At 63.8% G+C, this 114,053-nt stretch carries 104 protein-coding genes and 1 tRNA gene (2 of these 105 cut by a window edge); 47 read left to right on the plus strand and 58 right to left on the minus strand.

All coding sequences use genetic code 11. From position 1 onward, the window contains the following. A protein-coding gene (locus tag IGX34_RS01410) for a hypothetical protein (RefSeq protein WP_192553876.1) crosses the window boundary here: on the plus strand, window positions 1-29 show its end. 880 nt of this gene lie to the left of the window's left edge; 29 of the gene's 909 nt are visible here — the last part of the coding sequence; its start codon lies off the left edge, out of view; it ends in the stop codon at window positions 27-29. Window positions 30-33: 4 nt separating this feature from the next. On the opposite strand, the gene IGX34_RS01415 is transcribed toward IGX34_RS01410, so the two are convergent. Further along, window positions 34-960: a 2OG-Fe(II) oxygenase gene (locus tag IGX34_RS01415; RefSeq protein WP_192553877.1), complete on the minus strand. Its 927-nt coding sequence runs from the start codon at window positions 958-960 to the stop codon at window positions 34-36. Between the two features lie 252 nt (window positions 961-1,212). On the opposite strand from IGX34_RS01415, the gene IGX34_RS01420 reads away from it, so the two are divergent. Then, entirely contained in the window at window positions 1,213-2,757 is a 1,545-nt protein-coding gene (locus tag IGX34_RS01420) for a glucosyltransferase domain-containing protein (RefSeq protein WP_192553878.1), read from the plus strand. A 37-nt stretch (window positions 2,758-2,794) separates the two neighbouring features. Here IGX34_RS01420 and tpx read toward each other — a convergent pair whose 3' ends face one another. From tpx to hppD, 4 genes are all read right to left on the minus strand, one after another. Continuing rightward, window positions 2,795-3,295, minus strand: a complete 501-nt coding sequence (tpx, locus tag IGX34_RS01425; RefSeq protein ID WP_192553879.1) for a thiol peroxidase — start codon at window positions 3,293-3,295, stop codon at window positions 2,795-2,797. Window positions 3,296-3,381: 86 nt separating this feature from the next. Further along, complete coding sequence (locus IGX34_RS01430; protein WP_192553880.1) at window positions 3,382-4,365, minus strand: fumarylacetoacetate hydrolase family protein; 984 nt, start codon at window positions 4,363-4,365, stop codon at window positions 3,382-3,384. Window positions 4,366-4,448: 83 nt separating this feature from the next. Then, window positions 4,449-5,747: a homogentisate 1,2-dioxygenase gene (hmgA, locus tag IGX34_RS01435; RefSeq protein ID WP_192553881.1), complete on the minus strand. Its 1,299-nt coding sequence runs from the start codon at window positions 5,745-5,747 to the stop codon at window positions 4,449-4,451. A 171-nt stretch (window positions 5,748-5,918) separates the two neighbouring features. Continuing rightward, window positions 5,919-7,013: a 4-hydroxyphenylpyruvate dioxygenase gene (gene hppD / locus IGX34_RS01440; protein ID WP_425598766.1), complete on the minus strand. Its 1,095-nt coding sequence runs from the start codon at window positions 7,011-7,013 to the stop codon at window positions 5,919-5,921. Window positions 7,014-7,128: 115 nt separating this feature from the next. Here hppD and IGX34_RS01445 point away from each other — a divergent pair, with 115 nt between their 5' ends. After that, the gene (locus IGX34_RS01445) at window positions 7,129-7,602 is read left to right on the plus strand and encodes a MarR family winged helix-turn-helix transcriptional regulator (RefSeq protein WP_192553882.1); all 474 of its coding nucleotides are present in this window, start codon (window positions 7,129-7,131) and stop codon (window positions 7,600-7,602) included. A 36-nt stretch (window positions 7,603-7,638) separates the two neighbouring features. Here the strand turns inward: IGX34_RS01445 and IGX34_RS01450 are convergent, their stop codons facing one another. Together IGX34_RS01450 and IGX34_RS01455 are read right to left on the minus strand one after the other, a co-directional pair. Next, window positions 7,639-9,147 (minus strand): oligopeptide:H+ symporter, encoded by a 1,509-nt coding sequence (locus tag IGX34_RS01450; protein ID WP_192553883.1) that lies wholly within the window; start codon window positions 9,145-9,147, stop codon window positions 7,639-7,641. A gap of 123 nt (window positions 9,148-9,270) precedes the next feature. Continuing rightward, window positions 9,271-10,119 (minus strand): tryptophan 2,3-dioxygenase, encoded by an 849-nt coding sequence (locus IGX34_RS01455; protein WP_192553884.1) that lies wholly within the window; start codon window positions 10,117-10,119, stop codon window positions 9,271-9,273. 211 nt (window positions 10,120-10,330) lie between these two features. Between IGX34_RS01455 and pdhA the strand changes: the two genes are divergently transcribed. The 3 genes from pdhA (at window position 10,331) to IGX34_RS01470 (ending at window position 13,858) form a co-directional block, all read left to right on the plus strand. Next, window positions 10,331-11,416 (plus strand): pyruvate dehydrogenase (acetyl-transferring) E1 component subunit alpha, encoded by a 1,086-nt coding sequence (gene pdhA / locus IGX34_RS01460; protein WP_192553885.1) that lies wholly within the window; start codon window positions 10,331-10,333, stop codon window positions 11,414-11,416. A 3-nt stretch (window positions 11,417-11,419) separates the two neighbouring features. Further along, entirely contained in the window at window positions 11,420-12,400 is a 981-nt protein-coding gene (locus IGX34_RS01465) for an alpha-ketoacid dehydrogenase subunit beta (protein ID WP_192553886.1), read from the plus strand. Window positions 12,401-12,478: 78 nt separating this feature from the next. Continuing rightward, window positions 12,479-13,858 carry a dihydrolipoamide acetyltransferase family protein gene (locus IGX34_RS01470; protein ID WP_192553887.1) on the plus strand — a complete coding sequence of 460 codons (1,380 nt, stop codon included), beginning with the start codon at window positions 12,479-12,481 and terminating at the stop codon, window positions 13,856-13,858. An 86-nt stretch (window positions 13,859-13,944) separates the two neighbouring features. On the opposite strand, the gene IGX34_RS01475 is transcribed toward IGX34_RS01470, so the two are convergent. Then, window positions 13,945-15,321 carry a sensor histidine kinase gene (locus tag IGX34_RS01475; RefSeq protein ID WP_192553888.1) on the minus strand — a complete coding sequence of 459 codons (1,377 nt, stop codon included), beginning with the start codon at window positions 15,319-15,321 and terminating at the stop codon, window positions 13,945-13,947. After that, entirely contained in the window at window positions 15,318-16,013 is a 696-nt protein-coding gene (locus IGX34_RS01480) for a response regulator (protein ID WP_192553889.1), read from the minus strand. Before IGX34_RS01480 ends, IGX34_RS01475 begins: the two co-directional genes overlap by 4 nt. Before the next feature lie 173 nt (window positions 16,014-16,186). On the opposite strand from IGX34_RS01480, the gene IGX34_RS01485 reads away from it, so the two are divergent. Continuing rightward, window positions 16,187-16,690 (plus strand): periplasmic heavy metal sensor, encoded by a 504-nt coding sequence (locus IGX34_RS01485; RefSeq protein ID WP_192553890.1) that lies wholly within the window; start codon window positions 16,187-16,189, stop codon window positions 16,688-16,690. 104 nt (window positions 16,691-16,794) lie between these two features. On the opposite strand, the gene IGX34_RS01490 is transcribed toward IGX34_RS01485, so the two are convergent. Then, window positions 16,795-17,331: a carboxymuconolactone decarboxylase family protein gene (locus IGX34_RS01490; protein ID WP_192553891.1), complete on the minus strand. Its 537-nt coding sequence runs from the start codon at window positions 17,329-17,331 to the stop codon at window positions 16,795-16,797. 132 nt (window positions 17,332-17,463) lie between these two features. Here IGX34_RS01490 and IGX34_RS01495 point away from each other — a divergent pair, with 132 nt between their 5' ends. The 3 genes from IGX34_RS01495 (at window position 17,464) to IGX34_RS01505 (ending at window position 20,945) form a co-directional block, all read left to right on the plus strand. Further along, window positions 17,464-18,402 carry an AraC family transcriptional regulator gene (locus IGX34_RS01495; protein WP_192553892.1) on the plus strand — a complete coding sequence of 313 codons (939 nt, stop codon included), beginning with the start codon at window positions 17,464-17,466 and terminating at the stop codon, window positions 18,400-18,402. Between the two features lie 82 nt (window positions 18,403-18,484). Next, window positions 18,485-20,068: an inorganic phosphate transporter gene (locus IGX34_RS01500; RefSeq protein WP_192553893.1), complete on the plus strand. Its 1,584-nt coding sequence runs from the start codon at window positions 18,485-18,487 to the stop codon at window positions 20,066-20,068. A gap of 394 nt (window positions 20,069-20,462) precedes the next feature. Next, window positions 20,463-20,945: a BON domain-containing protein gene (locus tag IGX34_RS01505; RefSeq protein WP_192553894.1), complete on the plus strand. Its 483-nt coding sequence runs from the start codon at window positions 20,463-20,465 to the stop codon at window positions 20,943-20,945. A 94-nt stretch (window positions 20,946-21,039) separates the two neighbouring features. On the opposite strand, the gene IGX34_RS01510 is transcribed toward IGX34_RS01505, so the two are convergent. The 7 genes from IGX34_RS01510 to IGX34_RS01540 all read right to left on the minus strand — a co-directional run bounded on the left by IGX34_RS01510 (window position 21,040) and on the right by IGX34_RS01540 (window position 28,616). Then, complete coding sequence (locus tag IGX34_RS01510; protein ID WP_192553895.1) at window positions 21,040-22,410, minus strand: tryptophan--tRNA ligase; 1,371 nt, start codon at window positions 22,408-22,410, stop codon at window positions 21,040-21,042. Between the two features lie 111 nt (window positions 22,411-22,521). Next, a complete protein-coding gene (gene rocF, locus IGX34_RS01515) occupies window positions 22,522-23,445 on the minus strand; it encodes an arginase (RefSeq protein WP_192553896.1) in 924 nt (307 codons plus the stop codon). 142 nt (window positions 23,446-23,587) lie between these two features. Then, a tRNA-Thr gene (locus IGX34_RS01520) sits at window positions 23,588-23,663 on the minus strand. Window positions 23,664-23,877: 214 nt separating this feature from the next. Beyond that, entirely contained in the window at window positions 23,878-25,938 is a 2,061-nt protein-coding gene (locus IGX34_RS01525) for an acyltransferase family protein (RefSeq protein ID WP_192553897.1), read from the minus strand. Window positions 25,939-26,136: 198 nt separating this feature from the next. Further along, a complete protein-coding gene (locus IGX34_RS01530; protein WP_192553898.1) occupies window positions 26,137-26,859 on the minus strand; it encodes an SPOR domain-containing protein in 723 nt (240 codons plus the stop codon). 30 nt (window positions 26,860-26,889) lie between these two features. Beyond that, the gene (locus tag IGX34_RS01535) at window positions 26,890-27,648 is read right to left on the minus strand and encodes a type III pantothenate kinase (protein WP_192553899.1); all 759 of its coding nucleotides are present in this window, start codon (window positions 27,646-27,648) and stop codon (window positions 26,890-26,892) included. Continuing rightward, window positions 27,645-28,616, minus strand: a complete 972-nt coding sequence (locus tag IGX34_RS01540; protein ID WP_192553900.1) for a biotin--[acetyl-CoA-carboxylase] ligase — start codon at window positions 28,614-28,616, stop codon at window positions 27,645-27,647. Before IGX34_RS01540 ends, IGX34_RS01535 begins: the two co-directional genes overlap by 4 nt. A gap of 189 nt (window positions 28,617-28,805) precedes the next feature. On the opposite strand from IGX34_RS01540, the gene IGX34_RS01545 reads away from it, so the two are divergent. Continuing rightward, complete coding sequence (locus tag IGX34_RS01545) at window positions 28,806-29,174, plus strand: hypothetical protein (RefSeq protein ID WP_192553901.1); 369 nt, start codon at window positions 28,806-28,808, stop codon at window positions 29,172-29,174. 9 nt (window positions 29,175-29,183) lie between these two features. On the opposite strand, the gene IGX34_RS01550 is transcribed toward IGX34_RS01545, so the two are convergent. From IGX34_RS01550 to IGX34_RS01585, 8 genes are all read right to left on the minus strand, one after another. Beyond that, complete coding sequence (locus tag IGX34_RS01550; RefSeq protein WP_192553902.1) at window positions 29,184-30,593, minus strand: ATP-binding protein; 1,410 nt, start codon at window positions 30,591-30,593, stop codon at window positions 29,184-29,186. Further along, on the minus strand, window positions 30,565-31,251 hold the full coding sequence (locus IGX34_RS01555; protein ID WP_192553903.1) for a response regulator transcription factor: 687 nt from the start codon (window positions 31,249-31,251) through the stop codon (window positions 30,565-30,567). Before IGX34_RS01555 ends, IGX34_RS01550 begins: the two co-directional genes overlap by 29 nt. Beyond that, a complete protein-coding gene (locus IGX34_RS01560) occupies window positions 31,251-31,535 on the minus strand; it encodes a hypothetical protein (RefSeq protein ID WP_338015393.1) in 285 nt (94 codons plus the stop codon). The genes IGX34_RS01555 and IGX34_RS01560 overlap by 1 nt, the downstream gene beginning before the upstream one ends. Window positions 31,536-31,717: 182 nt before the next feature. Beyond that, window positions 31,718-32,698, minus strand: a complete 981-nt coding sequence (dusA, locus tag IGX34_RS01565; RefSeq protein WP_192553904.1) for a tRNA dihydrouridine(20/20a) synthase DusA — start codon at window positions 32,696-32,698, stop codon at window positions 31,718-31,720. A gap of 80 nt (window positions 32,699-32,778) precedes the next feature. Further along, window positions 32,779-33,513: a hypothetical protein gene (locus IGX34_RS01570; RefSeq protein ID WP_192553905.1), complete on the minus strand. Its 735-nt coding sequence runs from the start codon at window positions 33,511-33,513 to the stop codon at window positions 32,779-32,781. Between the two features lie 89 nt (window positions 33,514-33,602). Continuing rightward, entirely contained in the window at window positions 33,603-34,913 is a 1,311-nt protein-coding gene (locus IGX34_RS01575; protein WP_225737132.1) for a hypothetical protein, read from the minus strand. 193 nt (window positions 34,914-35,106) lie between these two features. Continuing rightward, entirely contained in the window at window positions 35,107-36,258 is a 1,152-nt protein-coding gene (locus IGX34_RS01580; protein ID WP_192553906.1) for a M23 family metallopeptidase, read from the minus strand. 60 nt (window positions 36,259-36,318) lie between these two features. Next, the gene (locus tag IGX34_RS01585; protein ID WP_338015394.1) at window positions 36,319-36,993 is read right to left on the minus strand and encodes a class I SAM-dependent methyltransferase; all 675 of its coding nucleotides are present in this window, start codon (window positions 36,991-36,993) and stop codon (window positions 36,319-36,321) included. Window positions 36,994-37,023: 30 nt separating this feature from the next. Between IGX34_RS01585 and IGX34_RS01590 the strand changes: the two genes are divergently transcribed. Further along, a complete protein-coding gene (locus tag IGX34_RS01590; protein WP_192553907.1) occupies window positions 37,024-37,770 on the plus strand; it encodes a hypothetical protein in 747 nt (248 codons plus the stop codon). Here the strand turns inward: IGX34_RS01590 and IGX34_RS01595 are convergent, their stop codons facing one another. Then, window positions 37,771-40,341, minus strand: a complete 2,571-nt coding sequence (locus IGX34_RS01595; protein WP_225737133.1) for a M1 family metallopeptidase — start codon at window positions 40,339-40,341, stop codon at window positions 37,771-37,773. A 536-nt stretch (window positions 40,342-40,877) separates the two neighbouring features. Here IGX34_RS01595 and IGX34_RS01600 point away from each other — a divergent pair. Continuing rightward, the gene (locus tag IGX34_RS01600) at window positions 40,878-41,093 is read left to right on the plus strand and encodes a hypothetical protein (RefSeq protein WP_192553909.1); all 216 of its coding nucleotides are present in this window, start codon (window positions 40,878-40,880) and stop codon (window positions 41,091-41,093) included. 138 nt (window positions 41,094-41,231) lie between these two features. Here IGX34_RS01600 and IGX34_RS01605 read toward each other — a convergent pair whose 3' ends face one another. Beyond that, on the minus strand, window positions 41,232-41,903 hold the full coding sequence (locus tag IGX34_RS01605) for a winged helix-turn-helix transcriptional regulator (protein ID WP_425598767.1): 672 nt from the start codon (window positions 41,901-41,903) through the stop codon (window positions 41,232-41,234). Here IGX34_RS01605 and IGX34_RS01610 point away from each other — a divergent pair. Continuing rightward, entirely contained in the window at window positions 41,898-42,761 is an 864-nt protein-coding gene (locus tag IGX34_RS01610; RefSeq protein ID WP_225737134.1) for an alpha/beta fold hydrolase, read from the plus strand. The two genes, IGX34_RS01605 and IGX34_RS01610, sit on opposite strands and share 6 nt — an antisense overlap. A gap of 15 nt (window positions 42,762-42,776) precedes the next feature. Here IGX34_RS01610 and IGX34_RS01615 read toward each other — a convergent pair whose 3' ends face one another. Genes IGX34_RS01615 through IGX34_RS01625 form a run of 3 tightly spaced genes read right to left on the minus strand, consistent with a single transcriptional unit; the run spans window position 42,777 to window position 45,901 of the window. Continuing rightward, entirely contained in the window at window positions 42,777-44,702 is a 1,926-nt protein-coding gene (locus IGX34_RS01615; protein ID WP_225737135.1) for a M61 family metallopeptidase, read from the minus strand. A 35-nt stretch (window positions 44,703-44,737) separates the two neighbouring features. Next, the gene (locus IGX34_RS01620; RefSeq protein WP_192553911.1) at window positions 44,738-45,601 is read right to left on the minus strand and encodes a CPBP family intramembrane glutamic endopeptidase; all 864 of its coding nucleotides are present in this window, start codon (window positions 45,599-45,601) and stop codon (window positions 44,738-44,740) included. A gap of 30 nt (window positions 45,602-45,631) precedes the next feature. After that, window positions 45,632-45,901 (minus strand): hypothetical protein, encoded by a 270-nt coding sequence (locus IGX34_RS01625; protein WP_192553912.1) that lies wholly within the window; start codon window positions 45,899-45,901, stop codon window positions 45,632-45,634. Window positions 45,902-46,216: 315 nt separating this feature from the next. Here IGX34_RS01625 and IGX34_RS01630 point away from each other — a divergent pair, with 315 nt between their 5' ends. Further along, window positions 46,217-46,993 carry a ferredoxin--NADP reductase gene (locus IGX34_RS01630; protein ID WP_192553913.1) on the plus strand — a complete coding sequence of 259 codons (777 nt, stop codon included), beginning with the start codon at window positions 46,217-46,219 and terminating at the stop codon, window positions 46,991-46,993. 375 nt (window positions 46,994-47,368) lie between these two features. Here the strand turns inward: IGX34_RS01630 and IGX34_RS01635 are convergent, their stop codons facing one another. Further along, window positions 47,369-48,004 (minus strand): RIO1 family regulatory kinase/ATPase domain-containing protein, encoded by a 636-nt coding sequence (locus IGX34_RS01635; protein WP_192554488.1) that lies wholly within the window; start codon window positions 48,002-48,004, stop codon window positions 47,369-47,371. 121 nt (window positions 48,005-48,125) lie between these two features. Between IGX34_RS01635 and IGX34_RS01640 the strand changes: the two genes are divergently transcribed. After that, on the plus strand, window positions 48,126-48,611 hold the full coding sequence (locus IGX34_RS01640) for a DUF456 domain-containing protein (RefSeq protein ID WP_192554489.1): 486 nt from the start codon (window positions 48,126-48,128) through the stop codon (window positions 48,609-48,611). Between the two features lie 72 nt (window positions 48,612-48,683). After that, on the plus strand, window positions 48,684-50,459 hold the full coding sequence (locus IGX34_RS01645) for a DUF885 domain-containing protein (protein WP_192553914.1): 1,776 nt from the start codon (window positions 48,684-48,686) through the stop codon (window positions 50,457-50,459). 47 nt (window positions 50,460-50,506) lie between these two features. Here IGX34_RS01645 and trhA read toward each other — a convergent pair whose 3' ends face one another. Next, a complete protein-coding gene (gene trhA, locus IGX34_RS01650) occupies window positions 50,507-51,175 on the minus strand; it encodes a PAQR family membrane homeostasis protein TrhA (RefSeq protein WP_192553915.1) in 669 nt (222 codons plus the stop codon). Window positions 51,176-51,378: 203 nt separating this feature from the next. Further along, entirely contained in the window at window positions 51,379-51,819 is a 441-nt protein-coding gene (locus IGX34_RS01655; protein WP_225737190.1) for a hypothetical protein, read from the minus strand. Between the two features lie 381 nt (window positions 51,820-52,200). Between IGX34_RS01655 and IGX34_RS01660 the strand changes: the two genes are divergently transcribed. Then, window positions 52,201-52,863, plus strand: a complete 663-nt coding sequence (locus tag IGX34_RS01660; RefSeq protein WP_192553916.1) for an energy transducer TonB — start codon at window positions 52,201-52,203, stop codon at window positions 52,861-52,863. A 78-nt stretch (window positions 52,864-52,941) separates the two neighbouring features. On the opposite strand, the gene IGX34_RS01665 is transcribed toward IGX34_RS01660, so the two are convergent. After that, complete coding sequence (locus tag IGX34_RS01665) at window positions 52,942-53,226, minus strand: hypothetical protein (protein ID WP_192553917.1); 285 nt, start codon at window positions 53,224-53,226, stop codon at window positions 52,942-52,944. Window positions 53,227-53,495: 269 nt separating this feature from the next. Here IGX34_RS01665 and IGX34_RS01670 point away from each other — a divergent pair, with 269 nt between their 5' ends. The 3 genes from IGX34_RS01670 (at window position 53,496) to cls (ending at window position 57,030) form a co-directional block, all read left to right on the plus strand. After that, window positions 53,496-54,074, plus strand: coding sequence for a cysteine dioxygenase (locus tag IGX34_RS01670; RefSeq protein ID WP_192553918.1), 579 nt, complete (start codon window positions 53,496-53,498; stop codon window positions 54,072-54,074). Between the two features lie 150 nt (window positions 54,075-54,224). After that, on the plus strand, window positions 54,225-55,592 hold the full coding sequence (locus tag IGX34_RS01675) for an FAD/NAD(P)-binding protein (protein ID WP_192553919.1): 1,368 nt from the start codon (window positions 54,225-54,227) through the stop codon (window positions 55,590-55,592). A gap of 37 nt (window positions 55,593-55,629) precedes the next feature. After that, the gene (gene cls / locus IGX34_RS01680) at window positions 55,630-57,030 is read left to right on the plus strand and encodes a cardiolipin synthase (RefSeq protein ID WP_192553920.1); all 1,401 of its coding nucleotides are present in this window, start codon (window positions 55,630-55,632) and stop codon (window positions 57,028-57,030) included. On the opposite strand, the gene IGX34_RS01685 is transcribed toward cls, so the two are convergent. Beyond that, complete coding sequence (locus tag IGX34_RS01685) at window positions 57,027-57,410, minus strand: hypothetical protein (RefSeq protein ID WP_192553921.1); 384 nt, start codon at window positions 57,408-57,410, stop codon at window positions 57,027-57,029. The two genes, cls and IGX34_RS01685, sit on opposite strands and share 4 nt — an antisense overlap. 92 nt (window positions 57,411-57,502) lie before the next feature. Between IGX34_RS01685 and pncA the strand changes: the two genes are divergently transcribed. Next, the gene (gene pncA, locus IGX34_RS01690) at window positions 57,503-58,138 is read left to right on the plus strand and encodes a bifunctional nicotinamidase/pyrazinamidase (protein ID WP_192553922.1); all 636 of its coding nucleotides are present in this window, start codon (window positions 57,503-57,505) and stop codon (window positions 58,136-58,138) included. 194 nt (window positions 58,139-58,332) lie between these two features. Here the strand turns inward: pncA and IGX34_RS01695 are convergent, their stop codons facing one another. Continuing rightward, window positions 58,333-58,521, minus strand: a complete 189-nt coding sequence (locus tag IGX34_RS01695; protein WP_192553923.1) for a CPXCG motif-containing cysteine-rich protein — start codon at window positions 58,519-58,521, stop codon at window positions 58,333-58,335. A 2-nt stretch (window positions 58,522-58,523) separates the two neighbouring features. After that, entirely contained in the window at window positions 58,524-59,243 is a 720-nt protein-coding gene (locus IGX34_RS01700) for an HAD family hydrolase (protein WP_192553924.1), read from the minus strand. A gap of 120 nt (window positions 59,244-59,363) precedes the next feature. Between IGX34_RS01700 and IGX34_RS01705 the strand changes: the two genes are divergently transcribed. Then, entirely contained in the window at window positions 59,364-60,269 is a 906-nt protein-coding gene (locus IGX34_RS01705; protein WP_192553925.1) for an ion channel, read from the plus strand. A gap of 105 nt (window positions 60,270-60,374) precedes the next feature. Here IGX34_RS01705 and IGX34_RS01710 read toward each other — a convergent pair whose 3' ends face one another. Next, on the minus strand, window positions 60,375-60,749 hold the full coding sequence (locus tag IGX34_RS01710) for a YciI family protein (RefSeq protein WP_192553926.1): 375 nt from the start codon (window positions 60,747-60,749) through the stop codon (window positions 60,375-60,377). 171 nt (window positions 60,750-60,920) lie between these two features. Here IGX34_RS01710 and IGX34_RS22470 point away from each other — a divergent pair, with 171 nt between their 5' ends. The 5 genes from IGX34_RS22470 to IGX34_RS01735 are packed head-to-tail and all read left to right on the plus strand — an operon-like array spanning window position 60,921 to window position 67,193. Further along, window positions 60,921-61,340 carry a lipid-A-disaccharide synthase N-terminal domain-containing protein gene (locus IGX34_RS22470; protein ID WP_225737191.1) on the plus strand — a complete coding sequence of 140 codons (420 nt, stop codon included), beginning with the start codon at window positions 60,921-60,923 and terminating at the stop codon, window positions 61,338-61,340. Continuing rightward, window positions 61,255-61,524 carry a lipid-A-disaccharide synthase N-terminal domain-containing protein gene (locus IGX34_RS01720; RefSeq protein WP_192553928.1) on the plus strand — a complete coding sequence of 90 codons (270 nt, stop codon included), beginning with the start codon at window positions 61,255-61,257 and terminating at the stop codon, window positions 61,522-61,524. Before IGX34_RS22470 ends, IGX34_RS01720 begins: the two co-directional genes overlap by 86 nt. Before the next feature lie 42 nt (window positions 61,525-61,566). Then, complete coding sequence (locus tag IGX34_RS01725) at window positions 61,567-63,093, plus strand: ArnT family glycosyltransferase (protein WP_192553929.1); 1,527 nt, start codon at window positions 61,567-61,569, stop codon at window positions 63,091-63,093. After that, window positions 63,093-64,982 carry an asparagine synthase (glutamine-hydrolyzing) gene (gene asnB, locus IGX34_RS01730; protein ID WP_192553930.1) on the plus strand — a complete coding sequence of 630 codons (1,890 nt, stop codon included), beginning with the start codon at window positions 63,093-63,095 and terminating at the stop codon, window positions 64,980-64,982. The genes IGX34_RS01725 and asnB overlap by 1 nt, the downstream gene beginning before the upstream one ends. A gap of 18 nt (window positions 64,983-65,000) precedes the next feature. Then, window positions 65,001-67,193: an alpha-N-acetylglucosaminidase gene (locus IGX34_RS01735; protein ID WP_225737136.1), complete on the plus strand. Its 2,193-nt coding sequence runs from the start codon at window positions 65,001-65,003 to the stop codon at window positions 67,191-67,193. Window positions 67,194-68,158: 965 nt separating this feature from the next. Here the strand turns inward: IGX34_RS01735 and IGX34_RS01740 are convergent. Together IGX34_RS01740 and IGX34_RS01745 are read right to left on the minus strand one after the other, a co-directional pair. Further along, window positions 68,159-68,914, minus strand: a complete 756-nt coding sequence (locus IGX34_RS01740; RefSeq protein ID WP_192553931.1) for a LytR/AlgR family response regulator transcription factor — start codon at window positions 68,912-68,914, stop codon at window positions 68,159-68,161. Continuing rightward, window positions 68,911-69,978, minus strand: a complete 1,068-nt coding sequence (locus tag IGX34_RS01745) for a sensor histidine kinase (protein WP_192553932.1) — start codon at window positions 69,976-69,978, stop codon at window positions 68,911-68,913. The genes IGX34_RS01740 and IGX34_RS01745 overlap by 4 nt, the downstream gene beginning before the upstream one ends. Window positions 69,979-70,151: 173 nt before the next feature. Between IGX34_RS01745 and IGX34_RS01750 the strand changes: the two genes are divergently transcribed. The 4 genes from IGX34_RS01750 (at window position 70,152) to IGX34_RS01765 (ending at window position 72,898) form a co-directional block, all read left to right on the plus strand. Further along, window positions 70,152-70,670 (plus strand): nuclear transport factor 2 family protein, encoded by a 519-nt coding sequence (locus IGX34_RS01750; RefSeq protein WP_192553933.1) that lies wholly within the window; start codon window positions 70,152-70,154, stop codon window positions 70,668-70,670. Between the two features lie 84 nt (window positions 70,671-70,754). Further along, entirely contained in the window at window positions 70,755-71,348 is a 594-nt protein-coding gene (locus tag IGX34_RS01755; RefSeq protein ID WP_192553934.1) for a hypothetical protein, read from the plus strand. A 236-nt stretch (window positions 71,349-71,584) separates the two neighbouring features. Then, entirely contained in the window at window positions 71,585-72,496 is a 912-nt protein-coding gene (locus tag IGX34_RS01760) for a bestrophin family protein (RefSeq protein WP_192553935.1), read from the plus strand. Window positions 72,497-72,565: 69 nt separating this feature from the next. Then, entirely contained in the window at window positions 72,566-72,898 is a 333-nt protein-coding gene (locus IGX34_RS01765) for an EF-hand domain-containing protein (RefSeq protein ID WP_192553936.1), read from the plus strand. Window positions 72,899-72,912: 14 nt separating this feature from the next. On the opposite strand, the gene IGX34_RS01770 is transcribed toward IGX34_RS01765, so the two are convergent. Beyond that, window positions 72,913-73,572 (minus strand): glutathione S-transferase family protein, encoded by a 660-nt coding sequence (locus tag IGX34_RS01770; protein ID WP_192553937.1) that lies wholly within the window; start codon window positions 73,570-73,572, stop codon window positions 72,913-72,915. A gap of 151 nt (window positions 73,573-73,723) precedes the next feature. On the opposite strand from IGX34_RS01770, the gene IGX34_RS01775 reads away from it, so the two are divergent. The 3 genes from IGX34_RS01775 (at window position 73,724) to IGX34_RS01785 (ending at window position 74,867) form a co-directional block, all read left to right on the plus strand. Then, window positions 73,724-74,197, plus strand: coding sequence for a RidA family protein (locus IGX34_RS01775; protein WP_192553938.1), 474 nt, complete (start codon window positions 73,724-73,726; stop codon window positions 74,195-74,197). A gap of 122 nt (window positions 74,198-74,319) precedes the next feature. Then, entirely contained in the window at window positions 74,320-74,604 is a 285-nt protein-coding gene (locus IGX34_RS01780; RefSeq protein WP_192553939.1) for a hypothetical protein, read from the plus strand. Window positions 74,605-74,663: 59 nt separating this feature from the next. Next, window positions 74,664-74,867: a DUF805 domain-containing protein gene (locus tag IGX34_RS01785; protein WP_225737137.1), complete on the plus strand. Its 204-nt coding sequence runs from the start codon at window positions 74,664-74,666 to the stop codon at window positions 74,865-74,867. Between the two features lie 132 nt (window positions 74,868-74,999). Here IGX34_RS01785 and IGX34_RS01790 read toward each other — a convergent pair whose 3' ends face one another. Both IGX34_RS01790 and IGX34_RS01795 read right to left on the minus strand, forming a co-directional pair. Beyond that, on the minus strand, window positions 75,000-75,551 hold the full coding sequence (locus tag IGX34_RS01790; RefSeq protein ID WP_192553940.1) for a hypothetical protein: 552 nt from the start codon (window positions 75,549-75,551) through the stop codon (window positions 75,000-75,002). A gap of 140 nt (window positions 75,552-75,691) precedes the next feature. Then, window positions 75,692-81,892, minus strand: coding sequence for an autotransporter-associated beta strand repeat-containing protein (locus IGX34_RS01795; protein ID WP_192553941.1), 6,201 nt, complete (start codon window positions 81,890-81,892; stop codon window positions 75,692-75,694). 355 nt (window positions 81,893-82,247) lie between these two features. Between IGX34_RS01795 and IGX34_RS01800 the strand changes: the two genes are divergently transcribed. Together IGX34_RS01800 and IGX34_RS01805 are read left to right on the plus strand one after the other, a co-directional pair. Next, the gene (locus IGX34_RS01800) at window positions 82,248-82,466 is read left to right on the plus strand and encodes a PspC domain-containing protein (protein WP_225737138.1); all 219 of its coding nucleotides are present in this window, start codon (window positions 82,248-82,250) and stop codon (window positions 82,464-82,466) included. Window positions 82,467-82,502: 36 nt separating this feature from the next. Beyond that, the gene (locus IGX34_RS01805) at window positions 82,503-82,955 is read left to right on the plus strand and encodes a cupin domain-containing protein (protein WP_192553943.1); all 453 of its coding nucleotides are present in this window, start codon (window positions 82,503-82,505) and stop codon (window positions 82,953-82,955) included. A gap of 264 nt (window positions 82,956-83,219) precedes the next feature. Here IGX34_RS01805 and IGX34_RS01810 read toward each other — a convergent pair whose 3' ends face one another. Next, window positions 83,220-84,011, minus strand: a complete 792-nt coding sequence (locus tag IGX34_RS01810) for a class I SAM-dependent methyltransferase (RefSeq protein ID WP_192553944.1) — start codon at window positions 84,009-84,011, stop codon at window positions 83,220-83,222. Between the two features lie 457 nt (window positions 84,012-84,468). Here IGX34_RS01810 and IGX34_RS01815 point away from each other — a divergent pair, with 457 nt between their 5' ends. After that, window positions 84,469-88,902 carry an RHS repeat-associated core domain-containing protein gene (locus tag IGX34_RS01815; protein ID WP_192553945.1) on the plus strand — a complete coding sequence of 1,478 codons (4,434 nt, stop codon included), beginning with the start codon at window positions 84,469-84,471 and terminating at the stop codon, window positions 88,900-88,902. 45 nt (window positions 88,903-88,947) lie between these two features. Continuing rightward, window positions 88,948-89,292, plus strand: a complete 345-nt coding sequence (locus IGX34_RS01820; protein WP_192553946.1) for a hypothetical protein — start codon at window positions 88,948-88,950, stop codon at window positions 89,290-89,292. Between the two features lie 139 nt (window positions 89,293-89,431). On the opposite strand, the gene IGX34_RS01825 is transcribed toward IGX34_RS01820, so the two are convergent. Further along, a complete protein-coding gene (locus IGX34_RS01825; protein ID WP_192553947.1) occupies window positions 89,432-90,940 on the minus strand; it encodes a serine hydrolase domain-containing protein in 1,509 nt (502 codons plus the stop codon). A 325-nt stretch (window positions 90,941-91,265) separates the two neighbouring features. On the opposite strand from IGX34_RS01825, the gene IGX34_RS01830 reads away from it, so the two are divergent. Genes IGX34_RS01830 through IGX34_RS01840 form a run of 3 tightly spaced genes read left to right on the plus strand, consistent with a single transcriptional unit; the run spans window position 91,266 to window position 92,369 of the window. Continuing rightward, window positions 91,266-91,661, plus strand: a complete 396-nt coding sequence (locus tag IGX34_RS01830) for a BPSL0067 family protein (RefSeq protein ID WP_192553948.1) — start codon at window positions 91,266-91,268, stop codon at window positions 91,659-91,661. After that, the gene (locus IGX34_RS01835; RefSeq protein WP_192553949.1) at window positions 91,648-91,986 is read left to right on the plus strand and encodes an STY0301 family protein; all 339 of its coding nucleotides are present in this window, start codon (window positions 91,648-91,650) and stop codon (window positions 91,984-91,986) included. Before IGX34_RS01830 ends, IGX34_RS01835 begins: the two co-directional genes overlap by 14 nt. Window positions 91,987-92,039: 53 nt before the next feature. Then, window positions 92,040-92,369, plus strand: a complete 330-nt coding sequence (locus IGX34_RS01840; protein WP_192553950.1) for a hypothetical protein — start codon at window positions 92,040-92,042, stop codon at window positions 92,367-92,369. A 113-nt stretch (window positions 92,370-92,482) separates the two neighbouring features. Here the strand turns inward: IGX34_RS01840 and IGX34_RS01845 are convergent, their stop codons facing one another. From IGX34_RS01845 to IGX34_RS01860, 4 genes are all read right to left on the minus strand, one after another. Then, window positions 92,483-92,761, minus strand: coding sequence for an XAC0095 family protein (locus IGX34_RS01845; RefSeq protein WP_192553951.1), 279 nt, complete (start codon window positions 92,759-92,761; stop codon window positions 92,483-92,485). Window positions 92,762-93,201: 440 nt separating this feature from the next. After that, complete coding sequence (locus IGX34_RS01850; protein WP_192553952.1) at window positions 93,202-93,933, minus strand: TSCPD domain-containing protein; 732 nt, start codon at window positions 93,931-93,933, stop codon at window positions 93,202-93,204. A gap of 187 nt (window positions 93,934-94,120) precedes the next feature. Next, entirely contained in the window at window positions 94,121-94,597 is a 477-nt protein-coding gene (locus IGX34_RS01855) for a hypothetical protein (RefSeq protein ID WP_192553953.1), read from the minus strand. Between the two features lie 96 nt (window positions 94,598-94,693). Next, window positions 94,694-96,841, minus strand: coding sequence for an adenosylcobalamin-dependent ribonucleoside-diphosphate reductase (locus IGX34_RS01860; protein ID WP_192553954.1), 2,148 nt, complete (start codon window positions 96,839-96,841; stop codon window positions 94,694-94,696). Between the two features lie 493 nt (window positions 96,842-97,334). On the opposite strand from IGX34_RS01860, the gene IGX34_RS01865 reads away from it, so the two are divergent. The 5 genes from IGX34_RS01865 to IGX34_RS01885 all read left to right on the plus strand — a co-directional run bounded on the left by IGX34_RS01865 (window position 97,335) and on the right by IGX34_RS01885 (window position 104,597). After that, on the plus strand, window positions 97,335-98,711 hold the full coding sequence (locus tag IGX34_RS01865) for a DegQ family serine endoprotease (protein WP_192553955.1): 1,377 nt from the start codon (window positions 97,335-97,337) through the stop codon (window positions 98,709-98,711). Between the two features lie 204 nt (window positions 98,712-98,915). Next, window positions 98,916-100,310 carry a LysM peptidoglycan-binding domain-containing protein gene (locus IGX34_RS01870; protein ID WP_192553956.1) on the plus strand — a complete coding sequence of 465 codons (1,395 nt, stop codon included), beginning with the start codon at window positions 98,916-98,918 and terminating at the stop codon, window positions 100,308-100,310. 59 nt (window positions 100,311-100,369) lie between these two features. Beyond that, window positions 100,370-101,065, plus strand: coding sequence for an HAD family hydrolase (locus IGX34_RS01875; protein WP_192553957.1), 696 nt, complete (start codon window positions 100,370-100,372; stop codon window positions 101,063-101,065). A gap of 330 nt (window positions 101,066-101,395) precedes the next feature. After that, on the plus strand, window positions 101,396-102,775 hold the full coding sequence (locus IGX34_RS01880; RefSeq protein ID WP_192553958.1) for a leucyl aminopeptidase family protein: 1,380 nt from the start codon (window positions 101,396-101,398) through the stop codon (window positions 102,773-102,775). A gap of 82 nt (window positions 102,776-102,857) precedes the next feature. After that, window positions 102,858-104,597, plus strand: a complete 1,740-nt coding sequence (locus IGX34_RS01885) for a M1 family metallopeptidase (protein WP_192553959.1) — start codon at window positions 102,858-102,860, stop codon at window positions 104,595-104,597. A 3-nt stretch (window positions 104,598-104,600) separates the two neighbouring features. Here the strand turns inward: IGX34_RS01885 and IGX34_RS01890 are convergent, their stop codons facing one another. The 9 genes from IGX34_RS01890 to rodA all read right to left on the minus strand — a co-directional run. Next, window positions 104,601-105,209 (minus strand): DUF4126 domain-containing protein, encoded by a 609-nt coding sequence (locus IGX34_RS01890; protein WP_192553960.1) that lies wholly within the window; start codon window positions 105,207-105,209, stop codon window positions 104,601-104,603. A 116-nt stretch (window positions 105,210-105,325) separates the two neighbouring features. Continuing rightward, on the minus strand, window positions 105,326-107,656 hold the full coding sequence (locus tag IGX34_RS01895; protein ID WP_192553961.1) for a carboxy terminal-processing peptidase: 2,331 nt from the start codon (window positions 107,654-107,656) through the stop codon (window positions 105,326-105,328). Window positions 107,657-107,663: 7 nt separating this feature from the next. After that, a complete protein-coding gene (lipA, locus tag IGX34_RS01900) occupies window positions 107,664-108,674 on the minus strand; it encodes a lipoyl synthase (protein WP_192553962.1) in 1,011 nt (336 codons plus the stop codon). Window positions 108,675-108,682: 8 nt separating this feature from the next. Next, the gene (gene lipB / locus IGX34_RS01905) at window positions 108,683-109,351 is read right to left on the minus strand and encodes a lipoyl(octanoyl) transferase LipB (protein WP_192553963.1); all 669 of its coding nucleotides are present in this window, start codon (window positions 109,349-109,351) and stop codon (window positions 108,683-108,685) included. 116 nt (window positions 109,352-109,467) lie between these two features. Next, window positions 109,468-109,758 carry a YbeD family protein gene (locus IGX34_RS01910; protein ID WP_192553964.1) on the minus strand — a complete coding sequence of 97 codons (291 nt, stop codon included), beginning with the start codon at window positions 109,756-109,758 and terminating at the stop codon, window positions 109,468-109,470. Window positions 109,759-109,884: 126 nt separating this feature from the next. Beyond that, window positions 109,885-111,126, minus strand: coding sequence for a D-alanyl-D-alanine carboxypeptidase family protein (locus IGX34_RS01915; RefSeq protein WP_192553965.1), 1,242 nt, complete (start codon window positions 111,124-111,126; stop codon window positions 109,885-109,887). Between the two features lie 65 nt (window positions 111,127-111,191). Next, entirely contained in the window at window positions 111,192-112,115 is a 924-nt protein-coding gene (locus IGX34_RS01920) for a septal ring lytic transglycosylase RlpA family protein (RefSeq protein WP_192553966.1), read from the minus strand. Continuing rightward, entirely contained in the window at window positions 112,112-113,050 is a 939-nt protein-coding gene (gene mltB / locus IGX34_RS01925) for a lytic murein transglycosylase B (protein ID WP_225737193.1), read from the minus strand. The genes IGX34_RS01920 and mltB overlap by 4 nt, the downstream gene beginning before the upstream one ends. Before the next feature lie 167 nt (window positions 113,051-113,217). Continuing rightward, a protein-coding gene (gene rodA, locus IGX34_RS01930) for a rod shape-determining protein RodA (protein ID WP_192553968.1) crosses the window boundary here: on the minus strand, window positions 113,218-114,053 show its 3' portion. The gene runs 280 nt beyond the window's last position; the window shows 836 of its 1,116 coding nt (coding positions 281-1,116); its start codon lies off the right edge, out of view; its stop codon occupies window positions 113,218-113,220.

The raw sequence follows: 114,053 nt of genomic DNA on the forward strand, positions 1-114,053 counted from the left end.
GCCGCTACCGCACCACCGACCGCCACTGACGCCTCAGCGCCGGAAGCGTACGTAGGCGCGCTTGGCCAGATACAGCAAGTGACCGGTCAGGCCGCGGTCCTGCGCTTTGCGCAAGGCGGTGTTTTCCGCATACAGCTGACGGATATGGCTATCGCGGATATCCAGCAGATGCCTGATCTCCGCCACGTCGCTCCGCGACAGGGTGCGGCCTTCATGGAAGTGATCGGGCAATTGGCGCTTTACGTAATACGTCGTATGCCGCGATGCCGTCTGCTCCGCTGGCCGGTCCTTGGTATAGAAATACAGCGCCACCGAACGGCGAGTAGTGCCTTCATGGCCGGGTGGGACGCGGATGGTGTCGAAGGCATGCCACGACACTTCCGAGGTTTCGAAAATCACGCAGCGATTGAACACCGGGCTCACCGAACGCGACGGCCGGCTATCCACATGCGGGTCGCGGAACAGCTCCAGGTTACCGCCCCAGTCCTCGCCCCAGTTTGGATTGAGGTAGACGATCAGATTGAGCCGGCGATGCCAGCGCTCGCTGGGGTGGTAGTTGAAGTCGACATGTGGATCCAGCGCCACGCCATCACGGTTTTCGTGCGTGCCGCCGCCCAGGTACCAGGGATCGTAGATCAGGCCGTCGATGCCGGTCAGTTCGCCGACCGCCTGCAGGAACTCAGGGCTCTTGATCGCATCGTCCAGCTGCGCGTAGGCCGCGCCCAGGCTGCGCACCTTGTCGACGGTGGACTTGCCGCCCAGTTCGCCGCTCTCGGCTACCGCATTGCCACGCTCGAAGGCCGGGAACGTATCGAGCAGCGCCTGCGCAAAATCCGGCGCAAAAAAATCCTCGATGACGACATGCGGGAATGGCGGCGCCGACACGAACTCCTGACAGTATTCGGCAAGCTTGCCCATCACCGCCGGATTGATGATCGACGTCCCTGTGGAACCCTGCATAGCTACACCCCTGCACCATTCAGCCATATCGACGAAATCGACAGCACCGGCTTCGAGCGGCGCAGCCTACGAATTGCCTAGGATAAGCGCTAGCCCGGCTGCCGCCAACGGCGCGCGCGGTTAGGCCCGCGGCGGCGCCCGCAAAAAAGCGCACTTTTCCATGCATCATTCGGGTAAAGTCGCCGCTCCCAACGGTGGGCGGCCAGACCTGCGCGCCACGCCTCCGAACAGCCATCCACGAAAAAGAGTCGAATGGATTCGTCAGCACGCCTGCATGGCAGGCAAGTCTTCGGCATCTTGTTCCTGGGATATTTCCTGTTCGTGCTTTATCCCATCCTGCGCGCCGACCGTCCCTGCAACGACGATCTCGCACGCGCGCTCAACGGTGCCTATGCCTGGGATATCAATGGGCGGCCATTGACCACGCTGTTGATGAAGCTACTGGTACTGAAGCTGCCGTTTCTGGTCGATATCGCACCGTTGTCGCAGCTGCTGGCGATTGCCCTGCTGGCGCTGAGCGGTGTGTTGATCGCCAGGCGCTATGCCATCGCCTCGCCATGGCTGGCCGCACTGCTGGCGTTGCCGCTGGGCGCCCAGCCGTTCTTCCTGCAAAGCCTGTCGTTCCGCTTCGACGCAGCGCCGATGGCCTTGTCCCTGCTGCTGGCGCTGCTGCCCGTCACGCTGTTCCCGCGCGGCCGGGCCGGCTTCTGGCTCGGCGCAGCCGCCCTGTTCGGCTGCCTGTGCAGCTACCAGCCGTCGTTCAATGTGTTTCTGTTGTTCGTGCTGCTGGACCTGCTGGTATGGCAGACCGAATCCGTACCGCCACGGCAGCTGGCGCTGCAGGCGCTGCGCTACTCCGGACAGGCGGTGCTGGCCTTGCTCGTCTATCAATGGAAGGTCGCGCCTACGGTGCGCGAATGGGTGCAGGAGCACAGCCATACGATCCACGGTCTTGGTCAGCTGTCGACGGTGCAGCACAACGCCAGGATGATGGGTGCCTATCTGCTCGACGCCATGCCGCACAGCTGGATGCATATCTTCCTGCCGATGTTGTTGCTGGCGGCGATCCTGCCGCTAGTCATCGGCCTGCGTTATGCGCTTGTCCCGGGCCGCCCATGGTGGCTCAGGCTCGGCATCATCGCTTTTGCGCTGCTGGTGCCGTGTGTCGCGCTGCTGTGCCTGGCCGGCCCGATGTTGCTGCTGGTCTCGCCGGTGCTGGCACCGCGAGTATTTTCCAGCGTAGGCGCCCTGATCAGCGCAAGCCTGATCAGCCTTTATGCGGCCAGCGGTGCCGGCAGCAAGACCTGGGCGACGTACCTCACGGCGACTTTTGCCGGCATCTGGGCGCTGGGCATGCTGACGTTTGCCGGCGTTTACGGCAGCGCACTCGCCGCCCAGCAGCACTATGAAGACCGCATTGCATCGCAATTGGCAAACGACCTTGCCGACCTCAAGGCCCGGCACGGCGTTAGCCAATTTCTGCTGGACGGCTCTGCCGGCTATTCGCCCTTGACCGCGCACGCCGCCGCGCAATTTCATCTGCTGGATACGCTGGTGCTGCCCTATCTGGAAGCCAGGGACTTCAACTCGCGCAACTTCATCCAGTACTACGGCATGGGCATGGACGAAGTCAGGCAGGACCCTGCCAACGATGCCATGGCCGACCGCCTGCTTGCGGGCGCCTGCACACTGCCTGCGCTCGCCACCCGCAGCCGTTACAGCATGCGGGTGCTCGGCAACACGGCGGTGATCACGCTGCCCGGCGGCAAACCGACCGTTTGCAGCTCCTCGCCGTAGTGCGCGTCCCCGACCAGGTCGGGGACGGCGATGCAGCTTAGGCCAGTGCCTGCAGGGCTGCGTCGTAATTCGGTTCGTGCGCGATTTCGCCCACCAATTCGGTGTGCAGCACCTTGTCGTGCTCATCCAGCACTACCACCGCGCGCGCGGCAAGTCCGTTCATCGGGCCGTTGGCGATGGCCACGCCGTAGTGCTTGAGGAAATCGTGGCCGCGCATGGTCGACAGCATGACGACATGGTCGAGGCCTTCGGCGCCGCAGAAACGCGCCTGCGCAAACGGCAGGTCGGCGGAAATGCACAGCACCAGGGTGTTGTCGAGCGTACCGGCCTTTTCGTTGAACTTGCGCACGGAGGTGGCGCAGGTCGGCGTGTCCACGCTGGGGAAAATGTTTAGCACTTTGCGCTTGCCGCCGAAGCTGGCCAGCGTCTTGTCGGAGAGATCTTTCGCGACGAGGCTGAAACTCGGCGCACCGGCGCCGACCGACGGCAACTGGCCGTCGACCTGGATCGGATTGCCTTTGAGGGTGACCTGGGACATGGGGAACTCCTGGCGACGATGAGTGAGGAATCGCCCGAAGATAGCGCCGATGTCCCGACGCGTCACCTCTTCACATCACGTACGCCTTATTTCAACGGCGCAATGACTTGCTCGATGGCGCCGAAGATCGAGGCGCCATCCCGGTCGGTGATCTCGATGCGCAGGCTGTCGCCGAACTTCAGGAATGGCGTGCTCGGCTTGCCGTCGCGCAGCGCTTCCACCGTACGCTGTTCCGCCAGGCAGGAAGCACCCTTGCCGGTGTCTTCGTTGGCGATGGTGCCGGAGCCGACGATGGTGCCGGCAGTCAGCGGGCGCGTCTTGGCCGCGTGCGCCACCAGCTGCGCGAAGTTGAACTGCATGTCGACGCCGCATTCGGCTTCGCCGAACCACTTGCCGTTGAGCCAGGTGCGCATCGGCAGATGCAGCTTTTCGTCCTGCCAGGCGTCGCCCAGTTCATCCGGCGTCACCAGCACCGGCGACAGCGCCGAGCGCGGCTTGGATTGCAGGAAGCCGAAGCCCTTGGCCAGCTCCCCCGGAATCAGGCCGCGCAGGCTCACGTCGTTGACCAGGCCGACCAGCTGGATATGGCCGGCCGCCTGTGCCGGCGTCACCGCCATCGGCACATCGTCGGTCACCACCACCACCTCGGCTTCCAGATCGATGCCGTACTCTTCGCTCGGCACCACCACCGGATCGCGCGGCCCCAGAAAACCAGCACTCACCGCCTGGTACATCAGCGGATCGACGTAGAAGGATTCCGGCACTTCTGCCCCGCGTGCACGGCGCACGCGCGCCACGTGCGGCAGGTAGGCGCTGCCGTCGACGAATTCATAGGCACGCGGCAGCGGCGAGGCCAGTGCGGTCATGTCCAGCGCGAACGCAGCCGCGGCCTTGCCGTGGTTGAGTTCGTCGTAAAGCGCATTCAGGCGCGGCGCGGTGTTGGACCAGTCGTCCAGCGCGGCCTGCAAGGTTGCGGCGATGCCGGCAGCCTTCACCGCCTGCGTGAGATCGCGGCTTACCACGATCAAGGTACCGTCGCGACCGCCTTCCTTCAGACTGCCCAGTTTCATGCATTCACTCCGTCGGCTGCGCGCATGGGCAGCCGTTGCAACGTTGATTGACGGTGCGCGCCACGCGCAACCGGCCGGCCATTTTACGCGCGCTTCGGATCGAAGTGCTTGGCGATGCCCTGCCAGCACTTGTAGTAATCGTGCTGCAGCTGCGGTGCGTCGATCGCCTGTCGCGTGGGATGGATCACCTTGCGCGTCTCGAACATGAAGGCCATGGTGCCGGTGAGATGATCCGGCTTGCTCACGTCGGCCGCGCTGGCTTTCTCGAAACTGGCCGCATCCGGACCGTGGCCGCTCATGCAGTTGTGCAGGCTGGCACCGCCCGGCGCGAAGCCGCCGGCCTTGGCGTCGTACACGCCTTCGATCAGGCCCATGAATTCGCTGGCGACATTGCGATGGAAATACGGCGGCCGGAAGGTGTGTTCAGCCACCAGCCAGCGCGGCGGGAAGATCACGAAATCCACGTTCGCCGTGCCATGCGTATCGCTGGGCGAGGTCAGCACGGTGAAGATCGAGGGATCGGGATGATCCACGCTGATCGAACCCACGGTGTTGAACAAGGTGAGATCGTATTTGTAGGGCGCGTAGTTGCCGTGCCAGGCCACCACGTCGAGCGGCGAATGATCGATGCGCGCAGTCCACAGGTTGCCCTGGAATTTGGCGATCAATTCGAAATCGCCCTCGACATCTTCGTAGGCGGCGTGCGGGGTAAGGAAATCGCGCGGCAGCGCCATCGAGTTGGCGCCGATCGGGCCAAGGTCCGGCAGGCGCAGCAGGCTGCCGAAATTCTCCGCCACATAGCCGCGCGCGTCGCCGTCGATCAACTCCACCCGAAAACGCACGCCGCGCGGAATCACCGCAATCTCCAGCGGCTTGATCTCCAGCACGCCCAGCTCGGTGCACAGGCGCAGGCGCCCCTGCTGCGGCACGATCAGCAGCTCGCCGTCGGCGTCGTAGAAGAAGCGGCCTTCCATCGAACGATTGGCGACGTAGACATGCATGCCGCAGCCGGCCTGCTCGGCCGCGCCGCCATTGCCGGCCAGGGTGACCAGGCCGTCGACGAAATCGGTGGGCGTGCCCGGCATCGGCCACGGATCCCAGCGCAGCTGGTTCGGCGTCGGCGGGGTTTCGTCGAAGCGATTGTGGAAGCTTGCATGCGCATGCGGCTCGAACGGCCGGTGCATCGCCGCCGGACGGATGCGATACAGCCAGCTGCGGCGATTGCTATGCCGCGGCGCGGTGAACGCGCTGCCGGACAATTGTTCCGCATACAGGCCGTGCGCCACGCGCTGCGGCGAATTCTGGCCGGTGGGCAGAATGCCGCTGATCGCTTCGCTGGCGAATTCGTTGCCGAAGCCGGATTGGTAGCCGTTCGATTGCATGGAAGGTTTCACTCTTGCCTGCCGGTACGCCCTCGCCCAGCCGCGGGCGAGCTGGGGTGAGGGGGCCAATCTTGCGTTGAACAGAAGTCGGAGCGTGGTTCCAACTGCAGCGAGGGGCAAGTCTCAGCCCCTCATTCCGCCCCTCTCCCCAGGGGGAAGAGGGAGAACAGATCACAGCACGCCGCGCTTCATCTGGTCGCGCTCGATCGACTCGAACAGCGCCTGGAAGTTGCCTTCGCCAAAACCTTCGTTGCCCTTGCGCTGGATGATCTCGAAGAAGATCGGGCCGATATTGTTCTGGGTGAAGATCTGCAGCAGCTTGCGTTGCTTGGTTTCCGGATCCGCATCGATCAGGATCTTGTTCTTGGTCAGGCGCGGCACGTCTTCGCCGTGGTTGGGAATGCGCTGGTCGATCACGTCGAAATAGGTCTCGGGCGTATCCAGAAATTCCACGCCCCGCTCGCGCATTGCTTCCACCGTGTCGTAGATGTTGTCGGTGAAGCAGGCGATGTGCTGGATGCCTTCGCCGTGATAGGCGTCGAGGTATTCGTTGATCTGGCTCTTCGGATCGCTCGATTCGTTGAGCGGGATGCGCACGATGCCGTCCGGCGCGGTCATCGCCTTCGACACCAGGCCGGTCTTGGCGCCCTTGATGTCGAAGTAGCGGATCTCGCGGAAGTTGAACAGGCGCTCGTAGTAATCGGACCACTTCTGCATATTGCCGAAGTAGAGATTGTGCGTGAGATGGTCGATGAAGGTGAGGCCGAAGCCGGCCGGGTTCTGCTCGGCGCCCGACACCGGCACATAGTCGCCGTCGTAGACGTTGCCGGCGCTGCCGTAGCGGTCCACCAGATACAGCATGCAGTCGCCGATGCCCTTCACCACCGGCGCATCCACCGCCTTGCTGTCGGCCTTGTCGATCGATGCTTCGCCGCCATTGCCCAGCACCGTCTTCAGCACCTCGTCGGCCGGCTTCTTGAAGCGGATCGCGAAGCCGCAGGCGCAAGGGCCGTGCTTGGCGGCGAAGTCGGCGGCAAACGAGGCCGGATCTTCGTTGACCAGGAAGTTCACGCCGCCCTGGCGGTACACCGTCAGCGGCCGGCTCTTGTGCTTGAGCACGGCGCTGAAACCCATGTTCTTGAACAGCGCGTGCAGTTCGCCACCACGGCCGGCCGGTGCGGCAAACTCGACGAACTCGAAGCCATCGATACCCATCGGGTTTTCGAAGGTGGTGACCTGCATGCCGAGATTGGGCTGGGCGTTCATGGCGCTCTCCTGACTTGAGTCCGATGCGCGACGGCGGCCACGGCAGCGTGCCACCATCGAGATAAGACCCACGTTATAGTTACATTTGAAACTAATAGCAAGGAACAATGCCGCAATGTCAAATCCGCGTAAGCCAGCCCCTGCCGGAGCCGAGCATGCCCCCCTGGAACTGGAACATTTCCTGCCTTACCGGCTGTCGATTCTTTCCAACACGGTGAGCCAGGCGATCGCGGACGATTACCAGCGCAAATACGACCTCGGCATGACCGAATGGCGGGTGATGGCGGTACTGGCGCGCTTCCACGGCCTGTCGGCCCGCGAGGTGGCCGAGCGCACGGCGATGGACAAGGTGGCGGTGAGCCGCGCCCTGGCCCGGCTGGTGGAAGCCGGGCGCGTGCATCGCGATACCCACGACGGCGACAAGCGCCGCTCGGTGCTGAGCCTTACCGAGGCCGGCTGGCTGATCCATGACGACGTGGCGCCGATGGCCCGTGCCCGCGAGCGCGAAGTGCTGCAGAAGCTCGATCCCGACGAGCAGCAGTGGCTGACGCGGATTCTCGACAAGCTGCAGCCGGTGGCACAGAAATAAGCGGGCGGCGCAGCGCGCCGTCCGCGGGTCCGGCGTTTACTTCACGCCGTGCATCAGGCGATTAACCAGCGGCGACAGCAGCAGCAACAGCACGCCCGAACCGGCCAGCACGTAGAAGCAGAAGGTGAAGCCGCTCAGCGCGGAGGCGGCGGTCATGCCGGTGGCGCCGCTGATATGCGAAGCCAGCATGCCCGACAGGTTGCCGCCCAGCGCCGTGGACAGGAACCAGCCGCCCAGCCCTAGCCCGACCAGCCGCGGCGGCGCCAGCTTGGTCACCATCGACAAGCCGATCGGCGACAGACACAGCTCGCCCACCGACTGGAACAGGTAGCACATCGCCAGCGGCCAGAACGGAATCAGGCCGTGGCTGTCCAGCAGATGCGCCAGCGCGTAGATCAGGCTGAGAAAGCCAATGCCGTTGAAGACCAGGCCCAGGCCGAACTTGCGCGGAATCGACGGCTCCTTGTGCCGCTTGGCCAGCCAGCCCCAGGCAAAGGCGGTGACCGGCGCCAGCGCCACCACCCACAGCGGCGTCATCGACTGGAACCAGCCCACCGGAAACTGCCAGCCGCCGAACATCTGCCGGTCGACCAGGTTTTCCGCCAGAAAATTGAAGGTGGTGCCGAACAGGTAATAGAACACCCAGAACAACACGTTGAAGGCGAAGATGATCAGCATGGCGATCACCCGGTCCAACTGCACGCGATCGTGACGCATCGCTTCGGCGACCAGCACCACCACCATGCCCACGAACAGCACGGCCATCACCCACTGCAGGCCGACCGCGCCCAGCCTGGACAGCAGCAGGTAGGTCACCGGCACCGCGATCACCACGCCCACCACCACCGCCAGTACGCGCAGGCGGCTTTCATTGCCGGGCGCCGGGCGCCCCACGCCGCGCAGGCCGCGCCGGCCGAACCAGAACCACAGCAGGCTCAGCAGCATGCCCACGCCCGCGGCGGCGAACACGATGCGGAAATTCTGCTGCATCGGCGTATTCGTGTAGTAGCTGGCCAGCCAGCCGGTGATCAGCGGGGCCAGGAACGCGCCGCAGTTGATGCCCATGTAGAACAGCGTGAAGCCGCGGTCGCGGCGCTCGTCGCCCGGCGCGTACAGCTGCCCCACCATCGAGGAAATATTCGGCTTGAACAGCGCATCGCCGACGATCACCATCGCCAGGCCGAACAACAAGGCTTCGCGGCTTGGAATCATCAGCACGAACAGGCCGGCGGCCATCACCACCGCGCCGATCAGGATCGACCGCTGGTAGCCGATGATCTTGTCCGCCACGTAGCCGCCGAACACGCCGAAGGCAAACGCCAGCGCCACGTAGGCGCCGAAGATGCTGCTGGCCCAGCCCTGCCCGGCGGGATCGCCGTGGTAGAACTGCGCCACCGCGTACAGCGCCAGCGCCCAGCTCAGGCTGTAGTAGGCGAAGCGCTCCCAGAACTCGGTCATGAACAGCATCCACAAGGGGCGTGGATGGCCCAGCACTTGCGGGAAGTCGGGCGTCGCGACGACGCCGGCAGTGGAACTCTGGCTCACGAAGGCCCCCTTGGACAGTAGACCGGACAGATGTAACGAGCCGGATAGGTTGCAGTCAAATGCAGTGCGGCAAAGCTCCGTGCCGTCATTCCGGCGAAGGCCGGAATGACGGCGGGGCGATGATCAGCTGCCAAGCACGGTGCGCACATCCAGCAATTCGGGGAAGAACTCCAGTTCCAGCGCCTTCTTGAGGAAGGCCACGCCGGAGGAACCACCCGTGCCGCGCCGGTGTCCGATGATCCGCTCCACCGTTTTCATATGGCGGAAACGCCAAAGCTGGAAACTCTCCTCCACGTCCACCAGCTGTTCGCACATGTGGTACTCCGGCCAGAACTCCGCCCGCCCTTCGTAGATGCGCTTGAACACCGGCAGCAATTCCTCGTGGCGCTGATACGCCTCGCTCCAGTTGCGCTCCACGCGCGCCGCCGGCACCGCATGCCCCCGGCGCGCCAGGTAGCGCAGGAATTCGTCGTACAGGCCGGGCGCTTCCAGCACCTCGCGCAACTGCGCCTGTGCGGCCGGGTCGCAATCGAACACCTGGAGCATCTGCGCGTTCTTGTTGCCCAGCATGAATTCGATAATGCGGTACTGCAGCGACTGGAAGCCGGACGACGAGCCCAGCGCGTCGCGAAAGCCCAGGTATTCCGATGGCGTCAGCGTCTCCAGCACGCCCCACTGCTCGAACAGCTGCCGCTGCACCTGCTTCACCCGCGCAAGAATTTTCAGGCAGGCATCCAGGTCGTCGGCGCGCAGGCGCGCGATCGCCAGCTTCAGCTCGTGGATGATCAGCTTCATCCACAGCTCGGCCACCTGGTGCTGCACGATGAACAGCATTTCGTCGTGGTGCGGCGGTGCGCTGACCGGCTGCTGGGCGCTCAGCAGCTGGTCCAGCCGCAGGTAGCCGCCGTAGGTCATCCGGCCGTTCAGGTCGAGCTGGATGCCGGCCTCGAGGTCGCGCTGGTTATCCGTCATGGTGCCCGCAAACCCGCAAAAAGACGCATGTTAACCGGTCCGGGGAGCCCCCACGTACGGGCTCGCATGCTGCGGTGTGCCTTGCAGCGCAACATGGCTGCCTGCTATCAAATGCGGTCTTGTCTGGGACTTTTCCTTTGCGCCAGGCCCCACTGGATGGGCCTCGCCTCCCCCGCAGAGATCTTTTCCTTACCCCACCCGGGAGCGAGTCGTGTCCATCGCCGCCAAGTTTGAAATCGAATATCTGCAATACCTCGACGCCGAAGGCAAGCAGGTCCGTGACGACCTGCCTGAGTTCGCCAAAGACCTCAACCACATGGTCGAGCTGTACAAGCTGATGATGTCGACCCGCGTGTTCGACGCGAAGTCGGTAGCACTGCAACGTACCGGCAAGCTCGGCACTTATGCAAGTTGCCTGGGCCACGAAGCCGCGCATGTCGGCATCGGCAGCGCCATGAAGCCCGAAGACGTGTTCGCCCCCAGCTACCGTGAATACGGTGCCCAGTTGTACCGCGGCGTGCAGCCGCGCGAGGTGTACATGTACTGGGGCGGCGACGAGCGCGGCAACGACTACCAGAAAGAGCCCGCACGCCACGACTTCGCCTGGTCGGTGCCGATCGCCACGCAGTGCCTGCATGCCGCCGGCTCCGCGCTGGCCTTCAAGATCCGCAACGAGAAGCGCGTGGCCGTGTGCACCATCGGCGACGGCGGTTCTTCGAAGGGCGACTTCTACGGCGCCATCAATATCGCCGGCGCGCAGAACCTGCCGCTGGTGGCCGTGATCGTCAACAACCAGTGGGCCATCTCGGTGCCGCGCAAGATCCAGTCCGGCGCACCCACGCTGGCGCAGAAGGGCATCGCCGCCGGCCTGTTCTCGATCCAGGTGGACGGCAACGACATCATCGCCGTGCGCAAGGCGATGGAAGACGCGCTGGAGCGTGCCCGCAACGGCCAGGGCGGCAGCGTGCTGGAGCTGGTCACCTATCGCCTGAGCGACCACACCACCGCCGACGACGCCCGCCGCTACCGCGGCGAGCAGGAAGTGAAAGACGCCTGGGCGAAGGAGCCGATGAAGCGCCTGCGCAGCTGGCTGGTCGCCAAGGGCGTGTGGGACGACGAGAAGGAAGAAGCCTGGAAGACCGAGTGCGACGACTGGATGGACAACGAGGTGAATGCCTACCTCGAGACCAAGACCCAGCCCGTCACGGCGATGTTCGACTACACCTTCGCCGAAGTCCCCGCCGATCTCGCCAAGCAGCGCGATCTCGCACTCTCGCTCGACAAGAAGGCGCACTGAGCCATGGCACAAATCACTCTCATCGAAGCCGTCACCCAGGCGCTGGCTTACGAAATGGCCCATGACGAAAGCGTCGTGGTGCTGGGCGAAGACGTCGGCGTGAACGGCGGCGTGTTCCGCGCCACCCAGGGCCTGCAGGAAAAGTTCGGCGAGCTGCGCGTGCTCGACACGCCGCTGGACGAAACCACCATCGCCGGCGTCACCGTCGGCCTGGCCGCCCAGGGCATGAAGCCGGTGGCCGAAGCGCAGTTCGAAGGTTTCATCTACCCGATGATGGAACAGATCGCCTGCCACGCCGCGCGCCTGCGCAACCGCACCCGCGGCCGCATCACCGTGCCGGCCGTGTGGCGCGCACCGTGGGGCGGCGGCATTCGCGCGCCGGAACATCACTCCGAGGCGAACGAGCATCTGTTCACCAATATCCCGGGCCTGCGCGTGGTGATGCCGTCGTCGCCTGCCCGTGCCTACGGGCTGCTGCTGGCCGCGATCCGCGATCCGGATCCGGTGATGTTCTTCGAGCCCAAGCGCATCTATCGCCAGTACAAGGAAGAAGTGCCCGATGACGGCGAGGCGCTGCCGCTGGACGTGTGCTTCGTGCTGCGCGACGGCACCGACGTCACCATCGTGACCTGGGGCGCGCAGGTGAAGGAAGCGCTGGAAGCCGCCGACGCGCTGGCTGAGGAAGGCATCAGCGCCGAAGTGATCGACGTGGCCACGCTCACCCCGCTGGACTTCGACACCATTGCCGAATCGGTGCAGAAGACCGGCCGTTGCGTGATCGTGCACGAGGCACCCAAGACCGCCGGCTTCGGCGCGGAAATCGCCGCACGCATCGCCGAGGAATGCCTGTATGAACTGCTCGCGCCGGTCGAGCGCGTTACCGGCTTCGACACGCACATTCCGCTGTTCCGCCTGGAAATGAAGTACCTGCCCAGCACGGAGCGGGTGGTCGAGGCCGCCAAGCGCACGCTCGCCAACTCCTGACCCATAACGACACGTCATCCCGGCCCATGCCGGGATGACTGCATAAAGAACATCAAGACTGATTACGGGAACCCACTCATGGCCGACATCAAGACGTTCTACCTGCCGGACCTCGGCGAAGGCCTGCCCGACGCCACCATCGTCGAATGGCATGTGAAGGAAGGCGACACCATCAAGCTCGATGCACCGCTGGCGTCGATGGAAACCGCCAAGGCCGTGGTCGACGTGCCCTCGCCCTACACCGGCAAGGTCACCAAGCTGCACGGCGCGCCCGGCGACGTGATCGAAACCGGTGCGGCGCTGGCCGAATTCGAACCCGATCCGAACGCCAAGCAGCGTGCCGAGGCAGAAGCTACCGGCCATCATCACGGCCCCAAGAAAACCGCGGCCGAACCGAAGAAAGTCACCGCTTCCGATGAAGGCGGCGAGATCGAGGCGGGCGACGGCAAGAGCGCCGATCGCGAAGACGAAGGCACCGTGGTCGGCGCGATGATCAGCGGCAGCCACGTGCACGTGGAGCAGGCTTCCAGCGTCGGCGGCGTGAAGGCCGTGCCGGCGGTGCGCGCACTGGCCAAGAAGCTCAAGGTCGACATCAGCCGTGTGGCGCCGACCGGCGCCGACGGCGTGGTCACCCTGCAGGACGTGAAGAACGCCGCCGCCAACGGCAGCGCCGCGCTGGGTTCCGCCCCGGCACGTGCCGCCGTGCCCGCTTCGGCCGGTCGCCATCTCGCGCCCGAACTGCCGCAGCCGGAACCGGCACGCACGCCGACCTCGCTCGCCGGCAAGCCGGTGCGCACCGCGCCGCCGAGCGTGCAGGCCAGCGGCCAGCCGGAACAGCTCAAGGGCGTGCGCCGCAATATGGCGCGCGTGATGGCCGACGCACACGCCAATGTGGTGCCCACCACCCTGGTCGACGATGCCGACCTGCACGCCTGGATCGGCAAGCAGGACATCACCGCACGCCTGATCCGCGCCATCGTCGCGGCCTGCAAGGCGGTGCCGGCCTTGAACGCCTGGTTCGACGGCAAGAACCTCAGCCGCACGCTGCATCCGCATGTGGATATCGGCATCGCGGTGGACACCGAAGACGGCCTGTTCGTGCCCGCGCTGCGCAATGCGGACGTGCTCGACGGCGCCGGCATCCGTGCCGGCATCAAGCGCCTGCGCACGCAGGTGGAAGACCGCACGATTCCGTCCTCGGAACTGTCGGGCTACACCATCAGCCTGTCCAACTTCGGCATGTTCGCCGGCCGCTATGCCACGCCGGTGGTGGTGCCGCCGTGCGTGGCGATCATCGGCGCCGGCAAGCTCAGCCACGACGTGGTGGCGGTGATGGGCGGCATCGAAGTGCATCGCCGCATGCCGATCAGCCTCACCTTCGACCATCGCGCCGCTACCGGCGGCGAAGCCGCGCGCTTCCTCAAGGCGCTGCTGGACGATTTGTCGCTGCCGAACTGATCAGCCTGTCACGCAAACCAAAAGCGCCCCTTCCGGGGCGCTTTTTTTGTTTGCCATCATCCTTGCCATGACGCGGTCCGGCGCTGTCACATCAGAGCATCGCCAGCGGGCAACTGCAGGATTACTTCCAGGCCGCCGTCGGCAGCATTGCGCGCAGTCACCTCGCCGCCATGCACTTGCACCACTCGCTGCACAATCGTCAGCCCAAGCCCGTGCCCGCTCGCATGCACCGCATTGGTACCGCGAAAGAACGGGCGGAACAGCAAATCCAGTTCTTCCGCAGGCACGCCCGGACCATGGTCGCGCACGTGCACGTCGACATGTCCTTGGCGATGCTCGATACGCACCTCTACATCCGCGCCCGATGGACTGAACTTGATCGCGTTGGCGATGACGTTATCCAGCGCGCGCTCCAGCAGAATGCCACTGCCCGACACCGTCGCCGCGCCGCTATCGACCAGTTGCAAGCGCACCTTGCGCGCTTCGGCCTCCACCTTGGCGGCATGCAGCCGCTCGCGCATCAGCTCGGCCAGATCCACCGCTTCGCGCTCCATGCCCGGCAGGCCGCCTTCGAGGCGCGACAGTGCCAGCATTTCGGCGGTCATGCGATCCATCCGCGCAATCTCGCGCTCGGCATGCTCGAAGTGGGTGGCGGCTTCCGCTGCATCCCTGCTGTGCTGGGCCAGATCCAGGATCAGATGCAGGCGTGCCAGCGGCGAGCGCAGTTCGTGCGACAGATCCTGCAATACCCCGCGATCGTGCGCGACCAGGATTTCGATGCGTTCGGCCATGCCGTTGAAATCGCGCGCCAGCTGGCCGAGTTCGTCATGCGCATCGCTCCAGCGCCGCTCCACCCGCGTGGTGAATTCGCCCGCCGCCATCTTGCGCGTGGCGGCGCGCATCGCCTCCACCGGACGCGACACGCTGCGCGCCACCCACCAGCCGATGCCGACGATCAGCAGCAGCGATAGCGCCAGCTGCACGGAAAACGAAATCTTTTCGCGCAGATGGCGCGGAATGCGCGCGCGCGAACTGCTGAGCCCGACCAGTTGCCGCGCATGCCCATCGCTGCCGGTCACCTGCTGCACGGCCACGTAGAAGCCGGGAAACGGATTGAGCACGATGCTGTGGCCGGCAGCCAGCCAGTCGGGCAGCGATTCGCGCATGGCCTGCGGCAAATGGATCTCGCTGAGCGGCTGGCCGTTTTCGTACAACGTGGCCTCGACGCCGGCGGCACGCTGCTGCTGCCGCCAGCTTTCGAGCCCGGTTATGCCGCCGCTGTCATAGGCATCTTCGGCCGCTTGCGCCAATGTCGGCCAGTCCACGCCTTGCTCGGCCGAGAAGGCGATAAACCGACTGGTCAGCCAGCTGCCCAGCACCAGCACCAGCAGATTGGCGATGCAGAAAAAGACCAGCAGGCGCCAGAACAATGGACTGCGGAACGGACTCTTGAAGGTGTTCATGCCTGCGCGCCGCCCTGCGGCAGCAGCACATAGCCCGCGCCGCGAATGGAGTCGATGCGCGGCGACTGCGGCGAAGCTTCCGCCAGCTTGTGCCGCAAACGGCTGACGTGCACGTCGATGCTGCGATCGAAACGCTCCAGCTCGCGACCCAGCGCCACGCGGGTCAGCGAGGTCTTGTCGATCACTTCGCCAGCGCGCTGCACCAGGATCAGCAGCAAGGCGAACTCGGCGCCGGTGAGATTGAGCTCGTGCTCGCCGGCATAAGCGCGGCGCTCGCCTGGCATCAATCGCAGCACGCCGGCGGTAAGCACACCTGCGCCTTCCACCGTATGCCGGCGCAATTGCGCGCGCACGCGCGCCAGCAGTTCGCGCGGCAGACAGGGCTTGGACAGATAGTCGTCCGCGCCCAGCTCCAGTCCCACCACGCGATCCACCGGCTCGCCGCGTCCGGACAACATGATCACCGGCAGGCGGTGCTGCGCGCGCAATTCGCGCAGCGTATCCAGGCCGCTGCGGCCGGGCATCATCACATCCAGGATCAGCAGATCCGGGCGCGTGGCCGGATCGCGCAATTGCGTCAGCACTTCCTCGCCGTCGTGCACCACCTCCACCTGCAGCCCTTCACGGCGCAGGTATTCGGACAGCAGTGCACACAGCTCACGATCGTCATCGCCAATCAGTATTCGGGACATGGACAGCACAGGTCGTAAAAACGGGCCTATTTACTATCGCATTACCCGCCGCGCTTGGCTGCCGCCGCTTACGGCGACCTGACTTTACCCTTCTTTACACGGCCGCAAAGGTCTTAAACGCGCACCTGCTTTCCAATAATCACCAACAACCCCCCAACAAGCAGGAGCTTGATATGCGCAAGACAATGACTCTGTCGATCATCCTGGCCGCGGCTCTTGGCTGCTCCGCGCTGGCACTCGCCGGCCCGGGTGGACAGGGCGGCTTCGGCGGCCACGGCCACCACGGCGGCGGCTTCATGGCCCTGCGCGGCCTGAACCTCACCGACGCCCAGAAGACCCAGGTGAAGCAGATCGTGCAGCAGAGCTTCACCCAGCTGAAGCCGCAGTTCCAGGCCGTGCGCCAGCAGCGTGAAGCGTTTGAACAGATGGCGCCCAACGCATCCGGCTACCAGGCCGCTGCCGCCAGCCTGGCCCAGGCCGAAGCGAACCTGACCAGCGCCCGCATCACCGCCCGCGCTGCCGTGACCGCCCAGATCTACTCCACCGTGCTGAGCAGCACCCAGCAGTCGCAGTACACCGCGCAGAAGGCGGCGTTCCAGGCTCGCAAGGCACAGTGGCAGCAGTTCAAGGCCTCGCACCCGGTGTCGTCGACCTCGACCACCAGCTCTGCCCAGTAATAAAAATAAGTGTCTGGTTAGTCGCTTAGCGGACGTGCTAACCCAAACTCAAGCGATCGCCGCTGCATCGGCGATCGCTTTTTTTGTGGCTGATCCCGGGCCGCTTACGGAGCCTTGGGGAAGTCGACCACCGTGTCGTTGACGCGGTTGAACATATTGGTGAACAGGATCGCGCTCACCGCCAGCATCGCTTCGACAATCTGGCGATCGCTGTAGCCGGCCTGCTTTACGCTTTCCACCGCTTGAGCCGGCAGCGTGCCCGAGGTCTTCACCAGGGTCAGCGCGAATTTCACCAGCGCGTCGATCTTGGCGTCGCCGCTCAAGCCGCCAGCGCGCAGCTCATGCAACTGCTCGACGCTGTAGCCGGCCATCTTGCCGGTAAGGCTGTGCGCGGCCAGACAGTAATCACAGGCCGACGCTTCGCTCACCGACAGGTTGATCGCCTCCAACTCGCGGGCGCTGAGCTCGCCCTGCTTCAGCACCGCGCCAGTCTGCAGCACCTGACCGAGCACGGCCGGGGCGTTGCTGCCGATGGCGAGATAAGCGTTGGGGACCTTGCCGACGGCCTTCTTGATGGAAGCGAACATGTCGGCGGTTTCGCCGCTGGCCTGGTTGATATCGAGGGTGTGCAGACGGTTCATGAGGATGCTCCAGTGGGGTTCGAGGATGGGCCCGGCGGCTCGCGTCGCTGTGCCAGTGGAGATATCGTAGGCGCCACTGCTGCGCTCATCTGCATATAATCGTCTTCATTTTTTGCTTGATCGTCTCACTCCATGGATAGCCTCAGCCATCTAGTCCGCATGCTTTCCCCCTCCGGCAGGGTCGATCTGCACTGCCATCTCGCCGGTACCTGGGCGGCCGACCAGCCCGCCGCCCCGCCCGGCCACGTGCCCTATCATGTGATCCTCGGCGGCCGCATGCGGGTGCGCATCGGCCGCCGCGTGGAGGAATTCGAGGCGGGCGACGTGCTGATCTTTCCGCAGGGCAGCCATCACGTACTGGAAAGCGTCGACCTGCCGGCAGACGCCGCGCCGCCCGACGGCGGTGGGGAGCGCCATTTCAACGGTGTCGTCACCGAGATCCGCAGCGAGGGCGAGGGCGTGCTGCTGGACATGTTGTGCGGCGTGTTCGTGATGCGCGAAACCGGCAGCTCCTTGCTGCGCTCGCTGCCGGAAGTGATCCATATCCGCAGCGGCGAACGCGCGGCACTGCGCGCCCTGATCGGCATGATGCGCAGCGAAAGCGTGGAGCCGAAGCCCGGCGGCAGCGCGGTGATCGACGAACTGTCCACCGCCCTGTTCACCCTGCTGCTGCGTCACCTGATCAGCACCGGGCAGCTCAGCGGCAATGTGCTGGCGCTGCTCGCCGACGCGCGTATGAGCCGCGTGGTGGAGGCCGTGCTGGCGCAACCGGCGCAGTCCTGGACGGTGGGTTCGCTGGCCGCCCACGCGCATGTCTCGCGCGCCACCTTCGCCCGGCGCTTTACCGAACTGGGCGGCATGCCGCCGCTGGAATGGGTCACTACGGTGCGGATGGAACTGGCCGCGCGGCTGCTGCTGCGCGAGGGACTGTCCGCCAATCAGGTGGCCGAGCGCTGCGGCTACGCCTCCGAAGCGGCTTTTGGGCGCGTGTTCAAAAAACATTATCGCAGCGGGCCGGGCGCCTATCGCCGCAAACTGCAGCACGCGCAGGAGCCGTCCGCCCCGGCGTGACGCCAATCGCCTACCTGTTTGTCACGTAGTTGTCTTGCGCGGTGCTTAGCTTCCATTGGGCTGACTATCAAGGGGCAAGCCCATGCAGACGGAAGTCGCAGTTGCATCAGCCGCGTCGCCAAGCCAAGGCTCGGGACGCATTTTCGCCATCGTGTTCGGTGTCATCCTGCTGATCGGCGTGGGATATGCCGCAGTGCACCTGATGAACGATCTGTCGATCGTACGCGTGCATTCGGCCACACCTTTTATCTTGCTCGGCATTGCCTTGCTGATCGCACTGGCCTTCGAGTTCGTCAACGGTTTCCACGACACCGCCAATGCGGTGGCCACGGTGATCTACACGCATTCGCTGCCGGCCAACCTGGCGGTGATCTGGTCGGGCACGTTCAATTTCCTCGGCGTGCTGACCTCGACCGGCGCGGTCGCCTTCACCGTGGTATCGCTGCTGCCGGTGGAGCTGATTCTGCAAGTGGGCAGCGGCGCCGGCTTCGCCATGGTGTTCGCCCTGCTGCTGGCGGCGATCCTGTGGAACCTGGGCACCTGGTACTTCGGCCTGCCTAATTCTTCCTCGCATACCTTGATCGGTTCGATCATCGGCGTCGGCCTGGCCAACCAGCTTACGGCGGTAAAAAACGGCACCAGCGGCGTGGACTGGAATGCGGCCATGGGCGTGTTCAAGGGCCTGGTGTTCTCGCCGATCGCCGGCTTCCTGCTCGCCGCGCTGCTGATGGTGCTGTGCAAGGCGCTGGTGAAGATTCCGGCGCTGTACCGCGCACCGGAAGGCAACAAGCCGCCGCCGTGGCCGATCCGCCTGCTGCTGATCCTCACCTGCACCGGCGTGAGCTTCAGCCACGGCTCCAACGACGGCCAGAAAGGCATGGGCCTGATCATGCTGATCCTGATCGGCACGGTGCCTACCGCTTACGCCTTGAACGGCGCGGTCTCGGGCGGCGAAGTGAAAACTTTCCACCAGGTGTCGGTGGAAGTGCAGCAAGTGCTGACCACGCTCAATCATGGCGCCACCGTCAGCGGCAGCCCGCACGATGCTGTCACTGCAGCTGTGCAGCAGCGCAAGCTGCAAGGCGATACCGTGCCGGCGCTATCGGCCCTGATCGCGGATATCGACCAGCAAGTGGGCAATCGCCCTTCGCTGCGCGAAGTCCCGCAGGAACAGATGGGCAACGTGCGTAACGACATCTACCTGGCCGACGCGGCGATTCCGCTGGTGCTGGCCACGCCCGGCATCGATGCCCAGCAGCGCAGCGCACTCACCACCTGGCGTGGCCTCGGTGTACAGGCCACGCAGTTCATTCCGCTATGGGTGAAGGTGGCGGTAGCGCTCGCGCTCGGCCTCGGCACGATGGTGGGCTGGAAACGCATCGTGGTGACGGTGGGTGAAAAGATCGGCAAGGAACATCTCACCTATGCGCAGGGCGCCGCGGCGGAACTGGTGGCGATGAGCCTGATCCAGGCGGCCGACATGTATCACCTGCCGGTCAGCACCACCCACGTACTGACCTCCGGCGTAGCCGGCACCATGGCAGCGAACGGCTCGGGACTGCAATGGTCCACCGTGCGCAATCTGCTGATGGCCTGGGTGCTCACCCTGCCGGCCTCGATCATCCTGGCCGGCCTGCTCTTCATCGTGCTCAAGCACGTATTCTGAGCTCCGGCGTTGCGGGCTGGCGTGCCACACGCCAGCCTGCGGCCACGCTCAAGGCGGTCGTCCCTGACCGTATTACTTCCTGAGATGAGCGTTGCGCCGCGGCGAAATAGGCAGCGCGGCGGGTGCTTAGTAATTAAGCAGAACACGATGTCACCTCTATGACGGTGTGCGTGCGCATTCGCACACATCGACGCAGATCACATCCCGCAACATCGCGGGAACACCGCGTTGGCACGAGCCACACGATCATGAACAAACGCCACTGGCCCTAACGTTTTGCAACAACTATTTCACATGCAACTTGTTGCCATGCACAGGCGGATCGATCGTGATGCGCCTGCATGCACCGGCACTCCGGCTGGCGCATGCAGTTCACAGGCCCAAGGAGATTGCCATGCCTAACAAGTCCATCTTGCGCAAATCCATCATCGCCGGTGGTGTCACGATAGCGTTCGCTGCGGCACCTTTCTGTCTGATGGCACAGACTGCACCCACGCAGTCGCCCAGCATGCAGCAGCAGCCGACCAACACCGAGCAGGCGCCGAGCACGATGTCGCCGTCGCAGACGCAGACGCCGGCCAGCAACGAGACGGTGCCAGGCAAGGTCGACGACACCTGGATTACCACCAAGGTGAAATCCAAATTGGCAGCCGCCAAGGGCGTAAAAGCCTCGGATATCTCGGTCAGCACCACTGATGGTGTGGTGACGCTGACCGGCACGGCCACGTCGGCCAAGGAAAAAACCCATGCCGAACATCTGGCCAAGCAGGTCAAGGGCGTGAAGAGTGTGGATGGTTCCGGCCTGACGGTCGGCTCGTCATCGGGCGGCGGCAGCAGTGGCAGCAGTGGCAGTTCGACCCAGCCGTCCGGCGGCTGATATAGCCATCCAGCAACAAACATGATGTGTCATTGGTGACGAAGCCGGGCTGGATGGTGCGACGGTGCATCCAGCCCGGCATAGGCAATAGCCGTTATTCGTTTTCCTGCGCAGCCAACAGATCCAGCGCCTGGCACAGGTAATGCATTGCCGCATCGCGCGATGCTTCGTCGGCATAGTCGGGCGAATTGGCGACCGCCTCGCCTTCCACTTCCAGCACCAGCGAGAGCGGGAGTGCCAGCAATGCGGCATCCGCGCCGCCGAGTGTCTTGAGTTTCTTCTGCACTGCGCCGGCAGCCTTGGGGTCCTTGAAGGACTTGGACAGCAACAGCTCCTCGCCTTCGGCCGAGAACAACCGGAAGCGGAAGCTGCCGTCTGCCTCGCGGAAGCTGGCGAAGCGCGGCGACTTCACGGCTTTCGAAGCCTGTTTCGCATGGCCGCCGGCGGTGCTGAGCGCAGACATCGCGCGCAGGCCGATGGCATTGCGCAACTCGGCGATCTTCGGGCCCGCGACGGCGCGTGCCTTGCGTGCGCCGTCGCGCAGAATTTCCTCGATTGCGGCGGGACGCGCAATCAGGTCCTCATAGCGCTCACGCATCGGCGCCACATCCGCCTCGATGCGTTCGTACAGCACCTGCTTGGCCTCGCCCCAGCCGATACCCTCTTCCAGCGCACGCCGGAACGCGGCGCTTTCGGTATCGCTGGCAAACGCCTTGAAGATGGTGAAGAGCGCGGAGCTGTCCGGATCCTTGGGTTCGCCAGGCATGCGCGAATCGGTGACGATGCGCATGATGGTCTCGCGCAGCTGCTTGCTGCCGCCGGCGAACAAGGGAATGGTGTTGTCGTAGCTCTTGGACATCTTGCGGCCGTCCAGGCCCGGCAAGGTCGCCACCTGTTCCTCGATCAGCGCCTCGGGCAACACGAAGAAATCGCGCCCGTAGATATGGTTGAAACGCTGCGCGATATCGCGCGCCATTTCGATGTGCTGGATCTGGTCACGCCCCACCGGCACATGCTGCGCATTGAAGGCCAGGATGTCCGCCGCCATCAGCACCGGATACATGTACAGGCCGGCGGTAATGCCGGCATCCGCGTCTTCGCCGGCCTCGTTGTTCTTGTCCACCGATGCCTTGTAGGCATGCGCGCGATTGAGCAGGCCCTTCGCGGTGACACAGGTGAGCAGCCAGGTGAGTTCGGGAATTTCCGGAATATCCGACTGCAGATAGAACGTGACCTTGTTCGGATCCAGTCCTGCGGCCAGCCAGGTGGCGGCGATTTCCAGGCGCGAACGTTCGATGCGGGCCGGGTCGTCGCTCTTGATCAGCGCGTGGTAGTCGGCCATGAAGAAAAACGCATCGACTTCCGCGCGGCGGCTGGCGGCGATCGCCGGGCGAATCGCGCCGACGTAGTTGCCCAGGTGCGGCGTGCCGGTGGTGGTGATGCCAGTAAGGACACGGGTTTGCATGCGCGAAATCGGCTCCTGCCGCGAGAGGTATAGCGTCCGCGCACATCGGCGCGGACCGGGTTCAAGCAGTGTACGGGTAAAAACCGCCCGGCGTGGTCAGCGCCGCGGCCTTCAATCCGGGCCGCGCATCAAAGTGGACTTGCCGAACAGCGATTCGACCAGTTCCACCGCCAGCCGGGCGGTGCGATTGCGCTTGTCGTACGCCGGATTCAACTCGACGATATCGAGCGAACCCAGCCGGCCGGTGTCGGCAATCATCTCCATACACAGCTGCGCTTCGCGATAAGTAGGACCGCCGCGCACGGTGGTGCCTACACCCGGCGCAATCGAAGGATCGAGGAAGTCCACATCGAAGCTGACATGCAGGTGGGTGTCCGCATCGAGGCCTTCGAGCGCCTCTTCCATGGTGCGCTTGATGCCCACTTCGTCGATGTGGCGCATGTCATAGATATCCACCCGGGCTTCGCGCACCAGGCGCTTCTCGCCCTCGTCGACCGAGCGGATGCCGATCTGGCGGAATACGTCCGGACTGGTCGCCGGTACCTGCTCGCCGATTTCCACCAGCTCGCGCGGCCCGTTGCCGCACAGGCAGGCCACCGGCATGCCGTGGATATTGCCCGAGGGCGTGACCTGCGAAGTGTTGAAATCGGCATGCGCATCCAGCCACAGCACGCGCAGCTTGCGCCCGCTTTCGCGGCAATGCCGCGCCACCGCACTGATCGAACCGATCGCCAGGCAATGATCGCCGCCCAGCATCACCGGCAGGCGACCTGCCTGCAGCTCGTGATGGATGGCCGCGTGCACGGCGGTATTCCAGGCCACTACTTCGGGCAGATGGCGATAACCGTTTTGCGGCGGCTGCCACGGATTCATCGGCCCATGCAGATTGCCGCGGTCGACCACCTCCAGCCCGCGCCTGCGCAACTTCTCCGCGAGCTGCGCCACGCGCAGCGCTTCGGGCCCCATCGAGGCGCCACGATGGCCGGCGCCGATGTCGGTCGGCACGCCGACCAGTGCAATCACCTGCTTGCTCATACCGCTTTTCTCGTGAATTTCCAACGCAAGGCATCGATTTTAGCCGGTTGGCCGCGGCAGGGGGCGTGCACTGCAATAGAGCACCCTGGCCGACCGGCAGACAGCAAAAAGCCCGCCTGGAGGCGGGCTTTGGCGAACAATCTGGTGCCGACAGTCTGACTCGAACAGACGACCTACCGCTTACAAGGCGGTTGCTCTACCAACTGAGCTATGCCGGCGTGGCCGGCTAGTTTATGCAATCCGGGGGCATCTGTCCGCCCTTGCTTCATCAAGCGAAGCGGCGAACGGGAATTTGAGACTATTCGCCGGCCCTGGTCCCAATCCGGACCAGCCAGCGCGCCCGGTCATGGCTCACCGCACTCAAATGGGCGCTGCGCCCTCTTCCTGGCGCCTGCGCCCTCTTCCTGGCGCCTGCGCCGCCTGCAGCCTGTTTTAGCGCTGCCCGGCTTTACCCGGCAAGCCTATTTCCGCTCGAAAAGTGTGCGCAACGAAGACCGAACCGGCGGGCGTCAGATGCATGATATCCAGATAAAAGGGCGTGCCGCTCGAGTCGGATTCCCGCATCAGGCATCCCGACGCATCGCACATGTGCGGAGTAATGGCGACGAAGTCCGCGCCGGTATCGTGCGCCACCTTCGCCAGCACGGCATCCGCCGTCTGAGTGCGCTGATCGAATGTACCGGGCCGGTAGTCCGCCTGGCCCAGCCCATATTTCGCATAGTTCAAGTGCGCTGGCGGAACCCGGTGCAGAGGATCCTCGCGCCACAAATTGAAGGTGATGCGGGATGGCGTATCGCTCCACGTAGGAACCGGCCCCAGCACAATGATCCTCCCCACGCCACGCGCCTTGAGCGCAGCGATGGTGGCCGGGAGTGATGACTTGTCGTATTGCCCCCACATCGCAGAGAGGATGACGACGGCTGGCCGCAGGCTCGCTATCTTCTCAAGTATCCATTTGTTGTTCGCGGTGCATGCGCGATTGCCGGAACTGTCGAAGCCCATCATGGGCGGGCACTGAGAAGAGGTGAACTGCGCAAGCCGAATGGTCCCCGCCTCGTTGGCAATGGACCGCAGACCTGCATACATCGCGGCTGCTCCGGAATCTCCCCATAGCACCCAAAGGGGCTGGTTGCCGGCGTCGACACACTCTGGCGCGAACTGCGAGGCGTCTTGCCCCAGCTCCATGAAACACCGCTTGTGCCGCATCGCGGCGCGCCAACCGTTCAAATCATATTCGGTAGCGCGCTGCACGATTTCCGGGTAGCGCGATGCAACGCCATTTTTGGCCCAGATGGTGGCCGATATGCCAGCAACTGCCAGCATGCAGCAGGCCAGCAGCGCGACTTTTGCGGGGTTTCTCGATCCCGAGCGCATCGGGCGCTCGATGAAGCGATAGGTTGCCCAGGCGAGGACGGCAGCGATCAACAGCATTGAAGCGATCACGGCGGCCGACGGCCCTTCCGGATGCACGGTTCTCGCAGCCACCAGCAAGGGCCAGTGCCACAAATAGAGCGGGTAGCTGATGAGCCCCACCGCCACCATGGGCCTGCTGGCCAGAACATGCCTGGCCAGCCATGTTCTCGGTCCGGCAGCGATCAGGCATGCACTGCCCAGCGTCGGCAAAAGCGCCCAGCTGCCCGGAAAGGGACGATGGTCATCAATGCGCAGCAACCCATAGGCAATGGCCATGAGCCCCACTATGGCGAGGCTCTCGCCGAACCATGCCTCGCGGGTGAGTTCACGCCGCAAGCCGATGCTTGCCATAACTCTGGCAAGCACACTGCGTTCATGCGCTCCCTGCGGCGACGTCCAATGTGCGAGCGCACCGCCTACCATCAGCTCCCATGCCCGGCTTGCAGGCGAGTAGAACGCCGCCGTGGCATCGTGATGGACCGTAGCGAGATTGACGATAAAGCTGGCGATGCCGGTCACGACGATGACCGGCATCAAGGGCAGCCGTACTCGCCATGCAGCCCAGAGCAACAAAGGCCAGATCAAATAGAACTGTTCTTCGATCCCCAGTGACCATAAGTGCAGCAGCAGCTTCGAATTGGACGCTGCATCGAAATATCCGGCCTCGTGCCAAAGGACGAAGTTGGATACAAAGCCTGCACCGCCAAACGCATGCTTTGCGAGTGCCGACAGATTATCGGCGAGCATAAATTGCCAGCCGAAAACCAGGCACGCCAGCAAAACGAGAATCAAAGCGGGAAAGATTCGGCGGATACGCCGGGAATAGAAATCGGCAATGCTGAAAGTGCCATTGGCGATGGTCGTCAAGATGACCTTTGAAATCAGGTAACCGGAAATGACGAAGAAAATGTCGACGCCGGTAAATCCACCACGCAATCCGTTGGGAAAAGCATGGAAGGCAAGTACAGATAGCACCGCGATCGCACGCAAGCCGTCCACATCCGGTCGATAGGCAATGTGGCCAGCCGGGATAGGTTTTTCCGCAAGCGTTCCCGTATGGACTTCCGGCTGTACTTTCATGGAGGGCCTGAGCAGTGCGAGATGCCGCACAAAACACGCAATAATACTGGCCAGGGCTGCGCTGGCAAAGGCGCTCGATGCGGTCTTCCCGGCATCGGCCCTGCTAGCAGCCTGCACGTGTAAGTGGCCTGCGGCGACCCGATGAACCGCGAAACCCTTGTTTTCATCCAGCAGGTTCGCAAACCATCTCGCGGGCGCTCAAAAACAGCCGGTGCTGTGCGAGCCGATGGCCTGATCGTGGATGCGGCTGCGCCAGTCGAAATGCTTGCTGTCCACCGGCATCAGATCGAGCCAGTACTCCGGCACGGTTTCGGTGCGCTCGGTCAACTGCGCATTGAAGCCCGCAGCGGCAATTTCGTCGCGCCGCTTGCGTGCATTGGCCGGATCCTTGAACAGGCCCAGCGATACCGTGTTCTGGTTGTCGCCGGCACCGACCACGAAATAGTCCTTGATATTTTTCTGGCCGAGCTGCAGCGCCAGGCTCAGTGCTGCGGCGTGGCTCGGCGCGGGAGGCAGATGCACCCACCAGCTTCGGACCTCGGTAGCCTGCTCCTGCCGCGCACGCGTGCGCAGCACTTGCGCGCCCAGCACGTTGCGGGCGATGCGCAGATCTTCTTGCGTGGCGAACGGGCCCAGCGCCATGCAGGCGTAGCTCAGCGCATTGGGCGATGCCGGTGGCAGCGCCGTGTTGGCGGGGGCTGGCGCAACGGCCGCCGTTGCCGGGGCGCTGGTCGGCACCGCCGACGAAGCTGCCGGCGCCACGCTGCCGGGCGGTGTCGGCAATTCGGACAGCAGACGCAATTTCGGCACCCCGGGATCGGTGGCGAAATGCATGTGCGTGTCGTTCTGGCCCAGCAGCAGCCATGCGCCGACAGCGATATTGAGGGCAATCAGCAGAACGAACAGCAGGCGCAGCAGCATCGGCCATCCACCATCTTGGGTCGAACGATTTTAAAACGATGCCTGCGCCGGATAGGTGTCCGCCCACACAAGCAGACCACGCAGCACGCTGTCCGCCGCCACTTCGGCCGGCACGTCCAGCAGCGGCAGCAACAGGTCGGCATCGCCGCCATCCAGCAGCAGTCGCGGCGCAGCCTGCAGGGACTGGGCGCCGATATGCCTGGCAAAGCGCTCGACCAGCGCCGCCACCGCCTGCCAGCAGCCGGAAGCCACGGCGTCGGCGGTGTTGTCGGCCAGATCGCGGATCAGCCCTGGGCGTTCCGGCCGCACCCGCGCCGTAGCGCCCAGCAAGGATTGCTGCATCAACAGCGGACCGGGCGCGATCAGGCCACCCAGGTGCTGGCCATCGGCAGCCAGTGCATCGAGCGTAAGCGCGGTACCGATGCCAGCCAGTACGCACGGAGCATGGCCGGCTGCATGCGCAGCGACCATCGCCAGGAAACGATCCACGCCCAGCCGTTGCGGTTCTGCATAGGCATTGCGTACACCGCAGGCCTGCGCCGGCGTGCGCACCCAGGCGATATCACGCGCAAACACACTACCGACAGCTTGTTGCAGCAAGGCTTCGCGCTCGGCATCCACCACCGAGGCGCCCAGCACGCGCTGCGGCGCCTGCAAGCTCGACCAGGCCTGCTGCAAGGCAGCGGCGACATCCGCATCCCAGGCCACCGCCCCGCGCGCAGACCAGCCATCGTTCCCGGCCAGCGCCCATTTCAGCCGTGTATTGCCCAGATCCAGCAGCAGCTTCATGCGCGGCGCACCGTCACGTCGGCGCTGTCGATGCTGAGCAAGCCGGCATCGGTGCGCACCTGCAGCGCACCGCGGACATCAATGCCCGCGCCCACGCCTTCGAAGTCGCCGGTGGCGCCACTGATACGCAGCGGGATATCGCGCAGGGCATCGTATTCGGCGTAATCGGCGGCGAACGCTACAAAGCCTTCGCGTTCGAACTGCTCCAGCCCCTCGGCCAGGCTGGCGATCAGCGCCGCCGCCATTTGATTGCGATCCGGCGGCGTACCGCCGGCCAGGCTGGCCAGATCGCAGATCGGCTGGCCGGCCTGCTCACGCAGGGCGTCGGTAAGACGCAGATTGAGTCCGATGCCGACGATTGCCGCGCACGGCCCCTGGTACTCGCCGCTCAGCTCGACCAGGATCCCGGCCAGCTTGCCGCCCGCGGCCAATACATCGTTCGGCCACTTCAGGCGCGCCCCGGCGATACCCATGGCATGCAGCGCGCGCAACACGATCACCCCCGTCGCCAGCGACAAACCGGACAGCGCGGCAAAGCCGGCATCGAAGCGTTTCAGGCACGACACATACAGATTCAAGCCCGGCGGCGACAGCCAGCTGCGCCCGCGCCGGCCGCGGCCGGCGGTCTGCGTTTCCGCCAGCACCACGCTCAGGTCCGGCGCGCCAAAGCCGCGACGCTGCAGTTCGCTGGAGGTGGAATCGATCTCCCAATACAGGTCCAGCGCACCCAGGCGCTGCGCCAGAACCGGCGGCAGCGCGGCGCGGATGGCGGCCTCGTCCAGCATCTGGATCGGCCACGGCAGGCGATAGCCCGCCGCGCCCTCGGACTCGATCGGCACACCGCGATGGCGCAAGGCCTCGATCTGCTTCCAGATCGCCGCGCGGGTCAAACCGGCCTCGGCGGCCAGGCGGGAGCCCGACAGCGCCGCCCCGCCGGCCAGGGCCGCCAGAATCTGTTGCGGCTGCATGCGGTCAGGCTTCCGATCGACGACCGGCCAGACGCGGCCGCACGCGGGAGTAGGAGAAAGTACGTAAGGACATCAGCCAATTCTAGCGGCTGGAACCACCCCCTCGGCGCCTCCGGAGCGGGCACTGGCGCCGGGGCGGGGTTTCTGGGACCATCCGGAGCTGGCTTCACGCCTCGGGGGCTTATCGCCATGCGCGCCACATCGCTGCTACTCGGATGCTTGCTGAGTCTAGGCACCATCGCCAATGCGGCGGCTGCCGGGACCACGGCTGGCAGCGGCATGGGCAGTAGTGCCGCCGCTTCCAGCGAAAACTGCACCAGCCATTCGGCCGATCGCAGCAGCAGTCACGACAGCTCCTCCGCCAGCGGCGATGTTTTCAACCTGCCGCACAGCAGCACCGGTTCGGCCAGCGCGTCTTCGCACGGCCACGCATCGAGCCCCAGCACCAGCAGCGACGACGCCTCCATGCACACGAGCGGCAGCGATGCCATCGGCGGCAGTGCCTCGCACGGCTCGGGTCTCAGCTGGCAATCCCTGCTGCCCGGTTCGATCCAGTAAGCGTAGCTCTCAGGCCGGCGGCAATACCACGCTGAAGCGCGCGCCGCCGAATTCGGCTGAGCGATCCACCTTCAATTCGCCGTTATAGGCACGCACGATGTCCTGCACGATCGACAGGCCGATGCCGTGGCCCTGCACCCGTTCGTCGCCGCGCACGCCTCGCTGCAACACCTTTTCGACCTTGCCTTCGTCGATGCCCGGGCCGTCGTCTTCCACGCTCATCATCAGGCCGGGACGCTGGCGCGCGCTGCCCTGCGGCAGCATTTTCACCACCAGCAGCACATGGTGCCCGGCCCACTTGAAGGCGTTCTCGAGCAGGTTGCCCATCAGCTCCAGCAGATCGCCCTGCTCGCCATAGAACGCGGCGCCGTCGTCGATATCGAATTCGCACAGCACGTTCTTCGCTGCGTAGACCTTTTCCAGGCTTTGCACCAGATCTTCGGCATGCCCGGCGATCGGCACTGCGCTGGCAAACGTCTGCCGTCCGCTGGTGGCGGCGCGGGCCAGCTGGTAGGCCACCAGTTCGTCCATCCGGCGCACCTGGTCGAGCACCGGCTGGCGCACGCTGAGCGGCACCTCGCCCTGCGATTCGAGCTGCGAGCGCATTACCGCCAGCGGTGTCTTGAGGCTGTGCGCCAGGTCGGCCAGCGTATTGCGGTAACGCGTGCGCTGTTCGCGCTCGCTGTCGACAAAAGCGTTGATGCGTTCGGTAAGACCGGTAAGTTCGACCGGATACTGGCTATCCAGGTGATCGGTGTCGCCGCGCTCGACGCGGCTCATGTCGCTGGCCACTTTGCGCAGCGGGGTAAGGCTCCAGTACAGCAGCATCAGCTGCAGCACGATCAGCATCACGCCCAGGGTGGCCAGCCAGCCGACCAGGCTGCGCCGATAGACGGCGATATTGCCTTCCAGCTCATCCTCGGTCTGCGCCACCGTGAAGGTGAGGCGCACCGGATCGTGGTTGGGTACATCCAACGCCACGCCGAAGCTGTAGTAGTAAAGCCGCCCCAGCTCGGTATCCACCGGGCCCACGAACTGCGAGGTGCCCGGATCCAGCTGGTGCAGAAAACCGAAGTCGCGCCCCAGCGCCGAGGACGACTCCCAGTGGAAGTCATCGCCCAGCACCACCGCATACAGGCCCGAACCCGGGCGCGAGAACATCGGATCCGGCGGCGTGTCCGGCATCAACGGCTTGCCGTCGCGGCGCACGTCAGTGCCGGTGATGTAGGAGATCACATTGTCGTGCAGGCGATCCTGCAGCTTGTTGACTTCGCTGGCGGCATAGGTGCGCGACAGCGTCCACCCGATGGCGCCCAGGAAGGCAGCCAGCACGAGGCCGGTGGTAAGCGCCGCGCGCGCCGCCAGTGAGAACGGGCGGCGCGGGGCAGCATCATTCGTCTTCGCTGCGAGGGATGGCAAAGCGATACCCGCGTCCGCGCACCGTTTCGATCGGTTTCATCGTGCCTTCCGGATCCAGCTTCCGGCGCAGGCGGCCGATGAACACCTCGAGCACATTCGAGTCGCGATCGAAATCCTGCTGATAGATGTGCTCGGTGAGGTCGGCCTTGGACACCAGCTCGCCGGCATGCAGCATCAGGTATTCGAGCACCTTGTACTCGTAGCTGGTGAGGTCCACCGGCTTGCCTTCCACCCCCACCGTCTGCGCGGTGGTATCGAGCTTGATCGGGCCGCAGGCCAGCACCGGCTTGGACCAGCCGCTGGCACGACGCACCAGGGCGTTGATGCGCGCCAGCAGTTCTTCAACATGGAACGGCTTGACCAGGTAGTCGTCGGCGCCGTGCTTGAGGCCCTCGACCTTGTCCTGCCAGCTGCCGCGAGCGGTAAGAATCAGGATGGGGTAGCGCTGGCCGGCTTCGCGCAGGGCCTTGACCAGGTCCATGCCCGACATCTTGGGCAGGCCCAGGTCGATGATGGCCAGATCGAACGGCACTTCGCGGCCCAGGTAAATGCCCTCTTCACCATCCTGTGCTGTATCTACGGCAAACCCGTCGCGTTTGAGGCGTGCCGCCAGCGTTTCGCGCAGCGGGGCTTCGTCTTCGACCAGGAGGATGCGCATCAGTGTTTCTCCTTCTTGCTTCCGCCATTGGGGAATTTTTTGGTGGATTGTGCCGCAGCCGGTGCATGCGTGGCATCCGATGGAACCGAAATGACACGCACATGCCCCTCGGGCGTAAGCACCTTGATGCGGTACTCCACCCGGCGTCCGAGTTCACGCGGCTCGGCCGACAGAATCTTGCCGCCAACTTGTTGTTGTACACGCACTACGGCCTGATCCAGGCTAAGCCCGCCCTGTGCCGAGGCCTGGGCAGCAACCGTGCCGGCCGCCAGCAGCAGGGCCACTGCAATCGCCCATGTTAGACCGTGATATACGCCCATAATCCCGTGCATTAAGGCCGGTCTTAAGCCCGGCTGACGCGCCATACTGCGCAACCGGGGCTGAATAGTGACCTGACGGATACCGCGCCTTGGCCATCCATCCAGCGCATGGCCCTTGAGTTGGCCGCAAAGGCCGGCTATGCAACTCAGGCCGCCGCCCGCGCCGGGGCAATCGCCTGCTCAAGCAATGACCAGCCAGCCCCGGCTTGGTGCGCGCCTTCGCTCAGGGTGCGCCGGAATCCGCGCGCACCCGGCTCGCCCTGATACAGCCCAAGCAGGTGGCGCGAAATATGTTTCAGGGCGGTGCCGCGAGCCAGCTCGGCCTCGATATAGGGACGCATGCGCAGCAGCACGCTTTCCCGCGACGGCAGCGGCTCGCCATACAAGGCCGCCTCCACCCGGGCCAGCACATAGGGATCGTGATAGGCAGCGCGCCCCAGCATCACACCATCCACATGCGCCAGATGTTCCTGCACCGCCGGCACCGTGGTGATGCCGCCGTTGATGATCACCAGCAACTGCGGAAACTCCTGCTTGAGGCGGTACACGCGCTGGTAGTTCAGCGGCGGCACCTCGCGGTTCTCCTTCGGCGACAGCCCCTGCAGCCACGCCTTGCGGGCATGCACCACCAGGATCTGCACGCCGGCTTCCAGCATGCGTTCGGTGAAGTGCTGCAGGTCGGCGTATTCGTCCTGCTCATCCACCCCGATCCGGCACTTCACCGTGACCGGCACGGCCACCGCATCGCGCATCGCCTTGACACAATCGGCCACCAGCGCCGGCTCGCGCATCAGGCAGGCGCCGAAGCGCCCCGACTGCACCCGGTCGGACGGACAGCCCACATTGAGATTAACCTCGTCATAGCCTGCTTCGGCGCCATAGCGCGCCGCCTGCGCCAATTCCTGCGGATCGCTGCCGCCCAGTTGCAAGGCCACCGGATGTTCCTGCTGGCTATGTTCCAGCAACCGCAACTGCTTGCCGCGCACTAGGGCGGCACTGGTCACCATCTCGGTATACAGCCGCGCATGCGGCGACAGCAGCCGGTGGAAATAGCGGCAGTGGCGGTCGGTCCAGTCCATCATGGGAGCGACGGAGAGCTGGAAATCGCTGGGATCGATGTTGTGCATGGCTGCATTTTACCTGCACAGCCGTCCACGCCCATGCATCCTGGACGGCCCGGTCAATGGTCGCGTGGGGCCGCCCACATCTAATGCTGTGAGGCGGATTCCCGGCTCGCCGCGCCAGGCGCCAACTTGCTCAACGGAATCAGCGGACCGACGGTGACATGGCCGCCCCAGCCATCGAAATACGTGGTGCCGGCATCCTGGAGTTTCCGCAGCGCGATCATCGGCTGCACCACACCCAGGCCGTCGATGGCGAACGCCGTGTTGATGGACCAGGGATCCATGTGGCTGGCGCTGGCGGTATCCCACACTTGCTGCCTGATTTCCCACCACTGCGCGCGGAAGCGGCGTTCGGCGTAGGCAGCAACCTTGGCATCGCCGTAATCCGGCAGCATCGTGGCTACCAGCGCATCGGCTTGCTGCTGTTGCGCAGGCGTGCTTTGCGCGCGCGCTGAGCTGAGGATGCTGGCGTAATAAGGATCCTTGCGTTCGGCGGCGAGTGTCAGCCAAGCGAGGCCCTGCACCTTATCGGCCGTCAAGCCGCGCCGACCGTTGAAATAATCCACGCCCAAGGCAAATTGCGCGCGCTTTTCACCCCAGGTGGCCGCGTATTTCGCTTCGCTCAGGCCGCTTCGGTTATTTCCCCGCTGCCAGTCGTGCACGGCCACGCAGTAGTGATATTCACCGGGCAGCAACTTTTCCAGGACGGGGGTGCAGGTCCCGGTGGCGGAATCGGCGGCGTTGGCCGCCACACTGCCGATCAGCGCTACGCCAAGCACGAGGCTGCGCAGCGAAAAATGCATCATTGCTCGAACCATGTCCGTGTGCTCCGCAATGCGATCGCAGGCAACGTAGCACCTAAAGCGCTATCAGGCATGTGCCCAGGACCGTTGCGCCAGCAAAGGCGCTAATCGGATTTGGCCACCACCATATCGCCCGCCCGGCTGCCTTTGGCAAGGTGCCAGCCCGGGGCAAGCTCAAGTTTCCAGCCCGGACCGGAGATATGGCTGCCCTCCTCTCCTGACGGCGCAGCAACGGTCAGCCAACTCCAGTCGCTCGCCAACAGACAGCCCTGCTGCACCTCGATATGACCCCAGTCATCGCTCGCCTGCATGGTCGGATAGACAGTGCCGTTAGCACCTATAGGCACCAGGTTGCGTGGATCGAATTGCACGCGCGGATGCCTGAGCGGCAGCACCAGCACATGTCCGCTGATCAAGGCGCTGCGATATGCCGCAATTAGCCGGTCGCGCTCCTGCTGCCGACGCGTTTCGGCCGCCCACAAGGCTTTACCGTCGTAGCGCGCGGCCAGCGCGGCGCGTTTCGCCGAGCTCGGCGCCTTGTCCAACGACAAGCCCAGCGACTTGGCCAGCAGATCGGCGGGATACGCACCGTGCCGCACCTCGTCGTGCCAGCCGGGGCGATAGTTGTCGAGCAATAATCCATAGGCCGGACCTGTGGCGTAAGCGAAAGAACGCACGAAACTCTGATCGTGCACATGCCGTTGCAGGTCGCGCAGTGCCATGGCCTGCCGTTCGCTGGCCGTGGGCATGCCCACCATCACGCCGGTGTATTCGGCCAGACCTTCATTGCGTTCCAGCGCCGCTTCGGCTGCTCGCGCGGAAGGAAAGCGACGATAGCGATCGGCGCGAAAGGCCAGCGCATCCGCGACATGTGCGCGGCGCGCGGCGTCGTCGTGCGCCTGCAGCGCAGCGGCCAGCGCACGCCATTCCAGCTGCAGGTCGTAGCGTCCTTCAAGCGTATCCAATTGCGGATTGTCGGCATTGGCTGCGGCAAGGCCGAGCTGATCCTGCACGCGATGAAACGATTCGTGCGCCAGCAGCACACGGCGCAGGGCGTCATCGTCCGGCAGCGGCCACAGATACTGGATCCAGCGCGTACCCGACCAGCTCACCGAAGTGTTGGCCACCGGAACATCCTTGGGCAAGCTGCCTGCAAAGACGCCATCGGCGGCATGCAATACGCCGGATGCATCTTTTTCACTGGCGATAACGTCGCGCGTGGCCGGATCGACCAGCATGGCAGGACCGCACAACGATATGCCCCACAATTGCCCGTGATCGGCTTCGCAAAGCTGGCGTGCCTGTGCAAACGCTGGTTTTGCTGCCGCGGGATTCAGCGGAGCATCGCCCGACAAGCTGGTTTGCGTTACCAGCAACAACAACGCAGACAGCCCATAGCAACATCTGTTTCGCATCGTCGCCCCCGCGCTTGACCGAACCAGCAACTATTCACCCAATCCGCATAGCTGGAGTATGCACCCGAGAGGGCAGCAACAGCTTTTTATTGCCGCCGGCAATAGGCGTGCGGTCGCCTCCGGGCAACGCAGACAGATCGTCTTTCGAAAACAGCGTTATGGGTCATATGCCGTCGCACGCAATTCGCATGCGTCAAAAGCGGATAACCACATCGCTCAACGGCAGTTGCGCCTGATCGTGCACCGCGGGCGCGGCCTGCCATGGATCGCCCTGACCGAAAAGCTGTGCCTCGGTCTCTGGCCCCAGTACATCGAAGTGATCGAAGGCATAAGGAATGCCCTCGGAACCCTCGAACGCCGCCGCGTTGGACAGCTGAAAATGCAAATGCGGCGCCGCCGAGTTTCCCGATTGACCCAGGCGCCCCAGTACATCGCCGCGATGCACGCGATCGCCGGGCTTCACCTTCACACTGCCGCGCTGCAAGTGCGCATAGCTGGCATACACGCCGGGCTTCAGCTCAAGCACCACATAGTTGCCGAACAAGCCATCGGCGGTGAGCGACGCCGGCTCCGGCTGCGCGGATAGCGCCGGATGTTCTTCCTGGCCATCGCGGGCACTGCGTACTACACCATCGGCCACCGCCAGCACGTCCGCACCGTACCCTACCCAGCTTGCATGCAAGGGGGCCGCTTCGTCTTTCACGCCCGGCTTGATCGCGTGGCCTTGCGCATCGACTCCCACCAGGTCCAGCGCGTAACGCTGCGGAATGGTCAAGTCACCGTTTACCGCCACCAGGCTGCCCCAATGATGCGAGTGCGCATTGCCTGGCCCCTCATGCGCCAGCCATTGGCCGCCACGCAACGGCGGCCCGAGCAGCGGCACCGGCTCCGCATGCACCTGTACGAGCGCGCCATCCAGCTTCGTGTGCCCATTCTTTTCCGTGGCGAACTCAAGCTGGTGGCGCAACACATGCGGTGTCGCCATGCCCTTGGGCAAGGTGATCCAGATAAAGAAAACGGTGCGCCGGCCGGCAGCAATCGACACGGGCGCATGTTCGGCGGGGGCTGGCCGCACTATCTGCGCCAACTGCCCTGCATCCCAGCTTGCAAGCGGACTGCCCGCGCCATCGGCGATCACCTTCAAGGTCAACGGCCGCAATGGGCCGGTATCGCCATAGAAGTTGGTGATGTGCAATTCATAAGCCAGATGCATCAGGCCGTCGCTACCGACGAAAGCCTCCGGCGCGAACGGCACGCGCGCCTCGACCGGAGCCAAAGCGGCCTGAGCGAAGGCAAAGGAACAGCCGCACACCCAGACAAGCAGTGCAAGCAACACTCTGAACATGGTGAAATCCCCTTTTGATTGCGTGTCGAGTCATCACCTGACTCAGTCCGGCTGCACAACCTAGCCAGGCTTGTAAGCAACCCAGCCTTTGAACGTGAACGCTGCATAGAACAATTCGATCGACTCGAAACCCGCCGCTTGCATCAGCGCGAGCTCCTGCTCAGGACCCAGCAACGGCAGTTTGCTGCTGATCGCTGCAATGGCATTCTCGGCATTCGATGCAGAAATGCCGGATGCCACGGCGAACGCCGCATAGCGCCGCAACCAGTGCAGCTTTTCATCCGCCGACTGCGGAAAGCTGTGATGTGCCAGCACCAGCGGCGCACCAGGTTTCAGCCGACGCCATAGTTGCGCCAGCGTGTGCGCCCGCTCTTCAGCGGTGAGGAAATGCATGGTCAGCAGGCAGGTGGCGCCGTCGAACGGTCCCATCGGCGCGGTATCGATATAGCCTTCGTGCAGCGCGACACGCGATGCGAGCGGGCCAAGCGTGGCTTCGGCCAGCTTCAACATCTCCGCGGATGGATCCACTCCAGCAAACTGCCACCCGGCCTGCGCCTCGGCGAACACTTTCAATTCCAGGCCGCCGCCGGCACCGAGCACCAGCACGTGGCCATCGGATGGAACACGCTCGGCCAGCAGCAGGGCCGTCATCTGTTGCAAGGCATGGAAGCCCGGTACCTGTCTGACAGGTCCTTCGGCGTAGCGTGCAACAGCCTGTGGATCGGAAAACGACACGGCCAAGCTCCGGCAATTCCAAGCCCGAGGATGCTACCGCGGATTCAGCTCCGCGCCAGTGACCTGCCCAAGGGAACCTTATGCGCTGAACGCCAGTCCTACTCCGGACTCATCGAAGGGGACTCGATCGTGCAGATGATGGACATGGACCCGTCTCGCCGCGAAGCATGGCGCGAATCCTTGCCGCGCAGCGTCGCTATCGCGCTTGGCCTGCTATTGCACCTGGGATTGCTGCTGCTCGTATTGCGCCCACCCATACCCTGGCTCTGGCGCCGGTCAGTATCGATGACGGAAGGCCGGCCCTTGCAAATCGAACTGCTGGCGCAGCGCAGATCTGTAGCGAAGCGCGCGGTGCCCGCCATGACGGCGCCGCCGCATCCGGTGCATGTACGCGCGGCGAGCATGCGTTCCGCCGAAGCCATTCCCAGCGCTGTCGCCGCGCCGAGCACCCCTTCGCCCGCGCCCAGCTTGCCCGGCCTCACTCAGCCGCCATCGCCGCCGGCCGGGTCGTACGGCAACACACGTTTCGCACGGGCGCTCGATGCGGCGCAATCCAGCGGACTGCCCCAGTTGCCGGGTACGTATGCCGTATCGAACGCACCAGGCATCGTGGTGACGCCGCCACCGAGCCTGCAGGCCCGTTTGCAAAAAGCGGTCCGTTGGCTCAATTGCAAGAACGCGATTTTCAAGCGCCGCATGACCGACCAGGAATTGATCAAGCGCGGCCTGACGCACCAACAAATGGACAGGGCGTACCAGGATTACTGCGTCCCCTGATCAGCGCGTGAGCGCAGCGGGGTCCTGTGCCGCGCGCAAGGCACCGCACAAATGAATCGTTTCGCCGGCCTGCGCCACGCCACGCGCCACGCCCGGCACCTGCGCGGCAGCACCTCCAAACATGGCCTGCAAACGTGTCGCGTCGGCATCGCTGCAGGCTTCCATTGCCAGCATCGACGGCATATACGCCGCCGCCGGCCCGGGCAGGCCGGCCAGCAGCTTCGGCAAATGCGCATCGAACCACTGCCAGCGCGCGTCGCGATCCATCACATTGCCGTCGGTAGTCATCAACAGGCCGAGCATGGCCACGCCATCCAGCTTCGGATCCAGCGCCAGCGCGCGCAGCTGCGCCGCACTCGGGCTGTCGTTGGCATGCGCCATCGCCTGCACCAGCTGGCGCTGCCAGACGGAATCGCCGCCGCCTTCCTCGGCTGTCGCCAGCGTCTGCAAGGCGGCTTCGCCTCGTTCCTGTACCGCGACGCCCAGCGCCGCGATCGCCATCTCGCGATCCACATGCTGGGCATCGAACGAGCCATTGCGCATCGCGGCCAGTAGCGCATCGCCTTGTTGCAGCAGCACCGCGCGTACCGCCGGCAACTTGAATTCGAAGGCCAGCGGAGGCACCAGCGCAGTCCGCCATAGCGCATCGCCATCCGACTCACCGGCACGCGCCTGGTAGCCGAGCCGCTGCAGATGCGGCAGATACGCCGTCGTCACCCATTGCACCACCGCGGCACGCTGTGCATCGGTATGCGCCAGATGACGATAAATCCACGCCACCTGCGCCAACGGCGCCGTGGCCACTTCGCGCGCCGGCGCATCAGCCAAGGGCCGCAGCGCTGCCAGCACCTCGCCGGCATCGATATCGCCGTGGTGAAAGCTCGCCTCGATCGCATCGGCATAGGCCAGTTGCTCCACATCGCTCAGGCGCGCCGTATGCGCGGCCAGCGTGGCCAAACTGTGCGAATCCAGAGCGTAGCGGTAATAGCCTTGCGCGCCCGCATTAGGCATTACCCAGCTGGCCGCATCGGCGCCGGGCAAGGCCAGTGTGGCCTGCGCGGTATCCAGCAGTGTGCAGGCATCGCGGCTGCCCGCCGCCGTGCTGTAGCGCACGCAGACCGGAATGCCCCAGTGGCGTTCGCCATCGCCGTTAGCGCCCAGCGGCAGATAACGCATCTGCGCCAGCTGCAGCACCGTCTGCCCGTGCTGCGTCAGCACCTTGGCACGCACATACGGCACCCCGTTCTGGTCCAGGAAACTGTAGAAGGCGCGCTTCACTGCCGCGCTGTCGCTGGCTTGCTGTGCAATCGCATCGACCACCGCCGCGGCCGCCACGCTCTGCATCGCATGCTGGTGGACATACGCGCGCAGTCCCTGCTGAAACGCTGCCTCGCCGAGATAATGCTCGAACATGCCCAGCACACCCGCGCCTTTCTCGTAGGTGATGTCGTCGAAGGCATTCATGATGTCGCCGTTGCCCTGTACCGGCTGGCGGATCGCGCGTGCGCTGAGCAGGCTGTCGTTCGCCATCGCCCGCTGCAACAGCTTCACCCGATCCAGGTCGCCGCGGTATTCCGGATGCAGCTGCATGGTGATCTTCTGCTGCATCCAGGTGGTGAATGCCTCGCTGAGCCAGGTGTCGGTCCACCACGCCATGGTGACCGTGTTGCCGGTCCATTGATGGGCGAACTCGTGCGCGGCGAGGTTGAAGGCACCGCGCATGGCGGCCGGCGATGGCTGTGGCACGCCCGAGCCCACGTCATCGAGCACCACCAGGCCGGGATTTTCCATGCCGCCGCCCAGGTTGATCAGGTCCAGCTTGTCCCACGGATAACCGTAGCCGTAATAGTTCTCCAGCGCCTGGATGATCGACGGCGTGAATGCCGCCACGCGCCGCATGCTGTCGGCTTCGCCGGCGTAGCCGATGCTGCGCAGGGGCAGCGGTGTGTTGCGGTAGGCATCCGGCGCGATCGATGCTGCCGAACGCACGTCCCACGGGCCGACGCCAAAGGCCAGCAGATAAGTCGGCAGCGGCTTGCTCGGCGCAAACACCACCGTCTTCCAGCCCGGACCGGCAGCGGCCTGCGCAATCTGTCGTGTATTGGCCAGCGCGATATCGCGCGCGGGGACGGTGAGGCTCAGCGCGAAGCTGGCGCGAAACGCCGGCTCATCGAAACAGGGAAACACCGTACGCGCGCTGATCGGCTCCATCTGCGCCATGGCATAGGCTTGCCCGCCCTGCTGCGTCTTGTACAGGCCCTGCACGCCATCGGCGAGTGCTGCGCTGTAGTGCATGCGCAGATGGATGGTCTGCGCCGGCAGCACGCCATCCAGATCGATCCGCGCCACCCCGACATCGGCCAGCACTTCGCGATAATGCGCTGCATGCGCCGTGCCCGCGGCATCGGTCACACTGGCCCGATCGACCTGCAGGCCCTGACCGTGCAGCCATAGATGATCGGAGGGCTTGCGCAAGGCTACGGTGATATCGACATCGCCGGAAAAACGCGCCTGCTCCGGATCGACGCGCAGCGCCACGCGGTACAGCAAAGGTTGTGCCCACTCAGGCAAGCGTCCCGTCGGTGCCGGCTCGTCCGGTGCAGCCGCGATAGCCCGCGCACTCAACAGACAGCAACACGCCAACACCATGGCACCACGCATGCACATCCCCTTACGCGATCCAGCGCAGGTTGGGTTAGCGCAGCGTAACCCAACGTCCTTTTGCCACCGCCGGCCATAACGCAATCAGCAGCAACCAGCTTGCACGATGGGCGTGCCATGCCTGGGTTGCACTGCGCCAACCCAAACTGCCAGCGGCTTCGGCATCAATGATCGATCACGTCGCGCACTTTCGCAGCGAGCTGCTCGAATGTAAATGGCCTGGTGATCAGGTTCACATCCAGGGCAGGCCATAGCTGCGCATGGGCCTGTCCAACTCGCCACCGAGGGTACGTAGCGATGGCATAGGCGAAGTCCCAGTTCGCATTCAGAGAATGCCGACTTACACCCCGCTGCCTTGGCCTACATATTCCGCCGCCATTGATTACATAGATATTTAGCTGTGTTTGTTATGGTCCCAGCCGTCATCGACAGCCTTGTACCTACCCATGCAGACACGCGACCCATTCGAATTTCCCGCAGGTGAAGGCATCGCGCTTGCCATGGCGGTACTGGAGGATGTGCTGAAGGCTTATCAGAACTTCGAGCGCAAGCATCCGCATATGGAACGCAGCAAACTTATGGCATTTGATGCGCGTGAGTTGAAGTTGCTGCATGCGTCACTTGAGGCGCTCAGCCACTACGCCGATAAGCAGGCAGGGTAAGCGCGTTACGCGAGTGACGTAGCAACCCACGCCCTTCGCTCCGGCATCTTTCACACAGGCCACACGAACGAATCACTGGATCCCGGCTTTCGCGGGACAACGGCTTACACAGCGGCAACGGCCCGCTGAACGAACCAGCTACACGCGCGCTTTTTTGCGCGCCCGCGTCGCTTCGCCAGACGGCACGCGCACCGTCGTATCGGCGTGCCGCAACACGCGCCCATTTTGCCCGCGCAACTGCAACGGCAGCAGCGGATGGCCGCTTTTCTTTTCGACCAGCTCGGCGTGCGCCTCGCCCGGTTCAAAGAAGAACGCATCTCCCCATTGCCGCAGCGCGACCAGCAGCGGAAACAGCGCCTGCCCTTTTTCCGTCAACACGTATTCCTGGTAAGACCCGCCATCGGGCGCCGGCACGATTTCGAAAATGCCATGGGCCACCAGGTGGCGTAGTCGCGTGGCAAGGATGTTCTTGGCCAGGCCGAGGTTCTTCTGGAATTCGCCGAAACGGCGCAGTCCATCGAAGGCATCGCGCACCAGCAGCAGCGACCAGCCGTCGCCGATCGCGTCGAGCGGCCGCGCCACGCCGCACAGGGAATTCTCTTGGGAGGTTCGCTTGACCATGCCGGGTTCGCTGATGATGGCGTGAAAATGGTTGCAACATAAAACCATATTTGCTAAAAAGCAAACGGTTTCAACATGCAACCACACCGTCATTCTTCGAGGCCAGCCATGATCCCCGCCAACGAAACCTTCAATGGAACATTTCCCTTCGAGCCCCGCTTCAACCAAGCCGCCGGCTTCCGCATGCATTACGTCGATGCCGGCCCACAGCACGCACAGGTGGTGCTATGCCTGCACGGCGAACCCACCTGGGGTTATTTGTTCCGAGACCTGACCAGCCGCCTGAGCACGCATTACCGCGTGATCGTCCCCGACCATATGGGCTTCGGCAAAAGCGAGACGCCCGCCGACCGCTCGTACTGGCTGCAGGACCACATCGATAACCTGGAGCGCTTCGTGCTGTCGCTCGATCTGCGCGAAATCACCCTGGTGATGCACGACTTCGGCGGTCCAGCCGGCATGGGCCTGGCGGCCAGGCATCCGGACCGCATCGCCCGCATCGTCTCGGTCAACGGCCCGACACCGTTCGGGCAGGCCAGCCAGCTAGAACGATTGATGGCCAATGCCGCAGAAGCACCTTGGTTCCAATGGATCGTCCAGGCACACGCAGCAGGGCGCCTGGAAACCGTGCTGGGCGAACTCGGCTTCAACATCCTCAGCACGCTGAAGCTCAACGGCTTCGAGCGCAATGAGGTAATCAGCGACAGCTGGCTGCGCGCTTACGGCTCGCACTTTGCAAATCCTTCCGACTGCCTGGGCGTGATCGGCTGGGCCAAGGGCTTTGCGCTGGACGCGCATCGCTTCGAAATGCCGGATGCAGCGGCGCAACGCGCGATATCATCCAAGCCTGCGCTCGCCATCTGGGGCATGGCCGATCGCACCTTGGGCGCTGCGCATTTCCTGCCTTTGTTCAGCGAGCTGTTTCCATCCGCACCGATCCACCGGCTGCCCGGTGTCAGCCACTACAGCTTCGAAGACGCACCGGTGGCGATTGCGTCGCTTATCGAGGCGTTTCTACAGCAAACCACGCAACGCGCCCTGGCTTAGCCAATACCGTTCAAATCAGCGTGCCTGCAGCAGCGGCAACAGCCGATCGACCGTGCCGGCAATACGTTCGAGATGCGGATACTGCAGGCTTCCCTGATAGGGAATGCTTAGCTCGTGCGCGTTGTCATCCTTCGTTACTTGCAACCGCACCGGCTTGCTGGCGGATGCCTGCACCGCCGCCAGCAAGGCCGGGATGGTAAACGCTTGCCCGTTTACCGCCGTGACGCGTGCGCCGGGGGCCAGGCCGGCGCGAAACGCCGGACCATCCCACGCCACGGAAGCGACGCGGCCGCGCTCGTCGATTTGCAGTCCGATCGAATAATCCAGATTGCTCACGCCCGCTTCCGCTTCGTCCTGGCGAAAAGTTTCCGTCGGCACCTCGGTATAGATCAGTTTCCAGCCTGCACGCGCGAGTCCGGCCAGTGCATCGCGCTCGTCGTGGCTGCGCAGATGGCGCTGCAGGAACTGCGCCCAGTCATCCGCTGCAAGCGTATTCAAGTTGCTGCAGATGTCTTCGAATCGATAGGTTTGCGTGAGCAGCCCGCCAGCCGGGGAAGCGAAGAAGCGCCGGGCAAAATCGTCCAGTCCTCGTGCGTCGTGACTGAGCTCACGCAGATGGGCATCCACGTCCAGCCACAGCAGCACGCCTTCGGGGTAGTAATCCTCGCGCCGCTGCCAGTCGCGCCAGGCCACCCGGTGGCCGGCCATATAGATCGCATCGTTGGTGCTGTCCTGCAGGTTTTTCCAGGCGCGTCCACTGTGATGCGCGACCAGCGCCGCATCCAGAGCGAGCTTGTCCAGTGTTTCCTGGGTATTGCGCAGCCCGGCACGCGCGGCGAGCACGCGCCCCCAGAATTCGGTCTGCCCTTCATAGACCCACAACAGGGAGCCGCCCACCGGCTGGTTGTAGGTCGGCGACCACAGATCGGCCGGCTCATGCGCGCGACCGTTCCAGGCATGCACCAGCTCGTGCGCGATCAGGTCGCGGTTATTGAGCTGGCTGGCGGGATCATCGGCATAGCCGGCGGGAAGATTGTTTTCCCCTTCTTGCAGATGCTCCGTCCCGCCGCCGGGCGACAGCACGTCGCTCAAGCTGATGATGGCATCGTAGTGGCGATAAGGTGCGGCACCGAAGGTTTGCAAGGTCTGCGCGAGCAGCGCCTGCATATGCGCGACTTCAGCCGGACTCATGGCCAGGTCGCTGGCATGGTCGGCCAACAGATCCAGGGCCACCGGTTGCGCCGCTTGCGGATCGAGCACGATGCGCCGCGCATGGCTCCCCGCATACACCGGTGCATCGACCAATTGCTCGAGCGAAACCGGCTGGAAGTGCAGCGTCCGATCGTCGCTGCGCGTAAACGCGAGGGATGTGAATGGCGTAAGTGCCGGCGGCAGCACCAGGGTTGCCGCTACCGGCAGATCGCGCACGTACCAGCCGGCCGGATACAGCAGCACGCGCTGCCACGGCACCACCACCATTTCCGGGCGCAGCAAGTTGGCATTGGCGGCAGCAAGAAACTGGAAATCCAGGGTGATCGTATGCGCGCCCTTCGGCACATCGAGATGGAAGGCGTACATGTTCACCGGATCGCGCGTCCAGTCGATACGCGCACCATCCACCTGGACGACCAGCCCGGCAAGATCGGCGATGGAGGCGGTTGGCGCGTGACTGGCCGTTTCCCATTGCGGATACAGCAGCACCGTGTCGCCGGCCTGTTGCACGGGAATCGTTTCGTGCACGGAAAACACTTGGTGATCGGTGTCGACGGCCTGGACGTCCAGGCCGATACGGCCATTGAAAGCGCGATCCTGCGCTGCGGGCAGCGCAGGCGGCAAAGCGGCGGCGACGGGGCCGGCGCCGACTTGCGCGACGGCGGTGCCGCTCAGCCAGGCCAGTGCCAGCGTGCCGGCTTGTAAACCGAGCAACAAATGCTTGCCCATACACCTTTTCGCCATGCTCGATCTTCCAGAAAATTTCAAACCTGCGCCGGCAATTCGCCACGCTTACACCAGAACACCACGCCCAGCACGATCGCCGAGGCGGCCAGCATGAAGCCGAATTCATCGATGGCGTAAGCGGTGATGCTGCCGTGCTTGATGGTGATCGGGGTCAGCCAGACCTGGATAAATACATTGTGGCTGCCGTGCAGAATCGCCGCCGGCCACACGCTGCCCGAGCGCAGACGCAACCAGTTGAAGGCGAAGCTGGAGAAAATCACCATCACTGCGAAGCACGGCATGCCGAACCACCACGGAGTGCCGGCGTTGTAATCGGCGAACAGCAGGATCGGCATATGCCAGCTGGCCCAGATCACGCCGGTCAGCAAGGTGCCCCCGGTAAAACCGCAGGCACGGGTGATTTCCGGCGCGAGAAAGCCGCGCCAGCCGATTTCCTCGCCCAGTCCGCTGGCCACGCCCTCCACCATGTCGAGTGTGCCGATCAGCAGCAGCGAGCCGGCTTCGATCACCCATGTCGGCGCATCGCCCCAACCCAGGCTCTTGCGCATATCGTTGACGAAATCCGGGTTGCCGAAGCCGCCCATGCCGCTGACCCACACGATCAGGTAAGGCACGCCCGCATAGGCCAGCGGCAACAGCCAGGCGATGATCGCCCAGCGCGTGCGCGGCCACGCGAAACCCAGCTGCGCATACGGCTTACCGGTGATGCGGCAAGTGAGCAGCGCCGCCGTCGCCGGCGACCACATCAGGCCAAGCACGTACATGCCATGCGCCGCCGCCAGATGGCCGGCATGGATGATCAGTGCGTAGAAAATCGAGCTCAGCGCCAGCACCAGCAACAGATAGATGCCGATGCGCGATGACGGTTTGTCGATGGCCATGCTGTTTCCCCCTGTTGGATGATTGCCGGCTTACTCGCCTTCGCCACGCTGGGCGCGGTCTTGCATATTCAACTTGTACGCATTGGCGCGATTCAACAGCGCAAGGGTTTCCTGGTGGATCAGCGGCACGGCGGGCGGCAGATCCTCCTGCAGGCGGCAGGCGGCGAAATCGCCCTCGGCGCCGGCGATCAGGCTTTCGATAAGTCCCGGCTCGCGCTGATCCATCCGCTGCAGCAAGGTCAACAGGAGGTAGGAACAGGCATAGGCCTTGGCGTCGGCCTTGGTGAATTCGCGGGACATACGTGACTCCTGTGCAGGCTGGCCGGGCTACGTTACTTGGCGCGGGGGCTTCCCGATAGTCACTTTCGGCCCAGCTAAAAAGCCCGTCCGATCAAGCCCCTGGCACGCGACCGCCAGCTTGCCCGCCGCGGCGCAGGCCCCATATGAGTGAGCTCCATAACACGGGATTGGGCCGAATCGCGTAATCTATGGCACCTACCGCCGGGCCTTCGCCCGGCGCTCGTACGGCAATGGCACCCCAGCCCTCCCCGCGAGCAGCCGCTGCGTAAGGCAGCGCGCATTCCCCTATCCGCACAACCCGAGAAGATAAACACCATGGTGGCTTTGGCGACCGAACAAGTCATTGATGTGCATCACTGGAACGACAGCCTTTTCAGTTTCCGCACCACGCGCGATCCCAGCTTCCGCTTCGACAGCGGCCAGTTCGTGATGATCGGCCTGGAAGTGGACGGCCGCCCGCTGATGCGCGCGTATTCGATCGCCAGCGCGGCGTGGGAAGAACATCTGGAGTTCTTCTCGATCAAGGTGCAGGACGGCCCGCTCACCTCGCGCCTGCAGCACCTGCAGGCCGGCGACCAGCTCACCGTCAGCCGCAAGCCCACCGGCACGCTGGTACTGACCGATCTGAAGCCCGGCAAGCATCTGTACCTGCTCGGCACCGGCACGGGGCTGGCGCCGTTCATGAGCATCATCCGCGACCCGGCCACCTACGAGCAGTACGACAAGATCGTACTGGCGCATGGCGTGCGCCAGGTCAACGACCTCGCCTATTCGGACTATCTGCAGAACGAACTGCCGCAGCACGAATACCTGGGCGAGCTGGTACGCGAAAAACTGATCTACTACCCCACCGTCACGCGCGAGCCGTTCCGCAATCGCGGCCGCATCACCGACAACATCGTCGATGGCGCGATGGCGCAGGCGATCGGCCTGCCGCAGCTCAATCCGGAAACCGACCGGCTGATGCTGTGCGGCAGTCCGGCAATGCTCGATGACCTGTGCGCCCTGCTGGATGCGCGCGGCTTCCAGGCTTCGCCGCGTACGCGCGAGCCGGGCGATTATGTGATCGAGCGTGCGTTCGTAGAAAAATAAGCTGCTTGCCGAAATAACCCTGCTTGGCAACAGAAGGGTGGGATTACACGAGCTCGTCGCAAGCGCACGCAACTTCACCCCACCCCAGCCCTCCCCTACTGCACGTAGGGGAGGGAGCAGATAGTGCAAGCTTGATGATGCAAAGCACTCGCCGATACGCCCCTCCCCTGCTCGGCAGGGGCGGGAGCAGATAGCGCAAGCTTGATGATGCAAAGCACTCGCCAATACGCCCCTCCCCTGCTCGGCAGGGGCGGGAGCAGATAGCGCAAGCTTGATGATGCAAAGCACTCGCCGATACGCCCCCTCCCCTGCTTGGCAGGGGAGGGCTGGGGTGGGGTTGCATGCGCTTGCCGCGAGTCCAGGCAACTACGCCGCTCAATCGCGCACGCGCCCCTTCCCTTCGTTATCCCAATAACCAAACACCCGCCGTGCAATCAACTTGTACAGGCGCTTGCCAGTCGCACGCCACAGGCGCGAGTGCGGCGCCGGCGTTTTCAGCATCGCATGCTGCCGCGCACTGAGCGCATGCTCGCAATAGGTGCGCTTGTGCTTGAGCAGATGACGCAAGTCCTCGCGCGCCAGCAGCCGGAACAAGCGCCCGCGTCGCCCGCGCGTCCACGCGATCTGGAAGTCCACCAATGCCGGCGACCCATCGCTGCGTACCAGCCAGTTCGGTTCCTTGGCCAGGTCGTTGTGCACGATGCCGCGCCGATGCAGCCGCGCCAACAGCCGCAGCGCCTGGCGGTAATAAGCCGGATCGCGCGGCTGCGCCTGTTGCATCGGCTGGCCGGCGATATAGCCGCGCAACAGCTCGCGGCCGTCCCAGCCCAGCAGCGGCGGTACGCCATCGGTGCCGGCGAGCCGCGCCAGCGCCCGCGCCTCGCGTGCCGCGGCACGCCGCGCAAAGGCGCGCGCCCACCAGCGCGCAGCGCGGATGTCGCGGCGGATCATGCGCACGCCATGGCGCTGCACGATCTCGATGCGGCCCAGTTCATCGGCCTTGAGCAGGATGGTTTCGCTATCTGGCACAGTCGTTCATCAGCAAATCGCGCACAGCTTGCCGGCCGCGCGCCGTCGATTGACTATTGTGGCCGATTCGCGGCCATCCCGCCGCAGGATGCATAACGCCATGCTGGAAGTTGCCGTTTACACGCTTTCCATTGTGCTGATCGTGGGCGGTCTGATCGGTGCGGTGCTGCCGAACCTGCCCGGCATTCCGATGATCTTCGGCGGCATCTGGCTGGCCTCGGCGGCGGACAACTATCGCCACCTCGGCACCACCTGGCTGATCGTGCTGGGCGTGCTGGCGGCATTCGGCATCGCGGTGGATTTCATCGCCGCCTCGCTGGGTGCCAAGCGGGTCGGGGCCAGCTCGGCGGCGGTATGGGGGGCGTCGATCGGCACCTTTGTGGGCCTGTTCTTCGGCATCCCCGGGCTGATTCTCGGCCCCTTCGTCGGTGCGCTGGTCGGTGAGCTGTGTTCCAGCCGCAGCGTATTGCGTTCGGCGCATGTGGGCATCGGCACCTGGCTGGGCCTGCTGTTCGGCGCGCTGGTGAAGCTGGTGCTGTCGCTGGTGATGGTCGCGCTGGCGGCCGGCGTGTGGCTGTTCAACGCCTAGGCTTTTGGTCCATGGCGCGCGGCCTGCGCCTGCCTATAAGCTCGGACCACTTGAATCCCGGGGATGCTCTTCATGTTGAAACGTCTCGCCTTGGCCACGGCGCTCGCGCTGGCCGCCGCCGCTTCCGTCCACGCGCAGGCCAGCCAGGCACCGGCCTGGGTCGCCCGCAGCAACGCCGATGCGCAAACGCTGCTGGATGTGCAGGCGCGCTTCAATCCGGAAAACGCCACCGCCCTCGGCCTGCCCGGCTACGACGACAAAGTGGCCGACCTCAAGCCCAATCTGGAAAGCCGCCAGAACGCGGCCCTGACCGAGGCAAAGAGCAAGCTGCAAGGCATGCTGGCCACGGAAAAGGACCCCAACGTGCGCCAGGATCTGCAGATCATGATCCAGGCCGCCGACCTGCAGATCGAGGGCAACAACCTCAATCGCAAATACATGTTGCCGTACCTGGACATCGGCCAGCTGGTGTTCAACGGCGAGTTCTACCTGCTGAAGGACGAGGTGGACGCCAAGCGCCGCGCCTTCGCGCTCAAGCGGCTGCAGTGCTACGTGGGCCAGGCGCCGGGCTGCACGCCGATCATCAAGCTGGCCGAAGCGCAGACCGCCAGCCGCTTATCCGAAAAGAGCCTGCTCGGCCCCTACAAAGGCAATGTGGACCAGCAGCTCGGCAACACCCAGCGCTACGCCGACGGCATCCGCCAGCTGTTCACCAAGTACAAGCTCGACGATGCGCAGGGCAAGGCCGCACTGGATGCGCTGGACAGCCAGCTCAAGGCCTATAACGACTGGGTGCACAGCACCATCGTGCCACGCCAGCGCGATGATTTCCGCCTGCCGGAGCCCTTGTACGCCTACAACCTCAAGCAGGTCGGCATCGATATTCCGCCGCAGGACCTGATCAAGCAGGCGCAGCTGGAATTCGTTGAGGTGCGCTCGGCGATGCAGATGATGACGCCGGTGGTGGCCAAGGCCGAAGGCTTCCAGGCCAGCGACTACCGCGAAGTGATCAAGGCACTGAAAAAGCAGCAGCTGGGCAAGGACGATGTGGTGCCGTGGTACCACGACGTGATCGGCAAGATCGAAGACATCATCCGCCGCGAGCACATCGTGACCCTGCCGCAGCGCGAGATGCAGATGCGCCTGGCCTCCGATGCAGAAACCGCCAACGTGGCCGCGCCGCATATGGATCCGCCGCCGCTGATCAACAATCACGGCGAACGCGGCACCTTCGTGCTGACCATGGGCAATCCCGCGGCCAATGGCGCGGCGTCGGACAGCACCTACGACGACTTCACTTTCAAGGCCGCGGCCTGGACGCTGACCGCGCATGAGGGACGCCCCGGCCACGAGCTGCAGTTCTCGGCCATGGTGGAACGCGGCGTCTCGCTGGCGCGCAGCATCTTCGCTTTCAACAGCGTCAACGTGGAAGGCTGGGCGCTGTATTCGGAAGCGGAAATGCTGCCCTACGAACCGCCGGCCGGCCAGTTCACCACCTTGCAGTTCCGGCTGGTGCGTGCTGCGCGTGCATTCCTCGACCCGATGCTCAACCTGGGCCTGATCAGCAAGGAGCGTGCGCACGATGTACTGCGCTACGACGTGGGCTTGTCCGAAGCGATGACGCGCGAGGAACTGGACCGCTTCACCTTCAACAGCCCCGGCCAGGCCACCGCGTATTTCTACGGCTATATGCGGATCGAGCAACTGCGCATGCAGACGGAGCTGGCGCTGGGCAGCAAGTTCAATCGCCAGGCCTTCAACGACTTCATCATCGGCCAGGGCCTGCTGCCGCCGGATCAGCTGGCCGAAGCGGTGCGTACGCAGTTCATTCCTGCGCAGCAGAAGTAAATGCCGAAAGTTGCGGATGACGGGCTAGCTCGTCATCCGCAGCAAGCTCAGGCAACCGCGCCGGGCATTACGTAGAAGAACACCGCCAGAAACTGCAGCACGCTGCCGGCCAGCACAAAGAAGTGCCACACCGAATGGTGATACGGCAGCTTGCGCCACAGGTAGAACGGCACTCCGAGCGTGTAAGCCGCACCGCCCGCCAGCAGCAGCACCATGCCGCCGGTCTGCAGATGTGCCAGCAGCGGCCGGAACGCCACGATGCCAACCCAGCCCATCGCCACATACAGCAGCACCGCCAACCGGCGGTAGCGCTTGAGCAGCCCAAGTTCCAGCGCTGTGCCCAGCAGGGCCAGGCTCCACACGATGCCGAACAGGCTCCAGCCCCAGGTGCCGCGCAAGGCAATCAGCGTAAACGGCGTATAGGTGCCGGCAATCAGCAGGAAGATCGCGATGTGATCGAGCGTGCGCAGCAGGTGCCGCGCAGATTCCGCGCGAATGGAGTGATAAAGCGTGGATGCCGTGTACAGCAGGATCAGCGAGATGCCATACACCGCGCTGGCCAGCACATCGCTGGCCGAGCCGTGGACTGCCGCATGCATCACCAGCACCGCCAGCCCGACGATGCTCAGCACGATGCCGATGCCATGAATCACGCTGCTGAGCAGCTCATCGCCGAAGCCATAGCGCGGCAGCATTACCTGGCCGGATGCGGACATGAGGACACTCCTGGATGCTGGAGCGCAACCATAGCGGGAGCAGTTGTTGTTTGCCTATGTCCGGATGGTTCTATCTGTGCAAACGTTTGATGCGTTAGAACGCATCCGGCCGCCACCGCAGGTTGGGTTGGCGCAGCGCAACCCAACGATGTCGCTTCGATGATAGATCGCTGGGTTGCGCTGCGCCAACCCGACCTACGGGTCTACGGCTCGAGGATGAACGCTCCGAACGCAATCCCGAGATTCCACCCGCGTCCCTTGCCCGACAGCGCCAGCGACACGCTGCCCTTGGTCACCACCTGGCTGTCGGCACTGGTCTGCGCACCGGCATGCGCTTCCGCGCCGCCGTAGTGGCCGAGTACGTCGTGGATATCGTAGACGCCGGTAAAGTTGCCATGGCCGTCGTCGACCTGGGTTTTACCGAAAGTCAGGCCGCCGCCTTCGGCGCGGATATGCACCGGCATACTCTGCCCGTTATTGCACGTCACCGTGCCGCTGCCTTCGGCGCGCTTGTAGAACGCGGACCAGCCGGACAACTGGAACGACAGCTTGCAGTCGAGATCCTGCGCCGCCCGCGCCGGCATGGCGGTGTTGAAACCGCCCAGCGCCAGCAGCGCGGCAGTCATCCACTTCATGGCATGCATGGCTTTCATCAGCGCACTCCCGTGGTATCGGCGGCCATTCTCGCAAAGGCCGTTCGGATCGATCTGTGAAGTGCCATGCCGTGAAGGCGGCCATCACAAGGATTGCACGCGCCAGCAAGCCGTCCTTGTGCAAGATAACTGCCACGGATATCGCCTCCCCGATATCCGTTATCCTGCAACCCCGCACCCCTTGCGGGGTTTTTTTTGCCTGCCAGGGCAATCCGCCGGACTGGTTTCACGCCAGCCTCACACTGCGTAGACAGCTCTTGCACATGCCGGGCCTGCGGGCATAGGCTGAGGCCGCGCCTGCCACGATCCCTCTGTGTCCCCGCACAGCGTGCCCCAGACGCCCACAACCACATCGTCGTCAGGAGGTCGCTTATGCCGTCCGCAAGCCTGGCTGTCGCTCGTCGTCCGCACCCGGATATGGTGCGCGTTGCCGCATTGAGTGCGGCGATTACCCTCAACCTTGCCGCCTTGCTATTCGCTACGCGCCCGCTGGCGCCGCAACTCGCCCAGGTCATCGACAACGTCCGGGTGGAAACCGTCCGGCTGATCGATCCGCCGCCGAAACAGCAGCCGCTGCCACCGGACATCGTGGTCAAGCCGTTCGTCAAGCACGTGCCGGTACCGGTGCACATTCCGGTCGTGCAAAAGGAATTGCCGCCACCCGCAGTAACCACCCCGCCCACCACCGAACCGTCGACCAACAGCAAGCCGGTCGATACCGCGCCGCCAGTGGTGGCGCCGCCTTCCATCGCACCCGGCGTGACCTCGCTCGCCTATCGCGCCTCGCCGCTGCACTTTCCCGCACAGGCGATCCGCTCGCATATGGAAGGCACCGTGCATTTGCTGGTACTGGTGGACGCAAGCGGCAAGCCGGTCGATGTGAAAGTCGAGCAAAGCAGCGGCTATCCCTTGCTAGATAAAAGTGCGCGCGAGCAAGTGCTGTCGAGCTGGCAATTCCAGCCGGCGGTGATCGATGGCCATGCGGTGAAGGCATGGGCGCGCGTGCCGGTGAGTTTTGCGCTGCAACAGTTATAAAGCGGAGCGCCTGCAAAGCAGAAACCCGGCCAGCCTTGCGGCTGCGCCGGGTTTTTCATGCCTTATGCAAGCTACGCGTCAGCGCGCGGCCGGCGTGGCCGGCGAACGGCGCGTGGCGTGCACGATCAGCCACACCAGGCCGAACAGCAGCAGCGCCGGCATGCACAGCGGCAACAGCGACAAGGCCACCAGCGGCAGCACCAGCAGCATTACCAGGCCGCCGATCAGCAGGCCGATCGCCCCCGCCAGCAAGCTGAACACCCCGTGCACCAGGCCGAACGCCAGCTTGAACACCAGGCCGACCACCGACCCTACGATCCACAGCCCGGCAACCATTACACCTATCAGCATCAGCTCGATCATGTCCGTTCTCCGACGTCAGCTGTCCGTACGATGCGCCCCATCCGACATCGGTTTAAACGCCGGCCGGTGGGCGTGAAAACAGCATAGGCCGATGCCGGGCCGCAGCCATGCTGCGAAAGTCATGCTTGAATCGGTCCGAGCCGCACCAAGCTCGTTGGGGCGCAAGCTTGGATGCCTTATCGGTGATTCTTGCGAACAGCATCGCCTTACGACCATTTAACAGTGGACATGCTCCACTCCCGCTCGTCTCCGGTCCGCTCACGGAACTTATGCGTACATATCGACACAGCCTCAAGGCATTACGCGACGCTGCGTTCGCCCATACGCTGGATAAAAATCCCGATCTTGCTTCGTTGTCGCGCGAGCTTGGCAGCATCGTGCATGGCGATGCGCAGGCGCTCGCCCATGGACTGGCCAATCTTCGCCGCAACAACCGCGGTTTCGAACGCTGGCTGCTCGGCCGCCGCGGACGGCCCGGCGTGAGCGTGCTGGTGATGGCGTGGCCGCCCGGCTACAGCACACCTTCGCACGACCACTCCGGTCTGTGGGGCATCGAGCTGAGCCTGTACGGCGCGCTCGAAGTGGAATCGTGGTCGCGTCCATCCACCGCCGAGCCATGGCAGCTGCGCGGACGCGACTGGCTCGGCCCCGGCGATGCCACCTGGTTCGACGCGGACGTGCCGTACATGCATCGCTGCCGCAATCTTTCGCGGCACGAAACGGCGTTGACCCTGCATGTGTACGGCGGCGATCTCGAGGACTACACCGCCTACGAACAGGCCGGCCCGCAGCCGCTCTGGCTCAGCCAGCCGCAGCGCGCGCGGATTGCCGGTCCGCTGCGCGTCTGATATCTAACGGATGAAGTCGCGGTGTGTCGCCGCGTGCATTCATGACGGATGCGCGCGCGAGACCATCACGCACGGATCGGCACAGCACACCGGGATGAGGCCATCGCGCCGCATCCCGGTATCGATTTAGCAATCTAAGCAAGGGAAGACATGTTTCGACGGGTCGCCATCATCGGCGGCGGCGCCGCAGGGGCCACATTGCTCAGCGAGTTGCTGGAGCGCCCTGCCTCGCAGCCGCTGCATCTGGACTGGTATACCGGTGGCGGTACGCCCAGCCGCGGCGTGGCCTATGGCACGCGTTCGGAACGCCACCTGCTGAATGTGCGCGCCGCATCGATGGGCATGTTCGCCAACCGTCCCGGCGGCTTCCTCGAATACATGCAGAAGCGCGACCCCAACATCAGCGGCAACGATTTCCTGCCACGCTGCTGGTACGGCGATTACCTGGAAACCGAAACCACCGCCGCACTGGCGCGCGCCAAGAGCCACGGCCATGACGTGCGCATCGTGCCGCATGAAGTGGATGCGGCGGTGCCGGAAAACGATGGCGTCACCCTGTTCCAGGGCGAAACCACCACCCGCGTCGATGCGGCGGTGCTGGCGCTCGGCGCGCTGACGCCGCGCCCGCTGCCCGGCGTGGACGACGATGCGCTAGCCAGCGGCCGCTATGTCACCCTGCCCTGGTCGCTGCTGGCCGATGCCAAGCCCGACACGCAGCCGCACAAGGTGCTGGTCATCGGCCTGGGCCTCACCGCCGTGGACGTGATCGTGGAACTGGCCGCGCGCTGGCCCAATGCCCATTTCACCGCCATCTCCCGTCATGGCGTGCTGCCGGAAGTGCACCAGGCGCATGCCTCGCTGCCGTACGAAGACAGCGACGAACTGGTGGAGACGATGCGCGATGCACCGGACATCCGCACCTGGCTGCACTTGCTGCGCGAGGCGATCGAACATACCGACGACTGGCGCCGCGTGGTCGACAGCCTGCGGCCGCACACGCCCGGCTTGTGGGGGCTGCTGCCGCACAACGATCGCGCACGTTTCCTGCGGCATGCACGCTGGGCCTGGGAACGCGCGCGCCATCGCCTGCCGCCGCAGGTTGCGCACGCCATTACCGCACTGGAAAAAGAAGGACGACTGCAGCGCCGGCGTGGCCATATGCACCGCGTTTCGCTGACGCCGAACGGATTGCAGATGCGCTTCGCCCCCAAGGGCCAGACCGTCGAACAGCCGCTCGACGCCGACCTGATCGTGCAAAGCGTGGGTCTGGAAACCGATGTGCGCCGTACGCAGCACACCTTGCTGCAGCAAATGATGACCAACGGCCACATCCACTCCGATCCGTTCGGGCTCGGCATCCATGCCCTGCCCAATGGGCGCGTACTGCACGACGGCAACGCGTGGCCGCGCCTGTTCGCGATGGGCAGCATGCTGCGCGGCACCTTGTGGGAATCCACTGCCATGCCGGAGATCCGCCAGCAGGCGCGACACCTGGCCGACCAGTTGCTGGCCGGCTAGGGCAAAGCGCAGTGCGCGTGCGAGAATCGCGCGCACCATGAGCATCCCGCATCTCATCACCGTGCTGGCCATGCTGCTGCATGTGGCCGGCATCCTCGCCGCCATGCATGCGGTAATGCATACGCGCACGCCGCAAGGCGCTTTTGCATGGGTGCTTGGGCTCACGCTGCTGCCGTACGTCACGCTGATTCCTTATCTGTATCTGGGGCGCAGCCATTTCTACGGCTATGTCACCCTGCATCGCGCGCATCGGCAGCGGCTGTCGCAGGTATCGCTGCCCGGCGAACTGCTGGGCGTGCCCGAGCCCTGCATGCGCTACGCCGCGCTCACCCAGATGCTGGGCAGCAGCTTCCACGCCGGCCAGAAGCTGCGCCTGCTGATCGATGGCGACGCCACCTTCGAGGCCATCCTGGCCGCCATCGCCAAGGCCGAGCACTGCGTGCTGGTGCAGTTCTTCATCTTTCACGACGACGAACTCGGCCGGCGCATGCAGCAGGTGTTGCTGGAACGTGCGGCGGCCGGTGTGCAAGTGTTCGTGTTGTTCGACGGCATCGGCAGCCATGCGCTGCCCCGCCACTATGTGCAGACCTTGCGCGATGGCGGCGTGGCGATTTTCCCGTTCGCCACCCAGCGCCACAACAACCGCCTGCAGCTCAACTTCCGCAACCACCGCAAGATCGTAGTGGTGGATGGATCGCTGGGTTTTCTGGGCGGCCTCAACGTGGGCAACGAATACCTGGGCCTGAAACCGCCGCTGGCGCCGTGGCGCGATACGCATCTGGAAATCGCAGGTCCCGCGGTAATGGACCTGCAGCGCAGCTTCGCCGTGGACTGGCACTGGGTCACCGGCGAATTGCCGCCGCTGCTGCCGCCGCAGGCGGCGCCCGGCGATGCCTATACGCTGATTGCCGCCACCGGGCCGGCCGATCCGCAGGAAAGCTGTTCGCTGTATTTCACCGCCGCGATCAATGCGGCGCGCCAGCGGCTATGGCTGACCACGCCGTATTTCGTGCCGGACCAGGCGGTGATGTCGGCGCTGCGGCTGGCGGTGCTGCGCGGCGTGGATGTGCGCGTGCTGATTCCGGCACGGCCCGACCATCGCACCGTGTTTCTCGCCTCTACCCTGCACGCACACGACGCCATCGGTGCAGGCATCCGCATCTATCGCTACCAGCCCGGCTTTATCCACGAGAAAGTGATCTTGATCGACGACGACAGCGCCAGCGTCGGCAGCATGAACCTGGACAACCGCTCGTTCCGGCTCAATTTCGAGATCGGTGCACTAAGCGTCGACCGCGGCTTCGCGGCGCAGGTGGAACACATGCTGCTGGACGATTTTGCGCGGGCAGTGGAAATCACCCGCGACGAATACCGCAAAGCCAGCTACCTGCGGCGGCTGGCGATGCACGTGGCGCGTCTGTTCGATCCGATTCTCTAGTCCCCGCGCAGCACCCGCTTCCAGTCGCCGCCCGTGACGATCCAGCCGGCGCCGGCACCGATCATCGCGCCGAGCATTTCGCACAGCACGCGCAGGCCGATATTGTCCGGGTCGTGCACTTCGGCCAGCCTGGCCTTCAGGTACTGGAGCGACTGCACCTGGCCGTAGTTGAAATAAAACAGGTCCCACAGGTCGCCGCTGGCGGTCAGCACCAGGGCGACCAGGAAGGCAATGGCCATTTTCTGCAGCGGATTCCAGCCCTGGTTGCGGCCGATGAAATGGGCCGCCACATACAGCAGCAAGGCCGCCACCAGGCTGATCGCGCCGGCTTCCAGGCCGCCCACCATGCCATAGCCCATCCACGATTGGTCGTAATGCATCTGCGCGCTGTCCCCGGCGTACGTTGAACGAATCGCTTGCATTATGCCGTCGATCGGCAGTGGAATCTTGCGGTCCCCTGCGAGTCCAGCCCATGCATAGCCACGCCGCCCTGATCCTCGTCGACATCCAGCCCGACTTTATGCCGGGCGGCGCCCTGGCCTGCCATGAAGGCGACGCCATCGTGCCGGGCATTTCGCATCTGCTGCAACGGCGCCTGTTTGCGCAGGTGGTGGCCACGCAGGACTGGCATCCGCGCGGGCACGTTTCCTTCGCCAGCACGCACCCCGGCACCCGGCCCTTCCAGCAGATTCCGCTGCATGGCCACGTGCAGACGCTGTGGCCGGACCATTGCGTGCAGGGCACGCCGGGCGCCGGGCTGCATCCGGCCGTCGACTGGTCGCCGGTCGACCTGATTCTGCGCAAGGGCAGCGACCCCGAGGTGGATTCGTATAGCGGCTTTCGCGAAAACCATGGTCCGGGCAGTACGCGCCCGAGCACGGGGCTGGCCGGCTGGCTGCGCGAGCGCGGGGTGAACGAGGTGTACGTGGCCGGATTGGCACGCGACGTCTGCGTGCTGTGGACAGCGCAGGATGCGCAGGCGCTGGGCTTCAAAGCGCAGGTGCTGTGGGAGCTGACGCGACCGGTGACGCCGGAGAGCGACGAGGCGACGCGGGCGATGTTGCGTGAGCAGGGGATTGGGGTGGTGGAGGCGGCGGAGCAGTTGTAGCCGTGGCGCCGGGCTTCAAAGCCGTTGTCCCAGCGGGAACTGGGATCCATCAGCATCGAAGCAAAGTCGCTGGATCCCAGCTTTCGCTGGGACGACGGGGGTTGGAGTTCACGGTGAGGTGAAGTTCAAAGGGAAGTGGAGTTCATGGCGAGGTGGTATTCCATGTGTGCGGGTTATCCCTCGCCGCAAGCCACTTACGCTTCGTCTTCGCCCGCAACACTCACATGCGCACGATCATCCGCATCGACCCACACCTCGATGCTGATCGGGCGGCAGCACACCTGGCAGTCCTCGATGTAATGCTGGTCGCCGGCCGAGGCATCGACCAGGATCTCGATGCGCTCGCCGCAGTACGGGCACTGGATAGCACGCGCATCGAGCATGGCTATGCCTCGGTCCGTGCGGACAGTTGCGCGATGGCTGCGGCAATGCCGGCCGGGCCATCCACGGTCAGCATGCGCGGGGCATCGGCCTCGCCCAGGCTGTGTTCCAGCTCGTGCTCCCAGGTGACGTGATAAGGCATGTGCACGCCCCACCCGCCCAGGCGGATCACCGGCTCGATATCCGAACGCAGCGAATTGCCCACCATCGCAAACTGCGCCGGTTCCAGCGCGAATTCGGCCAGCACGCGGCGGTAAGTGGCAGCGTCTTTCTCCGACACGATCTCGATGCGGCCGAACAAACCGGCCAGCCCCGATTGCGCCACCTTTTTCTCCTGGTGGAACAGGTCGCCCTTGGTGATCAGCACCACCGCATGCTGCTCGGCGACTGCCGCCACCGCCTCGCGCACGCCCGGCAGCAGTTCCACCGGGTGCTGCAACACGCCCTTGCCCACCTCCACCAGCTGATGGATGTCGGCGGCGGAAATGCGCCCCTCGGTGATGGCGATGGCGGTTTCCACCATCGACAGCGTCATGCCCTTGGCGCCATAGCCGAACAGCTGCAAGTTGCGCCGCTCGGTGGCCAGCATGCGTGCCTGTACCTGGGCATCGCCCACATCGACATAGCGCCCGATGATCGCTTTGAACTGCGTGCTGGCGTCGCGATAAAAGCCCTCGCTATGCCAGAGCGTATCGTCGCCGTCGAAGCCGATGAGCTTGAGCATGAAACCCGCTGCCGGTGCCGTGGATCGCCAAGCTTACTCCGCCGTGCCGCCCTGCTGCAGCGCCCGCTTGCCGGCCGCGCGCCGGCGCTACAATGCCGCTCGCACAAGGAGCCCACCCGCATGGCCAAGTCCCGCCCCTCGCTGTTCCAACGCAGACCACGCATGGTGCAGATCGGCGGCCGCCCCTTCATCTCCGAAGGGCTGCCTGAGCGCCTGTGGGACGACTTCTACCACCGCGCCCTGACTATCAGCTGGCCGGTGTTCTTCGGCATCGCCACCAGCGTGTTCCTGATCTTCAACGCGATCTTCGCGATGGTTTACCAGGTGGATCCGAACGGCATCGCCAACCAGTATCCGAAGGGTCTGGCCGGCGCGTTCTTCTTCAGCGTGGAAACCCTGGCCACCGTCGGCTACGGCGACATGCATCCGCAGTCGATCTACACCCACGTAGTGGCCACCGCGGAAATCATCATCGGCATGGGCAATATCGCGGTGATCACCGGCCTGATCTTCGCGCGCTTCTCCCGCCCGCGCGCCAAGATCCTGTTCGGCAAGCACCCGGTGATCCGCATGATCGAAGGCAAGCAGACGTTGATGCTGCGTGCCGCCAACATGCGCATGAACCTGATCGCGCAAGCCTCCGCCCAATTGCACCTGCTGCGCCAGCACGAAAGCCCCGAAGGCTTCCGCCTGCGCCGCATCGAAGACCTCTCGCTGGTGCGCGATCACCATCCCATCTTCATGCTGAGCTGGAACGTGATGCATGTGATCGACGAAAGCAGCCCGCTTTACGGCATTGCGCCGGAAACGCTGGACACAGCCGAGGCCACGCTGCTGCTGACCATCGAAGGCATCGACGAAACCACCTCGCAATCGATGCTGGCGCGGCACCAGTGGAGCTTCAAGGAAGTGCGCTGGAACCACCGCTACCTGGATCTGGTACGGCGCGACGAGAACGGCGTGAACGTGATCGACTACACCATCTTCGACGAAGTGCTGCCGCTGGAAGAAAAGCCACACTCGTAGGCTCGGTTACCCCGGACGTGATCCGGGGTTAACCCAACGATGCTTGCGGTTTGGATGAAGATCCGTTGGGTTACGCTGCGCTAACCCAACCTACTCTCGCTCGGCCTATGCCCCGACGCGCGCGCGTTCGGCATCGATGTCGTGCACCGGCCGCACTTCGATGCATCCGGTCCTCGCCCACGGAAAGGTCTGCGCGATGCGCACGGCCTCGTCGATATCGGCCGCCTCGATCAGATTGAAGCCGCCCAGATATTCGCGCGTTTCGGCAAACGGGCCGTCGACGATGGTGGTGCGGTTGTTGCGCACGCGGATGGTCTTGGTTTTCATCGGCGGCTGCAGTTGCATGGAATCGAGCAGGTGGCCTTCGGCGCGCAACTCGTCGGCGTGCTTGAAACAGCCGTTCATCATCGTGTCGAACTCGCCGGGCTGCAGTGCGTTCAGCAAGGTGTCGTCGGAATAGATCATGACCAGGAATTTCATGGCGTTCTCGCGTAATGGGCCAGGTGCTTTCCACAGCACGCAAAGACTAGGCCAGGTGGCAGCCCCGAATCCATAGACCGATGGCATGCCCGGCCGGGGTGTCATGTCATAAAGTTCACCTATGGGTTTGCGATGCTGTCTCCACGTCCTGCAGGTAGTGCTTCCATGGGAATGTTCAGCAACGGCTGGCTGGTATTCGGCCTGCTCGGCCAGGTGATTTTTACGGCGCGTTTCCTGCTGCAGTGGCTGTACAGCGAATACAAGCGCCACAGCGCCATCCCCATGGCGTTCTGGTACGCCAGCGTGCTCGGCGGACTGATCCTTTTTTGCTATGCCTGCCATAAGGAAGATCCGGTATTTATTACCGGGCAGACCGGAGGCTTGCTGATCTACCTGCGCAATCTCCAGCTGCGTTTGCGTGAAAAGAAGGAACAAGCGCGCCTCCGCGTCCTGATGCAAGTTTCGCGCAAGTTTCGGGCAAGCCGGTCGATCGTCGAGGTGGTGCATGTCGGTAGACAGCGTGTGGATCGGCACCGGCCTGTTCGGACAAGCCTTGTTCGGTGCGCGCTTCCTGGTGCAGTGGCTGTATAGCGAAGCGCGCGGCAAGAGCGAGATTCCCAGCGTGTTCTGGTACCTGAGCGTGGCCGGCGGCGTGATCCTGCTCAGCTATGCCATTCATCGGCGCGAACCGGTGTTCATCATCGGCGAATCGATCACGCTGCTGATCTTTCTGCGCAACCTGCAGATGCTGCATAAACGACCCGATCCGGGCTGACGGCGGGCACGGCGCTTCACATCGACTGGTTTTGGATTCGTCATGCAGAACGAGCGCAGCCAGGCCGCATCCGTGCGGCCCAGACCTGCATACCCGGCTTATCGTGCGCTGCTCTGGCTGATCGCCCTGGGCTTGCTGCTCGGCTTCGCCTTTCAGGGCACGCGCGGCCTGTGGGGGCCGGACGAAGGGCGCTATGTCGACGCGGCCCTGCAGATGCTCGATACCGGCGACTACCTCACACCCGGCTACAGTCCGGACGAGGTGAATTTCTCCAAGCCGCCGACCACCTACTGGGTGCTCGCCGCGGCGATCAAGCTGGGCGGCCGCAACAGCTGGGCGGTGCGCGCACCGTATGCGCTGGCCTTCCTGCTGACCATGCTGGCGCTGTACGGCATGGGGCGGCGCCTGCTGCCAGAGAAACCCTGGTTGCCGGCACTGGTCTATGCACTAAGCGCGTTTCCTTTTGTCACGGCAAATATCGTCAGCACCGATGTATTCCTGTGCCTGTGCGAAGCGCTGGCGATGCTCGGCTTCGTATGCGCCGCTTTCGGCGAGCAGGCGCGGCCGGCGCGCCGCCATCTGTGGCTGATGTGGCTGGGCTGGGGACTGGCCTTCCTTACCAAAGGACCGCCAGGCCTGCTGCCGCTGCTGGCAGTGATTGTCTTTATCGCCGGCCGCGACGGCTGGCGCGGGCTGGGGCGGTATTTTCTGCCCAGCGGCCTGCTGCTGTTCCTGGCCGTCGGCCTATCCTGGTATGCCGTGGTGATGCTGCGCTATCCGTGGCTGCCGCATTATTTCCTGCAGCAGGAGGTCTACAACCGCTTGTTTACCGGCGCCCAGCGCCGGCATGCGGGATGGCTGGGCTGGGCGCTGGTGTACCTACCCACCTTACTGCTGGGCTCACTGCCGTGGTGGCTGAGCCTGCTGCGCGGCACGCCCGGCGTGCTGCGCGCGCAAAACTGGCGCAGCTGGCGGCAGCAGCACGCAGTCGCATGGTTGCTTGCGCTGTGGTTCGCGCTGCCGTTCGTCGTGTTCTGCCTGGCGCAATCGCGCCTGCCGCTGTATCTGCTACCGCTGTTTCTGCCGATCGCCCTGATCGTGGCGCTGGAACTGCGCGACCAGATCGATCTTCACACCGCCCAGCATCGCGCCTGGGTATTGATGTGGGTGATCGCCCTGCTGTCGCTGAAAGCCAGCGCCGCCTATCTCATGCACCCGCCGAACGACAACCGCCTTATCGCGCAACAGTTCCGCCAGCAGATTGCATCGGACCGCTACGCCGCGATGATCTTCATCCAGAACACCGCGCAGAGCTACACCATCGAGGAAGAAACGCTGTGGGGCCTGCGCCTGTATCTGGACAAGCCGGTCTACGGCATTGCGATGCTTGCCCCCGATGCCGGCCAATCCCTGTGCCATGCGCTGCATAAATATCCCAGCTCGCTGGTGATCATCGATTCCTACCTCGCGCCGAGGAAGATCGAGCGCGAACTGCAAGCCTGCGGCATTCGCGGGATGACGCGCGTGGACAGCTGGCGCAAACGCGTACTGGAACAGGTGCAGTCCTGATGTGCGGCATCGCCGGCCTGTGGAACCTGCACGCCACGGAACCGATACCGCACGCGGCGCAGAAAACGCGCGGCATGTTGCGCGCAATGGCTCATCGCGGCCCGCAGGGCGATGCCTTCGTGCAGCGCGGGCCACTGTGCATGGCCAGCAACCGCCTGGCCATCCGCGGCGTGGATCAGCACCAGCCGCCGCTGCTCGAACACGAAGCCGGCATCGTGGTGGCCTGCAACGGCGAGATCGACAATCATCGCCTGCTGCGCCGCTCGCTCGCCCACGCCGGCCATTGCATCGCGCAGACCACCGATATCGCGGTGATCGCACCGCTCTATCTGGAAAAGGGCCTGCGCTTTCTTGAGCACCTGCATGGCGTGTTCGCACTGGCGTTATGGGACGAGCGCGCACAGCGGCTGATCCTGGCGCGCGATCGCGCCGGCGAACGCCACCTCTATTACGCACGCACCGAGCAGGGGATTTATTTCGCCTCCGAACTGGCGGCCCTGCTGGGCGCGCAGACCGGCACCCAGCTGGACCGCGACGGCATCGCCCGCTACCTGCGCTCCGGTTACTGCGCGGCACCGGGTAGCCTGGTGAAAAATCACTACAAATTGAGCCCCGGCGAAGTCATCGTGTTCGACCGCCACGGCGAACGCCACCAGCGCTATTGGGATTTTCCCAACACATCGCCGCAGGCGCAGACGCCCGCGCCCGCCGCTTTCGACCCGGTGTTCCGCAATGCCGTGCAACGGCAAAGCGATATCGATGTCGACTATGGCGTCCTGCTCAGCGGCGGCATCGACTCCGCCCTGATGACGGCAGTGGTGCGCGATCTACGACCACAGAAAAAAATCAGCGCCTATTGCATCCGCTTCGCCGAGTCTTCCTTCGACGAAGGCGGCCACGCGGCGGAAATCGCCGCGCGACTCGGCTGCGAATTCGTGCCGGTGACCGTCGCTGCCGGCGACGTTCCCGGCACCCTGCGCGAACTGATTACCGCCACCGGCGAACCGCTGGCGGATCCAGCCTGGATTCCGCTATCACTGGTCACTCGCCGTGCGGCACAGGATGTGCGCCTGCTGCTGGCCGGCGAAGGTGCCGACGAACTGTTCGGCGGTTATCCTACGTATCTCGGCGTACACTGGTCGGCGTATTACACGCAGCTGCCTAGACCCCTGCGTGCACTGGCGCAGAAGCTGATCGAACAACTGCCGACCAGCGACAAGAAAGTCACCCTCTCCTTCCTGCTCAAGCGCTTTGTGCGCGGCCAGGAACTGGATGGCCTCGCCCGCCATTTGCTGTGGACTGCCAACATCCCGCCACCCTGGCTGCAGCGCCTGGGCATCACACCGCCCAGCGATGACACCACCCACCACCCCGCCCGCCTGATCGATGCGCTGCAGCGCTACGACTTTGCCCACTCCCTGCCGGATGCGCTGATGGCCAAGGCCGACCGCGGCGGCATGCTGCACGGGGTGGAGATCCGCGCACCGTTCCTGGATCAAGCGGTGATCGAATTCGCCGCCACGCTGCCGCTGCATGCGCGCATACGCGGCTTCACCACCAAAGCCTTCCTGAAAGACTACGCACGCCAATACCTGCCCGAGGCGGTAGTAACCCGTCGCAAGCGCGGACTCTCCGTGCCCTTGGCCTACTGGCTGCGCGAACCCCTGCACGGCTGGGCGCAAGCGCGCCTGTCCAGCAACGTGCTGGCGCAAGCCGGCATCAACACCGATGCCGCACTGGAACTGCTCGCCGAACATCAGGCGCGATTGGCCGATCACTCACGCGCCATCTGGACCTTGCTGGTATTGAGCGAATGGCTGAGCTGGTTTGCGCAGCTGCCGCGCGAACCGGCGACCAGCGCAGCCAAGGTATACAGTGACGGGGTCTGAGCTCCTTCGGAACACCGCATGCGTCCCTCCATGCTTTGCCGCTGGCTTGTCTGCCTGAGCCTGCTGAGCTGCACCGCCGGCGCCTTCGCCAAGCCGCCCGCAAACTTCGATACCGCCCCTGCCCAAGCCGTCATCACGCGACTGCTGCCACTGCAGGCCCGGCAATTCCAGCTCGGTACGCTATCGGCCCCGCCAGGCCACGAACGCTTCCGCATCGCGGCCGCCGATGGCCATATCCGCGTCGAAGGCAGCACGCCCAGCGCCCTGCTGTTCGGCGTGAACTGGTATTTGAAATACGTGGCGCATGTACAGATCTCGCCCAATGGCGACCGCCTCGGCAACACTCCGTTTCCGCTGCCCACCGTCCCCATCGAGCGCGATACGCCATACGCGTACCGCTATGCCCTGAACGAAAATGTCGATGGCTACACCACGGCCTACTGGGATTGGCCGCGCTGGCAGCGCGAGATCGACGTACTGGCGCTGTCCGGCATCAATTCGATGCTGGTGGAACGCGGCATGGACAGCGTGCTGTACCAGACCTTCCGCGATGCCGGCTACACCGACCAGGCGATTCGCCGGTGGATCACCCAGCCTGCGCACCAGAACTGGCAGCTGATGGGCAATATGTGCTGCTTCAACGGCCCGATCAGCACGGCGCTGATGCAAAAGCGCGCAGCGTCCGCACAGCAGATCATCGCGCGCCTGCGCGAACTCGGCATCACCCCGGTACTGCCCGGCTTCTACGGCATCGTGCCAGCGGATTTCCAGCACAAATTCCCGCACGCCCATGTAGTGCCGCAAGGCGAGTGGGCCGGCTTCACCCGCCCCGGCTGGCTGGATCCGCGCGATCCGCTATTCGCCAAACTCGCGGCCTCGTTCTACCGGCATCAACGCGAACTGTACGGCGACAGCAGCATCTACGACATGGAAGTGTTCCAGGAAGGCGGCAACTCCGGCGATGTGCCGATACCGGAAGCAGCGCGCGACGTACAACACGCCCTGCTCGCCGCCCATTCCGATGCACGCTGGATGATGCTGGCGTGGCAGGGCAACCCGCGCCAGGACCTGCTCGCCGGCATCGATCGCCAACACGTACTGATCATCGACATCGATCACGATCGCATCCCGCGCGACGATCGCCAGAAAGACTTCCAGGGCGCACCGTTCCTGTTCGGCGGCATCTGGGAATTCGGCGGCCGCACTACGCTGGGCGCCAATACGCGCAACATCACCGAACGCCTGCAGCGACTGGGCCGCAATAACCGCAACATGGCAGGCACCGCCGTATTCACCGAAGGCATGGATACCAATCCCTTCGCCTTCGACCTGTTCACCGAGATGGCCTGGCGCAGTGAGCCGGTGGATCTTTCCGCCTGGACCGCCGACTACGTGCAACGCCGCTATGGCGCTGCCGATCCGCATGCAGAGGCTGCCTGGAAGGTGTTGCTGAAGACCGCCTACGACATCCGCATCGATGACGTGGAATTTCATAGCGAACGCGATGCGGCGCAGGAATCGTTGTTCGATGCCCAGCCCAGCCTGACCGTCAACCGTGCTTCCAACTGGTCACCGGAGGCGATGCGCTACAGCGCCGAGGATTTCAAGCACGCATTGCCCGAACTGCTGCAAGTTGCGCCGGCGCTGCGTGGCAGTGAGACCTATCAGTACGACCTGGTCGATGTTGCGCGCCAGACGCTGGCCAACGAAAGCCGGTTATTGCTGCCGCAGATCAAGGCGGCCTACGACGGCAAAAACCGTGCTGATTTCGATGTGCTGAGCAAGCGTTGGCTGCAGTTGATGGATCTGCAAGATGCGTTGCTTGCTACGAACCGCAACTTTCTGGTCGGCCAGTGGTTGTCGCGAGTGGATGGCTGGGCTTCTTCGCCGGAGGAGCGCACGCTGCTGGAGTATGACGCGCGGTCGCTGCTGACTACCTGGGGGGATCGCAAGGCTAGCGAGGGGGCGAGTCTGCACGATTATGGGAATAAGGATTGGGCGGGGCTGACGCGGGATTATTACCGGGTGCGGTGGGGGATGTTTTTTTTGGCGCTGGATGAGTCGTTGCGGACGGGGAAGCCGGTGGTGGCGGTGGATTGGTTTGCAGTGGGGGATGCTTGGAATCGTGGGGAGCAGCGGTATTCCGATCATGGGGTTGGGGATGCTTATGCTGTTGCGAGTTTGGTGGCGCGGGTGTTGCGATTGCCTTGAGTTTTTTGCGTGACATTTCGTTGGTGGGTGAGATTGCCTGCGGCGCTTTCGGCCCCTGCGGGCCCGAGTCACTTTTCTTTGCGTGCCCAAAGAAAAGTAACCCAAAGAAAGGGCACCCCGAGGGAGCGCTTGATGGGCGTCCTGCCCATCAAGTGCGTGAAGGGGCGGTGGGGTTTTTCGACAGCACTTCCTGTGCTGACGAAAAACAAGCCGGCATCCATGCCGGCTTCCCTGCGGGCTGATCCACCGCCCCTCCACCGCTCCCTAGGGGCCCCACCAAGAGCTGCGTGCCTTCCTGGCACGCACTCGGGGCCAGCGCTTTGCGCTGGAAAAGCACGTAGCCCCACCATTCCGCAAAGGGCATCGTTACGGAGAGCCCCATGCTCTACCGGCGCAAGCCGGCAAACAGTGCGCGCCAGGATGGCGCGCTGCTCTACCCGGGGCCCCTAGGGAGCGGTGAAGGGTGGGAGGACAAGGCCACGCAGGGGGCATGGGCACGACGCCCATGCCTTTTCGTCAGGGCAGGATGCCCTGTCGAAAAGCCCCTCCCACCCTTCACGCACTTGATGGGCAGGACGCCCATCAAGCGCTCCCTCGGGGTGCCCTTCTCTTTGGTTACTTTCTCTTGGGCACGCAAGAGAAAGTGACTCGGGCCCGTAGGGGCCGAAAGCGCCGCAGGCAATGGCACAGATCAACGCGACATGCATACCTGAGGCCGAAGGAACAGACATCCGTTGGGTTACGCTGCGCTAACCCAACCTACTTGGCTGCATCGCGATGCGATGAGTGTTGGGGCAAGCGCGAGCAACCCCACCCCAGCCCTCCCCTGCCAAGCAGGGGAGGGAGCAGATCGACGCGACGTCCAAAACCAGGCCAAAGGAACAGGCATCTGTTGGGTTGCCCCCCGGATCAAGTCCGAAGTAGCCCAACCTACGCACAGCACGTTGGCCACGAAGGGGGAGCGGTCAGCGCAGACCCAGCGCAGCGCGTGCCGCATGACGGAAGCGACGACTAAGATCCAGACGCGTGCCATCGTGCAACACCACCTCAGCATGCCCCTGAAACAGCGTATGCACTTCACGGATCCGATCCATGTTCACCACGATGCTGCGATGGATGCGCAGGAAATGATTAGGATCCAGCGCCTCGCACAGATGCCGCAGCGTTTCGCGATGCAGGTAAGCATGGCCGCCAGCATGGATGCGCACATAGTTATCGTCGGCACGGATCCAGTCGATCTCCGCCACCGGAATCACCGTGCTGCGCTCGGCCACCTGCACGCTGATGCGCTTGAGATAAGACTTGCCACTATCGGCCACGCTGACCTGAGTGACATCCTGCAAGCCGCGCCAATGCCGGCGCACGCGGTCCATCGCCTGATCGAAGCGCAACTGGTCGATCGGCTTGAGCACGTAATCAATCGCATTGGCATCGAAGGCGCGTAGGGCGTGATCGGCGAAGGCGGTGGTGAATACCACCAGTGGCAGCGCCTCCGACGCGTGGCCGTTGCCCAGCAATTTGAAGCCACTGCCGCCCGGCATCTGGATATCCAGGAACACCAGGTCAGGTGCCAACGCCGCAATCGCCTGCCGCGCCTCCTGCACGTTGCCGCACTCGCCGACCACGTCGATATCGGTATGCACGGCCAATGCCTGGCGCACGGCCAGGCGCGCCAGCACTTCGTCGTCTACCAGCAGGGCACGCATGCGCGGCGCGCTCATGGACGGCGTTCCACAAAAGGAAAGCGCAGCAGCACCTCGGTACCGCCGCCCTGGCGCGGCCGCAGTTCCATCGTGGCCGCGCCGCCGAACGTGGCCTGCAGGCGCTCGCGCGTATTGCGCAGGCCCACGCCTTCCACCAGTCCGCCTGCAGGCAGGCCCAAGCCATCGTCTTCGACCTGCAGATGCAGTTCCGCGCCAACGCGGCGTGCCGACACGCGTAATTGACCACCGCCGGTTTTCGCCAGCAGGCCATGACGCAGCGCATTCTCCACCAGCGGCTGCAGGATCAGGCTGGGCACCAGTGCGTGGCTCGCTTCGCCAATATCCAGCTGCGTTACCAGCCGATCCTGGAAGCGCACTTCCTGGATATCCAGATACGACTTCAGGCACTGCATTTCACGCGCCAGGCTTACCTGCTGCGCATGGCGCTCCTCCAGCGTCAGCCGCAGAAAATCGCTGAGCAGCACGATCATCCGCTTGGCCTGCGACGGATCGGCCAGGGTCAGGGCGGAAATCGCATTGAGCGTGTTGAACAGGAAATGCGGCTGCAGCTGCATGCGCAGCACCTGCAGCTGCGATTGCGTGAGCTGGGTCTCCAGCTGCGCATTGCGTAGGCGCTCGTCGCGCAGCGAGTGGCGCGAGGCGATGCCGCGCAACACCACCAGCATCAGCCAGTAGGTCAGCAAGGCGAGATGGAATTTGTAGATGCCCTCGTTATGCAGCAGGTCGGTGAAGGTATAGACGCTGCCCTTGGGATTGGGGCCGCACACGTTCCAGAAGATCAGCAGCATCAGTACGCTTTGCACCACTGCCAGCGAGAGGCTGCACGGCAAGTGCAGGCTCCAGTAGCGCCGCCAGCTTTGCGCGCCGAGGCGGCCCAGCCACGCCACCAGCGGCGTCAGCAGCATCCACAAGTAGAAATCCGCAAAGTTCCACACCAGCGGGCGAAACCAGCTCACCGGATGGCCTTCGCTGATCGAGCCGAACACCTGGCTGGTCGCATACGACAGCGCCAGCACCGTCCAGAAGACGAAGGTGATCGCGATGGTTTTCCATTTGGACATGCGCGCTAGTGTGCGAACGGCGAGCGGGCTTGGGAAGTGTCAGGTGGCGCATGACCGCTCACCCTGCCGATCCGACCGCTTGCCCCACCGCCATGGCGCTGGTCACAAAGCCACTGCGCCCCGCGCACGTCGCGCACATGCTGGCGTGGCCTTCCCACTGCAAGGAAACCACCATGACCGTCACCAACTATCGCCGCTCGATGCTGTTGATGGGCGTGCTCGTTGCCGCCCTGCTCGCCGTTGCCGTGCACTATCCGCGCACCATCGATGCCGATGCCGGCGATGCGGCCAATGCCGACGAAACCGCCCATAGCGAAGCCGGCGTGCTGGCCCTGGAACAGCACTGGAGCATTGCCGAAATGGCCGGCGACACCGGCTGGCTGGAGCAGATGCTGGCACCCGGCTTCCGTTCGGTCAGCAATGACGGCAGCGTGCACGACAAGCAGGCGATCGTGGCCGGCGCGGCCAAGCGCAAGGGCACCAGTCTGGCGCAGGCGCAGCGCCAGTTCGCCGACTACCAGCAACAGCACCCCTACGGCAGCGCGGTGCTGATCCAGGGCGACACCGCCGTGGTGTCGTTCTATGACCCGGCGCTGGGGCCGCAAAAGGGCGTTAAATCGGCCGATATCTTTGTCTACGCCGACGGCGGCTGGCATGCCTTCTATTCCCAGCACACGGGGCTGAACAAGTAGCTGAAGTTTTCCGGCCGCCGGCCGATAGCCTCCGTAACCGGCCTTGCCTGGCACACCCAGGCAAGGTCTTCGCCGGAGAACTGCATGATCAGCTCGCGCCCGAATCTCGTCTATCTGAAAGCCGCCTGGGCGGCGCACGCCAGCATCAGTGCCGAGAACTGCAAGCAGAGTTATGACCAGGCCGGCATCCATTTCGAGCGCGTGAATCATTCCTGGATCGTGCGCAAGAACGATACGCAGGTATCCACCATGCCGCTGCGCTATACGCGGCAGGAACTGCGCATGGGCTTTCTGGGCCGCATCGAGATGGAGGCGCGCAAAGCTGCCGCGGAAGTGGAAGGCGGTTTGCTGCGCGACCTGCTGCTGCCGGAGAACTACACGATGATCGTGGAGCTGGAGCAATCCATGCGCCACCTGCGCAAGCGCGGACAGCGTGCGCTGAGCATCCTGATCGGCCCCAACGCGCCGACCGCTGCCCCGGCCTATGTGGAAATTCTGGTCTTCCTCGACGCACCCCGCGCCTGCCTGTTTGCCTATTCCGACGGTGTCGATGCCCTGACCCAGCTGCCCAAGCGCCAGCGCCATCCGCGCGCGAGCAGCTATGCGGAGCTGGCGCAGATGCTGGCCGGCACCATCAACGATGCGTTCAATGAGGTGCTGCTGCCGGAAGCGGCATAAGCTTCCACCGCAGTGCTGCTCTACTCCCTCGCCCCTGCGGGGTGAGAGGCCGAGGCTTGCCTCACCGCCCATAAGAACCCGAGCATCTTCGCCACGCTGTTTGACGATGCTTTGCATATCGCGCGAGGCTGCCCCTCACCCCAGCCCTCTCCCCAGAGGGGAGAGGGAGCACCATCCGGCGCAAATAGCGCACTTCGCTATGATGGCCTCCCGCACGCCCTACGCTGCCCGCCATCATGATCGTCCGCCCCCGCCCCAACTGGTTCCGCATGCTGCTGGTAGTGCGCGGATCGGTGCTGCCGGCGATTCTGCCGCAGTTGCTGATCACGCTCGCCTTCGCGCTGCTCGTTACGTTGCTGCACGGGCGCGTGTTTGTGTGGAAGGTCTCGCTGACTTTCGTGCCGTTCTCGCTGATCGGCCTGACCCTGGCGATCTTTCTGGGCTTTCGCAACAACACCAGCTATGCGCGTTATTGGGAAGCACGCGTGCTGTGGGGCGAAGTGCTCAACGACACCCGCTCGCTGGCGCGGCAGGCGCTGACCCTGGTGGACGGACCGGCACCAAGCCGCATCTTCGTGCATCAGCTGATCGCCTTCGTGCATGCGCTGCGTCATCAGCTGCGCGGTACCGATCCGGCAGCCGATCTCGACACATGGCTGTCTGACGAAGCGCGCCAGCGTTTGCAAGGTGCGCGCTATAAGCCATCCGCGATCCTGCTGATGGCCGGCGAATGGTTGCGCGAGCGGCGACGGCAGGGTGAGCTGGCCGCGCCGCTGGTGCAGGCGATGGAAGTGCATATGGGCCATCTCAGCGATGCGCTGGGCGGCTGCGAGCGCATTGCCGGCACGCCGATTCCGTTTACCTATGCGGTGATCATCCATCGCACGGTGTATCTGTACTGCCTGCTGCTGCCGTTCGGCCTGGTCGATTCGATCGGCAGCATGACGCCGCTGATCGTCACCTTTATCGCCTATACCTTCTTTGCACTGGAAGCGCTGAGCTCGGAAATCGAGGAGCCCTTCGGCACCGAGCCCAACGATCTGCCGCTGGATGCCATGTGCGAAGGCATCCAGGCCACTTTGCTGGAACTGCTCGGCGAACGCGACCTGCCCGCAGCGCCCAAACCGGTCAACTACGTGCTCAGCTAAACGCCGCATTGACGGCAATATCGCGCGCCAGGGGCCATGCTCGGCACTCCTTGCCGAGGAGGACCCATCATGAACCGCTGCGCACGCATGCTCCCGCTGCTGCTCCTCACCACGCTGTTGCCGCTGGCCGGCATGGCCCAGACCGGCCTCAATGAAACCGCTCGCTCGGTGAAGGCGCTGGACAAGAATTTCGATGCGGCCGACAAGAACCACGATGGCCTGCTCACCCGCGACGAAGCGCAGACCGGCCAGGTGCCGTTTATCGCCAACAACTTCGACGCCATCGACACTCATCATCGCGGCGCCGTGTCCAAGCAGGACGTGCATGCCTATATCGCCGCGAAGCTGACCCAGTCACAGACCCCGGCATCGGCGGCATCGGCTGGCGCCATTCATCCGTAACGGCATACACCGGATCAATCGCGATCCGGTGCACCCAGCGGAAACCACGGGCGGAACGGCCGTGCCTCGTCCACCGCGCGCGCAAACGACGGCCGTGCCAGCAGGCGCTGGCGGTAGGCGATCACATGCTTGAAGGAAGGGTCGATGCGGTGCGTCCAGTCCGCATAGAACAGGAACGGCGCCGCGCCACAGTCGGCCAGGCTGAAGCGCTCGCCCGCCGCCCATTCGCGATCGGCCATGGTCTGGTCCAGCCATGCGTACGAGGTTTCCAGCATGGTGCGCGCATCGGCCACGCCGCGTGCATCGCGCTCGCCTTCCGTACGCAGTGCATCGAACACGATTTTCTGCTGCGGCGTCGATACGTAGTTGTCGAAGAAGCGGTCCATAAAGCGCACCTGCAAGGCATCGCGCGGATCCGCCGGCAGCAGGGAAACCGGCCCGGGATAATGCTGGGCGAGGTATTCGATGATGATGCTGGCTTCCTTGATGCACTGTTCGCCGTCGCGCAGGATCGGCATGCGCTTGTGCGGCCATAGCGCGCTGAATTCGGCCATGATGGCGGGATTGTCCGGGCCGAGCGTGCACCATTCGAACGGCGTGCCGTTTTCGTAGAGCGCGGTCAGCACTTTCTGGCAATACGAGGAAAACGGGTGGGCGTAGAGTTTCAGCGTCATGCTGGTGTCCTTGGGCGGTGTCAGTAGTGGGCCTTTGTAGGGACGACGAAGCTCACCGGCACAAATCGACAACCGCTCTCACGCCCGGCTTGCAGGCGTTATAAAGTCGGGCGCTGCAAGCTCCCCCGGTACTGCATAAGGAATATTTCCGATGAAGTCCGCCCTGCCCGCGCTGCTGTGGCTGCTCGCCGCCCCGGCCCTCGCCGCAACACCTCCGCTGCAGCACATCAACCCGCCCACCCTCGCTGCGCCGCACGGCTACACCCACGTGGTGGCGGCCGAAGGCGGCCGCATGCTGTTTATCGCCGGCCAGGTACCGCTGGACAAGGACGGCAAGCTGGTCGGCGCCGGCGACTACGCCGCGCAGGTACGCCAGACCTTCGAGAACCTCAAGGCTGCCCTGGCGGCGGGCGGCGCGGATTTCTCCAACGTGGTGGACATGACCACCTACGTAACCGACATGGCGCAGATCGACACCTACCGGAAGATCCGCAACCAATACATGAGCGGCCCCCTGCCCGCCGCCAGCCTGGTGGAGGTGAAGGGGCTGTTCCGGGGCGACGTCATGCTGGAGATCAGCGCCATCGCGGTGGTGCCGGCCCTCCAGGCACCGGCCAAGCCCTGACGGCCCAGGCTCCCGGCGCCCTGGCCACGGCTGGGGCGCCATTTCAAAATCGGGCCCCTCATACGTCATAGCCGGTATCTGCCGGACGCCTGCGTCCGGCCATCCCCCAGGACGTGTGCCCCGTGGCCTTGACCCGCAAAGACATCGAGCAAGAATTGACCACCCTGGGCGGCCTAGTGCCGCGCCTGCTGCAGGACAGCCGCGGGGCCGAATTCTGGATCGAGTTCCTGGAGCGCGCCAACGCCATCAAGGACAGCGCCCCCGCCGCCCTGCGCGACTGGGTAACCGAGCGCATCTACCAGCTGCTGGCCGAATACGGCATCTCGCCTCCGTGGCAATGGATCAGCGGCAATGCCGCGCAGGCCGGTCGCGTCTATGCCTTTCCCAGCGGCAAGCGGGTTGCCTGAGATCGGCTCCGCCGGACCGCACGCCGCACTAAGCTAGGCCCAGCTCCGATCCGGAGTCCATGCGCGAGGCGCTTATGCATACGCATCCGTTCTTTGGGTTGATCGCGGCGGTGCTGGCAGTGATTCCAAGCTGGAAAATCGTCTCCAAAGCTGGCTACAACGGCGCCTGGTCGCTGCTGATCTTCGTACCGCTGGTCAACTTCATCATGCTGTATGTATTCGCCTTCAGCGAATGGCCGAAAGAGCGGCAGCCACTGCCATAGCCCTTGGCATGGCGCCGATGCGCAACGCGATCTTGCCGATTCAAACCCATCGGCCAGTTCAATCGAATTCAAGCGCTGTAGCCGCCGCAGGCGGAGTGCTTGCCACTCCGCCTGCGTCGTATAGATCACCGGCTATTTGGCGCCTGCTGCCGCTACTGCTGTTGCATCTGACGGAATAAGTTCGGAAGAGCACCAACGCTGTTTGCCGCCCTGCCCGGCAGTCGTATCGGCCGAAGGCGAGCAATGGCCGTACACGTGAGTACCTTGCAGCTTCCAGTATCCGCGCAACACCGGCCCTTCCGAAGCCAGGGTGAAGTACACGTTGGTATTGCCGTCAGCCTGTGGCTGCGCGTGCAACGTCACGTTCATCAGCAATTGCGCGCCTTCGTGCCTGCCGTTGACCAGGGCGGACGAGGTGGTCCAGGTGCGCACGTTCTTCCACAGCAGATCGTTGACTGCCGTGGGCAGGCGCTGGGCGTGCTGGATGGAACGCACCTGGCCACGACCATCTACGTAGACCAATAGCGGCAGATTCATCACCTGGCCGGCCTGGTTCTGCGCGTTGGCGGCGGGGGCCGTTTGAGCGACTGGAGAGATGCTCGGGGAAACACCGCTTGCCATGGCGCTCGCTGCGCCTGCAAGCAAAAGAACGGGTAACAGCGAAACTACATTTGCACGGTTCATATCCTTAACTCCTGCAAATGATGCGTGGTGGCGGACGTTGCAGGGTCGGTTTACTCCCCGCCAAAGCGGGGTGTCAAGCCGCAAGAAATAGCGCAAGGAAAACCCCTCTCCCGGCCGGGAGAGGGGCCGTTTCATACCGCTCAGAAGTGCTTGGTAAAACCGAAGCTCAGCGCGTTGTCGTGCAGATGACTGCCGAACAGGCCTTCGTAGTCGAGATACAGACTCCACGATGCACCGGCCTGCGCCACAATGCGCGCGCTTGCCGTACCCATGCCGCGTCCCTGTGCTGCAGCCGGCAACGCAAACACGGTGCCGTCCTGTGCACTGACCTCGGTCACCGGCGTCGCCGCATTGCGCGTGTCGTAGCGATAGCCGAGGCTGAACTGCGGCACATAGGTCACGCCTTGCGCCACAAAGCTGTGACCGATCGCCATCGCCGCATAAGGCTGCAACGCGATATAGCTGCTGCGCATGCCGGTTACCGGGAAATAGCTCGCCTCGGGATTGCTGCTGACCAGCGTTTCATGAAAGCCGTCCAGCGTCTGGCGCTGATACAGCACGCCGGCTGCGGGGGTGAGCTGCCATTGCGATACCTGCATGGGCCACGCTGCCTGCAAGGCGCCGGACAGCGTGTCGCCATCCGGCGTCGATGTGGCCATGCCGATGCCGCTGGCACGATTGAAGCGATAGCCGCTGTGCATGTAGTCGACCACTGCCGAGAGCACCAGCGGACCGGCATCGGCATAAGCGTAGAAGCCGCCATGCGCACTTTCGACCCGTCCATTGCCGCCGGACTTGTCGCTGCCGTTGACCTGATCCAGGCCTGCCTGCACACCTGCATGCAACACATCGCCAAACGCATGATCAGCACCGGCCAGCAGGCCGAACGCGGTGCTGTTCAAGCCATTTGCACCATCGAGCGAGAGACTGGAGCCGGTGTACTGCGCCCACACGCCAGAGCCGCATGCAGCGGAAGTGACGTTCTGCATCGACGGTGCATTGCCTGCACCACAAGCCGCGTCATGCGGCATCAACGCCACATCGAGCACGGATACCAGATCTTGCTGGCTGACCACATTCGCGCTGCGCATCAGATTGCCGTACAGGCTGCCGTCGAGCGGAGCGACCTTGGTGGTGGGAGCCGATGCAGCCGGCGCCAATATCAGGTCGGCTTCGGTGCCGGTGTAGCTGATCTGCGAAGTAAGCGAACCCGGCACGGTACCGTTGACCGTGGCGAACGTGCCGCTCAACGCGCCAGCCTGCACCAACGTGAACTTATTGGAGCTGTAGGTGCCCGGGGCGAAAATCAGATTCAGGCCGCCGCCGAGCGTTGCGGTGCCGCTGACTGCCAGGCTCGATGTCTGCGTCGGCGTCACATCGAGCTGCAGCACGCCGTCGGCATTCTGCAGGTAATTGCCCTGGATGCTGAGCGTGCCGATGGAACCACCGGCCCACACCAAGCCATCGTTGGTGACATTGCCGATCACCGTGCCGTGTCCGCGCAAGGTGGCGCCGCTTTGCACATCCACCGGGCCATCGATCGATGCCGATGCATGATCGCTGTCGCCCACCTCCAGCGTGCCGGCGCTGATCGTGGTGCCACCCGTGTAGGTATTGACGCCATCCAGGATCAAGGTACCGATGCCAGTCTTGCTGACACCGCCGCTGCCGCTGATCACACCGCTGTAAGTACCGTCGCTGGTCTGGTCGAACTCGGTGCTAGCGTTGTTGACGATGCCGCCTTCCAGGCTGCCCGCATTGCCTTGCAGCGTACCGGCGTTGACCGTGGTGCCGCCGGTATAGGTGTTCGCGCCGCTGAGCACCAGCGTGCCGCTGCCGCTCTTGACCACTGCGCCGCTACCGGAGATCACACCGGCAAACGTGCCATTGGCGGTTTGATCGAATGCCAGCGTGGCGTTATTGGCGATATTGCCGTGCAGGCTGTTGCTGTCGCCCTGCAAGGTACCGGCACTGATGGTGGTGCCGCCGCCATAGCTGTTGGCGCCGGTGAAGATCAGCGTGCCGCTGCCGCTCTTGCTCACTGCGCCACTGCCGGAAATCACGCCGGCGAAGGTGCCGCTGCCTTGCTGCACAAAGGCAACCGTACCGCTGTTGGCGATATCGCCCTGCAGGCTGCCTGCATCGCCCTGCAGGGTACCAGCGTTCACCGTAGTACCGCCGCTGTAGGTATTGGCGCCGCTCAGCGTCAGCGTCGCGCTGCCGTTCTTCACCAGCACGCCTGTACCGGACATCGCACCGGCATATGTACCGTCGCTGTTTTGCACAAACACTACGGTGGCGTTATTGGTGATATCACCCTGCAGACTGGTGCTGTCGCCCTGCAACGTACCCGCGCTGACGATAGTGCTGCCGCTATAGGTGTTGGCGCCGGCGAGCACCAGCGTGCCCGGGCCGCTCTTCAACAAGCCGCCGGTGCCGGTAAGCGCCTGCGTTACGGTGAAGGTATTGGCGGCATCGGCAATATCGAAACCGCCGCCCGGCGCGCCCCAGGTGATGCTGCGCGCGGTCTGCTGGAAACTGGTGCCGGTGATTTCCAGCGAGCCGCCTTCGAAATCCAGCGGGTCACTGCTGCCACCCAGATTGGCATCCGAGGACACCGACAAATAACCACCGCTCAGCGTGGTAACCCCGGTATAGACGTTGCTGCCGGTGAGCACCAGGGTGCCGCCGTCGGTCTTGTTGAAACCGTCGACGCCATCCAGCACGTTATCGATGATCGCTGTATCCCCGCTGCTTACGCGCAGCACCGGCGCCACGCCGTTCTGGCCAATCAGATCGATGCTGCCGCCGGTGAGGTGATAACCGTCGCTGACGAACTGCATGCCGAGCGCGCCGACATTGCCGTTGCTGTCATCCACCGTCACCGTGCCCGCCGCGCCACCGAAGATCGCAAAGCCGGGCTCGGGCGACATCGGTCCCACGAACTGGCCGGTGGTATCGGACCAGGTATTGGAAAACAGCGACCAGGTGCCGCTGCCGCCGCCCATGGCACCGGGACCGGCCTGGCCGTTCGCATCCCATTCGTCGAGCGTGAGGTTCTGCGTGTCGATCAGGTTGATCTGCCGGCCGACAGTAAGTATCTGCAGCGACATGCCTGGCGGTGGCGCAAAGCCGCCACCGGTGATGGCAAGCGTGTTGCCCCACTGGAACAACAGATACAGACCCGGGCCCATGCTGCCGAGATTGTTCACATTGAGCGTGGACGTACCGATGCTCAGATTGCCGTGCACCACGACATGGTCGCTCTGGCCGGGCGTGGAGAAATTCGGCCCCGGTGCGCCGAAGTCGTAATTCAACTGCGAGCCATCGCCGATGGTGAGGTCGCCCAGGATGGTAAGCGAGCCCAACTGTCCGACAGCGCCCGGCACCAGGGTGCCGCCATTGGAAAGCATCACGCTGCCTTCCACCACGCCGTAGCCGCCGAAGCGGCCGCCATTGACGCTGACGTCGCCGGCTATCTGGGACGTGTCGTGGGTGCTGTCGCCCACGAACAAGCTGGCGCCGGCGTTGACGCTGGTGAGACCGGTATACGTGTTGATGCCGTTGAACAGCTCGCTGCCGCCATTGACCTGCACGCCGCCACTGCCGCTCATGACACCGCTGTAAGTGTCACTGGCGTTTTGGATATCCAGCGTCATCGCGCCCAGCTTCACCGAACCGCCGCCGGCAAGGCTGCTGATCGGCAGTGTGCTGCCGGCCGTCATGCCGGTGGCATCGATGGTGGCGGTGCCCGTGTTGAATTGCACGCGCGAATCGCCGTTGCCCAGCTGGCCGCCATCGGTAAGCGTCAGCGTGCCGCCGTTGAAAATGGTTTCGCCGCTATAGCTATTGGCGCCGGAGAAGGTTTCCGCACCGCTATCCAGGGTGAGGCCGCCGCTGCCGCTGATAACGCCGCTGTAGGTATCGTTGGCGATTTTGATATCCAGCGACGCACCGCCCATCTCCAGATTGCCGCTGCCAGCAAGACTCAGCAAAACCAGCGTGGAACCGGCGCTGAGACGGGTGGCATCGAGCGTGCCATTGGCCACATTCAGGCGCGACAAACCATTGCCGATCTGCGAACTGCCGATAAGCTCCAGCGTGCTGCCGCCATTGATGGTGGTATCGCCGGTATACACGTTGTAGCCGCTAAGCCGCTGCGTGCCGCTCTGCAAGGTCAGGCCGGCAGTGCCGCCACTGATGCCGCCACTGAATAGATCGCCAGCCTGGGCGTCGGTGATTTCCAGCACCACGCTGCCCAAGGTAAGCGTGCCGCCGCCATCCAGGCTGCTTATTTCCAGCTTGGCACCTGGGCCCATGCCGCCGGCGTTGAGCGTACCGTTGAGTTCCAGTCGCGACGCCGTGCTGCCATTCACACCAAGCTGGCCGTTTGAATTGAGATTCAGAATGGCACCGGCATCGATCGTGGTATCGCCGGTGTAGGTGTTGGCGCCGCCAAGCACCTCCGTGCCGCCCGCCAGCACAACACCGCCCGTGCCGGAGATCACGCCATCGAAGGTGTCGCTGGCCGGATTTTCGAGTACCAGCGTATGCGCGCCCAGCATCACGCTGCTGCCGCTGGCGCTGGAAGAGAGACCGGAGGCCAAAGCAAGGGCACCGGTGATATTGCTGAAGTCGATCGTATAAGCGTTGACACCGCCGGAAATGACCGCGGCCTGCAGGTTGCCATCGTTCTGCAGCAGCACCTCGCCGCTGTTGATGAGCAACGGCCCGCTGAAACCCGCCAGTTCGCTGCCGGCTGCAAAGGTAAGCTTGGCGGTGCCATCCTTGATCAGTTCGCCCGCGCCGCCGATGGTGCCGGCATAGCTGCCGTCGCTGCCCTGGTTGAAATCCACCGTCGGCGCGCCGCTGCCCAGACTATTGTTCGCAAACGTGAGGTTGCCGGCAAAGGTGCCGCTATTGCCGGTCAGCGTGCCTTGTTGAATGATCCAGTTGATGCCCGCGTTGCCGCTGCCGGTCAGCGTCCAATTGCTGTTGCCGGATTTGACATTGTAGGCGAAGCCGACGATCAGGCCTGCGTTCAAGCTGCCACTGTTGTCGCCGGCAAGGGTCAGTACGTCGCCACCATTGGTGGTGCCGCTGATGCTTTGCAGATCACCGGTAAAGATCGCGCCCGCATAGATGGCCAGCTGATTGCCGCCGCCGGAAAACAGCACCGCATCCGCCTGCACATTGCCATTGCTGCCACCGTCAATGGTGCCGTAGTCGATCACGGTCTCGCCGCCCCAGGCGCGCACGCCGACACCCGGCACGCCATCCTGCGAACTGCCGCCCACCACACCTGTCACGTAGGCATTGCCGCCGCTAACTTTGCCGTAGTTGGTCAGCGAGGCACCGGCGCCGACCAGGTTGACGCCAGCACCGCCGCCGCCATAACCGCCACGCTCGCCGCTGCCGTCCTGGAACGTACCGGGGCTGCCGCCGGTGCCGCCTGCAATCTGGCCAGCACCTTGATTGGTAACAGTTGCGCCGGCGCCGAGCACCAGCAAGCCGTCCCCACCACCGCCGCCACCGCCGGCATAGCCACCGCTGCCGCCGGTGCCACCATTGCCGCCCATCAAGCTGCCGCCGACCCTGAGCGTTGTGCCACCAGCGCCTGAGGCGATGATCACGCCCGCGCCGCCACCGCCACCACCGCCGGGATCGCCGTTGTAGGCCATGCCATTGGCCGCCGTCGCCGGTGCGTCACCGCCTTTGCCGCCTTTGCCGCCACCGATGGTGGTGGTGGTTCCGACCAACCAGCTCTGATTGGACTGGCTCAGGTAGGCACCCGCACCACCACCGCCACCACCAGCGCCAACGATGCTTTGCGAATTCGCAGCGGCCGCCGCTTCACCGTCGCCGCCGTTGGCGCCGGTCACCGAGCTGCTGACACTGTTGCTCGCGCCCACGCCGCCGCCACTGCCGCCGGTGGCGGTGATGTTGATCGAGCTGTCGGGATTGAAAATGCCGTTCGAGCCGGTGCCGCCGACACCGCCAACGGCCGTGCTGCCAGGGCCTTCGCTAGTGTTGGTGATCCAGATCGTCGCATCGCCGCCGGTGCCGTTGCCGGCACCGCCGTCCGGACTGCGCGTGGGGCGCTGGCCGATGCCGCCCGGCGCGGCGCATCCGGATGGATCGCCGGGCGTGCAGGTCTGACTCCACGCGGGCGAGCTGAGGCAGGCAAGCGCAAGGCCTGCGATGGCCAGCGCCAATACCGTGCGTCGCGGTGCGCGCGACGTGGCCTTGGCCGCCGTACCGCCTTGCGCGCAAGAGAGTTCCGAAGCCACCTGCACGACAGCAAGCGACCGATTCCAGACGAGCCGATAGACGCGGTTCATTTCATTGTCCCCCTGACCAGGCATATCGCGGCGCATGGCGCACGACCCCGGCTGACAGCGCGGCATGTGGGTGCCGCCGAACGTGTTCCGAATGCGCCATGCTTGGCGCAATAACCTTCGCAACCGTATGTGCCGCCGCTGATCCATCACCGGACGGGCGCGGCTATCGTGATGGATGTCACCACTCGCAGCAACCGCTTTGGCCGGCAAAACGAACCGCGCGCGGCGACCCTTCACAAGCTGGAGCGCGCGACGGTGCGATCCGCAAAGCGCCCGCTGCAACGCAGGACTTTCCACACTGGCACGTCACCCGGCGCCATCTAAGATCGAGCGCACGATGACACCGGAGGCTGCCATGGAACGTCCCTTCAAACGTGTAAAAAAGGCCGCCTGGCTGGGCGGCGTGTGTGCCGGACTCGCCTACGCCATGGGCACACCTACCTGGGTGATCCGCGCGCTATGGCTGCTGCTGTTTCTGGGCGCGGGCATCGGCGGCCTGATCTATCTGGTGTTGTGGATTGTGGTGCCGCGCTGGCCGGCCGAACCGCTCGACTATGAAACCGTGACCGCCTGACACGCCGCCACGCATCGCCCTGCTACGGAGCCACCCATGCCCAAGATCGATCTCGCCAACGTGCCCAAACTGCAGGGCAGCGGTTATCCCGCGCCCTTCGATATGCCTTGCGCCGAACGCGTTCGCCAGCGCCTGGGCGATGCGGGTGGCATCGGCGATTTCGGCGTGAATCTGATGCACCTGCCGCCGGGCAGTTGGTCCAGCCAACGCCACTGGCATGCCGAAGAAGATGAATTCCTGTTTGTGCTCGCCGGGGAACTGACCCTGGTCGAAGACGATGGCGAAACCCTGCTGCGCGCCGGCGATTGCGCCGCGTTTCCCAAAAACTCCGGCAACGGCCATCACCTGATCAATCGATCCGCTGCCGTGGCCACGTATCTGGATATCGGCTCGCGCTCGACTAGCGATTCGGTGGTGTATTCCGATATCGACCTGCTGATTGCCAGCACCGACACGCGCTACCTGCACAAAGACGGCTCGCCTTATTGAGCGCGACGACGAGCGCAACCGGTAGCTTGGGTTACCCCGGATTTGATCCGGGGGTAACCCAACGGGTCTTCATCGCAACGACGAAACATTGTTGGGTTACGCTGCGCTAACCCAACCTACGTGGCATGGCGGTACGCCATGCGATGCGCTTGGCCATGAAGCGCCAGCAGGATCGAATCCATAAACCGCGCGATCGATTGCCTCTTTGCGAGGGCACGAATCGACGCGGCACACCCTCTGGCTCGATCACCGCCCACGCCTCGCTCAATGCGACGGCTTGCGGAACTTCAACACAAACTTGTCCGTATGCCCTTTGATCGCCGGTGCAAAGATCAACGTGTCATGCGCATCCTGCGGATTGGCCAGCACATCGCTCTGCGCCTCCAGCACAAAGCCCGCCGCCTTGGCCTGCGCAATCACCGTGGCCGGATCGATTCGATGCAAGGTATGCGCATCGCGTCCACCCGAGCCTGGTGCTGCCGCATGGTCTACCACCACAAACACGCCGCCGGGCTTCAAGGCTTTGAACACCGCCGCATCCAGCTTCGCCGCCTGCTCCGGCCCGGTACTGCCATCCACACTGAATACGCTGACCCCGCCGTAGACATCGTGGTAATTCTGCGACGTCCACACCACATCCAACGGCGCGCCGACATCAAGCCGGTCATAGGGGCGCACTTCGAGGCTGGTATTGGCGCTGTAGGCAGGATCGGCTACCAGCGCGTGAATCGGCTTGAGCTTTTCAGCCGGCGCCTTGGCAACCAGGCTTTCCGGCAGCACCGCGTAGACATGGCCGCTGGCGCCCACCACTTTGCTGAAGATACGCGTGAAGTAGCCACCGCCAGGCATCACATCCGCCACCTTGTCACCCGGCTTGATACCGGCAAAGGCCACCAGCGAGGCCGGCTTGCGTGCCGCATCAGCCTGCTTGTCCGCCGCCGGGCGGCCGCTGTCGGCAATGGCATCGGACACATAGGCAGGCACGGGTGCGGTCTGGGCGTGCAACAGCGTTGCGGTGCCGAGCAGCAGGAAGGCTAGTGTTGAACACGTTTTCATAGCGGTTTGCAGCTCCATAGAACGGGGGAAGATGTCCGCTTCAAACGGACACCACGTTTGCGTTGGCGATTGCAGTCCCTGAGGGACTTGCGCTCTGCATTGGCACGGCTTCGGAGAATGTGAGCGAGAGGCTAGCGGCTGCGCCAGCGGTGTACAGGCAGCACGGCGCAATTTCAGAAATTGCAATTTCAAATAGTGCGTGCGAATGCCCCGCCCAGGGCCGCCCGAGGAAATGCCAAACGGCTCACGCTTTAGCAAGACGGCCCACGCCGCCTGCACGGGGACACAACCATCTAACCATTTAACAGCACCCATGGATCGTGTTCGTCCCACTCCACGGATCTAGGGGAAATTCATGTCGTTCGCAAAGAGCTGGCCAGGGTTGGCGGCAAGGAAGTACCTGTCGAATTCGCACAAAGCAGATTCAAAGGGCAGCAAGGCGGGTAAGGCGATCGTTTTGTTGGTAGCAGCGTTGCTTGCTGTCAGCGGCGGTGCATTTGCCGAAACGGACGTCATTACGGATGACGGGGGCGGCGGTGGAGGCGGCGGCGACATTACTACGCTTCCGCCAGTGATCGTTACGGCACCCGATCCGGGCGGGGACGCCGGCGGCGATGGTGGCGACGCGCCCACCCTGCCGCCGGTCAATGTCACGGCGGACCGGGCGCCGGATCCAGTCGAAACCCTGGGCACAGTCGTGGTTACCGGCCAAGTGCCGCCCCCGGCAGTAGCACCGCCCATCCATATCGGCAAAACGCCATCGTCGGTAACCACGCTGGCGCCGGTCACCGTCAATGCCGCCATCCCCAAGACCAAGACCCAATGCCAGGTCGGCGACCCGATCGATCTGGGCACCCAGGCCAAGATCGAGGCAAAAACGGACTTCGCCCGGCCGGGAGAAATGGGCCTGAAATTCGTCCGCTATTACAGCTCCAACGCGCAGAACCAGACCGCCTTCGGCACCAATCTTCGCGTCGGCGCGTGGACGACAAGCTACGACTACATCCTCACGCTCGATAGACACCAGACCTCAAGCTGCAACTACCTCGCATCGAACAGCACCTGCCCGCTGGTGCTGGTGCGCCCTGATGGCGCCACGGTGGAATTTGCCCCGGGCGTGCCCAACGCCGACGGCTCGGCATCGTTCGCCGAGGTCAACGGCGGCATGGCGACCATGACGCGAAGCAGCAGTGGCGCCTACACCATCCATGACGAGAACTCCAAAGTAATGCAATTTGGACCGGCCATTTATGGCGGCAACTTCTTTTCGATTACCTCGCTCAAGGATCTTGCCGGCGTCGGCTGGACATTTACCTACCCGGACGCCAACGACACCGTGGTCACCCACACCTCCGGCCAGACCGTGTCGCTGCACTGGACCGATACGGCATCGGGCCTGGGCGATTTCGGCCAGACCATCAATCGGCAATTGACAGTCACTGACCCAAGCGGAAAGGTCTACACCTACAGCACGACGATTCCGCAGGGCAGCATCGGCAACGTGGTCGGCACGCGATACCTCACCGGCGAGCTGCAATCGGTGACGTTCTCCGATTCGCCGGCAACGGTGGTCAGCTACAAGTATCAATCGGATGTATCGAACGCCAACGGGCTCTACGGCTATTACCAGTATGCGTTGAACGAGGTCGACTACGACGGCAACGTTCACGACACCACCAGCTACAACGCCATGGGCCAGGCAAGCCAGACCATGCGCGCTGACGGCACGGACAAGGTATCCATTGCCTATACGAGCAACGGCACCGGCGTTGTAGCAACGGAAACCAATCCGCTCGGCCACGTCAGCGTTTACCAGTTCGACAGCAATGACAATATCGTTTCCGTTACCGGCCAGGCGGCCTCGCAGTGCGATGCGTCCTTCAGCTCCCAGACGTATGACGCCAATGGGAACGTCAAGACGCAAACGGATAGCAATGGCAACGTCACCACCTACAACTACGCGGCCAACGGGCAGCTTCAGCAAGAAATAGACGGCACCGGCACCGCCACCAGCCGCACCACCAACTATGCATGGGATACCACGCCAGGTACCGACCGCCTGACATCCATCACCGTGGTGGGCGCCCTGCAAACGGCGTTTAGCTATACGCCGCAGGGGCGTATCGCCGCGGTGACACGCACCAATCTCACGGCCAATGGCGTGGCGGGCCAGGCACACCAAACCAGCTACGCCTATACCTTGTATGGCAACGGCATGGTGGCAAGCGTCAAGGTGACGCCGCCCGACACCAGCAATACGCAGACCTATACCTATGACACGCTGGGCAATATCAGCAGCATCACCGACGGCCTGAATCGCGTTACGACCTACAATGCTTATGACGGCCTGGGCCGCCCCACACGCATGACCGATATGAACGGGGTGATCACGGACTACGTGTATACCACCCGCGAATGGCTTGCCACCAAGACCGTGCGTGCGAATGCCAACGGCACGCCCTCGCCCGTCGATGCGGTGACCAAGTACACCTTTTTCAATCTTCCCTACGATGTCATCACGTCGGTAACTGACCCGGACGGCATCACTACCAACTATTCATACGATTCCTCGCAGCGGCTTACCCGTATTACGGATGCCATGGGTAACTACATCCAGTACACGCTCGATGCGGCCGGCAATCAGACCGAACGAGCCGTCTACAACGCATCCAACCAGGCGACCAGCTTTGCATTTCAGCAATTCAACGTGCTTGGCCAGCTGATCGGCACGTCCAATGCGGCCGGCACCACGGTGGTGTCATACGCCTATGACCCCAACGGCAATTTGACCGATGCCACGGATGCCAACGGTATTGACACGCACCGCACCTACGATGCGCTCAATCGTTTGCAAAGCACCGTGCAGAACTTCAATGGATCGGATGCAGCCACGAAGAACGCCACGACGACGTTTGGCTATGACCCGCTGGGAAATACTGCCAGCGTCACCGACCCCAATGGCCTGAAGACGAGCTACGCCACGGATGCGTTTGGGCAAATCTGGGTCATCAATAGTCCCGACAGCGGCGAGACGCAATTCTCCTTCGACGGCGGCGGCCGCCGCACCGGCAAGATAGACGCCCGCGGCGTGCAGCAGACCTATAGCTACGATGCCGTCAGCCGTGTCACCGGCATCCAATATCCGGCTCACCCCGCCCTCAACGTTACTTACAATTACGACCAGGCAGACCCGGTAGCGATTTGCTCGTCCAATTTCAATAAAGGTCATATGACCAGCATGAGCGACGAGACCGGCACGATGGGCTGGTGCTACACCAACGTCGGCGACAAGGCGATGGAGCAGAAGATTCTCAACGGCGGCACGTATACGACGATCATTACCAAGACGCCGGGACGCCGTACGAAGAACATCCAATACCCATCGCTTTCCGAGCTGACCTTCGGCTTCGACGGCGACGGCCGCGTCAGCAGCATCAATTTCCAGCAGAACAACGTCACCAACAATGGCTTCCAGATCATTGGCTCGGTGACGCCGATCATCAGCAGCGTCGGATACCTGCCGTTTGGCCCCATGACGAGCTATACCTGGGCGCAGACCGGATCGCCGACGGAATCGCTGGCCTATGACGGCAATTACCAGCTGATGGATATCGTCAGCCCCAAGTTGAACCTTCATTTTGCGCGGAACACCCTGGGCGACATCACCGCCGAAGGTGCTACGGCGGGCGCCAATCCGGCCACGGAGACGTTCCAGTATGACCCCCTGCATCGGATAACCAACATCGAGGGATCGGGTGGCGCAGTGGAACAAGGCTTTACCTATAGCGGCACCGGCGACCGCTTGTCCAAGTCGGTAGCCGGCTCGCCCATAGTGGCCTATGCCTATACCTCGGGCAGCCATCGCCTCAGCGCGGTAGGCAGCAGCCCCGTGCAGAACGACGCCATGGGCAATGCCATGGTGATGACCGCGCCGAACAATGAAGTGATCGGCATCGACTACGACGATCGCGACTACGTCACCGGCGTCACCAATGCCACCACCAGCGTAGCCAACTACCACTACAACGGCTTCGGACAGCGCGTTACGCGAACCGTCACGGTAGCGCCGTTCGACCAGGTGAAGTACATCTACGAACCGGATGGCAGCAATCAGATCGTAGGCGAGTATTTCACCACCGATCACCGGGAATACATTTATCTGAACAATATCCCGGTCGCATCCGTATACGATTCCAGCCCGCAATCCACGGGCGTTATCCAGGATTTCTACGCAGACCAGAACGGCACCATCCGCGCCGCCACGGATACGCTGGGCAACCTGGTGTACAGCTGGAACTGGAACAACAACGCTTTCGGCGAAGCAGCGGCCAGCGGCAGCTCCACCTACTACACGCGCTTCCCCGGGCAGCTTTACGACGACGAGACCGGCCTGTTCTATAACGGGAAGCGCTATTACAACCCCTCCACCGGTCGCTACCTTCAGAGTGATACGGTGGGTCTGGCTGGCGGCGTCAGCACTTATGCGTATGCCGGTGGCAATCCGCTATCCAATATCGATCCCAACGGCGAGGCGTACTTTGCGCTGCGCCGCTTGAACGGGCTTCCCTGGCTTGGTTTGGCTTCGAACAATTCGACGGACGCATCCATGGAGGATCAGGTCGCGCACGAGCAATTGTTCTTCGAGGATGGCAAGGCACCCAGCAACCTCGGCTTTTTCCCGAACGGCGTCCACTCCGACAATTTCGACGGCACGTGGCATAGGCTGCCCGGCGAATACAACGACTGCGTCATGCGCCAGGCGGCCAATAATGTAAGCATGGGTCAGTACCATCTCTTCGGCAACAACTGCCAGACCTGGGCGGACAAGGTTCGCGCGATGTACGACCAGCTGGTATTGAACGGAGCGCTCAACTCCGGGGCATGCCAGTAACTTTCAACGTCATTAATGTGATCGGATAGAAGAGCGGGAAGGCATATGGTTGCGTTGTTCTTCGTAGTTTCTGTGCTGGCCATCGTGCTCATCATGCCGGGCTGGCTTTGGTGCGGCCGTAAGCGCCATCAAACCATGTGGCTTCTCGCTCTGCCGCCCCTAGGCATTGGCCTATGGGCGGCCCTGGCCAAGCTCGGCGTTGGTGCGCAAAGCCTGGGCAATATTGTTGAAGCACTCGTCATAGCTGCGGTGGCGGTCTTGATGGCCTACGTGAAGTTCTTGCTGCTGGACCGGGCGGGCTTTTCCAGGTCCGGTGTTATAGCCGCTTACGTCGTCGTTGCCGTGGTGACAGTGGGCCTGCGACTGTTTATGCCATCCATGCCCGAATAACGGCTGCTCACCTTGGCGCGAGCAGTTGCATGACTTGGAGTCCAGCCTCGAACCCAAGGGGACTGGACGTGAAGAAGCAGTTTGCCTGGAAACAGATCAGCGGCTTCCCGCGTGAGAGGGGCGTCGGCGGGCCGCACCCTCAATGCTGCGTTGGCGCAGGAGCCGCAGCACCCGGCTTTTCGAGCTTGGCCAGTTCCTGCTTTGCATGCGCGTTCTGTGGATTCAAATCCAGCGAGCGCTGATAGTTGGTCTTGGCGCGCTCGATATCGCCCGCGTCCGCCAGGCCTTCCGCAAAACTGTCATAGGCATTCCAGCTCTTCGGGTGATGCACCACGTTGTATTCGAAGACGCCGACGGCATCCTTCGCGCGCCCGTCTTGCAGCAGCTGATAGCCCCACTGGTTCACATAGTTTTCCGACAGATGCAGCTCCGGATGCTGGCGACTGACCTGCCCCACCGTGGCATCCACATTTTGATAGCCGCGCTGCGACAGCGCCTGCTGCAAGGCGGCCAGCGCCGGGGGATCGCCAAAAATGCCCTGCCTGATGCGGTCCGACATCTCCTGCAGCTCGCCCTGGGTGGTGCGCGTGCTGCGGTTGGTCAGCAGCACGATGCCGTAGTGCGAATCCGGATAGAGATCCATAAAGCTGGCGAAGCCGAAAGTACCGCCGCTGTGGCTGAGATGACGCTGGCTATCCACCGTTTCGCCAATCACCCAGTTGAAGCCCACCGCCAGGCTGTCGACATCGCCCCACAGCGGTTGCTGGGTCAGCTTGAGCGCGGCATCGCCTGCCAGCAATTGCGCCTTCGTATAGCGTGCCATGTCATCGGCGCTGTAGCGCAAGCCGCCCGCAGTCAGCAGGTAAGGAGGGGTGTAATGCGGCGCGGGGCTGCCATCTTCGCCATAGGGCGTCGCCATCTGCGCCGTGCGCGCACTGGATACACCGCTCTGCATGCCCAGCGGCCGCTCGATATAGGCGGCGAGCAGCGTCTGGTATGGCTTGCGGTAGATGTTCTCGACAATCGTGCCCACCAGTACCGCCGCCACATTGGAGTGCTGCGGTTCCGTACCCGGCTTTTCGCTGGGTGCCACCTTGTGCAGATCCGAAAAAAAAGCCGCACTGGAATAATTGCTCAGCAGCTTTACGGCCAGCGGCAGCAGCTTCTTGGGATCGGTCTTTTTGATCAACTCGCTCAAGTCAGGCAAGTTATCGGGCAGCTCGGAGGTGGTCGACACCAGGTTCGACAACGTGACCGGCGTGCCCTGGAACTGCAGATTCGGATACTTGCCCGGCAGGTAGCGCCGCATGTCATCGGAAATAGTGGCCTTGTTCTCGATCAAGGCATGCGCCAGCAGCAGACTGGAAAAGGTCTTGCTGATCGAGCCGATCTCGTAAACCGTATCCTTGGTCGGCAACTGCGCCTTGCCGCGGGTGACCGTGCCGAAATTGAAAAACTGCACCTGCCCATCGCGCACCAGCGCAATGGATAGGCCATCGGCCTTACCCGCCTTGATAAAAGCCGCCCCCTCCTTCTCGACCACCTGCCCCGGATCGTTCGGCCTGGCCGGCGCGTCCTGTGAAGCAACGTTTGTGCCCAGGAACAGGCACAACACACCCAACACCACTGCAGTCAGCGACTTGGTCATGACTAGGCCGTGTATTTGGTTAAAGGGAGATGCGACTGCGGGATGCTAGCAAGGGGTTGATGGGCTCACAACATGGCTTGCCGCGGGCGCTCTGCCAGTTGCCATAGCAATCTTTAGCATCAGCGGCACCGCCGATCACCTCGGCCTATGTTGCAAATCAACAGGGATCGGTCTTCTGGAAGACAAATTCGAAAAAACCGAAGACGGAAAAGAATTCCCTTACAGCTCCTATCGCCTATTCGTGATCGATCATGCTGCGAACAGCGTGATACAGATGCATTCGCCAAATGCCAGCTCATATCAAGACTTCATCAAGGAGGATGCCATGCCTTATATCGCGGACATGAGGAAAACCATCAGCATGGTTCAGGCCGGAAAATTGATGGGCAATGGGCAGTGTGTTTCGCTGATCCACGCGGTAACAGTGATTCCGCCAGCATCAACATGGCGCCGCGGCCTGCAGGTTAAAAACAGTAAAAACATTCTGCGAGGAACCATCATTGCCACCTTCGACCGCTATGGGCATTACGGCAACCAGACGAACGGCACCAGTCACGCCGCGATCTATCTGTACCAAACGCCAACTGGCATCGTCGTCATAGATCAATGGAAAGGCCATGGATCTCAGAAGGATCATGCTCCACAACAAAGGACGATACACTTTGATGGCCTTTCGAGCCTGCCCGTCAACAAGGGAGATAACTACTATGTGGTGGAGTAAATGGCTCGCACCGGCTTTGGCGCTCGGCATATCCGCAACAACCTTTGCGGCACCACCACACCGCTACGCATGCCCGCCAGCACTGGTCGACGGCCAAGTCAAACACGCATTCCTGAATGTCGAAGCTTACGACGGTCCACCCGAGCAACAGGCAGCCCTGATGGGCGCTGAGACGAAAGACGGCGTCAAATGGGAATTCGAAAGACCCGGCGATATCTACCTGATCTGCGGTTATAGCGGAACCAGCAAGACCATCACCGTCCATGCAGCCAAGGTGACCGCATGCAAAGGAACTGCATCGCCCTTGGCCGCTTATTGCGACTAGAAGGCGACGAAAGCCGAAGCATCGTGGCCAACAGGCCATACATGGAGGTTGTTATGCGCCACATTCTTATCGGCACCGCACTGTTGCTTGCCATTGCCACAGCCGCATGTGCTCATATCGAACAACCGGCGCAGCTGACGGGCTCGGATGAAGGTACCGTCGCATGCAAAAGCGAATCTGCCTCGGTTGCCCTTCTACGGGCATCGCCACCCTCGCTGCCCACCAACGACAAGGTGCTAAATGCCTTTGTTGCGCGCGGCGACTGCCTGGTCATGCCTGCCGGCTGGCAAATTCTCGTGGCGGAAGATCCACTGCTGGACCAGCAAGAACAGCATGCTTCCAAATGGACCACCCGCACGCCGCACGGGATCGTCCATATGTAGGGTACACCGATGGGTGGCGACTAGGTCAAGCAAGCCAAGGGAGGGAGATTGCTTACCCCCCTCCCCTCGCTCAACGACAACCCACCGGGCTTAGTCGCCTACTCCAGCGTGAACTATGGGTTGACCTGCCGTCCCAACGCTTTATATGCGGATGGCGTAAGGCAACCATCCAATGCGGCACCCATCTGGGTCGACATGCGCAGAAAGAGCTGCGACAGCGCCGTAGGCGACAGCCGCACGACATCGTCTTCCTCGCTACTGGTACGCGAGGCCAGCGTGGCGAAGATATCCAGCTCGCAGCGGATTTGAATCAAGGATTGGCGGGCTGATTCGGGGAGGTGGTAATGCACTTCGCGGATGGAGGGCGAAGAAATGTTGGCAATTGCTTCCATGATGACGTCTTCTACGTGATTAAAAACACGCGATGACGTTTCTAGGTATCAACGCGAGGTGTCGGGAGGCTAGAAAACCGCACGTAGACGGCGGGCAGTTTTTCCCTTGCGGGTGTTCTATAGCTGCCCCCTCCCGACGTAAAAGCTCATCGGAGGAGTGCCCAAAGTACACAAAACCCGCCTGTCGAGGGCGGGTACCGCTACGTGGGGAGTTTTCTAGGCTCCGTGGGACGAAGCGTGCGTAGCGGAGTTGCAGGCGTCAAGAACGAGCTTGGAATTTAAAAAAGGATCGAAGGTGGCGTGTTGCACAACCATCCTTCGCATCTATCTCAATCGCCCACACAACAAAAATACCTAGTCCCAACCCTTAGCAATTCGGGCATCAAAAAGCAAACAGGCAGCGTAAGCGCTGCCTGTTTGCTTAACTCAGAATTCGCAGATTAACCACACTTGGAATACCCACAGTTCAAACACGTCTGACACCCATCCATCAACACCAACGCCTTGGTATTGCACTTCCCGCACAAGGTCGCCCCCGGCGGGAAGCCCGCGGAGTCATTGGTGTCGGCGTCGGTGGGGCTCAGCTCAGTTTTTTTTTGCGCAGCCTGCTCGTACGCGGCGCGCTTCTCGGCGATCAGCGCGCGCTGGGCATCGGTCATCTCCGGATCGTGGATCAGGCCGATGTTCTTCATGTGCTGCTCGATCACCGCACCGATCTCGGCCACGATGCTGGGCATGTAGATGCCACCGGACTTGAAGTAGCCGCCGCGCGGGTCGAATACGGCCTTGAGCTCTTCCACGATGAAGGTGACGTCGCCGCCCTTGCGGAACACGGCGGAGAGGATGCGGGTGAGCGCGACGATCCACTGGAAGTGGTCCATGTTCTTCGAGTTGATGAAGATCTCGAAGGGGCGGCGCTGCTCGTAGGCGGTGCCGGCGTTGAGCACGATGTCGTTGATGGTGACGTACAGGGCGTGCTCGAACAGCGGTGACTTGATCTTGAAGGTGGAGCCTATCAGCGCCTCGGGGCGCTCCAGGCTCTCGTGCATCTGGATGACTTCCGCAACGGGCGCCTCTTTGGCTTCGGCGACGGGTGCGGCAGCGAGTGCGGCTTTATCCTCGGGTTTGACGACCTGGTAGCCCTTGATCTTTTTTTCGATCTTGATCGTCATGTGCGGAACTCCTGAGGTGGCGCGGTTCGCTTGGTATGCGTGGATGGCGTTGCTGAGTGCTGTCGCGAGGGTGCCCCCTCACACCGGCCCTCTCCCCGCAGGGGCGAGGGGAAAAGCGGGTCCTCGCCAGGCTGGGGAGGACAAATAAAAATCCGGCCCGACTTACGTCGGGCCGGACGTTTATGGCTTACTTCTTGCGGCCGGCCTTCTTGGCGACGCGCTTGGTCGCCGTACGGCCTGCCTTCTTGCTGGCAGTGGACCTCTTGACCGCTTTTTTGGCGGTTTTCTTGCTGGCGGCCTTTTTGACCGACTTCTTCGATACGGCCTTGCGGGCCGTCTTTTTGCTGCTGACCTTCTTTGCAGCTTTGCGGGCCGTCTTCTTCACGGCCTTGCTGGCTTTCTTCGCAGCCTTCTTGGCGACCTTCTTGGCAACTTTCTTGCCGGCGGCCTTCTTGGCTACTTTCTTGGCGGCCTTCTTGGCGGTGCCCTTCTTGGCGGCTTTCTTCACTGCCTTCTTGGCAGCTTTCTTGGCCGGGGCAGCGGCCTTCTTGGCAGTGCGCTTCTTGCGGGCCTTCTTCGGTGCAGCGGCAGCTTCTTCGCTGGCCGGCGCAGCCGGGGCAAGCAGATCGTGCTGGTGAACTTCGAGCTCGGTATCGATAGACATGCGGGTATTCCCCTCCGTACGTTTGTTATGGAACTTGCCGTAAGTCTATTACGGTGTGAGCAAAAACGTAGCGCGAATTCGCGTTACATGCCACAACTAAAATTTGCCGTAATAGCCTTCCTTCAAGGCATCGAACAGATTGGCAGCGGTGTGCATCTCTCCGTCGTACTCCACTTCCTCGTTGCCTTTCAGTTCCACAACGCTACCGTCTTCCAATTCGAAGCGGTAGAGGGTGTTCTCCAGGTCCGCTTCTTTCACCAGCACGCCCTGGAACGCGGCGGGGTTGAAGCGGAAGGTGGTGCAGCCCTTGAGGCCCTGTTTATAGGCGTAGAAGTAGATGTCTTTGAAGTCTTCGTATGGGTAATCGGTCGGTACGTTGGCGGTCTTGGAGATGGACGAGTCCACCCACAGCTGCGAGGCCGCCTGGATATCGACGTGTTCTTTCGGGGAGATGTCGTCGGCCGCCACGAAGTACTCCGGCAGCTTGGCCTTCGGGTCGTCGCTGAACGGCATCGCCTCGGCATTGATGATGGCGCGGTAGGCCAGCAGCTCGAAGCTGTATACCTCCACCTTCTCCTTGGTCTTGCGACCTTCGCGGATCACGTTGCGCGAGTAGTGATGGGCGAAGCTCGGCTCGATGCCGTTGCTGGCGTTGTTGGCCAGCGACAGCGAGATGGTGCCGGTGGGCGCGATCGAGGTGTGGTGGGTGAAGCGGGCGCCGACTTCGGCCAGCTCCTTCACCAGGTTGGGCGCCACGCCGGCCACGCGCTGCATGTAGCGGCTGTATTTGGCGTGCAGTACGCGGCCGGGGATCAGGTCGCCGACCTTGTAGCCGTCCTCGGCCATTTCCGGACGCTTGCGCAGCATGTCGCCGGTGACGGTGTAGTTGGTGGTGAGTACCGGGGCCGGGCCTTTTTCCTTGGCCAGGTCCAGCGCCACTTCCCAGCCGGCCACGGCCATTTCGCGCGAGACGTCTTCGGTGAAGCTCACCGCCTCGGCGCTGCCGTAGCGCATCTTCAGCATGGTGATGGTGCTGCCCAGGCCGAGAAAGCCCATGCCGTGGCGGCGCTTGGAGAGGATTTCGTGGCGCTGCTGCTCCAGCGGCAGGCCGTTGATCTCCACCACGTTGTCGAGCATGCGGGTGAAGATCTTCACCACTTCGCGGTATTCGTCCCAGTCGAAGCGGGCCTTGGGGCCGAAGGGATCGCGCACGAAGGTGGTGAGGTTGACCGAGCCGAGCAGGCAGGAGCCGTAGGGCGGCAGCGGCTGCTCGCCGCAGGGGTTGGTGGCGCGGATGTGCTCGCACCACCAGTTGTTGTTCATCTCGTTGACCTTGTCGATCAGGATGAAGCCGGGCTCCGCGTAGTCGTACGTGGAGACCATGATCATGTCCCACAGGTGGCGCGCGCGGATGTGGCCGTAGATCCTGCAGGCGACCAGGCCGTCTTCGCGCTCCACGTAGTTTTCGTGCGTGGGCCATTCGCGCCACACGATGGTGCTGGCGTCGGCGAGATCGAGCTCGTCCTGTTCCTTGACGTGCACGGGGAAGACCAGCGGCCAATCGTGGTCCTGCTCCACCGCCTGCATGAAGCCGTCGGTGATCAGCAGCGACAGGTTGAACTGGCGCAGGCGCCCGTCTTCGCGCTTGGCGCGGATGAATTCCTTCACGTCCGGATGGCTGACATCGAAGGTGCCCATCTGCGCACCGCGGCGGCCGCCGGCGGAGGAGACGGTGAAGCACATCTTGTCGTAGATATCCATGAAGGACAGCGGGCCGCTGGTATATGCGCCGGCGCCCGATACGTAGGCACCGCGCGGACGCAGCGTGCTGAACTCGTAGCCGATGCCGCAACCGGCCTTCAGCGTGAGGCCGGCCTGGTGCACCTTCTCCAGGATGTCATCCATCGAATCGCGGATGGTGCCGGAGACCGTGCAGTTGATGGTGGAGGTGGCGGGCTTGTGCTCCAACGCGCCGGCATTGGAGGTGATGCGGCCGGCGGGAATCGCGCCGCGGCGCAGCGCCCACAGGAAACGCTCGAACCAGTGTTCGCGCAATTCCGGCGTGGCTTCCACTTCGGACAGGGCGCGCGCCACGCGCTGCCAGCTGTCGTCAATGGTGGCATCCACCGGTTGGCCCGACTTGGTGCGCAGGCGGTATTTCTTATCCCAGATGTCCTGCGAAGCAGGCTGCAACGGAATGGCAGCGGCATCGACACCTATGGTTGTTGCACGCAGGGTGCTCATCGGCTTCCTGACCTCCCGGTATGGCCTCACGGCCCCGTTGGTTTCTTATAGATAGGTGTGACTTCGTCAGTGGGCCGGCACCGAACCGATCCCGCCTGGCGCATACCCCGCGCATGTACCAGGCCTGGCGTTGCGTCGAACAATGGCAGCCCCCGTGCTGACTTTGCCTGTCAGGCACCAGGGTTGGGTCATCAACCGGTGCCCGCACACAAGATGTTGTGGTTGCGAACGTAGGCGAACGTTACCCCTGCGCCCGGTCGATGTAAAGTGGTAACCCGGTCTCATTTGTGGCCAGTCGCCTACAAATCGCTCCGGTGTATTCCGACGACTCGACGGGACGCTCAGAATGGTTCTGTCATGCATGCGGCCGGTCCGGATATCGAACCGCTGTTTTCATGGAATTTTTCGAGGCGCGCCCTGTCTGTGCGCATGCCTTCGGTCGATCGCGGCACGCGGTGGCCGGATTTTTGCTCGCCGATCTTCAGGAGACTCCATGCCACGTCGTTTCCTCAGCAGCGCCGTCGCTGCCCTCGCCATTACCTCGATCGCTGCGCTGCCGCCGGGCGCGCATGCGCACGCCCTGCCGCTGGTGGTGGATGGCCAGCCCCTGCCCTCGCTCGCACCGATGCTGCAGAAGGTGACGCCGGCGGTGGTGAACATTTCCACCAAGACGCGCGTGCGGGTGAGCAATCCGTTTTTCGACGATCCGGTGTTCCGGCAGTTCTTCGGCCTGAACGGCACGCCGCGCGAGCAGGTGGAGCAGAGCCTGGGCTCGGGCGTGATCGTGGATGCGGACAAGGGCTACATCCTCACCAACAATCACGTGGTGGGCGGCGCCGACGACATCACCGTAACGCTGCAGGATGGGCGCAATTTCAAAGGCACGCTGGTGGGCACCGATCCGGCCACCGACGTGGCGGTAGTGAAGATCACCCCGGACCATCTGCAGGCGCTGCCGATCGCCGACTCCTCTTCGCTGCGTGTAGGCGATTTCGTAGTGGCGGTAGGTGAACCCTTCGGGCTGGGTCAGACGGTGACGTCGGGCATCGTGTCAGCGCTGGGGCGCTCCGGACTGGGCGGATCGAGCTTCCAGAATTTCATCCAGACCGATGCTTCGATCAATCCGGGCAACTCGGGTGGCCCGCTGGTGAATCTGCGCGGTGAATTGGTGGGCATCAACACCATGATCCTGTCGCCCTCGGGCGGCAATGTCGGCATCGGCTTTGCGATTCCGAGCAAGATCGCCAGCGCGGTGATGGGGCAGCTGATCACCAGCGGCAAGGTGAGCCGCGGCAATCTGGGCGTGCAGACGCAGGACATCACACCCAACATCGCCAAGCTGCTTGGCCTGAAAGACAACAACGGCGCGGTGGTGACGCGCGTGCTGCCCGGCTCGCCGGCCGATCGCGCGGGCCTGCAGACTGGCGACGTGCTCACCTCGATCAACGGCACGCCGCTGCAGAGTGCCGATCAGCTCAACAATGCCGAAGGCCTGCTGCCAGCCAACAGCAGCATCACCCTCAGCGTGCTGCGCAACGGCAACACGCGCCAGGTCACCGCGCAGCTCGCGCCGGAGAAGAACGCCACGCTGGATGGCGGCACGCTCGATCCGCGCCTGGCCGGCGTGACGTTCAGCGAATTGACCGACCAGCAGACCAGCCAGGGGCTGTCGGGCGTGGCCGTAGCCAACGTGTCGGCGAGCAGCCGCGCCGCGCACGCGGGCCTTTCGGTGGGCGATGTCATTGTCGGCATCGGCAACCGCCGCATCAGCAATCTGCGTGATTTGCAGGGACTTGCCGCTGCCAAGCCGCGCCAGCTGGTGTTGCTGGTGGCCACCGACGATGGGCTCAACTACGTGCTTATTCAGTAGATGCTCAGCCCGGAACGTGCCGGAATTCACTTTCTGGCCGTTCCCTCGCATTGGGACGAATGACGCAACTACATGAACGCACTTGATGTTTTTGCTTGATGTTTTGGCCCGGGACCGCTGAAATACGCGGAGTCCGCCGCTGCACAGTCCCGCAACGGACGGCATGCCAGCATCATTTTCCTTTTACGTAGGTTGCGCCTCCCTATGCCAGTACGCCTTACCCGCCTGCTTACCGCCGCCTTGATCAGCGCCGGTCTTTCCACTGTGGTGCTCGCTGCGACCACCCAGTCATTGACCTGGCGCGGCGACGTCGTCACCGCCAACGGCGTGGTGAAGGGCATGGCGAAGGCCTGGCAGTCGACCGGGCACGGCACAGTGGAGATCCAGTCGTTCAATACGGCATCCGGTCTCGATGCGGTCGCCAGCGGCGCCGCCGATATCGCCGGCAGCGCGCGTCCGGGCAATGGCGGTGCCACCGATGCCGGCCTCACCTTCACGCCGGTGGCGTGGGACGGCCTGGTGCTGATCACCAGCCCTTCCAATCCGGTCAGCAGCCTGACCTTGCAGCAAGTGCACGACATCTACTTCGGCAAGATCACCAACTGGAAAGATGTCGGCGGCAACGATGCGCCGATGGATGTGTTCGCCGTAGCCAGCCCCGGCGACGGCGTGGAATTCAGCCTGCGCAAGCTGCTGTTCGGCCGCGGCAGCCAGCCGGTGGCGGCGCCGCGCCTGTACGTGAATACCAAGTCGATGGAATCGGAAGTGGAGCTCGATCCGCGCGCCTTCGGCGTGAGCACGCTGTCGAGCGTGGTGGGCAATCCCAAGATCAAGATGCTGCGCATCGATGGCGTGGCGCCGAGCGTGTCCACGGTATCCAGCGGCAGCTATCCGCTGTTCACCGAGCTGTATCTGGTGACCAACCCGAGCAGCCCGAATGCGGCCTCGGCCAAGGCCTTCGTCGATTTCACGCAAAGTACGCAGGGCGGCTCGGTGCTGCGCTCGCATAGCCTGGTGCCGTATGGCGATGGCAGCGCGCTGGTGGCCATGGATGCCTCGCGCCGCAGCCGTATTCTCGCCGCAGTGGGCGCGCATGCCAGCGCCGAGCCGACCCAGGTCGCTTCCGCTGCGCCGGTACGTCCGGTGGTGTCGCCGGCCGTCGCCGCGGCCGCTGCTCGCGCAGCCGCCGCTTCCACGCCGGATCTGAAGAACGTGACCGGCAGTGTGGTGGCCGCACCGGAACTGGCCAGCATCAAGGGCGTGCGCGGCGATGCCTTCACCGTGGCCGATGCCAGCAGCCATGGCGCCAGCTTCGCCAAGGTGACGGGCGATGCGTTCGTGAGCTACAGCAAGGTGATCGCCAAGGCGCCGGCCAAGGCCAGCAAGACTGCGGCCACTGAAGAAAAGAAAGTGGACAGCAAGAAGGTAGCGAGCGCGCCGGCCAAGGCTTCGGCACGCTCCTATCGCGTCGGTGCCGGCGAGACGCTGTATTCGATCGCGCGCAAGCACGGCGTGGACGTGGCGCAGATCCGCAACTGGAATCACCTGAAGGACAACACGGTGCGCACCGGCCAGGTGCTGCGCATCGAATCGCGCTAAGCGCACCCGCACTACGCAGCGGCAGGCCTGCTGTCCGCTGCTCCAAGATCCATTCGCCCATGCGCATCCTCGCCATCACCATCGATCTCGACGATACGCTGTGGCCGATCATGCCGGCGCTGGAGCGCGCCGACCGCGATCTGGACAACTACCTGCGCCAGCACTATCCGCACGTAGCGCGCACCTGGCCGATTGCCGCCATGCGCGAACTGCGCGCCCGCGTCGCCGCCGAGCGGCTGGATCTGGCGCACGATTTCACCGCCCAGCGCTACCTCACCCTGCAGATGGCCTTCGACGCCTGCGGCATCGCCGAGGCGCCGCTGGATACGCTGTGGGAGATTTACGCCACCGCCCGCAACAGCGTGGAGTTTTATCCCGATGCGCTGCCGGCGCTGGATCGGCTGCGTGTGCTGCAGCCGGTGGCCAGCCTTACCAATGGCAATGCCGACCTTGAGCGCATGGGGCTGCATCTGCATTTTGCGCATCACATCGCGGCACGCGATATCGGCTCGGCGAAACCTGATCCGCGTATTTTCCTGGCCGCGGCCGAACGCCTTGGCGTGGCGCCGGAAAATATCTTGCATGTGGGCGACGATCCGGAGCTCGATGTGGTCGGTGCGCGCGACGCGGGGATGCGTACTGCGTGGATCAATCGGGCGGGGCATCGGTGGCCGGGGGCGTTGGGGGTTGCGCCGGATCTGGATCTGCCGGATCTGGCTGCGCTGGTGGCGTGGTTCGAGCAGCAGAGCGCGTAATGCGCGACTTGGGTGAGGCCGGACGTGATCCGGTAAGCCAGTGATGGTTCGCCGCTGGCATGAAGATTTGTTGGGTTACGCTGCGCTAACCCAACCTACCCTCGGACACTGAGTCATCCATCACCCCATAACCGTCATCCCGGCGCAGGCCGGGGCCCAGTGACGGCAACTCGCGAAAGACGCTGGATCCCGGCCTTCGCCGGGGTGATGCTAGGGCGTGAAATGGCTTATTTGCCCCATGGCGCGACTTTGACCTGCGTGCAAAAGCGCGCATGATGTGCGGTCAACGACCACCGCCACGCGCATGCAAAAACATGCGCCAGGATCCGCATGCCAGCCCTGATCGAACTCCGCTCCAGCCGCCGCGCCCCGACCCCGATCGAGGCGACCGATGCCGTCCAGCTCAGCGCCACGCGCAAACGCCTGAGTGCCGCGCAGCGCAGCTGGCTGGATGACAACGGTTTCGATGCCGCGCCCGGCAGCGTGTGCCTGCTGGCCGATGCGCAGGGCAAGCTGGCGCGCGTGCTGGTGGGCGTGGATCGGCGTGAGCCGCTGGCCGCATTGGCAGGGCTGCCGGTGAGCCTGCCGGTCGGCGAATACACGCTGGCCAGCGAAGGCGTGCCGCTCGATGCGCAGTTGGCCGCACTCGGTTGGGCGCTGGGCGCGTATCAGTTCACCCGCTATCGCAAGGCCAAGCGCGCACCGGCCACGCTCGCCGTCGATGCCAAGACACTGGACGCCGTGGAACCGCTGGTCGATGCCACCCAGCTGGTACGCGATCTGGTCAACACGCCCACCGAAGACATGGGCCCCAAGCAGCTGAGCGACGCGGTGAAGCAGCTCGGCAAAACGTATAAGGCCAAGGTGCGCGAGTGGGTCGGCGATGAATTGCTGGAAGACAACTTCCCCACCATCCACGCCGTGGGCCGCGCCAGTCATCGTCCGCCGCGCCTGATCGAACTGAGCTGGGGCAAGGCCACCGATCCGAAGCTGGTGCTGGTGGGCAAGGGTGTGTGCTTCGATACCGGTGGCCTGGATCTGAAATCCAGCGACGGCATGCGCTGGATGAAGAAGGACATGGGCGGTGCCGCGCACGCGATCGCACTGGCCGGGCTGGTGATGGAAGCAAAGCTGCCGGTGCGCCTCACTTTGTTGATTCCCGCAGTGGAAAACGCGGTAGCCGGCAATGCCCTGCGTCCGGGCGAAGTGGTGGTGACGCGCGCCGGGCACAGCGTGGAAATCGACAATACCGATGCCGAAGGCCGCCTGGTGCTGTGCGATGCGCTGGCCTACGGCGCCGAACAGCAGCCGGAGCTGATCATCGACTTCGCCACGCTTACCGGTGCCGCACGCGTGGCGCTCGGTCCCGACCTGCCGGCGCTGTTCGCCAACGATGATGCGATCGCCGACCAGGCGCTGGCCTGCAGCCGCACGGTGGCCGATCCGCTGTGGCGGCTGCCGCTGTGGCGTCCGTACCGCAAGATGCTCGATTCCTATATCGCCGACTTCGCCAACTCCGGCCCGTCGCGGCATGCCGGTGCGATTACTGCAGCGCTGTATATGGAGCGCTTCGTGCCCGAAGGCATGCCCTGGCTGCACCTGGATACTTACGCCTGGAACGACGGCGACCGTCCGGGTCGTCCGCGCGGTGGCGAGGCGATGGGCCTGCGCGCGATGTTCGCCCTGCTGAGCAAGCGCTACCCCCGCTGATGCCGGGGGCGTGACTTCTGGCTTTGTCGCACGCGGCCAATACCGCCCATGATGGGCGGTATTTCCCAATGGCCTCGATACCATGCCCAAGCTGCGTCCCGCCCTGCTCGCCCTCAGCCTCGTCGCCGGCATCGCCAGTGCCGCCAGCACGCAACCGCCAGCACAGCCGCCGCTTACCGCACTGACGGAAAACTCCGGCGGCATCATGCCGCCCGAGCAGCGCCGCACGCATTTCGATCATGCGGAACTGCATATCGCCGTGGATCCGGCCCAGCAGCGCATCGACGCCACCGCCACGCTGACCTTCACGGCGAATGCGGCCACCGATGTGTTGCTGCTCGATCTGGACCGCAACCTGCCGATCAGCGCCATTGAACTGGACGGCATGCCGCTGCCCGCCAGCGCCTGGAGCAATCCGGAAGGACGCCTGCGCGTGCAGTTGCCACATGCGCTGAGCGCGGGCGAAAAGGTCTCGGCCACCGTGCATTACGGCGGCCGTCCGCACGTGGCCAAGCGCGCGCCCTGGGATGGCGGTTTTGTGTGGAGCCATACCGCCGACGGCCAGCCCTGGGTAGGCAGCGCGGTGGAAGGCGAAGGCTGCGATCTGTTCTGGCCGTGCATCGATCATCCGGAAGGCAAGCCGGATCTGGTCGACCTGTATGTCACCGTGCCCAAGCCGCTGGTGGCGCCGGGCAACGGCGTACTGGTCGGTGTCAGCGAGGAAGGCGACAAGCGCACTTATCACTGGCGCGCCAAACATCCCACCACCTATGCGATCTCGATCAACGTAGGGCCGTACAAGGAACTCACCGGCGACTATCACAGCCGCTACGGCAACACGATCCCGCTGCAGTACTGGTATCTGCCCGGTCACGAGCAGCAGGCACAGGGCCTGTTCGCCGAATTCCCGCGCATGCTGGAATTTTTCGAAGCGCAGATCGGGCCCTACCCGTTCGGCGACGAAAAAATGGGCGTGGTGGAAACGCCGTACGAAGGTATGGAACACCAGACCATCAACGCCTACGGCAACGACTACAAGAAAGACGGCAGCGGCTTCGACTGGCTGCTGCAGCACGAGTTCTCGCACGAATGGTTCGGCAACCAGATGACCAATGCCGACTGGAACGACATGTGGCTGCATGAGGCCTTTGCCACTTACATGCAGCCGCTGTACAGCCAGGCGATCAACGGCGACATGGGCTATTACGCGTGGCTGGACAAGCTGCGCCTGTCGCTGCAGAACCGCTATCCGGTGGTGTCTGAGCACAGCGAGACCGAAGCGCAGGTCTACGACGACGCGCACGGCCCGGGCCTGGATATCTACAACAAGGGCGCGCTGATGCTGCATTCGCTGCGCGACCTGATCGGCGACCAGGCCTTCTTCGCCAGCCTGCGCGAGCTGGTATACGGACGGCCGGATCCGCAGCCGGGCAATTTCCAGCCGCACTACCAGGGCACGCAGGATTTCGTGGCGATCGTGAACAAGGCGGCCGGGCGCGATCTCAGCTGGTTCTTCAATGTGTATCTGTATCAGCCTGTGCTACCCAAGCTCGACGTGCAGCATCAGGGCGACACGCTGGCCCTGCACTGGCAAGTACCGCACGATCTGCCCTTCCCGATGCCGGTGGAAGTCCAGGTCGATGGCAAGCTGCACACGCTGCCGATGGCCAATGGCCAGGGCAGCCTCGACAACGTGCCCGCACATGCGCTGGTGATCGTGGATCCGCATTCGAAGTTGTTGCGCGATCTGCCGCAGGTCACCGAGTACCAGCAGTGGCGCAAGCAGCAAGCGGCCAAGGGCAAGCCCAAGCAGGATGGCTGAGGCCTAGCCGGGCGGCGCCGATGCCGCCCGGAAGCTGCGCAGTCGCCGGAAGATCGCGCGCCATCCGCGCACGATCTTCGGCAGCAGCCAGCACAGCAGCGCCAGGAACAGCAGCAACAGCACCAGCAAGACCAACGGGTGCTGCCACATCAGATAGAAGATGCCGAGCAGGGAAAGATCCTCGCCCGCGCTGGCGCCCCAGTTGCTCAGCGGCTCGGGCGAGGTATTGATCAGCGCGCGCGTACCGGCCTTGGCCAGATGCGTACCGGTCACCACCACCCCGCCGAGCAGCGCGGCAATGAACTGCTGATCCGCGCCCGCATGGCTGAACACGCCCCAGGCCAGCAAGGTGCCGACCGGAATGCGGATAAAGGTCTGGATCGCATCCCACACGCTGTCGAACACCGGAATCTTGTCGGCCAGGAATTCGCCAACCATCAGCACGCCGGCCACGATCAGCACCCAGTCGTGGCTGAGCACGGCCAGCCCCGGCGGCAGCTGCACATAACCGAGACGGCCCAGCAGGCCGGCGAGAAAAAGCGTGGCGTACAGGCGGATGCCGCTGGCCCAGGCCAGGCCGCCGGCAAGGGCGAGATTGGATAGCTCGTTCATGCGCGCTGCCTCCGTGGCTGGTGGCTACGATAGCGCGGCTGCGCGGTGTGGGCTTTGCCAAAAGAAAAAGGCAGCGCGTTGCGCTGCCTTTTTCAGATAACCGGAGCCGCTGGAACTTAGTGGCCGCTCGATCCTGCCGGGGCCGGGGCCACCGGGGCATCCTTGGAAGCACCCTGGTTCTGGGCCGGCGCACCCGCCGCCGGCAGCGACGACGGTGCTGCCGCACCGGCCGCAGCCACCATGTTGGCGCTTTCCTTGCCGCCATACGGCAGCACTTCGGCGGCCAGCTTCGGATTCGCGTTGATCAGGCCGATGGCGTCGAACAGGATGTGCGCGGTTTCCTGCAGCTGCGGATCCGGCGCGTTCTTGGCGTCTTCCTGTTCCTTCAGCTCGCTCTTCAGGCTGCGCTCGTTGGCGTTGAGGCCGTCGTCGAGCTGGCTGTCGTCGTCGTTGTCCACCGCGGTGTTGCCGTCGATGGTCTTGTGACGCGCACGGAATTCCGCCTGGGTAGCATCCAGCTGCTTGCGTTCGGCCTGGCGCTGGTCGAAGTTCAGCGAGATGGTGGTGCGATCGGCCAGCTTCTTGTACTGGTTGATCTCGTCCAGCATCAGCTGCCACGCCGGCGACTTCCCATCGCGCGCGTCATGCAGTTGTTCCAGCTGCGGCAGGTAGGCCTTCATGTCGGCCACCGGCTTGTAGTCGGCCGGCGGGATCTGCGTCCACGGCAGCGCGTTGTCGTAGGTCGATTCGCCGAAATCCTTCTCGTCGCCGTTGGTCGGATACAGGATGTCCGGGGTAACGCCCTTGAGCTGGGTGGAACCGCCATTGATGCGGAAGAATTCCTGCACCGTCATCTTCAGCGCACCGAAGTTCGGGTTGCTGGCCGGATCGGAGGCGAAGCGGTTGAGATCGATCAGGGTCTGCACCGTGCCCTTGCCGAAGGTGGGCGTACCGATGATCAGGCCGCGGCCGTAATCCTGGATCGCGGCGGAGAAAATCTCCGAGGCCGAAGCCGTGCCGCGATTGACCAGCACCGCCAGCGGGCCGCTCCAGGTCATCGGGGCAGTGTCGTCCTTGCCCTGCGCCTGTACCTGGCCGCGCGCATCGCGCACCTGTACGTCCGGACCCTTGTCGATGAACAGGCCGCTGAGTTCGTTGGCTTCGTACAGCGAACCGCCGCCGTTGTTGCGCAGGTCGATCACCACACCCTGCACGCCGTCGGCCTTCAGTTCGTTCAACAGCTTGGTCACGTCGCGGGTGGCGCTCTTGAAATCCTTGTCGCCTTCGCTGCGCGCGCCGAAATCGGAATAGAACATCGGCAGCTCGATCACACCGATCTTGCGGGTGACGCCGGCGTCGGTGATGGTGATCACCTTCTTCTTGGCCGACTGTTCTTCGATCGCCACCTTCTGGCGCACCAGGGTGATGATCTCGTGCTTGCCGTCTTCGCCCTGATCGGCGGGTACGATTTCCAGGCGCACGGTGGTGTCTTTCTTGCCGCGGATCAGGTTGACCACGTCATCCAGGCGCCAGCCCACCACATCGGTGATCGGGCCGTTGGCACCCTGGCCCACGCCCAGCACCAGGTCGCCGACATGGATCTTGCCGGACTTGATCGCCGGGCCGGCGGGCACCAGCTCGCGGATCTGGGTGTAGTCGTCGCGCGCCTGCAGCACCGCGCCGATGCCTTCGAGCGAGAGCTTCATGGTGATATCGAAGTTCTCGGCGGCACGCGGACCCATGTAGTCCGTATGCGGATCGGTGGAGTTGGCGTAGGCGGTCATGAAGGTCTGGAAGGCGTCTTCGCCATCGAGCTGCTTCACGCGCTCGATGTAGTTGGCGTAGCGCTTGTCCAGGGTCTTGCGGATGTCGTCGTCATTCTTGCCGGCCAGCTTCAGGCGCAGCCAGTCGTTCATGGTGCGCTCGCGCCACAGCTTGTCGAGCTCGGCCTTGTCCTTGGGCCAGTCGGCGTTCTTGCGGTCGGTGTTGTAGGTTTCGCTGGTGTTGAAGTCGAAGCCCTGCTTCAACAGGCCGCGCGCATACGTCATGCGGTCGATCGCGCGCAGGATGTACTGATTGAAGATGTCGAACGGGCCGGACAGATCCTTGTTCCAGATCTCGTTGCCGAACTCGTCCTTGTACTTGGCGAAGTTCGCCATGTCTTCCTGGGTGAAGAACACCTTCTCGCCGTCCAGCAGCTTGAAATACAAGCTGTAGATCTTCTCCGACATGCTGGTGTCGAGCGGCTGCGCGTCGTAGTGGAAGCGCGTGAGCAGATGCGCGGAGATCAGCGCCGCATTGGCCTGGGTGTCGGTCGGCTTGAGCGGCAGCTCCGACACTTTGCGCGGCTTGGCCGCACCCATGTCGGCGGCCGACTGGGCCAGGGCCGAGCCGGAGGTGGTGACGCTGAAGGCGATCAGCAGGGCGAGCAGAGGACGGAAGGTCATAGGAGTTTTAGGCTTGCTCGGTGACACCAGCTGCATGGGCCTGCAGGTCGGCGTGGTAGGAGGAACGGACGAGTGGACCGGAGGCGACGTGATGGAAACCCATCTCCTCGCCTGCCACGCGCAGCGCATCGAATTCGTCGGGCGTCCAGTAGCGCACCACCGGATGATGATGCGGCGTGGGCTGCAGGTACTGGCCGATGGTGATCATGTCCACATCGTGCGCGCGCAGGTCGCGCATGGTTTCGATCACCTGCTCGTAGGTTTCGCCCAGGCCCAGCATGATGCCGGACTTGGTCGGCACATCCGGATGCTGCGCCTTGAAGCGCTTGAGCAAGTCCAGCGACCACTGGTAGTCGGCGCCCGGACGTACTTCGCGATACAGGTGCGGCACGGTTTCCAGATTGTGGTTGAACACGTCCGGCGGGAAATCCTTGAGCACTTCCAGCGCGCGCTCCATGCGACCCTTGCCGCGGAAATCCGGAGTGAGGATTTCGATGCGGATGTTCGGGCTGGCATGGCGCACGGCGCGGACGCAGGCGGCGAAATGCTCGGCGCCGCCGTCGCGCAGATCGTCGCGATCCACCGAGGTGATCACCACGTATTTCAGGCGCATGTCGCGAATGGTTTCAGCCAGGCGCGCCGGCTCCAGCGGATCGGGCGCGGCCGGGCGGCCATGCGCCACGTCGCAGAACGAGCAGCGCCGCGTGCACACCTCGCCGAGGATCATGAAGGTGGCGGTGCCCTTGCTGAAACACTCGTGGATGTTCGGGCACGATGCTTCTTCGCACACCGTTACCAGCGCGTTTTCGCGCAGGCGTGCCTTCAGCTGCTGCACGGCATTGCCTTGCGGCAGACGCACGCGAATCCAGCTCGGTTTGCGCAAGGTAGGCGTATTGGCATCGAAGCCCGCGCGATTGAGCGCGATCTTGTCGTTGCCCAATTGCTTCTCGACCGCCGGCGTACCGCTGACGACGCTGATCGGGATGTTCTTCGTGGATGAAGCTGACGTTTCGCTCATGAGGTAGGTCAGACCGCCACGCGAGCGGGGAGTTCGGGAATAAGGGGAGCGGCCGGTTCCGCATCGAAATCGAACTGCCGGCAAAATTCGCCGATCAGCACATCTTCGACCTCCGCCAGCCGCGACGGACCGCCCAAGTCTAGCACCTGCGTGACCGCCAGGTCCTTGTAACCACAGGGATTGATGCGGTGGAAAGGTTCCAGATTCATGTTCACATTGAAGGCCAGGCCGTGGAAGCTGCAGCCGCGCCGCACCCGCAGGCCCAGGGCCGCGACCTTGGCCCCGGCCACGTACACGCCCGGGGCGCCCTCGCGGCGCAGGGCCTCGATGTTCCAGTGCGCCAGCGTATCGATAAGCGCCTGCTCGATCTTGCAGACCAACTCGCGCACGCCCACCCCGGTGCGGCGCAGGTCGATCAGCGGGTAGGCCACGATCTGGCCGGGGCCGTGATAGGTGACCTGGCCGCCGCGATCCACCGGCACCACCGGAATCTCACCCGGCGCCAAGACATGCTCCATCTTGCCGGCCTGGCCGAGGGTGAAGACCGGATCGTGTTCCAGCACCCACAGCTCGTCGACGGTGTCGGCGGTGCGGTTGTCGGTAAAGGCGCTCATCGCCTGCCACACCGGAGCGTAGGGCTGGCGGCCCAGGCGGCGGATTTTCAGCGGTTGGGACATGGATCGCAGGCCTGCGTGGGGATGGGGGCCAATCTGTGGCCGGGGCCAGTGGCTTGCAAGTGAAGGAAGTCGCTGTGCTGGCCGCGCCCTCTCCCCGGCGGGGAGAGGAAAGTCGATTACAGGGTGAAGCGGATATCCGGATCCGCGCGCAGCGCCGCATGTGCGGCGTCGTACTGCTCGCGGGTGTCGCAGCGGAAGCTGACCGTCACCGAGAGGAAGTTACCTTCGCGTGAATGCTTGTGCCGCACGGTTTCGTGCAGCACATGCAGGCCGATGCCTTCGAGAATCTGCGGCACGCGCGCTTTCAGATCCGCGCTGGCGTTGCCCATGGCGGTGATTTCGAACTCACCGGGAAACTGGAAACCCTGGCCTTCCTGCTGTGGCTTGATCTCGTCCAGGTCTTTCATCGGCATTCTCCGTCTCGAACATTTGCCGCGGGCTGCGCAGGTTGGGTTAGCGCAGCGTAACCCAACGTCATTTCTGCGAATTTGTTGGGTTACGCTGCGCTAACCCAACCTACGCGCCCCACGCTTTTACTTTTTGTCGCTGCCGTGGAACCACAGCAGGATGCTGTCCCACAGGCGCTTGAAGAAACCGCCCTGCGGCGCATCGTTCATCGACACCAGCGGCACGTCGAGCACCGGCTGGCCATCTTCGGTGACGTGCAGCGTGCCCACCTGCTGGCCCTTCTTGAACGGCGCGATCAGGGTGGACGGGATGTCCATGGTGGCCTTGAGCTTGTCGTAGTCGCCGGTTTTCACCGTGACCAGCACGTCCTGCTGCACGCCCAGCGGCAGCTGGTCTTCCTCGCCCTTCCACAGGCGCGGCGTGGCCAGCGGCTTGCCGGATTCATACAGCTTGTGCGTTTCGAAGAAGCGGAAGCCGTAATTGAGCAGCGCAATGGCCGAATCGGCGCGCGCCTTCTCGTTGCTGGCGCCCATCACGATGGCGATCATGCGCTGGTCGCCGCGCTTGGCCGAGGCGTCGAGGCAGAAGCCGGCTTCGGCGGTGTGGCCGGTTTTCACGCCATCGACGCTGGAATCGCGCCACAGCAGCGTGTTGCGGTTGCCCTGCTTGATGCCGTTCCACTCGAACTCCTTGATGGCGGAGATCGCGTAGTCGTCCGGGTAATCGTGGATCAGCGCGCGGGTGAGGATCGCCACGTCGTGCGCGGTGGTGTAGTGGTTGTCGACCGGATAGCCGGACGCATTGACGAAGTGCGAGTTCACCATGCCGAGCTGCTTGGCATAGGCGTTCATCAGGCTGGCGAAGGTTTCTTCGGAGCCGGCGGTGTGTTCGGCCAGCGCAATGGCCGAATCGTTGCCGGACTGGATGATCATGCCGTACAGCAGGTCCTTCAGCGGCACCTGGCTGTTGAGCTTGAGGAAGCTGGTGGAACCGTCGGTACCCGCACCACCGGCGCGCCAGGCGTGCTCGCTGATGCTGACCTGATCGGTGAGGTGGATCTTGCCCGAGGCGATCTGCGCGGAGATCACGTAGTCGGTCATCACCTTGGTGATCGAAGCGGGCACCACGCGTACATCCGCATCCTTGGACGCCAGGATCTGCCCGGTGGCGTAATCCATCAGCACCCAGGTCTTGCCGTCGACATCCGGCGGCGGCGGCACCGGTACCTGCACCGCGGCAGGCGCGGGTACGTTGGCTACCGGCTTGGGCGGCAGGTTGGGGGTCGGCGTCTGCTGGGCGATGGCGCTGGCACCGAACACCAGCGCGGCGGCAGCAATCACGTACAGGGGGCGGCGGAACAGATTCATCGTGGGCTTACATCCGTTTGTGCTGGATCATCGGCGCGCGCGGCGCCACTACAAGTGGAAAACGCTCAGTCTACCGCGACCTGCGGGTGGGGCAGGCCCATTTGCTCGATCTGCGTGGTCACCCGGTCGGCGGTGTCGACATCCGCCAGCGGCCCGACCCGCACGCGATGCACGAGACGACCGCCGATGGTGGCATCCACCACCTGCACCGGAGCGAAATTCGCAGTGCGCAGCTGGGCGGCGACTTTCTCGGCATTGGCCGGATCGGCGAACGCGCCGACCTGCAGGAAGATCCCCGGCGGCGGCGCAGACGGCGAGACCACCGGCGGCGGTGGCGCTTCGGCCTGCGGCGGCGCGGAGGGATCGATGCCCTGCACTTCCACCAGGCCGGTGCCCTTGGGCCAGATGCCGATCTTCACCGCGGCGGCGTAGGAAAGATCGATCACGCGGTCCTCGTGGAACGGGCCGCGGTCGTTCACGCGTACCACCACGCTCTTGCCGTTCTGCAGATTGGTCACCCGCGCATAGCTCGGCAGCGGCAGCACCGTGCTGGCGGCGCTGAACTTGTACATGTCGTAGTCCTCGAGATTCGAGGTTTTGTAGCCGTGGAACTTGTTGCCGTAGAACGAGGCTATGCCGCGCTCGTCATAGCCGCGTGCCGTCGGCAGCACACTGTAGGTGCGGCCCAGCACGGTGTATGGCGACTTGTTGCCGTAGAGCGAACGCGGCTCCACCTTGGGCACCGGCTCCGGCAGGTTGCTCAGATCGGGCGGCGGACCATCCGGAATGCTGTCGCTGCCATCGCGATAGCGGCTGCTCTGCGGCCGGCTGGTGTCGTCGTAGATGCCGCCCGAAGCAGACGCACCGGAACCGGAGCTGCTGCCGCTGCGCGAGGACGATGCATAAGGCCGCGTACTCTTATGACCGCCGCAGCCGGCCAGTATCGCCAGGCACGCACACGGCAGGAGCAGGCGCCACGGCGCCCTCATTGCGTAGCCTGTTCCGGACTATTGGCTCCCGCGGCGATCGCGTCGGCCAGCTGGCTCACCGCCATGGCGTACATCGGACTGCGGTTGTAGCGCGTGATCACGTAGAAGTTCTGGAAGGTGAACCAGTATTCCGGACCGTTGAGGCCCTGGAATTTCTGCACGCTGCTGCTGGCGCCCGGGTCCAGGTGCTGGATCGGCGCATAGCCCCAGGCTTCCAGTTGCTCGATCGTCCATTGCGGCGTGGAGTCTTTCACGTCCAGTTGCTTGGCCGCGCCGTCGGGCTGCGCGCGCGCCGCCACCATGCCGCCGCTGACCCAGCCATGCTTGGCGAAATAATTGGCCACGCTGGCGAGGATGTCGGGCAGCGAATTCTGCAGGTCGATGCGCCCGTCGCCGTCTTCATCCACGGCGAAATCGCGAATGCTGCCCGGCATGAACTGGCCCCAGCCCTGGGCGCCGGCATAGGAGCCGGTCAGGGTGTCGACCGGACCGGCCAGCTGGCTGTCCGGCAGCTCCAGCAAGGTTTTCAGCTGGTCGCGGAAGAACGCCGCGCGCGGCGGGTAGTACAGACCCAGCGTAACCAGCGCATCGAGCACCTTGTACTTGCCGGTGTTGCGCCCGTAGAAGGTTTCCACGCCCAGGATCGCCACGATGTACTGCGGCGCCACGCCGTATTCGGCGCCGATCTTTTCCAGCAGGGCGCGATGGGCACGGTAGAAATCGATACCGGCATCAATCCGCTGCGGGGTGAGGAAGATCTGCCGGTAGTCGCTCCACGGCTTGGCTTCGGCCGGGCGGCTGATCGCGTTGAGGATGCTTTGCTGCATCTTCGCGCCATCGAGCAGCGCGTTGAGTTGTGCCGGATCCTTGCCAGTGTCCTTGGCCACTTCCTGCACGAGCTTGGCTTGCCCGGGGTGGTCGGCCCACGCCGGCATCGCCGCGCTCAGCGCCAGCGCAGCGAGCAGCAAACAGGGACGAAAACAGATCGGCCGCAAGGCTCGAAGAGAATGAAATGTCGCGGCGGTCATCGGCATTGCGCAAAGCGTAGCATGCAAAACGGCGCAAACCCGGGCACATGATGGGCGCGCTGCGGGTCCTGCATTCAGTCGTGCACCTTGCGGTTGGCGTGGATCGACATCAGCACGCCGAAGCCCACCAGCAGCGATACCGCCGAGGTGCCGCCATAGCTGACCATCGGCATCGGCACGCCCACCACTGGCAGCAGTCCGGCGACCATGCCGCCGTTGACGAACACGTAGACGAAAAAGCTCATGCCGATAGCGCCGGCCAGCAGGCGCGAATAGGTATCGCGCGCTTCCATCGCGATCCACAGGCAGCGCCCGATGATGAAGGCATATAACACCAGGATCGCGCATACGCCGATCAGGCCGAATTCCTCGGAAAACACCGCGAAGATGAAATCGGTGGTGTGCTCGGGCAGGAAGTCCAGGCGCGACTGCGTGCCCTGCTCGAAGCCTTTGCCGAAGATGCCGCCCGAGCCCACGGCGATCTGCGACTGGATGATGTGCCAGCCGTCGCCGAGCGGATCGGATTCCGGATTGAGCATGGTGAGGATGCGATTGCGCTGGTACTGGTGCATGAAATGCCAGGCCACCGGCGCCATGCCGCCGGCAATCGCCGCCAGCAGGCCGAAGCGCCACCACGCCATGCCCGACAGAAACAGCGCAAAGGTGCCCGCCGCGGTGACCAGCAGGGCAGTGCCCAGGTCCGGCTGCTTGGCGATCAAGGCGGCCGGAATCGCAATCAGTGCGCCGACTACCGCGATATCTTTCCAACCCGGCGGCAGCTGGCGCGGATGCAGGTACCACGCCACCATCATCGGCATGGTCAGCTTCATCAGCTCGGACGGCTGGAAACGCATGATGCCGAGATTGAGCCAGCGACCGGCACCGCGTCCTTCGCCGAGCACCGCCACCA

This window comes from Dyella acidiphila (assembly GCF_014863405.1).
GTDB lineage: Bacteria > Pseudomonadota > Gammaproteobacteria > Xanthomonadales > Rhodanobacteraceae > Dyella_B > Dyella_B acidiphila.

Bases quoted from the DNA above. Each gene is read 5' to 3' on its own strand.
- IGX34_RS01415 (WP_192553877.1), bottom strand. From the start codon at position 960: ATGCAGGGTTCCACAGGGACGTCGATCATCAATCCGGCGGTGATGGGC.
- IGX34_RS01420 (WP_192553878.1), top strand. From the start codon at position 1,213: ATGGATTCGTCAGCACGCCTGCATGGCAGGCAAGTCTTCGGCATCTTG.
- tpx (WP_192553879.1), bottom strand. From the start codon at position 3,295: ATGTCCCAGGTCACCCTCAAAGGCAATCCGATCCAGGTCGACGGCCAG.
- IGX34_RS01430 (WP_192553880.1), bottom strand. From the start codon at position 4,365: ATGAAACTGGGCAGTCTGAAGGAAGGCGGTCGCGACGGTACCTTGATC.
- hmgA (WP_192553881.1), bottom strand. From the start codon at position 5,747: ATGCAATCGAACGGCTACCAATCCGGCTTCGGCAACGAATTCGCCAGC.
- hppD (WP_425598766.1), bottom strand. From the start codon at position 7,013: ATGAACGCCCAGCCCAATCTCGGCATGCAGGTCACCACCTTCGAAAAC.
- IGX34_RS01445 (WP_192553882.1), top strand. From the start codon at position 7,129: ATGTCAAATCCGCGTAAGCCAGCCCCTGCCGGAGCCGAGCATGCCCCC.
- IGX34_RS01455 (WP_192553884.1), bottom strand. From the start codon at position 10,119: ATGACGGATAACCAGCGCGACCTCGAGGCCGGCATCCAGCTCGACCTG.
- IGX34_RS01465 (WP_192553886.1), top strand. From the start codon at position 11,420: ATGGCACAAATCACTCTCATCGAAGCCGTCACCCAGGCGCTGGCTTAC.
- IGX34_RS01470 (WP_192553887.1), top strand. From the start codon at position 12,479: ATGGCCGACATCAAGACGTTCTACCTGCCGGACCTCGGCGAAGGCCTG.
- IGX34_RS01475 (WP_192553888.1), bottom strand. From the start codon at position 15,321: ATGAACACCTTCAAGAGTCCGTTCCGCAGTCCATTGTTCTGGCGCCTG.
- IGX34_RS01480 (WP_192553889.1), bottom strand. From the start codon at position 16,013: ATGTCCCGAATACTGATTGGCGATGACGATCGTGAGCTGTGTGCACTG.
- IGX34_RS01485 (WP_192553890.1), top strand. From the start codon at position 16,187: ATGCGCAAGACAATGACTCTGTCGATCATCCTGGCCGCGGCTCTTGGC.
- IGX34_RS01490 (WP_192553891.1), bottom strand. From the start codon at position 17,331: ATGAACCGTCTGCACACCCTCGATATCAACCAGGCCAGCGGCGAAACC.
- IGX34_RS01495 (WP_192553892.1), top strand. From the start codon at position 17,464: ATGGATAGCCTCAGCCATCTAGTCCGCATGCTTTCCCCCTCCGGCAGG.
- IGX34_RS01500 (WP_192553893.1), top strand. From the start codon at position 18,485: ATGCAGACGGAAGTCGCAGTTGCATCAGCCGCGTCGCCAAGCCAAGGC.
- IGX34_RS01505 (WP_192553894.1), top strand. From the start codon at position 20,463: ATGCCTAACAAGTCCATCTTGCGCAAATCCATCATCGCCGGTGGTGTC.
- IGX34_RS01510 (WP_192553895.1), bottom strand. From the start codon at position 22,410: ATGCAAACCCGTGTCCTTACTGGCATCACCACCACCGGCACGCCGCAC.
- rocF (WP_192553896.1), bottom strand. From the start codon at position 23,445: ATGAGCAAGCAGGTGATTGCACTGGTCGGCGTGCCGACCGACATCGGC.
- IGX34_RS01525 (WP_192553897.1), bottom strand. From the start codon at position 25,938: ATGAAAGTACAGCCGGAAGTCCATACGGGAACGCTTGCGGAAAAACCT.
- IGX34_RS01530 (WP_192553898.1), bottom strand. From the start codon at position 26,859: ATGCTGCTGCGCCTGCTGTTCGTTCTGCTGATTGCCCTCAATATCGCT.
- IGX34_RS01535 (WP_192553899.1), bottom strand. From the start codon at position 27,648: ATGAAGCTGCTGCTGGATCTGGGCAATACACGGCTGAAATGGGCGCTG.
- IGX34_RS01540 (WP_192553900.1), bottom strand. From the start codon at position 28,616: ATGCAGCCGCAACAGATTCTGGCGGCCCTGGCCGGCGGGGCGGCGCTG.
- IGX34_RS01545 (WP_192553901.1), top strand. From the start codon at position 28,806: ATGCGCGCCACATCGCTGCTACTCGGATGCTTGCTGAGTCTAGGCACC.
- IGX34_RS01555 (WP_192553903.1), bottom strand. From the start codon at position 31,251: ATGCGCATCCTCCTGGTCGAAGACGAAGCCCCGCTGCGCGAAACGCTG.
- dusA (WP_192553904.1), bottom strand. From the start codon at position 32,698: ATGCACAACATCGATCCCAGCGATTTCCAGCTCTCCGTCGCTCCCATG.
- IGX34_RS01570 (WP_192553905.1), bottom strand. From the start codon at position 33,513: ATGGTTCGAGCAATGATGCATTTTTCGCTGCGCAGCCTCGTGCTTGGC.
- IGX34_RS01575 (WP_225737132.1), bottom strand. From the start codon at position 34,913: ATGCGAAACAGATGTTGCTATGGGCTGTCTGCGTTGTTGTTGCTGGTA.
- IGX34_RS01580 (WP_192553906.1), bottom strand. From the start codon at position 36,258: ATGTTCAGAGTGTTGCTTGCACTGCTTGTCTGGGTGTGCGGCTGTTCC.
- IGX34_RS01590 (WP_192553907.1), top strand. From the start codon at position 37,024: ATGCTACCGCGGATTCAGCTCCGCGCCAGTGACCTGCCCAAGGGAACC.
- IGX34_RS01600 (WP_192553909.1), top strand. From the start codon at position 40,878: ATGCAGACACGCGACCCATTCGAATTTCCCGCAGGTGAAGGCATCGCG.
- IGX34_RS01610 (WP_225737134.1), top strand. From the start codon at position 41,898: ATGCATTACGTCGATGCCGGCCCACAGCACGCACAGGTGGTGCTATGC.
- IGX34_RS01605 (WP_425598767.1), bottom strand. From the start codon at position 41,903: ATGCATGCGGAAGCCGGCGGCTTGGTTGAAGCGGGGCTCGAAGGGAAA.
- IGX34_RS01615 (WP_225737135.1), bottom strand. From the start codon at position 44,702: ATGGGCAAGCATTTGTTGCTCGGTTTACAAGCCGGCACGCTGGCACTG.
- IGX34_RS01620 (WP_192553911.1), bottom strand. From the start codon at position 45,601: ATGGCCATCGACAAACCGTCATCGCGCATCGGCATCTATCTGTTGCTG.
- IGX34_RS01625 (WP_192553912.1), bottom strand. From the start codon at position 45,901: ATGTCCCGCGAATTCACCAAGGCCGACGCCAAGGCCTATGCCTGTTCC.
- IGX34_RS01630 (WP_192553913.1), top strand. From the start codon at position 46,217: ATGGTGGCTTTGGCGACCGAACAAGTCATTGATGTGCATCACTGGAAC.
- IGX34_RS01645 (WP_192553914.1), top strand. From the start codon at position 48,684: ATGTTGAAACGTCTCGCCTTGGCCACGGCGCTCGCGCTGGCCGCCGCC.
- trhA (WP_192553915.1), bottom strand. From the start codon at position 51,175: ATGTCCGCATCCGGCCAGGTAATGCTGCCGCGCTATGGCTTCGGCGAT.
- IGX34_RS01655 (WP_225737190.1), bottom strand. From the start codon at position 51,819: ATGCATGCCATGAAGTGGATGACTGCCGCGCTGCTGGCGCTGGGCGGT.
- IGX34_RS01660 (WP_192553916.1), top strand. From the start codon at position 52,201: ATGCCGTCCGCAAGCCTGGCTGTCGCTCGTCGTCCGCACCCGGATATG.
- IGX34_RS01665 (WP_192553917.1), bottom strand. From the start codon at position 53,226: ATGATCGAGCTGATGCTGATAGGTGTAATGGTTGCCGGGCTGTGGATC.
- IGX34_RS01670 (WP_192553918.1), top strand. From the start codon at position 53,496: ATGCGTACATATCGACACAGCCTCAAGGCATTACGCGACGCTGCGTTC.
- IGX34_RS01675 (WP_192553919.1), top strand. From the start codon at position 54,225: ATGTTTCGACGGGTCGCCATCATCGGCGGCGGCGCCGCAGGGGCCACA.
- cls (WP_192553920.1), top strand. From the start codon at position 55,630: ATGAGCATCCCGCATCTCATCACCGTGCTGGCCATGCTGCTGCATGTG.
- IGX34_RS01685 (WP_192553921.1), bottom strand. From the start codon at position 57,410: ATGCATTACGACCAATCGTGGATGGGCTATGGCATGGTGGGCGGCCTG.
- pncA (WP_192553922.1), top strand. From the start codon at position 57,503: ATGCATAGCCACGCCGCCCTGATCCTCGTCGACATCCAGCCCGACTTT.
- IGX34_RS01695 (WP_192553923.1), bottom strand. From the start codon at position 58,521: ATGCTCGATGCGCGTGCTATCCAGTGCCCGTACTGCGGCGAGCGCATC.
- IGX34_RS01700 (WP_192553924.1), bottom strand. From the start codon at position 59,243: ATGCTCAAGCTCATCGGCTTCGACGGCGACGATACGCTCTGGCATAGC.
- IGX34_RS01705 (WP_192553925.1), top strand. From the start codon at position 59,364: ATGGCCAAGTCCCGCCCCTCGCTGTTCCAACGCAGACCACGCATGGTG.
- IGX34_RS01710 (WP_192553926.1), bottom strand. From the start codon at position 60,749: ATGAAATTCCTGGTCATGATCTATTCCGACGACACCTTGCTGAACGCA.
- IGX34_RS22470 (WP_225737191.1), top strand. From the start codon at position 60,921: ATGTTCAGCAACGGCTGGCTGGTATTCGGCCTGCTCGGCCAGGTGATT.
- IGX34_RS01720 (WP_192553928.1), top strand. From the start codon at position 61,255: ATGTCGGTAGACAGCGTGTGGATCGGCACCGGCCTGTTCGGACAAGCC.
- IGX34_RS01725 (WP_192553929.1), top strand. From the start codon at position 61,567: ATGCAGAACGAGCGCAGCCAGGCCGCATCCGTGCGGCCCAGACCTGCA.
- asnB (WP_192553930.1), top strand. From the start codon at position 63,093: ATGTGCGGCATCGCCGGCCTGTGGAACCTGCACGCCACGGAACCGATA.
- IGX34_RS01735 (WP_225737136.1), top strand. From the start codon at position 65,001: ATGCGTCCCTCCATGCTTTGCCGCTGGCTTGTCTGCCTGAGCCTGCTG.
- IGX34_RS01740 (WP_192553931.1), bottom strand. From the start codon at position 68,914: ATGAGCGCGCCGCGCATGCGTGCCCTGCTGGTAGACGACGAAGTGCTG.
- IGX34_RS01745 (WP_192553932.1), bottom strand. From the start codon at position 69,978: ATGTCCAAATGGAAAACCATCGCGATCACCTTCGTCTTCTGGACGGTG.
- IGX34_RS01750 (WP_192553933.1), top strand. From the start codon at position 70,152: ATGACCGTCACCAACTATCGCCGCTCGATGCTGTTGATGGGCGTGCTC.
- IGX34_RS01755 (WP_192553934.1), top strand. From the start codon at position 70,755: ATGATCAGCTCGCGCCCGAATCTCGTCTATCTGAAAGCCGCCTGGGCG.
- IGX34_RS01760 (WP_192553935.1), top strand. From the start codon at position 71,585: ATGATCGTCCGCCCCCGCCCCAACTGGTTCCGCATGCTGCTGGTAGTG.
- IGX34_RS01765 (WP_192553936.1), top strand. From the start codon at position 72,566: ATGAACCGCTGCGCACGCATGCTCCCGCTGCTGCTCCTCACCACGCTG.
- IGX34_RS01770 (WP_192553937.1), bottom strand. From the start codon at position 73,572: ATGACGCTGAAACTCTACGCCCACCCGTTTTCCTCGTATTGCCAGAAA.
- IGX34_RS01775 (WP_192553938.1), top strand. From the start codon at position 73,724: ATGAAGTCCGCCCTGCCCGCGCTGCTGTGGCTGCTCGCCGCCCCGGCC.
- IGX34_RS01785 (WP_225737137.1), top strand. From the start codon at position 74,664: ATGCGCGAGGCGCTTATGCATACGCATCCGTTCTTTGGGTTGATCGCG.
- IGX34_RS01790 (WP_192553940.1), bottom strand. From the start codon at position 75,551: ATGAACCGTGCAAATGTAGTTTCGCTGTTACCCGTTCTTTTGCTTGCA.
- IGX34_RS01795 (WP_192553941.1), bottom strand. From the start codon at position 81,892: ATGAACCGCGTCTATCGGCTCGTCTGGAATCGGTCGCTTGCTGTCGTG.
- IGX34_RS01800 (WP_225737138.1), top strand. From the start codon at position 82,248: ATGGAACGTCCCTTCAAACGTGTAAAAAAGGCCGCCTGGCTGGGCGGC.
- IGX34_RS01805 (WP_192553943.1), top strand. From the start codon at position 82,503: ATGCCCAAGATCGATCTCGCCAACGTGCCCAAACTGCAGGGCAGCGGT.
- IGX34_RS01810 (WP_192553944.1), bottom strand. From the start codon at position 84,011: ATGAAAACGTGTTCAACACTAGCCTTCCTGCTGCTCGGCACCGCAACG.
- IGX34_RS01820 (WP_192553946.1), top strand. From the start codon at position 88,948: ATGGTTGCGTTGTTCTTCGTAGTTTCTGTGCTGGCCATCGTGCTCATC.
- IGX34_RS01825 (WP_192553947.1), bottom strand. From the start codon at position 90,940: ATGACCAAGTCGCTGACTGCAGTGGTGTTGGGTGTGTTGTGCCTGTTC.
- IGX34_RS01830 (WP_192553948.1), top strand. From the start codon at position 91,266: ATGCCTTATATCGCGGACATGAGGAAAACCATCAGCATGGTTCAGGCC.
- IGX34_RS01835 (WP_192553949.1), top strand. From the start codon at position 91,648: ATGTGGTGGAGTAAATGGCTCGCACCGGCTTTGGCGCTCGGCATATCC.
- IGX34_RS01840 (WP_192553950.1), top strand. From the start codon at position 92,040: ATGCGCCACATTCTTATCGGCACCGCACTGTTGCTTGCCATTGCCACA.
- IGX34_RS01845 (WP_192553951.1), bottom strand. From the start codon at position 92,761: ATGGAAGCAATTGCCAACATTTCTTCGCCCTCCATCCGCGAAGTGCAT.
- IGX34_RS01850 (WP_192553952.1), bottom strand. From the start codon at position 93,933: ATGACGATCAAGATCGAAAAAAAGATCAAGGGCTACCAGGTCGTCAAA.
- IGX34_RS01855 (WP_192553953.1), bottom strand. From the start codon at position 94,597: ATGTCTATCGATACCGAGCTCGAAGTTCACCAGCACGATCTGCTTGCC.
- IGX34_RS01860 (WP_192553954.1), bottom strand. From the start codon at position 96,841: ATGAGCACCCTGCGTGCAACAACCATAGGTGTCGATGCCGCTGCCATT.
- IGX34_RS01865 (WP_192553955.1), top strand. From the start codon at position 97,335: ATGCCACGTCGTTTCCTCAGCAGCGCCGTCGCTGCCCTCGCCATTACC.
- IGX34_RS01870 (WP_192553956.1), top strand. From the start codon at position 98,916: ATGCCAGTACGCCTTACCCGCCTGCTTACCGCCGCCTTGATCAGCGCC.
- IGX34_RS01875 (WP_192553957.1), top strand. From the start codon at position 100,370: ATGCGCATCCTCGCCATCACCATCGATCTCGACGATACGCTGTGGCCG.
- IGX34_RS01880 (WP_192553958.1), top strand. From the start codon at position 101,396: ATGCCAGCCCTGATCGAACTCCGCTCCAGCCGCCGCGCCCCGACCCCG.
- IGX34_RS01885 (WP_192553959.1), top strand. From the start codon at position 102,858: ATGCCCAAGCTGCGTCCCGCCCTGCTCGCCCTCAGCCTCGTCGCCGGC.
- IGX34_RS01890 (WP_192553960.1), bottom strand. From the start codon at position 105,209: ATGAACGAGCTATCCAATCTCGCCCTTGCCGGCGGCCTGGCCTGGGCC.
- IGX34_RS01895 (WP_192553961.1), bottom strand. From the start codon at position 107,656: ATGACCTTCCGTCCTCTGCTCGCCCTGCTGATCGCCTTCAGCGTCACC.
- lipA (WP_192553962.1), bottom strand. From the start codon at position 108,674: ATGAGCGAAACGTCAGCTTCATCCACGAAGAACATCCCGATCAGCGTC.
- lipB (WP_192553963.1), bottom strand. From the start codon at position 109,351: ATGTCCCAACCGCTGAAAATCCGCCGCCTGGGCCGCCAGCCCTACGCT.
- IGX34_RS01910 (WP_192553964.1), bottom strand. From the start codon at position 109,758: ATGAAAGACCTGGACGAGATCAAGCCACAGCAGGAAGGCCAGGGTTTC.
- IGX34_RS01915 (WP_192553965.1), bottom strand. From the start codon at position 111,126: ATGAATCTGTTCCGCCGCCCCCTGTACGTGATTGCTGCCGCCGCGCTG.
- IGX34_RS01920 (WP_192553966.1), bottom strand. From the start codon at position 112,115: ATGAGGGCGCCGTGGCGCCTGCTCCTGCCGTGTGCGTGCCTGGCGATA.
- mltB (WP_225737193.1), bottom strand. From the start codon at position 113,050: ATGCCGGCGTGGGCCGACCACCCCGGGCAAGCCAAGCTCGTGCAGGAA.